Here is a 99517-nt window from a genome sequence, read left to right as displayed (position 1 = left end):
TCCCAACAAGCACCCACATCGCCCATACTGGCTCGGATACTATAGCTCGATAACAGCTTACGATATCGCTTGCTGGTATACTGTGAGCCACGATCACTGTGAAATACAAGGCCTTTAGGCGGTTGGCACAGGTTATAGGCTTTCATTAATGCTTTGCACACCAAATCGGTTGTCATCCGCTTATCGATATGCCAGCCAACAATTCGAAGAGAGTATAAATCCATCACCACGACCAAATACATCCAACCTTCACCTGTCTTTAAGTAAGTCACATCGCCAGCCCAAACCTGATTGGCTGCAGTGGGGTTAAAGTTCTGGTTTAACCAGTTATCGGCCACTGAATCAGCATGCTTACGCTTCGTTGTGACCCTGTAAGCCTGACGTTGTGTAACTTTTAGGTGTAACCGATGCATGATGTTGCGAACTTGGTAGCGCCCCATTTGATAGCCTTCTTTACGCAATTTCTTCACCATTTCACGATTCCCTAAACTGCCCCGGCTTTTTCTAAATAATTTTTGTTCTGGTCAATCTAAACCGACTACATTGATATGCTCATCCTTACCCAAGTAAGGAGCAATATCAGCCTATTCCAAAACCCCAGACCTATGAGGAATAGACAGGTGAACGAGAGGAAACCCTGGGCTATGAAGAGCATGTTTAACCACAAATTATCTGTATAATAGTACATTAAAATGGCTTTAGTGTTGTATATAACTGATGATTTTTCGAGCAATTCATGACACGCTCATTGCCAGGGTGATTTTCATCACAACCTTAAATACTTCAATTGATGTATATCTACTTGCAAATTCCTGTTAATTTATACCGATGAATACAACATTTATGGTAGATTACCATCCAGGGGTTATCAGCATAAAATGGTTTGTCATAGAAATATGATTGAGAAGAAGATAGTGACGATTTTCATGAAGTTCATGCCTAAACCGTAGAAGGTTGCTGGTCGCTGCTGCAATCATGGCTTCGGCCTCACTGTGGTATATCATAAGAAAAATCACCTTGTTATTTAGCATTGTTTAAGTTTATGTATAATTTAAAACATCGTGGTAAGGGATTCTTGGATGATTTAGTCGGGATTAATCCAGCCCCCGGAAATCCAGATTGAGCTTTTAATTTTATATAATAATTAGTTTCTGTTGAGCTGACTTGTTTTTGATTACTGGATACTAAGGAAAGTATTTTTAAGGAGAAAATTGATGCTGAAATTCCGTTTAAGGTTATTTGCAGCTGCGATCTTTATAAGCCTATTAGCTCCCACCATTCATGCCTTTTCAAAGGCCTGTGTATACCTGCAACCTGGTTCTGAGTATGCTGCCCGGATACAAGTTGTATCTGAACATTGGAGATCTAAATGGTCAAATCAATTTGCAATAGGCCAATCTCAGTGTATTTCATTGGAAGCATTAAAGCCCGGTTCTCGTTTTACAATGCAAATAAGTACGGCACCTAATCAAAGCAAAGTACTCTGTACTCCACACCGAATCGAAAATGTCGATACACCTGTTTCGGCGATGTTTTTGGTGAGCGGGACGGTACAGGATATAAAATGTTCAAATCCTCACGGCTTGCTTGAGCGCACGCCCCAACAATCTCTTTCTTTATCTAATTCTACTTTAACTTCAGAAGAGATTGATCAATTCAACCAACTGATTGATGCACCAGAAACTAATAGTGAGCTATCGTCCGTCGAGAAAGAAATGCTGGGTACTGCAAAAAAATATTTGGCTGGAGAACTTTCAAAAAAGAAAGCCCTAGAGAACTTAATATCCAAAGAGAATCAAACATTAAAGTTCGCTTTGGACGCAGACCAGGTACAAATTTTACGTGAAACGGATGATGATTATGTTCGTTTTGGATTCCTAAGAAAATTCGATTCTTTAGAATTGATGGGGCAGCCTTCTGCCTTTGTTGAGCTTAATCATAAGAAAGCTGCCCCCAATTCAAGTGCTTTGGCAGATTCACTCCATGCAGAAGGAATTCCTGTAGTGGCAATATTAGGCAAAGCGCGTATTGGCAGCCCGAAAGATGTGCGCGACGCGATTAAAACAGCGTCGATGGCAATGGATACAGTGTACCTTAGTCGGGAAGTGGCATTTATCACAGGAGGTTATAAAGGTGCCCTTGATGATGTCTATGGTTATACACGTATTGGATATGAACGGGCGAAGGATTTAGAAACTTATACCTTAGTCGTGTTACCAGAAGCAGGCGCTAAAGATAGCCATAATTTTGTAGATGCGAAAGATATTTTTGGCAAGATGTGGGGTGACGATACGCCTGCGTTGGTAGGTGTTGCTGATGCAGCAATGGTGTTTGCATGGTATGGCTCATGGACCAAAATTGAGATTGATACTTTGCTTCATCAAAAAAAGAAGGTAGTAATAGTGAATCCTTTTCAGAAAGAAGGAGATGAAGTTGTTGAAGTCAAGATGAAGAAGGGGATAGTAAAAAGTTATCGTGATCCAGAAGTCGCGGCAAAAGCATTACTCACAATGTTACCAACAGAGAATGATCTGAAAACATCAGCACCAAAAGATGTTGAGAAACTGCCATACCGTGAAAATGCACTTAGCGAAATAGAGTACTACCCCTTTCCTCGATGGTCAGAAGAGTCTGGAAAACGAACAGCGACCAGTATGATCTGCCAAAAAGTTCCTTGTGAGCCACTTTCACCCAGTTTTTAATTAACGTATTAAATAACAAAATACCGGCACCTTTGGGTGCCATTTCAATCGTTGCAATGCAGTATCGTTGTTTTGTCTTGATGTTCAAAACTCCGGTTTATTTATGCTGTCCATAGTTATCCCCATTTAGGAAGACACGAAATATGGGGATGAGTTTACGATCATTTCACCCGAAACCAGCGAACAGTATCACATAAACAATGTTGAATATACTACCGTTCTTATGTGATCTATATCTGCGCTAATAAACATGTCATCAACACATAGATTACCTGCAACCCACTCCCAAAGTGAAACATACTACCTACGTAATAGTATTATTAAAGCCATCAGTAAATAATGTCTTGAAATCTTTAAAATTTAATGGAAGATGTAAGTTATTTAACTCAGTGTTAATTTAAAAACATATGAAAGAAGTTATAACGTTTTATAGTGTAAATGACGAATATGGTGAATTTTCAAACTTTGCCGCTTACCCAATAAAGATAAAAGGTAAAATATGGTCAACATCTGAACACTATTTCCAAGCGATGAAGTTTGACTCCGAGAAAGATCAAAAGGACATCAGACTTGCAAAAACACCAATGGAAGCAGCTCGAAAAGGTCGAGACAGAAAACGAAAACTTAAAAAGAACTGGGAGTCCATCAAAGATAACGTGATGAGGGAAGCCGTTTTTCAAAAGTTCTCACAGCATAATCAGCTTAAGGCTCTACTTATCAACACAGGATCAGCTATGCTGGTTGAACATACTGGAAATGATGCATACTGGGGAGATGGTGGTGATGGTAGCGGAAAAAATAAGCTAGGACTCATATTGATGGAAGTAAGAGAGAAGTTGAATAGTACATGAGAGTTAAAATCGTACGTATTTATGATAAATCCTATGCAACAGTTAAAGCATGGGCTGAACCATTCAAAGATGAAGCACCCGCTATCCCCGAAGCCGTTCTTGTAAAATTTATAGAGCGGCTATCAATGTATAAATATGAGCTAATAAAAAACAACAACTCACTTTGTGAATATCTATACTCGAACTCAAAGTATTGGAGCCTAAAAGTTCAGATTAGCAAAAACGAAATAGCTTTTACTGCACCGCGTACGAAAAGCTTTAACTCAAGCTTAGTTTTTGAGTGCCTGCAAACTGCTTCTGAACTTTGTGATACACATAATCTGGCTATATATTTTAGCAAAGACAGAGACTGGATAAATTAATTTCCAATATCAAAAGTTTATTTTCCCATCTTCTGAAACACCTATGACTGAGGGCTCTTCCAATAGAGCCCTTAATCAAATCAACTAATAAGCACCCACCAGCTAAAATTCATATTACATTTAAAAACTGTTTATTTACATTTATCATTAGTTGATAGGGTATCTATTATTATAGTAACTAACCATCAAGCTGTAAGCAGTTATCATGATAAACAAACGATCAATTATTATTTCCTTGCTCTTTATTAGCCTTCGTGTATTTGCCATCCCTCCTGAACTAAAAGACGTGGTTGAAGAGGTTAAAGAAGCATTATTAAATAATAACACCCTGATTGAACATAAATTTGGGTATTCAATAAAAGCCCCTGGCCCAAATTGGAAGTGGTACAAACTCAAAGTATCTAGCTCTGAACAAGACTACCTTTTAATTGAAGAGGAGTCAAACAAAGTATATTTGTTAAATTTTATTAGCCGAATGAGAGATTTAAATGAAAAAAGAGTTAAAAATTTTATTGAGGGAGCAAAAGAAGGTGCTATTAAAACTAATACAAAACTTGATAACATAAGTTATAAACCGACAGATAATATACATAAATCGAGTTTTCTCTTAACTTACGATTACCTTACTCATGATGGAGAGCTAATCTATCGATTAAATACCTTTTTGATTACGGTAGAAGGCATTATGCTATCAATAAGTCAGTATGAAGATGAGGGTTTTAATAAAACAGAGTTACTCCAACTAGCTTCTAACGTCAAAATAATCCAATCGTCAAGTCAAGTTCAAGAGGGAAAAAGCTCTTATTACTTTCAAATGGGACAGCATATTGGTCAATTTATAATTTTATTAGCGGTAATTGCTGGAATCATTTTTTTAATAAAAGCAGTTATAAATAGTCGCAAATAGATTAACAATTTTCTCCCACCTAATTGTACTCATTACAGTTTACCTCTTTCTTAAAATCTTGAAGCAAATATAGTACTTCAATTTATAGTATGGTAACTTAAAGCTACAATACGACACTATCAGTTAAATAACTGCTATAATCATAAATTTAAAATGAAGACTTGAATTTAAACATAGGTAGATTCTACGTACCTTCAATATTGCCAGCAACTAATTTAATAAAACAACCAGTAAGACAATCTATGATTACACCAATAATAACTATTTTACTATTATGCAGCCCATTAGGATTAGCAGCAATTATCTCAAAGCTACGTAATAAACCTCTGGATATTAAGAAATATGCATTCTGGGGGCTAAGCATCGCATTTCTTTTCTTCAGTTTAGGTCATTTTGCCAAAACACAAGGCATGGTTGAAATGTTACCTACATGGGTTCCATTTCGTCTAAATATCATTTACTTGACAGGCATAATGGAAATACTCATTGCTATAACTCTTTTCATTCCCAAGTACCAGAGTGTTGCAGCAAAAGCAGCGTTGATTGTTTTTATTTTGTTTTTCCCAGCGAACATATACTCTGCCTTAAATAGTATTGGACTCGGCGGTCATCAATGGGGGCCAATTTACTTATTAATTCGTGGGCCTTTACAGCTTCTTTTAATCGGTTGGACTTACTTTCTCTGTATCAGGGGAAATAACCAAGTGAACTTTGCAGTCTAACCTTTTTTACCTTATTGAGGGACAATATGAGTCCCTCCTCTACCGTATAAATAATACTCCCTGAATCTATAAGACTGAACTCAGCATTTCTCAATACTACAATTCTTAACTTTTTTTTCTTAACAAATCATGTAAGTCTATAAAGCATCAGAGATGCTACAAGCAGTACTCTTTACAAACCCATAGAGCAATAGGTTGTAGACATGAATAGAACGCTATTGATTACCGCCATTCTTGCAGCTTTTACTGCTGCCGTACATATTTTTGTAGGTACACCTGAAATTCAGGAACCATTGTTACAGTCCAACTTACCAAAAAACATTAGCTTATTGCTTTACTCCTGCTGGCACCTCGTATCTATCACTTTAGTAGTATCAGCAGCAGCATTCTATATCTCAGCCCGTGGTAAGCTCACAGGCTCATCACTCCCAATGGTAAAACTGACCTCCTGTATGTGGTTGTGCTTTGGTTTGGTCTTTATCGTTGTTGCATTGCTGTTCTCTGGCCCTTCAATGCTGATAACTTTACCTCAGTGGACTTTAGTTATACCCGTTGGTCTTCTTGGCCTATGGGGTTGCTCTAAACAATAATTATACGACACTCGCAATCAAGCCAATTTCAGGAGCGTTGAAGGTGAATAACAAAGGCGTTTGGGCTTTAGTCATAGCCGCCATTATCACAATCAGTACTGCAGTAGCTCATATGTCATGCATTTTCCTTGGACCATCTTGCTATTCAGCACAAATGGCACCACAAGTGGTAATACAATCAGCAATTGATGGCACATTAATAGCACCTATCACGACAGTCTTTATTTCTATTTTATTTATTACATGTGGAGTATTTGCTTTATCGGGGGCAGGTATTTTGAAAAAATTACCACTACTCAAACTAGCTTTAGCCTCCATTGCAACTTTATGCCTATTACGAGGTATTAGCACCCTCCCCTTATCACTACTTTATCCAGATAAGGTTAGCATGTTTAGTATTTCAGCGGGTATCGTTTGGTTTATCACGGGTGGGTTATTTATGTATGGCTGGATTTGTACACATCATGTACGCACTAATCATTGAGATTTAAACAGTAATTGATTTAGACAAAATCAAATTTACTTGCTCACTCGTGCCTCCTACAATTTATTTTTAATTACTTTGGTTAACTACCAAAACCAGTTTATACTTTTAAAGATGATACATTTTCAACCGCACTTTATAAATCAGCCACTTTTACGTCTTAAAAAATTCACTTTGATAAAACCTAGTTGTTAGCCCTTTTAGTTAAAGCACTTAGCAAATACTTCCCTTTATTAGAGATAACATTTTTAGCATAAATAAGGATAGCCTTTTACAGCAAAAGGAGATGAGTAATGGACCTCCCTGTCACCTACGAGTTTAAAGAAAAGCATTCGGGTATAGTCGTGTAACTGTTCACGTAGAGATTGCTGGTCCAGGCAGCTGGACAACAACTCTAGATTTTGACGATATTCTTGATGGAGGCCTTGCGGGCGGATTCATATTCGCCTTCCCCTGCCAGGAGGCCAAGCAAATGTCGCATGGACACGGAATGCTGCCTCCTTTAAAAGACCAAAATACAGGTAAAGTCATTCCTTATGGTTCAACTACTGGTAAATACATTGATGTCGGCTGTGTGATTGGCAATGTTTCAGGTTTTTTAAATGATAATAAAGTCATGACACTTACTTTCGACTCTAACGGGGTTGGCGGTCAAAGTCATGGCAGTAGTGTTACAACCATGCTTAATAATGCAGAAGTTGATTGCATTGGCTTTTCCCAGGAAGGTCAAGGTGATGAGCATGGTGATAAATACATTTACAATGGTTATTGGGTTAAAAAAGAAAATCAGTTTTAACAACATTAATTAATCCTCAAAATCAACTTAGCTACTCGAAGTCACGAATTATTAGATAGCAAAAAACACACATAACCATTCAAGCCCAGCGATCCCTTTTTAATTATTTTTCACCTAAGATAATTAACACCACTCTAAATAATCAACAAAAATAACTTTCTTTAAAATAGAGAATAATCATGAAAAATAAAGTTCATCCGTTTCATAAAATATTCGAAAATGAAGTTATTCCTGAGCATATATTAAAGAAAAAAGGCAATGAAACACCAATAGTGCCTGAACAAACTAGAGTCAGAGCAGATGCAGTTTTAAACCACTTACTATTAGCCATTGACCATGGACATTATTACGGTTGTGCCGCACTTATGGCTATGAAAGAGTGAAATTCAGAAACTTATGGTTTAGTTTTACCAGGAAATATTTTCTTATTTTCAGGAACTAAGATTGAGTACACTCATAATTTCTATGGCTATTCAACGTTTAATGGTAAAATCCACCCTCCCGTAATTTTATCTCCTGAAACATCAATGCTTCATTCCCAAATGTGTGAAATCCTAGACATGGAATCAACAAATTATTAGCTCATAATCTAGCCACTCCAAACCGTGAATACTGTCGCATTTCTTTCAATAAAACCCAGTAAGTTTCATTTATCTTATTAATTTTATTAGTCAATAATTGAATCAAATTCCAAAATTCATATCTACAACTTATGGAATATTAAAAATCAAACATTATCTGTCATCGTCTTTGGTAGAACCCATTTTACTTAAGTAATAATTAACACTATGTAGCATGAAACCAAGCAAAGGTGAATAAATGAGTATTAGAGATAAGCTAAGCCCAATTTCAGTTAACCACCCCGATGCAGCTACTCTAACCCAGTTTAGCAGTTTGGTTGAAGGCCTTTGGATGTATAGCGAAGACAAACAGCCTTACGATGTTTTTATCTGGGATGTTGCAACACATGGAGAACTTTTAGTAGATCCCCCATACAGTTTTAGCTATAGAAAAATTGTAGAAAAAATTTATGGAAAAATGACTCCCATAGGAAAAACCAATTTACTACAGGAAAAACACCGCTCATTTTTTGAGTTTGATGGTGAAAAACTAGCTAACAAGAAACCTTTAAAATTCTATCGAGACCAGTACCGAGTCTGGAACCAATTTGTAGGTCGTATCTACACAGACAATGGGGCTCTAAATCAAGATGAAATAACCAAAATGCGAGCTTTAGCTAAACAGCTATGGATGCTCGAATCAAACACGGTGCGGATATTTGAGTTTGGTCTCCCTATCATTCAACAGTATCTATTCGGCAGAACCGAAAATGGTAATTGGTTAGGTATCCATACCGTTTCTGTGGAAACATAAAGCTCACACTTTGCTTATCAGGTGCTGTTTTTTTTATAGCTTGCAGGGAAAAGCAGGCTACTGCTTGAAATAGACAATCTAAAAAATAAAGCCATATCCTATGCTGTAATCAGGTTATTAATAACTACACATTTTGATAAAATGTAACTGGGAGATATTTATAAACTTCTTTTATCCATTATTAATTTAGTGCTGGTTTACCTTAAACGATTAGTAGTTAATCAGCTGATTCGTCATCAGCATCAATATAGGCATCACTGGTAATTACCAGGTTACGACCTGCTTCTTTTGCACGATAAAGCAACCGATCAGCTTCTGTCATCATGTCCAATAATGTTGGCTTAAGTTTTTCTGTAACCCCTATACTTATAGTGAAACTCAGTGTTTCATCTTCAATTTCTATGGATTGCTCACTAATATAGTTTTTAAACCCAGATAGTAACTGTGCGCTATGTTCAATGTCCAGGCCAGGCATTAAAATACAAAATTCTTCTCCTCCTAACCGGGCAACAAGAAAACGTCTAAATTTTTCAGCTAACATCGTTCCCATTTTTTTTAAAACCTGGTCACCAACATCATGTCCATAACGATCATTAATTCCTTTAAAAAAATCAATATCCAGCAATGCAAATGATAAATGCCGATTCTCTTGTAAAGCTGTCTGTAAATATTCCTCAGCTTTAGCAACAAAGTATCGGCGGTTAAATAAACCTGTTAAGTAATCACGATTCGCTGTATCCTGAATTTTTGCAATCAACTCCATTTCTTCAATATTATGCATCACTCGACAATGTAGCTCTTCTTGATAAAAAGGCTTCTTTAAAAAGTCGTTTGCTCCCATCTTAATAAAACGGGCAGATAAGGAGCCACTCTCCATACCTGATACCCCAATAATACAAAGTGATTTGTTATTATCTTTATGTCGAATGGTTTTGACCAATTCATAACCATCCATTTCTGGCATATTATAATCAACAATAAGCATTTTTATATCGGGCTGTTCATGTAACATATTTAAAGCTTGTAAACCTGTCTCAGCCTCCAACACTTGATAGAGATGCAAATGCAATGTTTTTTTACAAAATGATCGCGAAGACTTTGAGTCATCCGCGACTAAAATCTTTACATGTTGATTTTTAACTAATCGCTCAAGAAGTTTAATAACAAACTCATAAGAAACCCGACTTTCTTTGACTATATAATCAACAATACCTTTTTCTTGTAATTGAATACGACGCTGATCATCATAAGAACCGGATAAAACAATACAAGGAATTTGATAAGACAAAACTAAGTCGACTATTTCTCCATGAGGAGCATCAGGTAAGTTTAAATCAACCACAGCAGCAAAAAATGGATGCTCCTGGCTTTCTAAAAAAATCTCAGCTTCACCATATGTTGCGACAAATACTGGAGAAAAAATCTGATGTTTTTCCAATAAGTGCCGCATAATTTTTAAAACAATAGGACTATCTTCAACAATTAAAATTGACTCTGCCATTGGGTTGCTCAATAACTACTCATTATTGATGTTGGTATCAACATCAATACGACTGTTTTCATAATAAAAACTATATAAGCAATAATAGCAGGCTACTTGCTAGTCTTAGCAATATTTACACTTTCCTACCCAAACGCATCCAGGCTTTAGTGAATAAGTGCTTCATTAATAACAAAGGCGGCATCCGGAGCCAATGTGATCTAATATACAGTCCCCAAATAGCCAATAGACGGTTCATCCTATGTAATCTTGGACCACTATCAACAGGTAAAAGCGCTAAAGGCAGCCACTTACTCATTAAACAGTTTACGAGTAAATTAGGTTTAAATTGTTGAACAGACTGTAATAAATCATCAGGAATAGGCGTTTTTAAAATAGATCGTGTATAAATAAGACTGTAGTAAAATGGTCTCTGTACCCCAATTTCATTGGCTCTGGTTAATAGCTTTTGGTCAAAACCAGCATATTTATTCGTAAAGTACCGATACAAAACATCCAAATCAACTAAGTCACGTAATCTATTTTTTAGCTCAGAGTCATAAAACAGATGAACACAGCTATGTAAAAACTGGTCTTCAGCAGACAATACTTTTATTCCAGGTATATTGCTGGGTTGGGCTGCAGACAATAATAAGTCAGGATCAGGGTTTAGTCTGCTGGTACGAGGTAAAATTCGGTGGTGTAAATCAACATCCACACTACGAAAACGGTGCCTCAGTGGTGGAATTTCATGCATCCATTGACGATAGTAATAATCGTCATAGCCAGAGGGTGGTTTGTGACTTTCCCAGCCTGCTTGTAATAGACATTGCTCCACATAATTTAATTGTTCTTCAGGTACTAAAATATCAACATCCGATAGATATCGTCCTCTTAAGCCAGGGATTTCCTGAGCAATATATGCAGCACCTTTAAGCAACACAAAGTCATTGACGTTTTTAAGTGTACGTTGAAGCCGGTTTACTTCCCACTGTGCCATTTGGCTCAAATAGCCTGAAAAATGCATGACTCCAAGAATAGTTCTCCTTGCCTTTTCAGGTAAAGTAGATAGCAACCCCGCATCTTGCAAGCGATAGCCAAGTGTGGCCAATAATCCAGACTGTTTTGCCAATTGTAGCCAGCCATCTAACTCAACACTTTTTAAGCTCACTACATAATGAATATCATTCAATGAGCGAATCAAATTTGAAAGTGTCGCTGATTGACATGAGTACATAACATTTACTCTTCAGGCGGGAGTGATTTAATGAGCTGTTGAAGTTTTTCAATCACCGTATCCAAGTCATTAAAATACAGCTCATAACATTTAGACTGATCAATTAATGATTTAACCGCATGAAAGCCTTTCTTACCCACAATTTGATAATTGAATGCATTATTAGCTAAACGTAACAGAGCCTGGGCTTTAGTCACCTCTGTTAGTTTAAATCGTGTTTCAGGCTGGTATTGAGGAAAAATAACAAGCCTAGGTTTTGCTTGTCTTTCACTTTGAGCAATACTCGTTAGCGGCGGGCGAAAGTGAGCAACATCTCCTTTACGCGTTTTGGTAAATAGTGGACCAACCACAGCATCAGGAGCAAAGCTCCGTATGACATCAATAGATTGATTTTTTAGAGGGATAAGCTTAGGAAATGGCTGAATTAAACCTGTTTCCAAGTCAATTAAGCCAAACTCATCCGATAACATTCGCCACCCCCGCATAGCAAAAGCAGCACAAAGAGTACTTTTTCCTGAACCAGGCCAGGCTGGCAACAGCACACCTTTACCCTGATACTCAACAACTGCAGAATGCAGCATCAAGTAGTAGTGACTTTGTGAAGCCACACACCAATTTGTCCCCCATTCCAACATTGGTAATGCATGATCCAGAGGAAAAGGAGCCATCCCAGGATCTCCATCTGCGGTCTTAAATAGCACCTGTGGCCTCCACCAATAACGATGAGAGTTAGGCCGTGCCAGTTCTACTCGAAAATCTATTAATACGTCGCGATTAACAAATGAGTAATGTGCGAATAAAACATGTAGTTGTTCAGCCAAAAAGGGAATATTCGCTTTTAATTGAATATTGAATGGTCCACATTGATAAACAACACCTTGAGTTTTCAGGTAATGGTGAATGGTAGGTGGGGATAAGTCAGAAAATCTCATACGCAGACAGACTCTATGAGACCAAGCTCATCAAGTTCGTTTAATAGATGTGAAAGCTGCACATTGCTCAAAGTATCTGAATCAAGCTGATACTCTGAATACAACTGTGATAAAAGCATTGAGCAACTAAGAGGAGATTCAGAGAGGATTAATAATATTGCCAAGGTTAAATCATTAAGTAGATGGGTTTCAGCTGTAAGCTCGTTGAAAACAACGGTTTCTGATTCCCATCTTGCCCAATGAAGATACTCAGAAGAGATTGTTTGCCAGCATCCCTGGCTAGCACTAGAACGCTTCACACACAAGCCAGTACGTTACACTCACAATGGATTAGCCAATATTTTCAACTGGATTATTGTACAAAGAAACCCAACAAGACTCTGTCACAGGTGAAGCCCCCGCAGTACGTTCAACCATCAGCTCTTTTGACTGATCATCATAAAATACTAAGACTCTAACATTTTCACGTAATATGGTGACATTGCCTTTCGCCGCTTTTTCTTCCCACTTATCAAGCTGCTTTTGTACCTTTAACTGATCAGATACTTTTATCAAACCACCAGCCTGTTCTTGGTAATACTCGCTTTTCACCACATAGTAAACTTGCTGACCAGAGTCAGCTGATTGATCTGACTTACCAGGATTGTGTATAACGGTTATTTTAACCGCCTCAGCACGAAGCCACTTAACGTCTTCAATGTCATACCCAGGTCGTACAATAGTTTCAGCCTGGCTTGCAGTGTTGGCCAATTTAGCCTGACATGTTGCACTACTGGCAGCCAAAGCAGCCCCACTTCGTAAAGTAAGTAGTAACGGTGCTGCAGCCGCTGAAGCTTTTAATAATCGACGACGACTAGCAAGCTGTTGCCAATCGCCACTAGAAGCCTGTGGGCTATGATCTTGAGAGTCTTTACTGTTGTGTGTTTTCATAATCCGTTTCTTGTTAAGTGTCCGTTAGTTACCTGAAACTCATTCTACTACTTTAATTTAGGCAAGTATCAGACCAAAACCCCGAAAACCTTTAATTAACAGTAGCTTAAGCTAAAAGTAGAACTATTTACTTGAGTACTACTAACAACAACTAATCAATGTGTAAAAGATAGTAACATATTGCCACGGCTATGTTTTCCAAACCACTACCCAATTTTAATCAGAAATCATTGCATCCAGTTTACTAACAGGACGCTGAGGACTCGTTATCCACTCACTCCAGGATCCCACATAAAGTTTTGGCATTGGCAAGCCGGCAAGCTGCATAGAAAAAATATTATGGCATGCAGTGACGCCAGAGCCACAATAACAAATACAATTTGTGACCTCATTCACTCCTAAATGCCGAAAGCGCTCCAGAAGCTCACTAGGAAACTTAAACTTTGTATTCTGATCAAGATTTTCAGTATATGGACAACAAACAGCTCCAGGAATATGGCCTGCCACTGAATCAATGGGTTCTTCTTCTCCAGCAAAGCGGCTATAAGCCCTTGCATCAAGTACTATCACCTGTTCAGCAGACAGACTACTAAGAACCTCATTGGCTTCAACCTTTAACGAATCGTTACACACAAAATCAAAGTGAGTTAAAGGATTCTCTGGTAACACTGATGTACATGGTAAACCATCATTAACCCAAGCCTGGTACCCCCCATCTAAAAGATACACACCTTCAGATTTACCTAACCAAAGTAACATCCACCACAGCCTTGCGGCTTTAGCCCCATCTGCATCATCATAAATAACAATAGTATGCTGATCACTAATACCCAACTTTCCAAGTTTTTCTGCAAATTCTTGTGGATGAGGTAAAGGATGACGGCCAGTTAAACCTGGAACCACTTTTGCGGACAAGTCCTTATCCAAATCAAGATAAACAGCCCCAGGAATATGGCTCTTTTGATAAGCATTTAACCCATAGTCAGGATCAGCCAAGGAAAAGCGACAGTCTATTACTCGGGTATTTGTATCTTTTAAGCAAGCATTCAGTTCAAATGTGTTTAATAAACGTGACATGGAAATCCCTAACGCTAAGGCTTCATTTGAATAACTTCATCATCTTTTATCATTTTATTATGTAATTCTGCTTTCACGTCAAGCCCTTCCAACTCTACGCCATCCTCAACAATAATTCGTGTTGAGTCATCACTGTAGCTAATTGAGCTGTTTGACGCTGTATCCTCACCAGGTACAACAGGTATAGCATCCGCTTTTTCATGTTTATAACTCGTTCTTAGTCCCTGTTTATGTTCAGCTCTTGTGTCAACGGGAGTGACACTATCTACACCTTTACTATCTCCTTCAACAACAGCAGATACTTCTGTATCGCTCTCATCTGCGTCGATCACTTTCACGTTCTCATTTTCTGCCTCAATCACTGTATCTGCCGAAGATTCAACAGGTTTTGCTTGCTCAAGCCAATAATGATAAAACCCTATACCAGCTCCTCCCATTATGCTTATGGCCAATAACACAAAAAGCGTCATTCTTGCGGTATAACTCATAACCCCTCCTAGCCTATTCTCATGTAGCCCCTAGAAATCGTCTAGACTTGATACTTAAATCCACTAAATGTGCACATAAGATATATGCAATCCGTATGCAAGGTATTTATAGGGCTATGGTATGCTTTGAGCCTTTCCCTGTCATTGAATACCCATGGAAAAGATCGAATTGTACTCACTTCACTTAACTGGGAACCCTACATAGGTCGATCTTTACCTAACAGCGGTTACAGCTACGAGCTTATTAGTGAGGCTCTAAAGATCAGTGGTTACTCACTGGAAGTTATATTTTTAACCTGGGATAGGGCTATGGAGCTTGCCAAAAAGGGTCATACTGATGGCGTATTCCCCGCCTATTACTCTAAAAAGCGTGAAAAATACTTCATTTTTTCTAAACCAATCCCAGGAGGTCCTGTAGGATTCTATAGTCGTACAGAGAACAATTATACCTTTGCAAGTGATCCCAGAGAAAATTTTGCTAAAGCGATTGAACCGTTAAAAAACCTAACATTTGGTGTCGTTGAAGGATACGTCAACTACGCACCTTTTGATGAAGCTACTTACCTAAAAAAACAATACACTATTAGTGATGACCTAAATATTAAGCGCTTATTCAAAAAGCAAGTGGACATTATTTTTATCGACAAATATGTAGCTCAATATATTATTGCTAAAAAATACCCATGGTATTCATTAGAACTTGAATTTATAAAGCCCGCACTTGAGATCAAAAATCTACACATTGCTTTTTCTAAAAAAGCCAAACACCATGAAGCGTTCGTTGAGGCTTTCAATAAGGGACTTGAACACATGACGCGAAATGGAATGGTTGCAGAAATCTTGCTAAAACATGGATTTTAACCCATACATTATACTCAGGTTTCAACGAATAGCGTCTATTCTGTTTAGTTAACCTGATAGCCAGCCAAAGCATTATGATAAAACCGTTACTATTAATTACTCTTTTTTTGTGGATAAGCTTTTCTCATGCCAGTGATCGCCCGACGATTGTTTTATCTTCTTTAAACTGGGCTCCCTACATTGGACAGGATATGCCAGAGAAAGGCTATGTTTATGAGATCGTAAAAGAAGCCTTTGCCCGCTCAGGCGCCAATGTGGATGTACTATTTTTTCCTTGGGCCAGGGCTTTACACGTTGCCCGACATGGACATGTTGATGGACTATTTCCTGAATATTATGACAAGGCACGAGAAACAGAGTTTGTCTTTTCTGATCCTTTCCCTGGGGGGCCTGTAGGTTTTTATAAACGCCGTGATCGAGACATAAAATTTTCCATTGATCCGCGCACCAACCTCACCAAAGCATTGAGAGATCTTAAAGAATATAGATTTGGGGTAGTACGAGGCTACATTAATACTAAAGAATTCGATGATGCTGACTACCTAAAAAAAGAAGAATCCATTAGTGACAATGTTAATCTCAAACGTCTATATAAAGATCGTGTACAACTTATATTTATTGATAAGTATGTTGCTCAATATATTATTGCTACGCGCTACCCTTGGTATTCACTTGAACTGGAATTTATGAGTCCTGCACTTGAGGTGAAAGAACTCTATATTGTTTTTTCAAAAAAAGCTGAGGACTATCAAAAAAAGCTAGCCCTGTTTAACGAAGGTCTTAAAATAATTAAAGACGATGGCACAATGGAAGAACTCATGTCAAAACATGGTTTTTAGGCAAATTTCCTCCGCTCAAACTATACAGAACCCCCATGTCATTTAAGTTTAAACAATCGTTTAATAAAAAAACCTTGCTTTCAGCTATAAACCTGCCCTATTTTTGACACTACACATAAACTCCAACCCTTAACTCTACATATAAATTTAATTCTCACTAATAAGTGACGTATTCAGGTAGAGCTTGGGTTCCAGATTATAAGGTGTCAATTCAATGACCAAACCCGGCCAATTTGCCAGTGATAACTATTCTGGTATATGCCCGGAAGCCCTAGAGTATATGCTTTTGGCGAATGAAGGGGATGCTGAAGCTTATGGCGAAGATGAATGGACGCGTAAGGCTTGTGATGAATTTCGCATATTATTTGAAACAGATTGCGATGTATTCTTTGCATTCAATGGTACTGCAGCGAATTCTTTAGCACTTGCCTCTCTCTGTCAGTCATACCATAGCGTCATTGCACACCACACTTCACACGTTGAAACAGATGAGTGTGGTGCACCTGAGTTCTTTTCTAACGGCTCCAAACTACTTTTAGGGGATGGTGCAGAGGGCAAGCTTAGTCCAGAGTCAATTGCAGAGCTTGCCAGTAAACGTACAGATATACACTACCCCAAACCTAAAGTTATAAGCATTACCCAAGCCACAGAGCAAGGTACGGTGTATACCATCGATGAATTACAAGCGATTAAAGATGCCGCTGATCATTATCGACTTAAGATTCATATGGATGGTGCTCGCTTTGCCAATGCCTGCATTTCTCTTGGCAAATCACCCGCCGAAATAAGCTGGAAACAAGGTGTTGATGTTTTATGCTTCTCAGGCACGAAAAATGGCATGGCAATTGGTGAAGCCATCATATTTTTTGACAAACAGCTGGCAGAAGATTTTTCTTACCGTATTAAACAAGCTGGGCAACTCGCTTCAAAGATGCGTTTTCTCTCAGCCCCCTGGCTTGGAATGCTCAAAACGGGCGCTTGGGAAAAAAATGCTCGACATGCCAATCTATGTGCCGCCTATCTTGCCGAGCAGTTATGTGAAATACCAGGGGTAAACCTACTACGTCCCTGTGAAGCAAATGCGGTTTTTGTGGCACTACCAGAGCAGGTTATCGTTAAATTACGTCAACAAGGATGGCGAATTTACACCTTCATTGGTGCAGGTGGTGCTCGCTTTGTATGTTCATGGAACAGCGACAAGACACGAATTGATCAATTGGTCAGCGATATAAAACAATTAATGGCCAAATAAATCATTAAAAAGAACCGCTGTAATTACTGAATCATAGCGGTTCTTTTAGCGTGCGAGAGACTTTTAATGGAAAAGGTAAACAGAATAAATTACTGTTTTTTAGCGCGAAAAAAACGATTTAAATCAATTGAATATGTTGTATAGTTTAGCTGACTTTTTATTTTATTATAAATATCATAGTACTCATGGCCCGTTAAATAGGCCTTATTCCAACCAGAGATGGTTAATCCCTCACCAAACAGCCCGTGACGACGAAGAATACTTTTAACCCTTTGCGCAAAATTATAAAATTCATCCCGTCTAAGCACTGCAGTCTCTTTCACAGTTCCCTCTTTTGAGTTGATGCTGACGTTAACAACCACAGCCTTATCAGGTTCTTCTGGATAGACTTCATAGTTAATGTCAACTTCTGCGGCTTGAGCCTGCTGCGAAGTGTTATAAACAAACTTTTTCTGGGTTAAACCATTCATAACTCTCTGCCAATATGAAAACAATTAACAACGTATTAAAGTAGTAATATAACTACAACACAGCATTATTTTTTTAATCCGTGTCAACACTCTTGTTAACATTTACAAAGCTATCGAGTTATCTCATATAGATTCTCAGGGAATGCTTCTAGTGCACAGCCAGTACAACTTAGCAATGAGACCCCACGCTTACTTTTGCATTAATTTCTCTTACTGCAGATCACCACAACGATAGTAGAGCCTTTAGGTTTAGTAACAACCTATTGATTTATCTTACGAATCACATCCGTTACCAACGTATGCAGAAAATTAATATCCTTTTGAGAGCAAACAGGTAATCGTTCGCGAACCCACTGATACTCTTTTGCTGAGCTGGGTATATTCAGTTGTTCAAGCAAGCATGTAACTTTTGCTTGTAGTGCTCGCCATTGGCCCTCAGCAACCACAGTAGAAATGACCTCTGACTGAAGCCATTGAGTCAATGGGCTAAGTTCATAAGCATACAGCATGACGGCTTGCCCCAAATTTAAAGAAGGATAACTTACAGCCAGTGGAATGGTGGATAATATATCACACAAGTTAAGCATCTCATTGGCTAGTCCATGGTCTTCACGGCCAAAGACAATGGCTACCCGCGCTAGTAGTTGACGCTTTTCAGACAACGACTCATATAATGCCTTAGGGGAATAGGCAAACCGTTTACCTGCTCTTTGTTTCGTTGAGGTACCAATCACCAGGTCAATATCATTGAGGGCATCTTCAAGAGATGAAAATGTCTGGACACTCTCTAAGATATCTGTTGCTCCATGTGCTACCCACTGTGCTTCCTCAGCGAGATGCTGTTGACTATTCACAATTCGTAACGTAGAAAACCCCATGGTTTTTAACGCGCGAGCACATGCGCCCACATTCGCGGCCCGCTGAGGCTCAACCAAAATGAAACAAATTTGCATGAAAGTCCTGTTAATTCTCTGACCCAATCGCTACCGCCATTCACTTACATTACTTTGGCACTCACTATCAATTTAATTCAATGTAGTGCACAAAAATAATATCGAAGGCGTCTACAAAATATTACAAGACGATTGCCGAATGAAGATAGGTTAAGGCATTATACTATTTTTTCCAGTGCTTTACGCTATGCCTTATTCATTTTACGTAATATGTATGCGTTAAGTGGTTTAGGGAAGGCTTTTGTTTTATCTGTCTGTATAGACAGCAATGAACGTATAACACAATTTAAAGCTTACTTTGAAAGACAAGTAAAACAGTTGCGTTATGAAACTCGTGGGGCAGTACCACTGTAACCTGAAGTCAAACAAGGCAACGCTTCATCCCTTACTGCCTTTCTTCAAGTAAGCCATATTATAGATTTAGTTTTACCTCATCAGTAGTAACAAGGAGCTCAGTATGAAATATTTAGTTGCAGCAGTAAGTATGCTTATGCTCGTTGCCTGTAATAGCAATCAGTCAACAACAGCAGGACAAACAGAAGAATTACCACCCCCTACAACGCAAGTAGATACCACGCCTGTAGCTACTGAAACCGTTGAGCCAGCACAAGATCCAATGCGTGAATTGTGGGAACGCTACTGTAATCATGAAGCATTAACTGTAGAAGAGCGCCAAATGATTGCTGAGTCTACAATGCCTGTTGATTTACAAGCTACCTGTATCCAAAAATAGTTGTCCACTGCCGTTCCAACTAGCTTTCATCATATGCTATGAGGAACGGCAGATTATAATAAACGCTGAGAGTAGTTCGTGCGTAGCTTATTTCATCAGATCAAGGATGCTTAACTAACGCTTTTACACGTACCTGCTCATTTGTAGAAAAGGATTGTTTCAAAAGTAATTCAATTGATTGCGTTTTATCTTCTACCGCCATTGTACTTTCAACTATATGGTGTAATGACTGCTTATAATTAGCTAAACGTTGTTGCCACTGGTTTCTCATTTGCTCCAACTGAGTCAGTCGTTCAACGGCTGCACTGCCAAATTCAGTTATTAGTGCTTGCTTTGCGCTATCATCTGACCCTGCCAACACATTAATTGCTTTCTTTTGAGATACGGGATCAGCTATCAGAAATAATTTTTTATCGTTATCGCTAAGACTGGCATTCAAGGCACTTATCGCCGCCATTTGTTGTTCTGCTGAAAACATCTCGTTTTGTAATATCGTGATTCTCTCTAGCATATACTGGTCATAACGATTATCCCTGCCAAAAAAAGCTTCTGCGGTACTCGCTGAAAAGTACTGCTGACGTAGCTGATTTAAAACCATTAAACGATTATTTAATACCGAAATATCATACGTCGACTGTGCTTTAATACCAAGATAGTCACCACTATCTATCACTGTATTTTCAAGGGTTACTAATGCTTTCTTGTATGCTAAATATCGCTCAAGAAGCGCTAATGCTTGTCCTTCAGCAGGAGGGCGTAAGTGTAAGCGAATATACTGCTGCAACCGATTGACACTCTGTTCTAACGATTCAAGCCCTTGAACTGAAAGAAAATAGTCAAATAAATCACGTAGTTCACGATGAATAACTAGCTGTCCCAAGCTATCAACAGTCAAGCTTCCATCAACCAAGGTATCTTGCAAATATTCGGGTAAATTAATTTTTGCCTGCTGTGTTGTATAAGCCTGTTGATCAAGCTCAAAGCGATCATTGAGAACCAACGACTTTGCTTGATGACTGTCTTCTTTTATTACATCAAGTGGTTGATTACGAATTTCTGCAGTCACTGGAAAATACATCACAACCACATAGGCAATGATGACAATGGTAAGTGATACCAGAGCACTCAATAAAAAGCTTCGTTGTCGGTTGACAGCCATTGACTTATCCCCATGTACGTATTTTTTAAGCACACCGCTTACAGAATGCAAAACACGTGCACACAACAAGCACGAAAGTTCAAGCTAGCAAAGGGGTAAGGAAGTCACAATGTATTTCTGTGACTATGCAAGACAGTCTAACAATGACTATAAAGCTATTGCTTGTCTAACGATCAGAAAAGCCGACAAGTGTCGGCCTAAACAGCATCGGGTTGGGACTCAGGAGAAGCTTGTTTAAATGCAGGAAGCTGAATGCAATCGTCGTAAATTTTGGTAATATTTGGAAACGCTTTAAGATCTACTTGAAACCGCTTTGCGTTGTAAACTTGTGGGATTAACGTTACATCCGCAAAGGTCAACTGATCTTGCCAGCAGTATTGTCCAGCATGTTGCTTTAACAACGTCTCTAGCGCAGTAAACCCATCAACAATCCAATGTTGATACCACGCTCGCTTGGCCTCCTCTTCAACATGAAGATTTTTACTTAAGTACTGCAGTACCCGTATATTATTCAGTGGATGGATCTCACAACCTATTAACTGCATCATTGCTCTAACCTGTGCCCGAGCCACAGGGTCAGAAGGAAGTAATGATGGCACTGAATGTGTTTCCTCAAGCCACTCCAAAATCGCCATAGATTGTATTAAGCTATTTTCCCCTGTATCTAGCACAGGCACACGTTGCTGAGGATTTAACTCAGTAAACCAAGGGGAAAACTGCTCTCCCCCCTCTTTTACCAGATGGACAGGAATAATGTCATAAGTGACTTGTTTAAGGTTGAGAGCAATTCTAAGCCGATAGGCAGTAGAAGAACGCCAATAACTGTATAGTTTCATGCTTTCTCCTACCTGTTTAATTCACATTATATTGAACAACCTGTTGGTCAATCGCACCAAAAATTGATTGGCCGTCATCTAAAAACATTTCAATTCGAACACGATCGCCAAACTTCATAAACGACGTTTTAGCAGTGTCTTGCTGAATTATTTCCAACATACGTTGTTCAGCAATACAGCTTGATCCAGCAGAACGATCATAGTTAGATACCGTACCTGAACCTATAATCGAACCTGCCGTTAGTGGTCTCGTTTTTGCGGCATGAGCGACCAGCGTAGGAAAATCAAATGTCATATCCTCACCCGCATTAGGCTGGCCAAATAAACTGTCATTTAAATAGGTATGCAATTTAAGGTGTATTTTTTGGCCATCCCAAGCATCACCAAGCTCATCAGGTGTCACGGCTACAGGGGAAAAGCTGCTTGAAGGTTTACTTTGAAAAAAACCAAAGCCTTTCGCTAACTCACCAGGAATTAAATTTCGCAGTGAGACATCATTGACTAACATGAGCAATTTAATATGCTGCTGAGCTTCTTCTGGCTTCACCCTCATTGCAACATCATCCGTTATAACCGCAATCTCTGCTTCAAAGTCAATGCCATATGCTTCATCTGCAATAGGAATATCAGCGGTTGGTGGTAAAAATGCATCAGATCCCCCCTGATACATCAAAGGATCATGCCAAAAACTTTCGGGCATTTCTGCGCCTCGAGCCTTTCTCACCAGTTCTACATGATTTACATAAGCACTACCGTCAGCCCATTGGTAAGCACGTGGTAACGGAGAAAGCACCTCCTTACTGTTAAAGCGTTGTTCATTATGCAGCTGGTGTGCATTCAACGATTGATAAACTTCAGCCAAAGCAGGAGCAACCTCTGCCCAATTATCTAAAGCAGCTTGTAAGGTTGGAGCTATTTCAGGCACCGCCACACAGTGCTGTAAATCACGACTAACGACAATAAGTTGGCCATCTCGCAGGCCATTATTGAGAGAAGCTAATTTCATATAATCCAACATCCTTTTTTATTTTTTAGGTAGCCAGCTATTCACATACCCTGAATTTTCAATATCCGACACAATTGAGCCAATATCTAATGCATCCCGAGTATCCAGCATCACCGCAACCTCATTGGTAAATTTTTTACTGTATTCTCGGCCTGCTTGATAAGCTTTCGGATGTGGGCCATGTGTGAACCCCGCAGGATGGAAAGTGACCATACCACTATCTATGTTATCGCGACTAAAAAATTCCCCAGCGTGGTAAAACAGCACCTCATCATAATCATCATTATTATGATAAAAAGGCACTTTTAACGCGCCTGGATCACTTTCAATAGGCCGAGGTACAAAGGTGCAAATTACAAATCGCTGTGCCACAAATGTTGTATGTGCTGAAGGCGGAAGATGATAACGATGGCTCATTAACGGACGTATATCACGCCAATTTAACTTCACAACAGATAAGTCTCCATGCCAACCCAAAGCATCCAGTGGGTTATAAGGGAAGCTCACTATCGAAACCTGATTATGGCGCTTGATATGGACCTGCCAAGGATCCTCTGTTTGTTGCTGTATAAAAACATCATCAATAACAGGTGTTTCTAGTACTGCAGGATCAAAGATAGCATGATTACCCAATAGCCCTTTTTCAGGAAGTGCATAAGCGTCATTAGTCGCTTCAATCATAAGTAAAAATAATGATTCTATAGGCTCTAAGCGCCACATTGTCCCCCTTGGGATTACGACATAATCCCCTTCTTGTACTTCAAGCCGTCCATAATCACAAAAGAGCTGTCCTTTACCTTCGTGTACAAATAATAATTCATCACCATCAGCGTTACGCACCAAATGCTCCATTAGGCGCTCACACTTCCAAATACGGTATTGGCAATGGGCATTATGCAACAAGACAGGTGTTTCCCACGGTGACACAGGTAACTGATCCAGTTTATTACAATCAAAGGCTCGTGGGCGTAACGGCCCCTCCCAATGACTCCAGCCAGTAGGAGCATGACGATGATGCATGTGAGACGCAGGCCCAAAAAAACCACTACGCCCCAACTCTCGCTCATAAATACCTTCATCAGGGAAATCAGCATGAGCCTGGCGAGAAACCAGGCCTTGCTGACGAGGGTAGCTAATCCATTTACGCATCAGCCAGTACTCCTCTACGAATTTGGTCTTCTTCTATAGACTCAAATAACGCTTTAAAATTACCTTCACCAAATCCTTCATTACCTTTACGCTGAATAATTTCAAAAAAAACAGGACCAATAACGGTGTTAGTAAATATTTGTAATAAAATACCATCTTTTTCAGGAGCACCATCAATTAAAATTCGAAGATCTCGTAAATCATCAATATTCTCTTCATGCCCTTTAATTCGATCATTTACTTTTTCATAATACGTATCAGGTGTAAACATAAATTCAACACTACGTTCACGTAGTTTTTTAACTGTCTTATAAATATCATGCGTATAAAGTGCGATATGTTGAATCCCTTCACCTTTATACTCACGGATAAACTCCTCAATTTGGGACTTTTCATCAGAAGACTCATTAATAGGAATTCTAATTTTTCCACAAGGCGCTGTCATCGCTTTACTAACCAGCCCTGTTAGTTTCCCTTCAATGTCAAAATAGCGAATTTCTTTAAAGTTCCCAATTCTTGCATAAAAGTCGGCCCATACTTTCATATTTCCGCGCTTAACGTTATGCGTCAAATGATCAATGTCTGTCAATCCCATATCACATTCTTTCAATTTATTTTTCCAATTATCGTAAAAAACAAAATCAATATCATAAATTGACTGATCACCATAACGATCAACAAAATAAAGTGTACTTTCACCAATGCCATAAATTGCCGGAATATTAAGTTCCATTGGCCCTACTCGACCAGCAAAAAGTTTAGCGCCATTGGCAATCGCATGTTTTATCGCATGAGCCGCATCTTTAACTCGAAATGCCATGCCACAAACACTAGGGCCATGACAATGACTAAACTGCTCTGCCTGAGAATTAGGCTCAGCATTAACAATAAAATTAATATCACCTTGACGATATAACCAAACCTGCTTGGATCTATGCTTAGCGATTTCAACAAAACCAAGTTGAATAAATAATTTTTTTAAGGCATTAATACCTACCAAGTCTGGTGCTGTATACTCAACAAACTCAAAGCCATCCGTACCCAGTGGATTCATCACTTTATCAGCTTCAGGCATATTCATTGCCCCCTCCTTAGTCACTTTCATTACTATTATTAATTTTACGTATTTAAAACACGTATTAACTTTTTTCTTTTTACCTCAAAAGAGGTATTTTCTGATGGTTACATTTTTTATTTATACTCTGCTATCTTCACCTTTAACCGCTACCCCCTTCGTTTGGGTATATATAACGCTATATCACTAAACCTATCCTTACTTATTACCAAATACTAGCTACACCAATGAAGGGCTTTCTCACTAAGATAAGAATTTTTTTCTGGAAGTTGCACCACTAGGAGGGAATTAACCACATAAGCTTTGTCTAACAAAGCTGTAAACATATTGATACAAGTCAATTTATTTAAGTTAAAGTAGAAAAGCTGCCTATTCTACTGGAAACTTATTACTACAAAACTGGAACAACTACGCTACACCTAATTATATGACTATATATTCACGGCCATTTTCAATACAGTGAGTGTAATTGACGTTATTGAATGTTTATAAATACAGTCCATGCTGGGGGGACCAGCACTAACTGTATTTAAAATAAAGCGCCTAGCATTCACAAAAAATATCTGACAATGCATCACCTAACACGACATCATATAGCTGTCGTCATAGACTTTATCATTATTCAAATATTTCTAAGCCTGCTGCATCACGTTTTTCTGACTGGTCAAGTGACTTTAACTCAGTAGCAAAACCATTGGAGGTTTTAACCAGATAATAACAACCACTGAGATTACTTGTCGTACCAGATACACCAACAATCACATTACCTGAATGATATCCGGTATATAAAACACCATTCTGATATCCGTGAATGACAATCTGATTCCTTTCTGACCAATTACCACTATTACTTTGGCCATCTGTGAAAGTGCCATTCGAATTATAGGTAATAGTTGTTTGAGCATAACTACCATCGCAACCCCAGTCATAAAAATACTGATACGTTCCGGGTGTTGCACCGTATGTACTCGTTACAGAAAAAACACTAACGAATACTGATATTTTCACAAGGTTCTTAATCATGACCAAGCCTCCTTGCAAAAAACTTTTTCCCCGAACAAATTTCTTTGCTCTCACCTTCAGAATAGTTTTTCTCTCACATAAAATATAGATTATTTTATACTTTATTTATCGTATATAGTTACGTACACCAAACAACTATCCCCTCTAGCTAACCCGTACTTTCTTTACTAACCACCGCCACTGATATCATTTAAAATCATATAAAAAAGCCCAAACTACTTAAATCAATAAGCAATTTGGGCTTATAAAGCTTACAACAGTTCAAATAAACCAAGCTGATTTATTTTTTTGTTACCCTTCCCCCTACCAAAAGCCAACAATCGTACATATTATGCTATGCGTTAGTCTCAGAATATAGCGCTATCTTTTTTCAAATACCCTTATATTACTAAACGTACTTTTACCTGTTGGATTACTCGTATCATTATCTCTTAACAAGGTTAAGTATTTATAGTTGCCTGACAAATAAAGCCCAATTGGTATTTCAAAGTGCTGTGTACCCGTTCCGTTATACTGGTCATAATCAGCGATTCCCCACCCCGCCTGAGTACCAAAAATCTTAAATGTTTTATCAGCACTCATGCGGTTATCATTTTCCAACCCAATAGCTTCTATTTCAGCCTCTTTGTCACTACTAAAATCAAATGCCAATACTGTATTAGGTGTGACGTTATATGAAAAATTAATTTTTTTCCAGCCATTACCACTTAACACAAGTGTCTTACCTTTATCCTGTATCTCAGCAACGCCACTCTTATCCTGAGCTTGATCATAACTTGTGATCGGCTTATTGTGAAAATTTACGAGGGTAACCTGATCACTGTCTGAGTCGGTAGAGTTAAGGTCATTTAACGTTATTTTAAAGTTATCCAAATAAAACACTGTTTCTTCAGAAAAACCACTATTTGCCCAACCCAATAAGTACCCATGATCAAGATAGTTTCCAGTAGGTGAATAGTTCGCTAACTGATCAATATTAAAAAGTACATTTCCATTTTTCCAGACCATAATCTGACCATTGGTCTTATTTTTGTCCGCAAGTTTAATATGAAACTTATAATTAACCCATTGCCCCCTATCCTCCAAACGAATAATACTTTCTGTTGAAGGAATCTTATGCCCCCAATCAGACAGTCCTGGTCCTAAATGGTGAGATAAAAGAGAAGCACCATCAATACCACCTTTTAAACCAGCAGGCCAATACTCAAAGGCAACTGAATTAAATGAATCATAAGTTCCATAAGGACCTGACCAAAAAACTAAAAATTTGTTATTCTCTGATGTCTTTTGCAATCTATGGTAAAAATTAATGGGTATAAATAAGTCATATTGCACCGTTAGGTCACTGGTTCCAACTGGAATTTTAAAGCGCTGCTCAGCCCAAGCATCTTTTCCATCGGGTGTTCCTTTAAAGACAAACTTAAAACTATAATTTCCATTTTTGGGGTTCTCATTGCTCACAGAAGGATTAGCGGGTGCACCAGACCACTTAAATATCTCTTTCCCTTGAACGACAACAGGAGCAGATGATCGACTTCCAGATTCGAACGTTTCTTCATACATAAAAGGTGACAGTTGCGTTAAAGATCCAGCATTTACTACATTGAAACAGCTATAAACGACCATTACAGGAAACCCACCCATAAATGACAGATATACCCTTCTAGCAAACTTCATGTTTAATACTCTTGTAAAGCCACATTAAGAGAACCAACGTCTTTTCGACTTTCATGGACAATTCAGTGCAACACAGTTTTCTTTGATCTAGATAATTTTAACCAAAGCTTAGGCGTCGACTATGACGGCTTTTACTGTTTCAGTCTATGATATGAATCGCTGCTTCACTATTTGTAACAGGCTGTTTTAAACATACAGCTATCAAAGTCAAGTGACATAAAAAAATACTTGTTACAAAATAGTGCTTCAACGCAATCTACAGCATCAAGGTAATACATCATGCGTAAAACGGTTTTCTTTCTTCCGGGTACCATGTGTGATCAACGGCTATGGTCAAAGGTCTGGCCTCTCCTTAAAGCCAATTACGAACCGATGCATATCCCTCTTCCTGATGCTCAGAATATTAATAGCATGTTAAAAACAATCATTGAAAAGCTCCCCCCTGAAAACATAAATCTTGTTGGATTCTCGTTAGGGGGCTACATCGCATCCGCTTTAGCCGTTAACTACCCCGAACGAATGAGACGACTCATGATCATAGCCAATTCACCTGGCGCTCTGCCAAAAAGTGAAATAGAAGTCAGAGAAAAAAGTCTTAACTGGTTAAAAGAGCACGATTATCAAGGAATTCCACACTCAAAAATAAAAGCATACTTACACACAGAAAACCAAGACAAGCAAAATATCATTAAAATAATAACAGCAATGGACTTAACGCTTGGTAAAAAAGTACTTATCAACCAACTTAGCAATACAACAATACGCGATGATTTGTCAAAACAACTAAGTTCGATTGATTTACCTATCCTGTTTTGCACTGGTGAACAAGATAGTCTGGTAAACCGCACGACATTAGAAACACTGACGTCTAACAACAAGAATCTTCAGTTTCAGGAAGTCGAAAAAGCAGGTCACATGCTCCCTCTTGAGCAACCAGAGAGATTAGCTGCACTCATTCATCATTGGATATAATATTTTCTAAACAATTATTCGATATACCCACTATTATAAATACCTGTTTCATAGTACTAAGTGCGTAAGGAGAAAGTGATGTCAACAACCGTGAGTTGTGATGGAAAGTGTTTATGTGGTGCTGTAAAAGTTCACGCCCAAAAAGTAAAACCTCATGTAGGTGCTTGTCATTGCGGCATGTGTAGAAAATGGTCTGGAGGCCCTCTATTAGCCGTAGAGTGTGGTTCACAACTCACTATAGAGGGAAAAGAGAATATTACAGCATTTAGTTCATCGGATTGGGCGGAAAGAGGGTTTTGTAAACATTGTGGAACTCACATTTTCTACCACTTAAAAGACACTGAAGACTATATTATTCCTGCTGGTTTTTTTGATCATCCCACCCATTTCAAACTCAACCACCAGATATTCATCGATAAAAAACCTGAATATTACTCATTTGCTAATGAAACAGAAAATATGACTGAAGCTGAAGTATACGCGAAATACATGCCTGCAGAATAACTTACCCTCGGTATTATCATCAGACAGGTATGTTCTACTGAGCTCGTCTTTTGTTTCCTTTGAACTATGTATATAAAATATGCCCTTTGTTAAGGGTATATTGTATAGAATTTAAAACGTATGATTAGCCAGTATTCGCAACTATGGAACAAAAGACGATAACACAACATACCGCTCTTGAATATAAAAGGCGTGTATGTCTTGCCATGAACTATATCAGCCAGAACTTGGACAGAGAACTTCCCTTAGAGGAAATTGCTCAACAGGCTTCTTTTTCGATGTTCCACTTTCACCGAATATTTAAAGCGGTTGTTGGTGAAACAATAGCTGAATTTACGCGCCGAATCAGACTGGAAGTAGCCGCCAACCATCTATTATCCAAACCCAATGACAGTATCACAACCATTGCATTACACTACGCCTTCTCCAGTTCACAAAATTTTTCAAAGGCGTTTCGTCAACACTTTAAGATGACACCTTCTGACTATCGCAAACAAAAACGCAAGTTTGGAAACACCCCTAGCAACCTGGAAAACGCCCTATCATTAAAAGCAACGTATGCTATGACACCTTCACTGAGTGATTTACCCAAAACAAATAGGAGCATCAAAGTGAAAGCGGAAATCAAGACGCTACCTGAATACCATGTTGCTTATATTAGAAAAATTGGACCTTATGGTCCTGACACTTGTGAAAAGGCCTTTAACGAATTATGTCAATGGGCTGGTCCCAAGGGGCTTCTTAATACAGGCATCGTTTTAGGTGTATACTGGGATAACCCTGAGGTCACTCCTCCAGAAAAGTGTCGTGTGGATGCATGTATAAGCCTTCCGTCTGAAGCTAAACTTGAAGACCCCATTGCCACTCAGACACTTCAGGGAGGACCATTTGCCGTTTGCCATTTTGAAGTAAAACCAGACCAGTTCCAACAAGCCTGGGACAACGCCTTCGCCTGGTTCGTTGACAACGGTTATGAATGTGGCGACCACCCCTGTTATGAAATCTATTATAACAATGCCTCAGAACACCCAGAAGGGAAATGGATAATTGATATATGCATTCCTTTACTCGTAAAACCTTAAAAATTTAACACAAAATTAATCACTCTTAATAATTCAGTCAGTTACAGCCAAGGAGGGTAGTAACTACTGATGAATAGCAAACAGTTCATTATCTACTTCCTTAAAAACGTTCAAGTTCTGTATAAACGCTTCACTTCAAGACATCTCAATAATCCTTCGCCAGTATTTGCATATTCATTTAGCCGCAACAAATGTTTATCAATAGCATGATGAACCACTGCTCTGGATTAGCATAAACTTAAGGGTACCTCTAAAAATGATTGGCGAAGGGCAAAATACCGTATTTATGAAGGGCTGCGCTAAAAAAATAAATAATAGGAAGTTGAGTCAAGCCCCCAACTAACATACGGTTTAAATAAGGAACAGATTTATGCAGATGTCCACTACCCGGTTATCTGCCTTAGTCCGCTGTACCTGTGCAGCACTCAATGCCCAATTCACTGACTTTCGACTGGGAGAAATGTTCAGCCATTTCCCACAGTATTTTGGTGCTTTTTTTAGCTGTGATTAAACTTCCCACGATACGTAAATATATGATAGAGCTGGCGACATGTTACTTACTGTAACTGGCGGAAAATCAACCGCTAAATACACTAAACCCCATCAATTAATAACTATACTTAACGAGATAAACCCTTTGTCTAAGAGAACAATGAGAGGCTCATATGGATATAGCGCAAATGACATTAATAACAAGCTTCTTTGGTTGGTGCTCCATTATTAATATCAGTATATTACTACTATCTACTATTTCAATTATTCTAATGAAAGAGCACATTACGACACTTCATAATAAGCTTTTTGGTGTAAAACAAACAAACCTACTCTCAACCTATTTTCAGTACTTAGCTTGTTATAAATTAGCCACTATTATCCTAAATATTGTTCCTTATATTGCTTTAAAAATAATCGTTTAAATACCCTTATACTGGAGGTAAATGACACGATATTAAAGAAAGCTGGGTTAATAGTCTATAAAAACGCAGTTAAATCAACCATTTTTACTACGTCCATATGTTAGGGGTGTTTATTTAATACACCTCATCCATCACCTTATGTCGTTCTGTATGATACCCTTCTTCATCATAGCCATAACGCCAATAAGGTACCGCATAAAGACTTTTTTTATTTAACCCATATTTTTCTTTTAAATAGTTACGAATAGCAATGACAGCGGCATTTTCACCTGCCACCCAAGCAGACAACGAGGAGACATGAACTGGTTTTTCGACCTGTTGAATGGCCTCTAACTGAAGTGAAGTAGTTCCTGCAGGCTGACTCTCACTGTACAGCCACTGAACCTTAACACCTTTGGCTTTGGTCATTAAGGTTTGTTTTTCTGCTTGATTTTTAACCTCAATAAAAACATATCCTTGAGCATGTACGGGGAGCACTTCAAGTATCGCTGAAATAGCAGGTAATGCAGTCATATCACCACTAATAATGTGCCAATCTGCAGGAGCTAATAAAGGGTCTGGCCCACCAGGACCTGCAATACCAATTTTATCTCCCTCTCTTGCATTTAATGCCCAGCCTGATGCGGGACTATTTTCACCATGCAGAACAAAGTCAATGGTTAGCTGATGCAGCTGAGGATCATAGTGTCGAACACTATAGGTTCGGGTAATGGGTTTTTCCTCTTTTGGAGGCCAAATCACCCCTGAAGGACCTAACGTGGGTAATACGGGTTGTTGCTGGTGGGGTAGAGGAAAAAACACTTTAATATGTGCTCCACCTCGCCCTTCGGGGAAGCCTTTTAGCAAATCCCCTGTGAACGTAATACGCTGCATATACGGCGATAGGCGTGTCGTCTTAATAACAGATAATAGCTGTGGCGAATTACGCTTTTTTTTCGCAGGCGCAACCTTTTCTACCGTTTTTTCACGAGGATTTAAACTTCCCAATGCAGACAACCTCATTCATGATGGTTTACACAAGTTTCTCTCTAGCTGACTATCAAAAGTGGCATAATCTACTTATTTTGTAGCATAAGTAGTGAGATAGATGTTGATATGACCATACTAAAACAAATGAGAATTATTCGCAACTAAGATGTTGTCGTCCACTTTGTATCAGCAAGCTTAAACCTACCCTCCAAAGCCGCTAATCAGCTTGCTGACAAGAGAACTGCTACTTAAACTGTTTACACTTTGCGTCTGGCATCGATGTGACGACTGATGTGAAATGATATACGTAATCATCACCGACGGCTTGTGTACCCTCACTGCCAGCATTCTCTCCCAAAATATACGTTTCTGCTTTTGGAATACCGGCTTCTTCATAAGCATCAATATCTGATTGTGCATTACCATAAGCACGCACAACTTTTATATTTCTCTCTTTTTGTAATTGTTTTAAATAATCGGCTTTAAACGCCTTATGCCCCTGCCCCGCTTCAATCAGTTCACCATTTTCATTGGTGTGTAAATGCCAGTCTGGTTGCTGCATGGTATTCTGTAACCAATCTCGGCTGTCTTTTGCTAACCAGTAAGGACGAGCGGATAAGAAAATAAGTTGATAGCCTTTTTCTCGGTAGGCTTGCAAGGTTTCTTTTGCATAATAAAACGGTGTAGCCGTTTTAATACCTATATAGTCTCCCACCTGCTCAGCATCTGAAATAGTGAGCGTACCATCCAGATCAAATACAATGGCTTCATGTTCAGGTTGACGAACACTGAGAAAGCCATCGACTGCCGTACCATCACCTTCCACAACCATCCGTACGACATAATCCCCTGCTTTTTGACCCGGAATCTTAACATTAATTGTGCCATCACTATTTGTTGTATACCGGCCTAAATACATCCATTGTTGCATGCCTGTACCAAATAGATAAGCATGGATATCCTCATCTTCCAGATCTTTATGCCATACCCGATCATAATCAAACTTAGCTGTCATGGTTGTGGATTTACCAGGATTTGCAACTCCATCATGAACCATATGAAAGGGTTTAAACCAGTGAGTTAAAATTTGGCTGTAGTGGTGGCGAAATGATTTTACGGGTGGATTTTTTAGTTTAGGTGCTAACGACGCGATATCATACGCTGAACAACCATCATAAATCACTGGAGGCACTTGATCACTTTGTTGGCTGGCCATTACATGGGTAGCATGTACCATCGAAATGCATATCGCTAACTTCACTGTAAATTTCATGGCATTTTTATCTCAGACAGCTTGACAGAGAAAACGCTAAAAGCCTTCACCCCAATCCCACTACTCAAATAAGATCAGGATGAAGTAAACAATTAATCGATGACAATAATACCGTCATTATTGTCGGGTGTATGTCGACTAATCGTTATACGCTGCCATGGTGTGTCCTTTGCTGCAGGATTTGCGATAGTAAAAAAATAGCGAACCACATCATTAGGTTTTAAATTATTAATGCGCAAAATCCATTGTCCCTGTTGATTTTTCTGCATACGCACATTTTGTTGTGGCTGCTGATTTATTTGATAATGGACATCCACCCATTTGGCTTTTTTGACAAAAAACTGTGCAACAGACTGACTAACCAACTGAATACCATAGGGTATATTGTTAGGCGGAATGGACGGATCATCGGGTGTATCACCACCAGGACCACATAACCCCATCATTGTTTGTTGCTGTATTTCACTATTTTGAAATACTGCCATATGCTGAGGTTTTACAGAAAATGTTATTCCATCATTAAAAGCAACCTGCTTTTCTTTACACGTCGAGTTATAAGCCACATAACTTCGATTACCTGCACGTTGAAACACAGCAGTTGCAGGCCAATTACCTATAACGTTTGTATCAACCTGTCCTAAGTCGTTCAACGCTGCCAGCCAATGATAGGTATGCGCTTTGGTTTCACCACTTTCCACTCGATACTGATCAGCTTTCGCATTAAATTTTGCTAAAAATGTGTTGGCATCACGGAAAGCCTGTGCCATCCAGATAATATCCTCCCAATCATCAGCACTACCACCATTACCTTCTTCTCCACCATTAAAGGTTAATAACGTTTGGTAATTTCGTGCCAATGCCTCAGGGTAATGCCCTAAATAAAGCGACCCACCATGAAATGGTAAAAAGTTTATTCCATGGATAGATTCTGGCTCTGCGGTCCACCACGTTGCATAAACACTGCCTGCCCCCCAAACAATAGCCGCAATATCAGGTTCATATTTACTGGGAAAATTTTCTTGGTCAACATCAAACCAATATTGATGAATCGCTTCTTGTTCTGTCGTATAAATATAAATACCTAAATCACGAATGGTTTTATTTTGAGTTGCTTCTCCCCATAATATAAGCCCTGTTGCAAAGTTCATATCTTCAGATGAAGACTCTTGGTTATTTCCATGCGCAAAATTACCATGGCCTGATGCCCAGCTATGCCCTGCATAAGGATCAAAATTACGCATAAAGGGAAAGTCAGGATCTTTTCTATCTGGGTTAGCCGCATCACGAATCAGCATTTTTATTAAACCACCCCATGCTTGATCTTTTGCCCAGTCCTGATCATAGCGCGCAATCGCAGCCGCAACTTGAATAAAATAGCCCCAGTGAAAATGGTGGTCATTCAGCTCTTTGTCTGAACCAAAACTGGCTGGATACCCTACCAGGGTGTGCCAGTCCTGATGGTAGTGGAATAATGGTGTTTTGTTATCATGCCCATCAAACCATTGTTCTAACTGTGCTTTAAGCATTGTGATCATTTCATTGCGTAAAGCTGTATTATTTAACTGCTCAGTAATAGGTAATAAATGGGCAAGCTTACCCATATCCTTACCGCCAAAATATGTATCTGGGCGAAAACCTGACTGTTTTATTTTAGTCACAGCCGTCTGCAAATAACCCGACAATCGTTGTTTATCAATATTTTTGGCTAACGGTAAACCAGGCAATACCCCATGAAAGGATGACGTTGTCGTAAATTCATTTCCTGTTAAGGTTTTCATGATTCCACGTGGAGATGTATAGGTACCTGATAAGAAATCATTTTCACTGAGCTTCCACTGATGAGGATATAACGCCATAATCGTGTGTTCATCTGCTCCACGATTTTCTATAGCTTCAGTTATAAAACGATAGGTCGCCTTTAGCTTTCCTTCTTGTTCATCATACTTCCAGCTAACTTGAGTATCTTTCACGACATTAAAAGCATAATGCGCATACTGATTCAGTGTACTCTCATCCGCTTTAGGCAAGACCGCAACAGAAAAATACCCATGAGTACCTGCCAGAGATACTATGGCTTCTTTACCTTGTAGCTGCCACTGACTATCTCCTGGTGCAAATAGCCCATAATGGTGACCATTAATGGTTAAACCAATTTTATCGCCTTGCTGATACCAAACGTTTAAATTGTTTTCATAATCATTCAACACAATACGTGCATCCCCTCCTTTTGCCTGTGCAAATATATAAGGGATACCATGTCCTGTTGTTGTTATGAGTTGCTTATTTCCTTGTTGCCATAATGCTGAGACTGTCCAATCCGAAAAATCATTGATTTTTGTTTCTTGTGCCTGCAACCCATTCACACTAATCAATAAATCACGCTTATCCCAACCTTCGCCTTTATAATATAAGTACTCATAATGTTTACCTTTATTGGCAACCGTTGCTTGCGTTGGATAACTTACACCTAAACCATCAGCTTCTGCAGCGATGGCCAATGGATGTGGATACATACGCTCTGAAAAAGGCTGTTTACCTTGAAAATCCCACATCAAAGAAGACCACCACCGATTAGTCGGCACTGGACGTGTTAAAGTATCTGCAATATAGCGCTGTCCTTTAGGCTTTGTTGCCCCTGCATAAGTGTTGGAAATTTGCCACTTCCCTTCTTTAGGCTCCAATATTGGCTTGGCAGATAACGTACCAACAGCCCCCAAATAGCCTACGACTAAACCAGCACTTATCAGCAAGTTTCTATATAACATAGTACTTCACCTTCTTATTTAATTACCCTTAATATAGGTATTTACTGCCTAGAAGTATCCAAGCTATTTGCAGTTCGCTTTCTGTTGGTATACCCTCACATAGTCCACATCCATGGTCACAGGCTGGCTAAAAATACTATCATCAATACCATTGGCGCCCCCCCAATTACCACCAAACGCAATATTTAAAATCAAATGAAAACGCTCATCGAAAGGCCAGTATCCAACGCCTTTACCATTATTTTCATAGGTACCGTATTTTTTATCATTAATAAAAAAATCAATTTTTTGTTGTGACCATTCAATTGCATAAATTTGTTCTTTTTCTTCAACCTGATCATGATGCGCATCAACAGTAAAATTATTTCCGCGCATATGATTTCTTAACTCAGTATGCACTGCTCCATGTACCACATTAGGTTGGTAACCTACATATTCCATAATATCTATCTCGCCACTATTCGGCCAACCACCATTTTTCCAGTCCGTAGGTAACATCCAAATGGCAGGCCAAGTACCACGACCAGCTGGTAGTTTAGCTTTTACTTCAACACGTCCATAGGTCCAATCACCTTTTCCTCGTGTCACTAATCGGGCGGATGTATAGTTATTACCTTGGTAGGGTTCTTTTTGTAATTGAATAACAAGGTGACTGCCATTGACATAGGCATTTTCTTTACGAGGAGTATAATGTTGTAATTCATTATTTCCCCAGCCACTACCTCCTGTATCATATCCCCATTTATTCACATCAGGCTTACCCTGATAATTAAACTCATCCTGCCAAACCAACTGACGACAATTATTAGGCGGGGTAGGCTGATCCCCATTATTAACTTTCTCGAATTTCCATAATTGATTGGCATGAGACGATGCAGTCCATTGTTGTATATTTGCGCCATTATGCATCCCCCAGTCGGTAACATCTAACACCTTACCGCTGGCTTTATTACGAATCAAAACGTTATCCGCGCCACCCTGTTGAATAAGAGAAAAAAGCTGTGCTGCATTTCCATTTTCATGCCACTGCTGGATATTCACCCCATCACCTTTCTCAGCATTGGCTACATCAAGCATTAAACCACTGTGTACAGATTTTATTTTATAATAACCACTACCTTGATGGAGAAATTGCCACTGCTGATTTTTACCTCCACCATATGTCCACTGCTGGATATTGGCAGCACCTTTTATTGACTGTTCTGCTACATCCAATACTTTACCACTATGCTTCGAAGTTATTTTATATACACCTTCCATTGGCACATTCACAGCACCTTTTGGAATGATTTCCCAGCGTTGATTATTTCCCCCATGCCAATCCCACTGAATCACATTTCCTCCATCACTGCGACTCCATTGGTCTACATCTATCACTTTCCCTGTTAATTTATTCTCAATTTTATATGTACCATCATCAAGTTCTTTTAAAATAAAATTTTGTGCGGGTGTATTATTATCCGTCCACTGCTGTACATTATTTCCATTGTCAGCCCCGGCATTAGTAATATCCAATACTTGTCGAGTCAAAGCATTGACCAATTTATATTGTTGCTCACCTACTGGTAGAATTTTCCAATATTGATTCATACCAGACGTAAATTTCCCCTGGCATACATTGGCACCTTGAAACTCACCATTATCAGCTACTTCAAGTACTTTACCTGAATGCTTATTGATAATTTGGTACAGTCCGTCAAAATGTGTTGTAGAAAAGCTCATCCCTGGAAAAAAACAAATCCCACTGAGTAAAATCGAGTAGTTAATTAATTTCATAGCAATATAGCTCAGAATTTGGGTTTAATATTCAATTCCTTGTGAACAGCGTCTTACAATAAAACCTATTCACAACATATTTAGCTCAATCCATTCAGCTTAATAAAGTTTCGAAAAAATTACTTATAAACACATAACAATGTGTCATCAAATGGGTATATTTATAACAAACTGTGAACCATACATATTCAGGGCAAATGTATACGAAATATTTTGAGCTGAATGTAGATTGTACCCATACTGTGTATGAGTTAATTTGCTCCTTTCTCCGTATAAGACTAGCCCTGGACTCTACTGCACGCCGTCCCCCCAGCATCTATTTCACAAAAAAAATTCAAATGCGACAAGCATTAGATATGACTGTCCTACCTTTCAGTGAAGGGTATATTTCGTGAAAAATAACTACACGACAGTTAAGATTACAGTGTATTAGGAAGACATGACGGTTATCTCTGCAACAGTATACTTAGCGGTTATGAACGAACCACCCAAAAAACCCCAACCAATATAAATGGTACAGCAATTAAGTGAATATAAGTTAACCCTTTACCTAATAATGCAAATGATAATAGTGCCGCCAATAATGGTGTACTTAAACGTACAACAGCTGCTGTAGATGGTCCCGCAAGCTGACATGCATATTTATAAGCCATGCCAGCAGAGATGGTTGAAAATAAGACTAAAGCAAATAACAAACCTGCTTGCTGAGGATTGGGTGCTTGCAGTACAGGAAAAGGCAAACTCAAAGTAAATAACAAACTAAAACCCAGTAAATAGGCCCAAAAGTTAACACTTGACGCATCAACCATTTTTGATGCACTCATTAATGAAAAAAAAGCCATTGTAATGGCTGCTCCTAGTGCACATAACAAACCCACCATTACATGACTATTGCCACTAAAAACCGACTGCTCTGTCGCGGCAGAACCAACAATCACCAACGTTGAGCCTATAAATGCGGCTATGGCTCCCAATAATTTCTTAAGTGAAGGCTTAATCCCCTTAAAACGTTCGAATCCCATTATAAAGACAGGAGTAGTACTTACAATCAATGCGACATCAACCATATCGGCTAACAAAAAGGCAGTCGTCGCCAAAGTATAATAACAACAAAGTGCAGCACCACATCCAATGGTTCGTTTTGTTAAGGTCAGTGTATGTGATGTTAAAAATAAAATAATGCCCGTAACAAGCAACGACAGTAGGAAGCGATAAAACAGGATAATGTCCAAAGTCAAGTTATTAAGGTAGTTAATCCATATACCTGTTGCTCCCCACATCAGACTTGAAAACAGGGAAAAAATAGCGCCTAGCGTTATTTCATTACGCATTAACTTGCCATTTTTTGTTGATGTCGATTATTAAGATTAATTATTTGAGATTCTTTATATAACTCGTCCCAATATTGAACATGCGCATCAATTTCATTCGTCATAAAACGCATAAGTGTCACATAACGCTTTTTACCTTCAAGTTCTTGCTCCAGTGGGGTAAACGTATCGTGGAAATGTTCCAACTCAAGGTGCTCATGAATATCCCACCATGGCGATTTTTCAATACCATAAAACGTCTTTAGTGCTTTCTTAACATAAGTATTTCTAATTGATGCAAATAATTCTCTGGCGGATAAAGCTGCCACCGATTCAACAAAATTAGTATCACTCGTACCAAAAATATTTAAGAAATGTGATTTATATTTTCGTGTGGCATGGCTTTCAGGGTCACGAGGATGGGTTGAATCACCTAATTGTTCAATAAACCGTTGATACATCAATGTATGGTTTTCTTTCATTTCAACCAATACATGATGGGCCAGCGCTTGAACAGTATGACAGACATAAGGGTGTGAAGCATCACCACTCTTAAGAATACATAAACCAAACCACTCATGAAATATATTACGCCAGTATTCATACTGCATAAAAATATAACGTAAATCAGCAATGGCTATCACTCCATCGGCTAAGTCTCTAAAAAATTGACTATCAGCTAAAGCCTTCTTAGAGTATGTAACAATTGCATCAGCCATATCATCTACTGTACATGTATTTTTCATAACTATCCCTGTTATTTGTATTAAATACTCTTTGCTATAGGTATAACCACAACTCTAAACAATAAGTCAGCAAGACCTATTGTTTAGTGAAAAGTAAAATGCCTGTCTATAGTGCACTCTACTTTTGCAGAAAATATTAGCATGAACCTAATCAAGGATATATGATACTTTAGTATATATATTTCGCGAATTACTTTAATCGTTGCTTACCATTGTCATTATTTTATCAATTAAAACAATATTATCTTCATCGCTATTCATGATTAACGATTACCGACTATGTTTTGTAATTCCATAGTCACGTAATTTTCTGGCAATAGCCGTGTGTGATACACCTAGCTTTTTTGCCAGCTGACGTGAGCTTGGGTATGCAGGATACAAATGCGTTAGTAATTGCTTTTCAAATTTTTTAACAGACTCTTCCAGTGTTCCTTCAAATGAAGTACTTAAGTAACCAACTCGGTCAGCATACGAAGGGAGTTGCATATGCTCTGGGCGAATTTCACCTTTTTCCAAAACGGTAATGGCACGTAAAATAGCATGTTCTAGCTGTCTTATATTACCTGGCCAAGGGTATTGTTGCATTAAATTAACAGATGCCTTTGAAAGTTTAGGTGGAACTTTACTTTGCTGACTGGCATAACGCCGGATAAACATCTCGGCAAGAGGAATAATATCTTTTTTTCGTTCTCTTAATGGTGGTAAATGCAGAATGAGTACATTTAACCGATAAAATAGATCTTCTCTAAATTTACCTTCCTGACACAATAAAGGTAGATTTTTTTGTGTACTACAAATGACCCGCACATTAACTTTAACTTCTTTATCATCCCCTACACGTCTAAATGTTCCATCCTGTAGAAATCGTAAAAACTTTACCTGCAAATGAGAAGACATTTCACCTATTTCATCAAGAAAAATAGTTCCGCCATCAGCTTGCTCCAAAATTCCATGTTTAATAATAGGTTGTTCTTGACTTACAATTCGCTCTCCGTAACCAAATAGTTCAGTTTCAGCCACATTATCGGGTAATGATGCACAGTTTAATACTAAAAAGGGTTTTTCAGCTCTCACACTAAAACTATGACATGCACGTGCAAGCAACTCCTTACCAGTGCCCGTTTCACCCAAAATCTGCAGTGGGGCATCCATTCCTGCAAATTTCTTAGCTTGTTTTATAACACGCTTCGTTTCTGTATCAACGGCTAATATCTCAGAAAACAGTGAGGACTCAACCTGTTGCAAAGCATGAATTTGCTTACCTAAACGATCTGCTGACTTCAAACAGATAACAGCACCCACCAGGGTTTGATCTTGCTGTTGATTAGGTACATGTACAGGCAAAATATCTGCTAAATACGCCTCTCCCTGCACTTTAACGGGAATACTCATCGGCCAGTGTTCAGCTTGTTGAACCCATCGATTTAAATTAAACCCTTGTAACCATTGATTGATTGGTATTTGACGAACGTCCTCTAAAGTACCTCCTAATACCCGTAATCCCGATTCATTAACAATAATAACCCCTCCTTTGGTATCAACAGAAAAGACCGGGTCAGGTAACGTTTGTAGCAATGTTGATAGTTCGTAATGTTCCCGTTCACTTGGCATAAATGATATAGTCCGCACATCTGTTACACCCTTAATATGCCGTATTTCAGGTAATAATTGTTGCAACTCAGCAAACGCCAGATCAGGCAGGTTTAAATAGATAATACCTACTAAATCAACTTCAATGCCACGTAAACTTATTTGATGTAGCGCCAAAATATTTAACACTTCTTGCGCAATACCCAAACGATCTTGGCACAATATTTCCAGACGCATTTCCCTTACCACTTTTATGTTATTATTGATTTTGTATTGTCAGTGCAATCATATTACACGCGCTCTGCAAAGACCATTTATAAAGCTGAGGACAAAGAAATGGTTAACGGTTATATAAGTAAAATACTATACACGTAGCATAAAGCGTGAGAGGGATCGAAAAATAGACAAGCAGAGAAGAAACGAGAGCCTTATGAAGGGAAGGATTTCAGCTGTGAATAATCCACCAACGTGGGCTATTCACAGAAAAAGCTTAAACGTTTAATAGAAGCAACACATTGAAGGTATTACATACTAAGACAGTATCTCATCTGTCTTTGCAGCCATAATAAAATCATTTTTATGTAAACCTTTAATCTTATGAGTCCACCAGGTAACGGTTACTTGCCCCCACTCCGTCAATATACTTGGATGATGGAATACCTCTTCAGCAATCTCACCTACACGGTTAGTAAATGCTAACGCTGCTTTGAAGTTTTTAAATGTGAAAACTCGCTCTAACTGCATAATGCCATCACGTACTTCTATATTCCAATCTGGAATTTCAGCTAACAACTTTGGTAACTCTTCCTCTGTTACCTTTGGCGCCCCTACTTGGCAAGCTTCACACTTTAAAGATGACAAATCACTCATAAAGTAATTATCCTTGTTATTTGATTAATACTTGATCACTAATAATTATGCGTCTTGGCGGTATCCCTTACGCCTACCACAAGTTATGTACAATTAATGACTTCTTGTGTTTATATCTACAATTCCACTACCCTGCGATCTAGCAAAGCCTTAACAGGCTTGCTGAGGAACTTTTGGCGGATACTTAGCAGGCAGCAGTCCCATAGATTTTGCTTTAGTAACATAAGACATGATATCTAAATGACAAATATCGTAAAGCTGTTCTACACATTCTAAATAAAAGTAAATTGGCTGCATAATATCAATGCGGTAAGGTGTTCTTAGCACTTCTAAGATATCAAATGGCTTACGTTCTGGTGCCTCATTATCTATAGCATACTGTGTTTCTCCTGGAGACGATAAGATCCCTCCACCATAAATACGCCACTCATTTTGCAAGTGTAATAAACCAAATTCAACCGTAAACCAATATAAGCGCGCTAGATAAACCCTATCTTGCTTACTGGCTTTATATCCTAGTTGACCGTAAATATGAGTAAATTGTGCAAAAGCCGGGTTTGTTAACAAAGGACAGTGCCCAAAAATTTCATGAAATATATCAGGTTCTTGTAAGTAATCTAACTCATCCCACGTCCTAATAAAGGTTGCTACCGGAAACTGCTTATTTGCAAGTAACTTAAAAAACCTATCGAATGAAATCAATGCTGGGACACGGGCAACACGCCATCCCGTTTCCTGTACTAACACATCATTAATTTCTGCTAATTGAGGAATACGATCCGTTGGCAGTTGCAACTTCATCAAGCCCGCTAAATATTCATCACAGGCTTTTCCTTGAATGCAACTCAACTGGCGGTTAATTAACTGAGACCAAATTGCATTTTCATCATCACTATAAACAATAAAACCATCTGGTCCTGGCGATTTTGCTATATAGTTGCTCGTTTTTGTCATTATAATGCCTCATCGATCTGGCTATACTGGCGCGTTAAAAAGCAATGCTATTGATTAACTTATACACAACCACGAGCATAGGTGAAATTAGTTGATCTGTTTCCTCCCTAAAGTTGATCGTAAACTATACGTTACAAACTTAGATTAATATGCTGTTTTTAAAGCCTTTTTAAATTAACCATACATTTCTTACCACTTTTATATATAAAAGCACCCATGCCTTTTACCCGCTGGCAGTTTGAAAACCTGACTCGATATGCTTTAGACTGCACTCCACCGTAAGGTATTAGACAATAGTGGTATGAAAAGGGTATTTTTCCTACTAAAATCTTATAACCTCAAAAATATTGAGCTTTAATTAGGTCATAAAGGTTCCGTGATGGAAAGTAAAAAAAGATCATAAAATAATACACTTACACGCAACAAGAGTGACATGCTTTTGAAATAATAAAATAAGGGTATACCCTATAAATAACGAAACTTAGTTGACTCAATAAAAACACTGAAATAAACCTATTTAGTAGGGCCTGTTAACAAAGTAAAACAACTTACAATAACAAAACCAATGAAAACCAGGGAACAATAATGATATACACGCCTCCAGGCCAAGATGGCGCCAAACTTTTTTTTAAATCTCGATATGCTAATTTCATTAATGGTGAGTGGGTAGCCCCCAAGAAAGGCAATTTTTTTGAAAATAAGACACCTGTAACAGGTGAAACCTATTGTGAAATCCCCCGTTCAACCAAACACGATATCGATGCTGCACTTGATGCCGCTCATCAAGCAGCACCTGAATGGGGTTCAAAACCTGTTGCCTTTCGTGCACAAATTTTACTACAAATTGCGGATCGCATAGAACAGTTTGCTGAAAAACTGGCTATTGCTGAAACCTGGGACAATGGCAAACCTATTCGCGAAACAATTAATGCAGATATACCACTCGTGATTGATCATTTTCGCTATTTTGCAGGCTGTATTCGTGCCGAAGATAGTTCATTAGCTGAAATAGATGCAACGACAACATCTTATCACTTTCACGAGCCATTAGGGGTGGTTGGACAAATTATTCCTTGGAATTTTCCATTATTAATGGCAGCGTGGAAACTAGCACCTGCATTAGCGGCAGGCAACTGTGTAGTCCTTAAACCAGCCGAACAAACCCCTGTTTCAATTTTACTCTTAATGGAAATCCTGGAAGATATTATTCCCCCCGGTGTTGTCAATGTCGTTAATGGTTTTGGTCACGAAGCCGGTAAAGCCCTTGCATCCAGCCCCCGTATTGCAAAATTGGCCTTTACGGGTTCAACGGAAGTGGGATGCGAAGTATATCAGTCTGCGGCTAAGAATATTATTCCGTGCACTGTTGAGTTAGGTGGTAAATCTCCCAATATTTATTTTCCTGATATTATGCAACAAGAGTCTTCCTATTTGGATAAATGCGTTGAAGGACTTTTATTGGCATTTTTTAATCAAGGCGAAGTCTGTACTTGCCCTTCTCGCGCTTTAGTCCATGAATCTATTTACGACTCATTTATGGAACATGTACTAAACCGTGCAAAAACCATAAAACAAGGCAATCCCTTGGATACTGAAACCATGGTTGGTGCTCAAGTATCATTAGATCAATTTAATAAAATTATGGGTTATCTTGAAATAGGTCGTAAAGAAGGTGCTCATATTCTATTTGGTGGCCAACGTGCACAAGTACCTGACACTTTGAAAACAGGCTACTATGTTCAGCCAACTATCTTTCAGGGCGAAAATTCAATGCGCGTTTTTCAAGAAGAAATTTTTGGCCCTACCATTGGTGTCACTACATTTAAAACAGAAGAAGAAGCCACGCGTATTGCCAATGATGTCCCCTATGGTTTAGGCGCTGGTGTTTGGACACGTGATATTAATCGAGCACAACAAATGGCTCGAAAAATACAAGCTGGAAGAGTCTGGGTAAACTGCTATCACATGTACCCTGCACATGCCGCTTTTGGTGGTTATAAAAAATCAGGGGTTGGCAGGGAAACCCATAAAATGACACTGAAGAGTTACCAACAAGTAAAAAATATTTTAGTAAGTTACAGCACAGATCCGCTTCACCTTTTTTAATTCCATAAATTGATCAATAGTATATCGTATACAAAAAAAGGGCACGGTTGAACGTGCCCTTTTTATGTCTGAGTTAATGCAAAGTATTTTTACTGGATAGAGAAAAATACAGCAGAAACAGGTCCCCATCGTCCATCACTGTCCATTGCCCGGACAAAAGCAATATGTTTACCTGATGACAGGTCGCGGGTATCGATAATGCCTTTGATGGCTTGCTGCTCCAAATCAAAGTCACCAGAAACCGACTGCATAGGCTGCCGCTCTGCCCCTTCCTGCCACGGTGGTACATCAAGATAGTATTCTGCTGCAGTAACCGTCTGTACAGCTTCAACACCATTGCGATGACTAAAACGACTATCGTCAGCAATAGCAGATAATGTCAACCATGTACCAGCAGGCACGGGGTGTTCAGATGCCTGGTTGTTAATGCTTACGCTATACACTTCTGGACCTGCAGGCAGTTGATAAGGTGCACGTACAACTTTTGCTGCATAACGCAGTGCTTGCAAATTATCGGGTAAGATTTTTTGTTCAAAGTAATGGCATGACTCAAAAAATTCAGTACCTAACTCAAAGGTAAACGCCGCAACCCCAAGTTCACCATAACTGATACCGTCACTGGTACCATCCGTTTCATAAAGCCCTAACGACCTTTCTGGAGAATAACCATTAAAATAGGCAAACTTACGCCCTAGCGTTTGCAGTTGGGTATGATTAGGCGCAGGATCACCATTTGTTCCCCAAGGCCAAAGCACCAGACGTCCATGGCTATGAATATCAAGATGTATCCCACTTGTATCTAATGGGGCTGGATCATTACGCTCTGGTCCTCGACGATCAGGGTACAAGCTCCGTACATAATTTTGCAGTGCTTGAATCTCTGGCTCTGAACCCGGTGCTGAACCCCGGTACACTTGTGAGCACACATCACCACTGGAACCATCTGTTGTAGATCCCCAACCAAAGGTAAAGTTACGGTTTAAATCAATACCTTGTTTAAGCGGGTTATAACAACTATTAAAATCATTCACATTTTTACGCCATAAGACGCCTTTTTCAGCTTGTTTTCGTCCATCTGGATTGGTTTGAAGTAATAAATGCACTTCATGATGATCGAGTATCCAGGTAGCATCCGCATCATTGCCATAGCCTGTTAGTAAGTTTTTGGCAAACGTCAGTGCCAAAGGTGCTGTAGCATATTCCCGTGCGTGAATTGCACTATTAATAAATAATTTAGGCTTATCTTCTATATCATTATTACGAGTCAGCTTTAACACCATTAAGTCATAGCCACCCCGCTGCTGCGTTTTACGCCAGGAATCACCGATATCAATCCACTCAGCCAATCGTGGATATTCCTCTGCAAGGGCTTTTGCTTCTTTAAATGTTGCTTCTACTGTCGGGTAGCAGCTGTAACCCGGAATGTGATCAGAATTATCACGGCTCAATGTTGTTGGTGCTAGATTTAAACCACTGTTTTGCACCGATACTGCTTCCAACTTAAATCCTAAGCTAATTAACTGATTTAGCTGCTGGCTATCACCAGGCACTACTAAGTAACCTTCTTCATAATGAGAAGACAGTGTGTCCATGCTTTTGACAACTTGCCGCGCAACCTGCTCAGAAGGAAAGAATGCCTTATAAACTTGTGTTTTTTGTTTAAGAGGAGCTAAGGGATAGTGAGGAGAACTTGTATGAGCAAAGGCTTCTCCACCAGCCCAGACTGCTGTCGCAGATAACACCACAATAGCTACAGAATTTCTTAACGAAAAATGCGAAAGAAAGGAATGTCCTTTAACCATTTCCTTGTTACTCATCTTCACTCCATAAATTTTATTTACCTCAATAACAAAAGACTTATCCTTCGTTTTGGGTATTGTTTTATTTTATTTAACATCAAACAACATCCATAACCAAGTGCTTGTGTAAACTGAAAAACACAAGTCACTTGATCGTGAATTTATGGTAACAGGCTAACAATTACTCACCCGCATGCCACCAATCCAGGCATAAAACATTTAAGCCATCAGAACCAAAAAACAAAAAGTCAGTCTGACCTCGCCAAAAAAATACATCATACACAGTTACTTGATCATCCTGACAGTGGTTATTTAGCTCACTAAAAAACAAATGGCCTTTGGTCACTTCCCAGTTTGGCTCACCCAACAACTTTCTTATTTCAGGCACCGTCGAGTATTTCTGCTTCAACTTATAATGTAGCGCCAGCATAACTCGATGTTTTTCCCCCATCCACTCGTCCACCAGAGGATCCCACTCCCCCCCTTGAAAGTGCCCTGGAATCTGCTGTAACTCTCTATATCTTTTACCCAGTGAGTCTAAAGAACGTTGATTATACGTCTCTTGTATCTGTGCAAAGTCTTGTTTTTTGTTGGTGGGTTGCTGAGCACATCCGCTTGTTATCATGAAAGAAACCAGCAGTAGTACTGTAAGCACCACTTGTTGTCTAATAGTCTTTAATTGGCTCATCATCAATTATTCATCACCTATTCATATAATCGATGTAGATGTCATTGTTAGCATAACCAGTTAAATCAAAAAATTCATCAGCAATACTATTTTTTTTCAGCGAAAGTCCATTTCCCAATACTCCAACATACTTTAACAAAGGAGCCCAGGTAAATATTGCTTGGCAGCATCGATTACCGCCTTAACCCGATGAATTTTATCTGCTCCAAATCGATACACTACAAAAACACGCGTTATGTTACTTTGCCATTGAGGTAATATATGCCTCAATTGTCTTTTACTTATGTAATCTTTCACTAAAAAATCAGGAACATAGGCCACCCCTTGATTCGCTAAACATAAATCCACCAAGGTATTAAAGCTCTGTACAGCAATATCACCACTAACGTCTAATGAAACTTCAATTCCTTCATCATCGCAAGAAAGCAGTGACCATATGCGGTTATTATTATTACTTGAAAAAATCAAGCAATTTACTGTCTTCAAATCTTCAACATCATTAATAGGGTATTGTTGAACGTATTGTTCACTCGCAACCAGTATTCGTCTAAACTCGCCCAAATTCTGAGCTACCAAGTTTTCGTCATTAACTGTGCCAATTCTCACCCCTAAATCAAAGGTCGTATCCTGCATGTCTTCAAACTGATAATTGAATTTACAGCCCAGGCTGATTTTTGGATATTTCTGGGTAACATAAGGAAAAAATTTAGCGACCACAAGCTGCCCAAAATCAGGTGTAAGCGCCACCCTCACCTGCCCGCTGGGTTCACTGCTTTGTAATTCAGCTTGATGAAATAACAGCTCACCCTCAGCAATCAATGATTGAACTCTTGGTAAAAGTTGCTTACCTTCAATAGTCATCGCTATTCTGCGTGAACTCCTTTCTAAAAGCTTTACCCCAAGCCTGTCTTCCAACCGACTTAACTGACTACTCACTGCAGACTTAGCAATTCCCAATTTATGACTTGCAGCGGTAATACCACCACACCGAACAACCTCAACAAAAATCATTAACTCCATAAAGCTCATTGTTCTCAATTTAAGAATCATAAGTTCAAACATCCTAGATTGTTCTAATATCTAACCATATTAAACTACTGAATATAAATTAAACAGCAGCAACAAGTAGGAGAGGTAACCATGAGCACAAAGCAAAATATCTTAATCACAGGCGCTAATAGTGGGTTTGGTTTGTTAACTACGAAGTTACTCTTACAACAAGGACATCATGTCGTTGCCTCTATGCGTGATCCTAACCACAGAAATGCACAAACGGCTAATGAGATCAAACAGTTAGGAGGAATGATTGTTGATATAGATGTCACTAATGAAGAAAGTGTCAGCACTGGAGTCTCTGCAGCTATTAAGCAAGCAGGTCATATTGATGTGCTGGTGAACAATGCAGGGGTTGGCGTTAACGGTGTGCAAGAAGCTTTCACAACGGATGACATTAAAGCCATCTTTGAGATCAATGTGTTTGGCTTAAATAGAATGATACGTGCTGTATTACCTCACTTTCACCAGCGCCACTCAGGTTTGATTCTAAATGTTTCAAGTATTTTAGGCCGCATGACCATACCATTTTATGGCCCATACAATGCGTCAAAATGGGCGGTTGAGGCGTTATCAGAAAATTACCGTACAGAGCTGTCCAACTTTGGTATTGATGTTGCCCTTGTTGAGCCTGGTGGTTTCCCAACAGACTTTATTGATCGATTAGTCAAACCTTCAGATACTACACGTCTAGACAATTATGGTGACATGGCAAATGCACCACAGGTCGCGCTTGAAGGCTTTGAACAAGCATTAGCAACGAATCCGGCTCAAAACCCGCAATTAGTTGCAGATGCGATAACAAATGTAATCGCAAAAACTCCAGGCTCACGTCCATTCCGCACAGTGGTGGACAAAATGGGAATGGGTGAACCCATTGAAGCCTATAATCAGCAGCTGGCTACTATCACTCAAAATATTTACCAAGCATTTGGTACCGCTGAAATGTTAAAACTAAACCATAAGTAAACGATATACGACGAGTTAAACTGATTTGTCATATTTCAACATAATAAAATACAAATATAAGTAATTGGAAATAAATTATACCAAGGATGGACTTTTTTTAGTCAGATAATATGTAGTCAAAAAAATATGGCAGTATTACCAACATCTGTTAAAGCTAGAGATACCCACAAATAAGTATCCGCCCTATTCTAAGTCAAAATAAAACCAGAGCATCTATCTTAACACTATTTACTAAAGTCAATGACCGAAACTTCAGCAAAAAAATCGAGCTAATTCTGGAATATTTTTTAGCTGTGATCTAAGGTTTCGATTGAAGTTGTCATTATAAAATAGGGTAACCAGAAACTTTCTACTGTTCACATTTTTTAAGGGAATAAAAATGGCTCAACATAAAATAACAAAACTTTACATAACAACTATCACCTCTACAGTGCAAGATGCACAATCAGGTGCAAGGCCAAATGTATATATTCAGTATGCAAACCAACCTGGTGTTGACCAAACGCCCGCTACCCACACTTTTACAAATGCAATTGGCCCCTTCACTAATGGAGGTATTCAATCTGTAGCCTTAGACTTAACAAGCCTTAAAGATGATGTTTACACTATCCAAGAAGTTGTTTTTACCACTGATAGTAATGACTGGTGGCTCGAAAAGTCAGTGTTTATACATGCTCTTTATGACAATGGCTATGTTGCTACTATCACAGACATTACTAACTGGCCCGGCTTAGGCTTAAGCAATCAGAATAGTGATGGTGGCGTTTATTCACAACCCGTTTTCCCCTATGCAGCCGGTGAAGTACCTCAAAATTAATCTTTAATACTGTTTAGCAGGGCTGAAAGCCTTGCTAAACAGGAGAGTACTTAGTGATAGCGCCCTATTTATAGTCCACATTACTTCTGTCCAAAAACCTCTTTTGCTACATTGATGCCATTAAGGGCAGCAGGAAAACCTGCATAAACACTCATTTGAATAATAATTTCTACAATTTCTTCTTTAGTTAAACCCACATTTAAACCCGCCTGAATATGAACCTTCAACTGAGGTTCAGCATTTCCCATGGCAGTTAATGCCGCAATTGTCGCAATTTCTCTTGATCGAAGATCAAGACCTGGGCGATTATAAATATCACCAAATGGATACTCTATCGTATAACGAGCCAAATCTGGAGCGATTTGTTTAAGTCCATTAATTACTTTTTCACCCGCCTCACCATCAATTTTCTTTAAGTTTTCAAGGCCTCGTTCAAAGCGGCTTTGGTTATCATCTATTGCTGATTTCATGCATTTCTCCAAATATTCATAATTAATAAAAAATCACTTATTACTATCAGCACTTCCCATTTCTTTATTAATAAGCATATAGTAACCAGGCAATATTCTTTTTAATGTTGAACGGCCTTTTTTAGTAATTGCGATTTTTTTTGCACGTCGATCATCGATACAATCTTTGACGTCGACCAGTCCCTCTTTCTCAAGTGATTTTAGCGTATTGGTAATAACAACCTTGGACACATCCAGGCGTGAGACAAGATCCTTCATTGAGAAATGACCCAAGCTGGGTTCACGATCAAGCACAATTAATATCAAAAATCGAGTTTGTGAAAGGCCTTGCTCCGCGAAATAAGCTTCCAGCTTCCTGATGAGTAAGCTAGCCTGACGTAACATATTTAGTGCTGCTTCAGTCCTCTCTACATCCATCTCCGGAAACTGTTGAGCATACTGTTTCAACATTTCTTGCGTAGGTAATTCTTTCAAAAAAAACATTTAATTAGACCTACCTTGACTCATTATTAGGTGTAAAGAAAACCCAAAATATCTAACGGGAAAGCTATATTACAATGTGTTTAATAATTCAGAGGTCGTACACCCTTCACCAAAATGATGAAGAATATGTTTTTCAAAGTAATCCGCTTGTACCTGCTCAAATGCACCACAGGCATCCGTCACAACGATGCAGTTGTAACCACTATCATGGGCACATCGTAAGAAGATCAATTTAGTTAACATGCTAACTAAATTAGTCTTCTTACGATGTACTGTCAAGTGTTCGATGATTATTACTGTGCTGTTATCCCTACTCTTGTTGTCAGAATGCTAAATATTAAAAACCTGGCTTCGCTAGCAAAAAACCACAAAACCAGGTTGCCTAAACATAGCATATGCCATATTATAATATGGCATATGCTATGTTTAGTTGCTTTCTGGAGAAACACGTGCCTCGATTCAAGATAAAACGTAAAGTGTGTGGACAGGCTGCACACAGCTGCTTTAAGCCAAACAAGGTACCAATGACACAACTCCAACAAGTTGTCTTATTAGCTGATGAATTTGAAGCGCTTAGGTTGGTAGATTTTGTTGGTATGCAGCAACAGGAAGCCGCTAATCAAATGGGTGTCTCTCGCCAGACATTGGCGAACATCGTCAAAACAGCACGATTTAAAGTCGTAGATTGTTTGACACATGGGAAGGCACTGATCATACAACCAATCAATCAGGATAATGACAATGATTGCAGTACCACTTAATAATCAAAAAAATATTTCAGGCCATTTTTCTAAAGCGCCACAGTTTTTAATTTATGATCCGACGACAAAAGCAATCCAATATTTGCTTAATCATTCAAGTCAGGCAAGCTGCCAAAACAAACACAATTTAATTAAACAACTCCAGACAACAGGTGTCACAACCATTTGCGTTCATAATATTGGACAACACATGTTGGATCGTCTATTAAAGAACGGATTTCTAATCCACCGTATGGGTAAAGCAACAAAAAAAATTCATGCGGTATTGACTGAGCTACATCACTCGCCATGCTTTCTGACATCAGCGCAGCAAGGAAAACCTTCTAAAAACCATGAATTAAAGCATACTGAAAGGCAATGTCATTGCCATCAAACGCGATTTTGTTGTGATAAAAAATGTCAGTAAATCAGTATTATCATGTAATGAAAACACCAAAAAATAACTTAAATCAATACAGCAACGGTAGATGAATTATTATCAGAATAATCTTACGAAACTGCTTCACTATAGCTAAACCAATGGCGTGTTCTGTTAGCAAATGCCACTAAAGAGAGCATAACAGGCACCTCAACTAAAACACCAACTACCGTTGCCAAAGCTGCACCTGACTGCAAACCAAATAGAGAAATCGCTACAGCGACCGCTAACTCAAAAAAATTAGAGGTACCGATCATACAGGCTGGTGCAGCAATATTATGAGGAAGCTTTATTAGTTTTGCGGCCCCATAAGCAATCGCAAAAATACCATAGGTTTGTAATAACAAGGGTATCGAAATTAACACAATGGCAAGAGGTTTAGCGGTGATAGTTTCAGCCTGAAAGCCAAAAAGTAAGACTACCGTTGCCAGGAGACCTGCAATTGATACCGGTTTAAGCCCATGAACAAATTGGTTCAAACGGTGATGATCTCCCTTTGCATCCAGTACTTTACGCGTCAGTATGCCAGCAATAAGCGGCAACACTACATAGAGAATCACAGACAAGAAGAGTGTCGCCCAGGGAACAGTCACATCACTCACCCCCAGTAAAAACGCCGCAATAGGGGCAAATGCAAAGATCATAATAAGATCATTAACGGATACCTGTACTAGCGTATAATTAGCATCACCTTTGGTAAGTTGACTCCAAACAAAAACCATTGCAGTACAAGGTGCCACGCCCAACAAAATCATACCTGCAATATATTCCGTTGCCGTTTCGGGACTCACCCAATTAACAAAGAGTAAACGGAAAAAAAGCCATCCTAATGCAGCCATTGTAAAGGGTTTGATGAGCCAATTAATCACTAACGTTAGCAATAATCCCTTTGGCTTTTTACCAATATATTTGATAGAAGAAAAATCCACCTGAATCATCATGGGATAAATCATTACCCAAATAAACACCGCGACAGGTATATTAACATGTGCCACTTCCAGTGCAGCAAACCATTGAAACACGCCTGGCACTAAATTACCTAATAACACGCCAGCCAAAATACAAAGTCCCACCCAAAGCGTGAGAAAACGCTCGAAAAAGCTCATCACTTAATCCTCTTCTGCTATAGTGTGTAATGCTTCTCGTAACGCTGACGGTGAAAGTGATTCCAAATCTAGTGCCAACATTTTCTGCACTCGCTGCTCAATGGTATCCATTACTGTAAAAAAAGCCTCTCTTTGGGCGTGCTCATCGCCTTTTAGCTTGGATGGATCAGGTAAGCCCCAATGAACTTTAACTGTTTTATCAAACCAGATTGGGCATACTTCATTAGCCGCACTATCACACACAGTAATCACTACCTCAGGCTTTTTCGCCTCATAGACTTCCCAGGATTGACTCTGAAGCCCTTCAGTACTGATACCCCGAGCCTGTAAATATTTGAGGGTTAATGGATGAACATGTCCAGTGGGTTGGCTACCCGCGCTATAAGCCAACACTTGGCCTTGGGCAAAGTGATTGGTAATCGCCTCACATAAAATACTGCGACAGCGATTATGTGTACAAATAAAGAGTAGTTGCATGCCCAAAAACCTTTAACAGTGCATAGCTCAACAAACAGGTCTATTTTTCATCGTCTTAAGTTGTTGCTGGTACTTACCTAAAACATCTATTTGTGCATCACAAGCCTGCTCAAGTATGGAAGTGACCCAATCAGGCAAAGCAGGATGCATAGAATAAAATACCCACTGTCCACGACGCTCATCGATTAATATGTTGCAATTGCGGAGTTGAGCCAAATGCCTTGAAATCTTAGGCTGACTTCCTCCCATTGCAGCCACTAACTCACAGACACAAAGCTCACGTTGTTGATGCACTAACAGCGTGATGTTCATTCGGGTTTCATCTGCAAGACACTTAAAAAATTGAACCAAGCTGATCAACGTTATTAAACCTCACCACCCACAACATAAATATATACGCATATCCATATATACAAAATCAAAAACGTACTGTCAATACACATAGAACCAAACCAGACAACATCTAAGTGAGATAACTCTGGCTAAGTACGCTGTAGAAACGGTGGATGATACTGATGAAGGGTAGAAAGTGAACTTTCGATAAAAGCTCGATGTTTAATTTTGCTGAATTTTGTCAACAACTCATCTGCCGCCATGGGTGGTGAAAATAAATAGCCTTGACAATAATCACAACCCAAGGATTTGAGAAAAGCCAGTGCACGTTCATTCTCCACCCCTTCAGCGATGACATTTAATCCCAGGCTATGCGCTAACCCAACAATCGCTCGCGCAATACTGGCTGCATCCACATCATTGGGTAAATCTTCAATAAAAGAGCGATCAATTTTAACAGTATCAATAGGCAGCTTTTTGAGGTAACTTAATGATGAATAACCTGTTCCAAAGTCATCCATGCTGATAGAAACACCCAATTGTTTTAAGTGCCCTAACTCTTTAATAGCAAATTTAATATCTCCCATTAACATACTTTCCGTTATTTCTAAATCAAGCAGCTGAGGTGCCAAGCCTGTTGCATTAAGTACTTTTTTTACAGTGTTTACAATATTACCACTCAGTAACTGCCGTACAGATAAGTTAACCGAAATACTGGTATAGGGGGGTAAACTCCGTTGTTGATACCACTGTTGACGTTGAGCACAGGCACTATAAAGGGCCCATTCACCCACAGGCAAAATAAGTCCCGTTTCCTCAAGTAAAGGGATAAAAGTATTAGGACCTATAATCCCTTCATGGGGATGCTGCCAACGAATTAATGCTTCTAACCCGATGATATCCCCTGTTTGTACATCAACTTGTGGTTGGTAATGTAGCAGTAACTGATGCTCGTGTAGGGCACGATATAAACTTGTTTCGAGATGAATGCGATACTCAGCTAATGCACTCATATTTGAGTCATAAAACTGATAGTGATTTTTACCTTGGTCTTTAACACGATACATAGCAATATCGGCTTGCTTTATCATGGTTTCTGTATCGGCATGTACACTGTCCATCACAGTAATACCAATACTGGCAGACACGAATAACTGTCGGCCTTGTAACTCAAATGGTTGAGCTAAGCCCGATATAATTTTGTCAGCAACAAGTGCAGCATCATTTTGGTCATAAATATTTTCTAATATAACTGCAAACTCATCGCCTCCTAACCGCGCTACAGTATCCCCTCGTCGCACACAATATTGCAGCCTAGTTGCAACCTGTTGTAATAACTCATCACCAATACTGTGCCCTAACGTATCATTAATATTTTTAAAACGGTCTAAATCGATCAATAACAATGCAAGCTTACGTTGCCAATGTTGACCACGAACCACTGCCTTATGTAAACATTCTTGGAATGAAGAACGGTTGGCAAGCCGAGTTAAACAGTCGTATTGAGAAAGATCATGGAGTAACTCCGCAGACTGCTTCTGTTCCGTTAAATCCTTTAATATGACCAAAAAAAACGTCTGTTGTTGGGCAAACTGCAGTGAGATAGTCCGTTTATTACCCACTTTATCATTTATTGTTAACTCAAATTGCGATGGGGATTGATGAGCGTGATGCAATACAAATGTAGAAAAAGCTTCCTCTGTCTGCGGTAGCTTCTGCCAGTACTGCTGTATTAATCGACAGTTTTCACGCCAGCCTAAGATCTTTTTTGCACGATGGTTTATAAATAAAATTTCACCTTTAATATCAATAACCAGAATACCCTCATCAGTGGCTGTCAATAAATAAGGTAAAAAAGGCTTCACATAATTTAAATCACAGGATTGAGCTAACGAGGTATAAGTAGTATCCGTTGTAGAATAAAGGGATTTAGTCATACAACTTCCTGTCGAGCAGAAGCGCTTATCTGAAAAAGCAGATTAACCTTCATTTCTCCAAAGGTTATCACTCTTACTGAAGTATAGTGAAAGACTTCAGTTTGTATAATTTTTCATCGAAGTGACTCACTTACCTATACTGTCATCGCACTATTTTTGCTAAATTATGTCCTCTTGATTCACCGGTAGGGGCAAGTTTCTAGTGCTTTATGTCAAGAATTTTTTGAAATATTTACTGAGACATATTGATTTGGTCATCGCTTTACATCAGCGCTTTGGTTCAATGAGTTTCAATACACACGAATTTATGGATGTAGCGCGAAGTGTTGCTACGGATGATTGGGAATACCATGACAACCTGCAACCCTTATTGACAGATCTATTACAACGCGAGGTCTTATTACCCGTTCCCAGAGCTGAGCATTTGCTTGATCTCAACCCGTATATACTGGACATGATCGAGTTGCTCACAGATCAGGAGCAACTCGCGTTAGCAGCAACACTAAAAGCTGAAATTCATGAACTAAGCCGGCTCACCCGTAACCTGGGTCAGAGCTTCACCTTTCAAGATAACCAGCTGGTACAACGTTATATCAGTCAGTTAGACCGTCGCTTTCGTGGTGTTCACCGACAGTTACAGCGTAATGAGCAAGCCATTATGCGCATTATTGAAACGACAAAGAATACTTCAACGGAAGGTCAATCACTTAAAGGCCGCTATGCTCAAGCGCTGGACGCTTGGGAACACTATATTCAACCCAGCACTGAAATGTTGGATACCCAGGGTGACTATGAACAGGCTTTAAAACAAACAGAAACACTACTGTTACAATACATGGACGATGTTCAGCTAAAGATGGGTTGTCAACATTTACGCCAGTTACAAAAATTACATTATCGCTTACTGGATCTTCGTTCAGGATTGCGGTTCAGCATTGCCCGCTGCCAACGTCTGCTAGAACCTATTTATCGTCGCCAACGCCGTAATTCAATATTAGCGCGTGGCGCTTCAATGGCCATTGCTGAAATACGCCAGCATAAGTTTAAATATGCCTCAACCCCTAATCAGGTCGCGCTTATTGGTCGTAATCGTCCCTCTATAATGGAAAGCGATCACAGTATTTTTGCTTATCTGTCACAGTTGACCACATTTGAAGTCCCTGCTGTTGATATACCCGAAATACCCCATGACAGCAGTCCAACCCAAATACCGATTACCTTTAAACAAATACAAGAAAAAGCCATTACCGATGCCCCTATCGATGACTGTATGACCTGGCTGATGAATCATTTTCCTGAGTTAGATACGCGACTGGCGCTAGAATACCTTATACGTCTAACCAATGAATCTGAACAATTCAGTATAAATCTTGGCCAACAAAACCAATACGAAACCAAAACTCACCATATTCTTATGCAATGCCGCAGTTTGGAACACAGTTCTCATGAATGACTTTACTCCAGCCCCACTTGTGATTGATGATCAGCTCTGTAAACAACTACCCAATGCTAAGTTGATCTACACAAAATTAAGAGAAGGTGTACACATAGCTGTCGATGCACTTGAACATTATGCGTTATATAAAGAGTTAGAAAAACACGCAGCAAGTTATGAAGTCTTATTTAATTTATTAGGTTATGAATTAGTGTATAACACAGAAGGCTTCTTTTATTTTCGTTATCCAGACAGTGTCACCTCTAATAGTTTGTCAACATCCAGAAAAATCGCCTTAATGATTTTTACACTGGTCGACTATTTACAAGATAATAACTTCGATCCTTCATCCATGATTCAAGAGCAACAAATTGAATTGAGTTTATTTGAAAAGACCCAAGAATGCTTTAAAGACCTATATACCCAAGCTGATATGGCTGCACCACAAGACCTCACCAGCTTACTGGAATGGATGAGTAAACGAGGATTTTGCCAAATTTTTAATGATACTCACGTTAAATTCTGCAAACCCATCGAGCGTTTTCTTGCTGCCACCGAGGCGATTGCCACCCAGAAAATGATAGACAAACAGCCCGAACCTACAGTGGAATCAGCTGAACAACACCCTGATAGCAAAATGACCGCGAGCGAAGAGGACTAAGTTAATATGCAGTACGGTATGCAAAAGCTGGTCATGATTAATTCTGGAACCTATGCTTTCGGTGAAATTCCTCTTTATGAGAGTGTTTCATTTTTTGGCTCAAATAACCGTGGTAAATCGACAGCAATTAATGCGCTGCAATTTTTCTTTCTGCCGTCTATGGTAGGAAGTCGCTTTGAAAAATACAGTAAAGAAGCAACCCGAAAATTTTATTTTCCTCATGAAGCCAGTTTTATTCTCAGTGAAATATCAACCCTTCATGGTAGTTATGTATTAGGTATTGCCGGCAAAGGTCCAGCCAGTGGCTATCGTTATCAACATTTTATTTATCCTGGCCAACTAGATACCAGTGTCTTTTTTTCCGAGCAACGAGCACTGACTTTTAGTGATGTCAAAAAATGTCTTGGCCAGTCGGGTTTAAAAGTCACAACGCTTGACCCCCAAGAGGTTGAAAGCTTAATTAGTGGTGGACAAAGTAAATGTGGTTTTTCATTAGACTTAGTCCCTGTTGGAGGAAGTCGCCGCTACCAAGTATTTAAAAGCCTCTTTGTCAGTTTGATAACACAGTCAGAAATTAATGCAGCCATGATTAAGCAATCCATTTTGGATGTGTTTTCTCATAAATTATCCTCCACGGATATGAACCATACCTCTCTTAATTTTCAGCAAAAAAAAGAAGAAGTATTTGCTGAATATTATCGACTGAAAAAAGAGTACGATGCATTAAAAGCTTCTTCAGAACAAATTGAAGCACTCAGCAGTAAATGCTATCAACGTGATAAAGCTACTGCTGTTGTATTTGGACTTGAAGGCGCTATCAATAGTGAATACACTCTCTGGAAATCCGCGGTTGACGAAGATATAAGTCGTCTTGAATTACAGCTTGCTGATGCCCAAAAACAGTCAAACCACTTTAAAACGCAAGAGGATCAAGCACGTAAAACGCATGATAATCTTTTACGTCAAGAAGCCATTTTAGAAGAAAATATTCGACGACATCAACGTGAAGCTGAACAGTTTAAGAACCTGGAACTCTACAATCCTGAACAGCTATCAGCAGAGATTGATACACTAAAAACACTTCAAATTAAGCTTAATAACCAACTTGGTGTTGCCTCTTTAGGAGGAACAGAAGCCAGTTTACGTCGACAGATGCAAACTCAGGAAAAAATGGTCCGCAAACTGGAACAAACACTTGCAGCCAATGAAACCTTTTATAATTATATAACGTCTATACTTCCCCCCGAAAAAGCGTTGCACCTTGTTAAACTTATTAGTGACGACCTGCTTCGACTACCAATTAATGACGAAGACTCAGCGATTAAAATTACTTCAGATGAAGCTGTTCAAGCGTTATTAACTGACATAATTAGCGATATTAACGAGAAGGGGATCTTCCAAGCTAATGGTATTGAGATAGACTTCAATCAGTTAACCGCCCCTCACCAGCAGTTAACCATTGATAAACAAGCGCTTGAAGCTGAGTTACAAGAAGAGCTGATAAAACTCGAAGAGCTCGACCAGCGTTTAAGTGCTTTACTTGATGAATCTGATATTCGCAGTGAATTAAAAGAAACTAATCGTCAAATACAACAAAAAGAACGCGAACTAGAGGCATTTAACCGTTATCAAGCCAGTTTACCAGAGTTTGACACCTGGCAATCCAGCCTTACTGAAATAAAAAGCGCCATAAAAAATACAGCAGAAGAAATCAATACATTTCGCTTGCAACAAGAAAACCTTGCCGCTAATCATCGCGAAACCATTGAAAGCTACAGCAAGTTACTTGCAGAGCGAAAACAAGTTGACGAATTATATGGGCAGTTACAACCCCCAGCTCTAGGTTGGCCAAATAATGGTCAAATTGATGTTGATTATTCATCAATGCCACTTCTGGATAAAATAAAAACATATCAACGTCACTGGCGCCAGACCCAAGAAACTACAACCCAAATGGAGCTGATCTATAGGGATATTCGTGATAAAGGCTATCGTGCAGCAGAGCAGTGCCCTGATTTAATGACATCCTGCCACTATATTTTAGAAGCTTGGGAAGCATTACCTGAAACAGAAACCATGTTAAGCCAGTACAAAAAAAGTGCTATTTTACAACTAAGTAGTGTGCTCAACGACTTTCTCAGTGACTATCTCCGTTTAGAGCGAGAAATTGCCCAGTTTAATAAATCAATTGCCCAGCGTACGGTATCCAATTTAAAGCAATTTAGGATTCTGCTTCAGCCTGTAGATGAAGTATTTAATGCAATTAAATATATTGTTGAAACGGGCCATCTAATTGAAGAAGGACAAAACCATCTACTTAATTTTGATCCCGTAGAAATTGATGAAGAACGAGCAATGAACTCAGCAGAAATCATTGCCACACGTATCCAAACCTCATTAAGTTTAGGTGATTTGTTTACAGTAGCGTTTGAAATAGAGGATCAACAAGGAGAGGTTAAACGCTATGACAAAATCGACGATGCAGGATCAACAGGGACGCGTAGTACTCTGAAGCTCTTAACATTGATGTACTTGATTCGCCACATGATGAGTGAAAGTCTCCAAGCCCAACAACAACGCTTATTATTTACCATTGATGAAATTGCAAGTGTTGATGCAGCCAATGCACGAGAGTTACTGGATAGCGCTCGCGCACTGGGATTTACCCCACTACTGACATCTGTCTATGTTGTTGATTTAGCCCACTTTGGTATTGATGTAGTAAAAGCGCACAGTGGTGTTAAACGCCAACAAGCATTAGTGGTTAGACCTGACAATTGGATTGAGTTAATACCAAAAAAACATGAAAATGATCTCATGCTCTCTTAAGTATGCTCTAAAAGAGCATACTTTAAGTTACTAGCCCCTGGTTTAATTACTTTCTCCTACCCTGGTTGCTGGCACGCTCAATCGTCGCTAGCAACATCCCTCAGCTTTTTATCAAATGAACCTATAAAACCAGCAAGTAATACCTGTATTCCCTAACATAAAACAAATGTTTGAATCAACTTTCTATTCACAGCTTGACAGAACGATATGAAGCCTGTGAATAAATCTGTTGAAAGTCATTATTTTTTGCGACAAAAAAATAATAAAGATTGACATTTTAAATAAATTTTTTTTAAAAGAAGCTGTTTAGGGAGCGCGTAAAATTTTTCTTCAATACACTATTTTTTAAGGCTTTTCCATGAAGTACTGAAGTTCGTAATCTGACAACCTTGATTGTTAAAATCACTGACAATTATTACTAACTGACCAACAGAAGGTTACCCACAAAAACTGTGGATAACTTTGTGAATAATACCTGATTAAACAGCTCGAATGCAGATAATTATAGCACCTACTACAAGTTGAGCATTTTTTAATCAAAATAATAATATGAACAACAAACCCTAACTAACTCAATAAGTTAGGACAACACTTGTAGTTTTTACACTTTAGAATAATTAATAAGAAGAACGGTGTAAGTAGTGTAGTTTTTAGAACCCACCACCGTCTTGAGAGAGGCTTTCTCACCCCCAAAAACAGGATTGTTAATGGGGACAAATGTCGTAAAAAAATACAACACATAAAAAAAGCCACCCAGTTTGGGTGGCTTTTTGATATGGCGCGTCCGGGAGGATTCGAACCTCCGACCGCCTGGTTCGTAGCCAGGTACTCTATCCAGCTGAGCTACGGACGCGTATTTGAGTGTTTAAACTATAATGATTTTAAACCTTTTAGTCAACTTAAAACTGTTTATTTTCAGTCAGTTAACTTACTTATTAACAGGTAACTAAAATAAGGCTCATAATCACTAAAAGCATTCATAAAAAAGCCTGCTCATCTTAGCAGGCTTTTTTAATATGGCGCGTCCGGGAGGATTCGAACCTCCGACCGCCTGGTTCGTAGCCAGGTACTCTATCCAGCTGAGCTACGGACGCCCGTCTGCTTTCGGGTTGCGTAATATAGTGATTTACATCGATTAGGTCAATCTATTTTTGCTTAAGCTTTAAAAGATAATGCTTAAACTACATTCACCTAATTGGCTGGTAATTAGCTGCCTTAATTTTTATTAAGCCAACTTCAAACACTATAATAATTACTTCAACCGAATCTGGCGGAGAGAGAGGGATTCGAACCCTCGATACGCGATTAACGTATACTCCCTTAGCAGGGGAGCGCCTTCAGCCACTCGGCCATCTCTCCGGAAGACGCGCGAAATAGTAACAGATCCGCGCGAAATTCCAAGTACTTTTTTAAAAAAAGTACTTAAGTATTTACGCTGTTTAATTTTTCTTCTTTTTCCTTTTGAATCCGTTGATAGATCTCTTCACGGTGAACCGCAACTTCTTTAGGTGCATTTACACCAATCCGCACCTGATTGCCTTTAACGCCCAGGACTGTCACTGTAACGTCATCACCAACCATTAAAGTTTCACCTACTCGGCGAGTTAAAATCAGCATTACTATCTCCTTAAATAGAGAGATCCAGCAACAAATCCATCAAGTCTAGATATGCTAAACGAGTATAAAACCAGCGCATATCTGATAGTGTTGTCCGTGATCCCTAAAAAACGCCTAACAACCCATTATCAAAAAGTTAAGCAAATTTGCAGTTAAACCGCTAACCACAACGCATAAAAAGCTTAAAAATAGTTACTTTTGATTATCGTAATAGTGTAACTACTGGGTAAGCTGATTCTATGCGTATTTTCACTAAACACTTACGGCCTTTATTCCTCATCACCAGGCACTTGATCCAGTTCAAAAGTTGAATGCAAAGCTCGTACCGCTAGCTCAAGGTACTTTTCAGCAATTACCACTGAGACCTTTATTTCAGAGGTTGAAATCACTTGAATATTAATGCCCTCTTTAGCCAAAGCTTCGAACATGGTGGAGGCAACCCCTGCATGAGAACGCATCCCAACGCCAACAATAGAAACTTTGGCAATTTTATTGTCACCTTCAACTTCTCGAGCATCTAACTCGGCAGCGGTTTTTTCCAAAATTTCCAATGCTTGTTGATAATCGTTGCGGTGAACAGTAAAGGTAAAATCTGTTGTCTTATCGTCAGAGACATTCTGAATAATCATATCTACTTCTATATTGGCAGCAGAAATAGGCCCCAGAATTTGATATGCAACACCTGGTGTATCAGAAACACCTTTTACTGTTAATTTCGCTTCATCTCGATTAAAAGCAATACCGGAAATTAATGGCTGCTCCATTGAGTCGTTTTCCTCGTAAGTGATTAGTGTGCCAGGACCTTCTTGAAAACTGTGTAGTACTCGGAGGGGAACATTATATTTCCCAGCAAACTCTACAGATCGAATCTGTAGCACCTTTGAGCCGAGGCTGGCCATTTCCAGCATTTCTTCAAAAGTGATTTTGGGGAGGCGCCGAGCATTATCCACAACACGGGGATCAGTAGTGTAAACACCATCAACATCAGTATAAATTTGACATTCATCCGCTTTCAGTGCTGCAGCCAAAGCAACGGCTGTTGTATCAGAACCACCTCGGCCTAGTGTGGTAATAGCCCCATGAGAATCAATACCCTGAAAACCTGCAACCACAACGACCCGTCCAGCATTCAGGTCTGTTTGAACTCTTTCAACATCAATATGTTCAATACGCGCTTTGTTATGGGCATTATCGGTCTTAATAGCCACTTGTCCACCCGTATAGGAACGTGCTGGACAACCTCGCTCATTTAGCGCCATGGCAAGTAAAGAGATGGTGACCATCTCCCCCGTAGAGAGCAATACATCCAGCTCCCTTGCGGTAGGTTTAACTTGCATTTGCTTGGCCATATCAATTAGCCGATTGGTTTCACCACTCATGGCTGAAACCACCACGACCACATCATCGCCCTTATCCCTGAACTTCTTTACTTTGTCAGCTACTGCTTGGATACGCTCCAAGGAGCCGACTGAAGTTCCACCAAACTTCTGTACTATTAGTGCCATATTCCACTTGCTGCCACTGATGCTATGATACAGCTACTCCACATTCACCATACGAATGATCCGTATGCAGTCGATATGTGATTCGTTAGATTCCAATATGAACTAACTAGGCTGCGTTACAAAAAAGAGCAATAATTAAACATTATTTGCTTGCGCTTGCAAACTGATGAGTCAGTATTTTTACTAACTCATCTAAGTAATCCCATAAAATGAAGGATTATGCGTTCTCTTCAAGCCAAGTTGCGACTGAAGCAACTGCAGAAGAAAGCTTTGCAGGTTCAGTTCCACCACCTTGTGCAAAGTCAGGTCGACCACCCGCTTTACCACCAACCAGGCCTGCTACGTAACGTAAAATATCACCCGCTTTTACTTGGCTGACAAGGTCCTTGGTCACACCTGCCGCTAAGGCCACTTTTTCATCATTGACCTTAGTGCCCAAGACCACAACGCCTGACCCCATTTTATTTTTCAACTGATCAATGGTGTCACGCATGGCTTTAGCATCAATTCCTGAGACTTCAGCAGCTAGTAATTTCAGCCCAGCCACTGTTTTGACCTGACTTAACAAATCACTGCCCGCGGCCGATGCCAATTTTTGTTGTAACTGTTCCACCTGTTTTTCCAGTGATCGGTTACGTTCTAACACTGAATGCAGCTTATCTAACAGTGTTTCACGAGAAGCTTTCAACAAGCCTGAGGCATGACCAATTATCTGTTCACTCTGTTCAATCCAATTAAGCGCCTGCAAACCAGTAATCGCTTCTATACGTCGAACACCAGCGGCAATACCTGTTTCTTGAACAATAATAAGCGCACCAATATCACCTGTTTGTTTTACGTGGGTACCACCACATAGTTCAACAGAAAACTGTGCTTGCCCCATTGATAACACACGAACCTGTTCGCCATATTTTTCACCAAACAACGCCATAGCACCCATTTGTTTGGCGCTATCGATATCAGTGACTGTGGTTTGAACTGGCGTGTTAACCCGAATCTGCTCATTAACCATACGCTGTATTTCGGCCAACTGCTCTACACTCACTGCTTCAGTATGAGCGAAGTCAAAACGTAAACGTTCATGATCCACCAAGGAGCCTTTTTGAGTGACATGTTCACCGAGTACTTTACGGAGTGCTGCATGTAATAAGTGAGTAGCAGAGTGATTTTGTGCTGTCGCAATGCGTTTATCTTGGTCGACCAAAGCATTTATTTTTTGGCCTACCGTAAATGAACCTTCCAAGACCTGACCTAAATGAATATGGTTTTCGCCTTGTTTTTTCGTGTCGTTAACCTGGAACTTGCCATTTTGCCACTGCAAAATCCCAGTATCTCCTACCTGACCACCAGACTCAGCATAGAACGGCGTTTCTTCCAACACAATAACGCCCTGCTCACCGATTTTTATTGCATCAACAGGTTCACCATTAACAAATAAACCCGTAATTTCAGCCTGATCAGTGATACGCTCATAGCCAGTAAATGCAGTAGCACCTTTAATATCCAGAACGTTATTATAGTCAACGGTAAACTTACCACTTTTCCTTGCTATTTCCCGTTGTTTTTCCATTTCCTGCTCGTAACCTGCAAGGTCCAATGTCAAATTCCGTTCACGGGCAATGTCATTGGTTAAGTCAACAGGGAAGCCGTAGGTATCGTAAAGGGTAAAAATTGTGTGGCCTGAAATTTCATTACCCGATAGATTAGCAATCGCTTCTTCTAGTACACGCATACCATTATCCAGTGTACGCGCGAACTGCTCTTCTTCTTTTAATAAAGTACGCTCAATCGCTGCTTGGCCTTTCACAAGTTCAGGGTAAGCTTCGCCCATCACTTCAGCGAGTGCAGCCACTAATTTATAAAAGAAAGGTTCTGTCGCCCCCAGTTTATTACCATGACGAATGGCGCGACGGATGATACGACGTAAGGTGTATCCACGCCCTTCTTTTGAAGGCGTAACACCATCTGCAATAATAAACGAACAAGATCGTATATGGTCAGCAATAACTCTTAGCGAGGTATTATTTAGTGCAACACCTCCTAAAATATCAGACGCCTTTTGCAGTATGTGCTGAAACAAATCAATATCATAATTATTGTGGACATTTTGTAAGACAGCAGCGATGCGCTCTAACCCCATCCCCGTATCCACAGAAGGTTTTGGCAGTGGTTCTAACTCACCATTGGCCTGGCGATTAAACTGCATGAATACCAGATTCCAAATTTCGATATAACGATCACCATCATCATTAGGTCCACCAGGAGGATCACCAGCAACCTCAGGTCCATGATCATAAAAAATCTCAGTACAAGGACCACAGGGACCTGTATCCCCCATTGACCAGAAATTATCTTTTTCTCCTAAGCGGGAAAAACGTGTCTGATCAATACCGACCTCATTAAACCAAATGTCTTCGGCTTCCTTATCATCCTTATAAACGGTTACCCACAATTTTTCTGCAGGGAGCTTAAGTTCTTCAGTAAGAAACGCCCAGGCAAATTTAATCGCATCTCGCTTAAAATAATCACCAAAACTAAAGTTGCCCAACATTTCAAAAAAAGTATGGTGGCGTGCGGTATAACCAACATTTTCCAGGTCATTGTGTTTACCTCCAGCACGCACACAACGCTGAGACGAGGTCGCTCGGGTATAGGTTCGTTTTTCTCTGCCCAGGAATACATCTTTAAACTGATTCATACCCGCATTAGTAAAAAGCAGTGTTGGATCATCTGCAGGTATTAATGAACTGCTAGGCACAATTTCATGGCCATGTCGTTGAAAGAAACTTAAAAAGGCGGTACGTATTTCTGAACTCTTCATAGATGCATTCCATCAGGGCTAATTTGCAACCTGTATTGGTCTTCTCGAGTCACTTCTTAGTTTAGTGACTTCGTTTAAGACAATGTGCTTTCTCTGTTAACAGCGCCGAAAGCCGTTCCGATCACCACGTCTTTAACTCGGCCTGCTAAACCTATGGTACAGAGCAACACAATTTGCGCACAAAAGCGCGAATTATATAACGATTCGGGCGAATGTTTCACCCAGGATTGCCGTTTAATTTTGTATTGATAAACATAATTAAACAATCGTTGTTAATCTTTCTTAACTGGGGATCTAGCTTCTAATAACGCCAGTAGACTTGACGTATCCCAACGATGTCCCCCTATTTGCTGAACAGCCGCATAAAATTGATCAACCAAGGCCGTAACAGGTAAATGTGCGCCATTTTTTCGAGCTTCATCAAGTACAATCGATAAATCCTTGCGCATCCAGTCAACCGCAAAACCATGATTATAGTCTCCTGCCAGCATGGTCTTATGTCGGTTATCCATTTGCCAAGACTGTGCAGCACCTTTACTAATCACATCAACGACAGCCTCAGGATCTAAGCCACTGGCTTTTGCAAAATGTAATCCTTCAGCCAAGCCTTGAACTAAACCTGCTATACAAATTTGATTAACCATTTTTGTTTTTTGGCCAGCGCCAACCGGCCCCATATAACGTACTGCTCGTGCATAACAACGGATAACCGATTCTATACGCGCAAAGACTGTTGCATCCCCTCCCACCATGACCGTCAATAAACCTTTTTCGGCACCTTGCTGACCTCCAGATACAGGTGCATCCATAAAACTAACATGTTGTTTAGCCGCTACTTCAGCAATTTCCTCAGACACTTGCGCGGAAACTGTTGTATGATCAACCAATACCGTATCTGATGACATTCCAGCTAAAACGCCTTCATGACCAAAAACCACACTTCGTAAATCATCATCATTGCCGACACACACAAACACCATTTCTGCATTACTGGCAGCCAGTTCAGGTGTATTTGCACGTTCCCCACCATATAATTCACACCATGATGCGGCTTTTTCTGGTGTCCTATTATAAACACATACTTGATGCCCTGCTTTTTGCAAATGACCAGCCATAGGGTATCCCATTACCCCCAGTCCAATAAAAGCAATACGCATAAATAATGCTCCCTATTTATTTTGTAATTCCAGTACGCTTCAATATGAATATTTAGGCATTCAACTGTATCGACTCAACCAGAATACGACAAGTGAAAGACAAAAGGCGTTGTATAATACTTCTACCTTGTTTCAAATTACTCCATCATTTGTGTATAAGGCATGTTTCAGCAAGTGCAAACGGCTTTCCAGAATAACCATTATATAAGTGAGCACCCTAACGCTATAAGCTAAAAAAAGTATGCTAAGGCTGCCCCTCTTTAATACCTAAAGCCCATTTTTCAACGATGATTTACTTAATAAGTAGCAGACAGGAAAATCACATTTCCTGGAAGGGAGAGGTTTCGATCATGGCTATAAAGTATTTAATAGAATGACCAAGGGTTAGGTAAGCTTATTACACTTAGTGCCCAAACAACGCTTTTCGCTTACGCTCCACACTATGCTTACCAGAATGGCTAATCCCCCGAAAAGCTCGCATCCACATCATTAGATCAGACTCTTCAGAAGGCAACAATCGAAATCCCGCTAGACAATATTCTGTATCTTCTTCATCAGGCTTAACCCACATAACTTGAGCCACTAACAAATACCGATGCATATGATCAACAACCGAAATGCACACATCAACAATTGCCCCCTCCTGAATTTGAGCAGGCAACAGTGCTTTAAAGCCTGTAACAGAAACATCTCTAATTTGAGCAGAGACCGTTACACCTGACTCCCCACGTCTTGTACAGCCAGAAGATAACTGAATCAGTGCTCGTTCAATACGCTCAACACGAGGGCTATGCCGCTTATTTTCACGCATATGACCAATCCATGACAGTTTGTCTACTCTAAGCATAGCCAATGTATTGACAGCTGCTAGGTAACCTGTCCGGATTGTCATCAAGCTGGTCAGTCAGTATAGGCCTGCCCATCAAAGGAAAGCAGGCCGCTATTAGGCTTATTTCATACTTAATGCTGTCGATTAGGACGACGTCTTAACCTCGACAAAAAAAGCAAAGCCAATGCAACCACAGAAAATGTTCCAGGCTCAGCCACTGGTGTAGGATCTGGCTCAGGGTCAGGCTCAGGAAAAACCTCATCAGCAGTACCTTCAACGCCTACAGTAAAACCATTCCAATACTCATTACTGAGGCTCCGCCAGCTTACTGTATCAAATGCCCCAGTGAATCTGATGGTGCCATGGGGTTCTCCAGTACCAAGCAGCTGATATTCAAAAACATCCCCACCTAAATCAACAATATTTTTATAGGAAGTACCACATCCCCAATACCCACACGCATTACCATCAGAAGCATTGCCAAAGCTTAAAATTTCAAAATCCTGATCAAACGCATAACCATTACCATTTAAACTGACATAAGAGAAAACAGGGTTAGCTATCGCTTCTGAAAAGGAAAGTGTCTGCATACCTGCATATCTTAGTGCAACAATATCAGTATCAGTGGGAATATTATCCACAATGTCACTGGTATAAGGTGAAACTGTAGGATCCCTTGGTGTCCAGTAATCTGGGCCACCGCTTGACTGAAAAAAAGCAATCCCTTGAGGATTCATATATGTTACATCAATAGTAGCGGTATCAGTCGTAATAACCCCCATCCCAATAAAGCCATCAACAGTGGTTTCTCCCGATGTCCAATCCGTCCACTGAATGGGGACCGCTAATGCCTGCCAACTCACTAAAGAAAATGATATACCTACCAATGCTTTTTTAATTTGGCTATTTGCCATTTTTACTCCCCTCATAGCTTGAATAAAATCAACGCTATAAAGGCAAAAAATATGCGCACTTATTTTATTGCTAATAATTCATATAGTTAGTTTTTTAATGAACACTTAATCTTTTTTCTTGTGTAATAAATGCTGACCCACTTTCTATTTAACAACCATTTAATTACCATACTCAATATGAAGGATTTTTAGCGGGAATAATCTGGCCTGTAATTACATCAACTAAGTGGTAGAGCTCAACAATATGTAGTAAAAACATATGAATATTCTTTAAATTAATACAGACTAATACTGTTGTATAACAGACATTATTGCTTGTTGCAGGCTTAATTTATCGTGATAATAAGGATGATTGGCATCACCTAGATGTGCAACGTGAAGTTTAGAATAAGAACGTGGTACGGGAACTCTCTCTGCAGGCCAGATCACTCTATCAACATAAATTCCTGTTAACTGAGTTAACCAATCTAATTGATCAGTTAAACTCAATTTTCCACAACTGCTTTTTTCAGGTTGCATATTAGCCACAAAAATAATGGGTACAGCTCTGTGCAAAATCGCATCAACAATATCAGAGATCAACAATGGCGGCAAAATACTGGTCATAAAACTGCCTGGCCCTAAAATAATATAATTAGCACTGTTAATCGCCAATACAGCTTCATGAGTTGCCTGAACCTTTGGCTCTAAACATAGTGATGATGGTCTTATTTCTGCCGCATCAATTTGCGTCTCCCCGCGAATAGCATATCCTTCAATTTCTGCCACAAGATGTGTTGACTGTTCAGACATCGGGACCAATTTCGCCTCTACATTTAAAAATGCTCTTATCAGATGCACCGCATCCATAGGACGTACGCTTAATTGATCTAATGCCAATAAAATAAGATTGCCAAGATTATGCCCCTGTAATGTGCCATCACATTCAAAACGATATTCAAAGAGTGATCGTGCTAAATTAGGTTGATCTGCAGCCAACTGATTAAGGCAATTACGTAAATCTCCCCAAGCTATACAACCACTTTCTTCCCGTAATCGTCCCGTCGATCCTCCATCATCTGTTGTAGTCACTATCCCCGTTAAGCTTGCACCTAAAAAGGCTAACGCAGACATTAATTTACCTAAGCCATGACCACCACCAATGGCCACTAATTTGACTTCGTTGGCTAAAAATCCCATAGGCATATCTTTATAAATAATCAGCAATGAAAAATTAACAGTGATGAAGTATCAGGTTGTTCTATGTTGATATAGATAAAAGGATGGTTCCTATTAGCTTTTAATGCTTGATTGAGGCAAGCTTATGTTTATTGAAGGCGATTACCCTTCTTCACTTTGTATTACATACAAGTTTAATGAGCAAGACGTGATTGCTTTCAAGTCTGATCTTGATATCAAGACAGTACAAGCCGTTCACCCAATAATTGAACGCATTATTGAGGTAGCCAACAGTAATGTGCTGGTTGATATGAGCGCAGTTAACTTTATAGACTCGTCTGGAATCACTGCACTCTTGTACTTATATAAAAGGCTATCAAAAGCGAATCGAACCCTGTCATTGATTGGTGTAAAAGAACAACCACTCCATCTCCTGCATCTTTTTGGTGTTAACCAGGTACTTACATTTTATGACTCCCTAGATACCTGCATGCAAGCACTATCAGCACGCCACAACCAAGTCTAACTTATTATAACTCTCTGAGATCAACATCAGGCCCAGCTATAACACTATAGTTAAATGCATAAGTTAAATGCATAAGTTATATGCATACACACTATGTCACTGACGACAAAGTACTCTATGTATAAACTAACGTTTAACCAAGCCAAGCAGAATCCGCCGGCTCGGCTTATACTAAATAAAGTACACTAGCTAATATTCAAAGGACTTTCTCTATGGTTAAGCAATGGAAAATGCTACCACCTGTAGTGAGAATAAATGACCTGACGGTTGAATTAATATACTTTTGCTATAAAAAAGTACAGCATTTAACTGCTTACCTTCCTTATACCCCTGTTAATACCTTGACTTCAGCAAAAGGTGTGCTATGAGTGTTTGTCTTTTAGAGGAAAGTGCAGAAGCTAATTTAGATAATATTCGAAAACTTCGGCATACACTCGCAAAAACTCTGCCATTAACCAAACTTCCAGCTGAAACACAAAATAATATCTTGCTGGTATGTAGCGAAATTAATACCAATATAGTCAAACATGCCGACCCACCAGCAACCACAATTAGCATTGAGTTACTTAAAACAGAAAACCATTGGTACTTTTCAGTTTATGACAACGGTGGTGTTTTTCTAGACTTTGCCACCATCATGTCAAATAAAAAAGACTCTATTTTTATTTCAAATGAAAGCAATCTAAATGAATCAGGTATGGGCCTTGCCCTTATTAGCAAACTATTTCCTGAACACCATTATGAATGCAGGGAACAACGAAAAGATAACCGCAATTGCTTTCAGATTCGTTGTGAGCTTGTTGAAGTTAACTTACCCAAAGTCGCAGCAATTGATGATGATCGAACTACGGTATCTATTTTACAGCGCTACTTGCAAGACGAGTTCCAGGTTCAAACCTATACTGACCCCATTGAAGCCGTTAAAGAAATTAGCCGACACCCTGTTGACGTCGTTATTTCTGACATGATGATGCCTGGTTTAAATGGACTTGAAGTGAGAAAGCGTTTTGCGGCTAACCCTAATACCAGCAATATGCCGTTTATTTTTTTAACCGGTAACGAACAAACAGAAGCCGATGCGGTCGACTTAGGCATTGATGACTTTCTTGTTAAACCCGTAAAAAAAGACAAAATCCTCGCCGTTATTCACCGTGTTTTAAATCGAGCCAAACAAATTCAATCAACCCTGGGTGACCGGTTAGACAATGCGATAACCAAAGCACTTCGTGTTCAACTTCCGAGTCAACTATGGCGTTTTAATACAGCCACCTACATTCAGTCAGCTTCTTCTGGCGGTGGTGACTTTATCTATAACAGCCCAGACAATAAGCTGCTGTTACTTGGCGATATTATGGGTCATGGAGAACAGGCCAAATTCTTTTCACATGCTTATGCTGGCTTTATTCATGGTTTTATCCATGCCACACATAATGTATCGCCCTCACCCGATGAGCTACTGAATGCAATATCAGAGGCAGCAGAAACAAACGATGTATTACAAACCACACTCGTAACCTGTATTTGCCTGGCATTTAATGAATATGAAGATACACTATTATGCGCCAGTGCAGCCCACCCTCCTCCTTTCGTTGTGAGTCAAGAAAGTGGTTGCAAGCCTATTAAAGTCGAAGGCCCCTTACCGGGTTTAATCCCTGGCCAACATTACGAACCAGTCAATATTCAGCTTTACCCTGGTGAACGACTAGTGATTTATACAGACGGCTTACTAGAATCAGCCAGCACCCCTCATGGTCGCAAACAACTGGAAAAACACGTTAAGAATGCGCTCAAGCATACTTTAGATTTACCCATTCAAAAGGCACTAGACAAAGTCATTGAAACCTTTTACTCCTATGCAGCATCCCCATTACCTGATGACGTAACTGTCATCATGCTGGAGCTGAACAAAAATAATAACCACCATGAGTAGTCCTTTTTAGTTGTTTCGTCATTACTTACTTAGCTAATTATACCTAATGGATTGTGCTCACCCATTTCACTCTCTAAGATATAGTGCAAATGACATTTTCATAAAGCCGTTTTAATCTCATATGTCGGAAATTACACAGCTCATCAAGTCTCTTAAACAACAGTTAAGAGCCCATGGCATCACTTATGCCCAGGTTGCAACACGATTAGATATTTCTGAGGCTTCTGTTAAACGATTGTTTGCCACTGAACAGTTTTCACTGCAACGATTACACACTATCTGCAGTATGATGAACATATCAATTGCCAAACTGGTACAACAGAGCCAACAAGAAAAATTTCCATCAGCTTTGACCATCCATCAAGAAAAAGCACTCATCGCTGATGATAAGTTACTTCTCATTGCTATTTTGGTGTTAAATCATTGGCAGTTCCCTGAAATTCTCGCTTATTACGAACTAGCAGAGACAGAACTCATTCAGTTGCTTGCCCAATTGGACCGCTTGAAAATCATTGATCTACTCCCCAATAACCGTATCAAACTACGTGTTGATAGTAATTTTCATTGGCTTGAAGATGGTCCTATTCAACAGTTTTTTCAGCAACATGTACCAAACTCGTTTTTTCGTAGTCGCTTTCGAGGCAAAGATGAGCTTTTACTCTGTGTAAATGGCATGCTCAGCTCTGAATCCATTGGTATACTCCAAAAGCAACTGAGAGAATTAGGGCGAAAATTCAATGAACTGCATTACGATGACACACGACTATCCTTAGAGGAAAGACATGGTACATGCATGGTATTAGCAATACGCCCCTGGTCACTACCCATGTTTGAGGCGTTAAAGCGAAATAATTCTTAAGATGACGTCTAACTTGAACACTCATAGTATGTGTACGCTAATAACGATATAGTGAGCACAACATCTGCGAGGGAACGCAAAATGATTATTGGAGTTTTCGGTTCGGCCGCAGGGGCTTCTCCAGGCCTAGAGCAACAAGCAATGCTTCTGGGTCAATTCATCGCTCAAGCAGGTGCAACGCTTATTACCGGCGCCTGCCAAGGACTACCTTATGCGGCAGTAAAAGGTGCAAAAAAACATCATGGTGACACCATTGGGTGTACTGCTGTTACCCATGAGCAACTTCACGAATCAATGATGGGTACTGCTGCAAATGACTTTGACCAGCTCATTTTTATTCCGAGTGATTTCCCCCATAAACAACTACACCAAGTTTGCTTAAAGTATCGCAATGTTGTTGCCGTAAGCCACTGTGATGCAGCGGTTTTCATTAGTGGCCGGTGGGGGTCTCTCAATGAATTTACCATTGCATATGATATCGGTAAACCGATTGGTGTACTCACAGGCAGTGGTGGTATGACTGAATTTTTACCGGATTTGCTTGAAGCCTTTCAAAAACCCAGTAAAAGCCGTCTATTTTTTAATGAACAACCCAACGTGCTTATTCAACAACTTATTGAAAACCATCAAACTAAGGAATAAGCACTAAAGCAACACCACTAAGTATATTGCCCTCCGTTCACGGGTAAAATAGCACCTGTCATGTAGTCAGGTGCTTCAAGTGCAGCATAACCCACTACTTTCGCTATTTCTTCAACCTGTCCTGCCCGCTTGATATGCGTAGACTGAATAGCATACTGCTGACGGTCTGTGGATACATTTCGAGCCATTAGTGAGTCAAAAATACCTGGGTTTACCCCTAATACCGTGATCCCTCTGGGAGCAAATGACTTTGACAAACTAATCACCAGGCCATTTAATCCTGATTTGGCAACGCCATAACCAATATCCCTGCTACCGACCCAGGAAGCAGAAGACCCAACAATCACAATACGACATTTACTGCCATAATACAGACATTGATTAATAAGTTCGCAGCAGAAGGATGTCACATACATTAAGTTAATATTAATTTGTGCCAACACGTCTTTTGTTGAAAGTGATGATTGACCCTGGAGTTGATTTCCCTGCTCACCAAACCTACCAATACAGCTGATAAAAATAACGTCATTAGCGAAATTCAGTGGCAGATCTTGCCAAATCTGCTGAATCGATGTACGTGAAAAGTCCAACTTCATATAATCTGATAACTGCGAATAACTTGCCTTATCCTGCCGATCAATACCAAATACATTAATAGAGTTAGCGTTTTCCTGTTGTTTTAAAAATGCACCCGCTAAAGTGCTATTCGCACCAAGTATCAACAATGTTTGATTTGTCATAACATGGTCTCTGCTAATTGTTCCCTGTACTCGGTTAAACGTTTTGAAATTACTTTATTAAATTCATTACGTGATATATCCCTATTCATTAACGTTATCGAACGAGACAAAGGAAAAAGTGTTCGAGAGGAAACTTTGCCGAAAAAAGCTTGCTTTATTTTACACTGCCCCCCTTGAGCGCCCATTCCTGGCACTAAAAAAACACTTTCTGGGAGAGAATGCCTTATTCTTTCAGACTCACTTGGTAACGTTGCACCTACTACGAAACCAATAATCTGACTTAATTTTGACTCACCAGCAAAAAATTCCAGTAAGTGATTAACAATATACTCACTGAGTTTTATGTTATTTCCCATAAAGTTTTGAACAGTATCACTACCTGGGTTTGATGACCTTAGCACTAAAAAAAGCCCCTTTCCATATTCCTCTGCGAGCGTGATAAAAGGTAGCAAAGCATCAATTCCCAACCAAGGCGAAACAGTGATTGCATCAACTAAAAAACTATCTGTTTTATTACTATTATCAAGATACGCTTTAGCATAACACTGATTTGTTTCAGCGATATCCCCCCTTTTAGCATCTAAAATAATTATGTAGTTCAATTGACGTGCATACGACAAGCTATTACTTAACGCCACCATTCCCAAAAGCCCATATTGTTCGAAGCATGCACTTTGAAACTTAACAGCTGCCACTTTTCCAACTGCAGCATCAAGTAACTCCCGACAATATACTTCCAGTGTCGCCTCAATTCGATGAGACTGATTAAAGCAACCAGGAATAGTATTTAAGCTAGGATCAATACCTAAAACAATATTGCCATTTTTATCAATGCTATCCACAATTTTTGTTAGGAATGATGGTGCTGCCTGTAGTGTAGGTGACCTTGGCGAATAACTTTGGACCAAAGACATGCTTGATGCTCCTTGCGTTGACTGACCATCGGTATAACCTCTATGACATCAATCCCATGAGCCTTTAAGTATGAACATTTTTGTGGGTTATTCGTAATAAGATTAACACGATGTATATTTAAGTCATGTAGGATTAACACAGCATAGTAAAAATTACGATCATCTTCAGGCAATCCCAGTAGTTCATGTGCATGAAAAGTATCGATATTTTTTTTCTTCATAAGTTTATACGCTTCTATTTTACTGACAAAACCGACCCCTCGTCCTTCATGGTTAAAATGATATGTCATAAGACCAGGCGTTTCTAAAAGTAAATCCATGGTTTGTTGCAACTGATAATTACAATCACAACGATTGTCTCCAAATATATCGGCACTAAAACAAGCTGAATTTATTCTAAAAAGTGGAATAGTGTTTGTCTCAAAGATGAGGGGATTATATACTACGGCATGAAACGTTAATTGACCATCCTGATTCGCGATATCATATCCACCAAGTGATAATCCTTGATAATTTCCAACAAGGTCTAACCCCAAGGCTCTACGTATTACTTTCATAAGGCCTCCTTGCTTAAGATTAGTAATACTCGAATAAAGTATAACCAGACACGTTCTTAAACACATATCAAAAACTTGGGATAATATGTGCCTTCAACTCAATACGACAACAAATTAACACAGCAAAAAACAATTAAAAAATGATTTATTTATTAACACAATTATTAAATACAAAACCATTTACAATTACAATTTAGCCAAACAAACCAGTCATTTATTCATACTCTATTGGTATGAATCACCTAAAATATAAGCAGCTATACCATTGCATAGCCGCCAGATAACTAGATGACTTCCTTCACAAATCAGTGTTATGCACACTATCCAAAGCACTTAACCTCACTGTTCAGCGAAACCACTCTCATTATTAAGTAAACAATCATTCATAAAAATGACCATTACAATTTTATTGATCCGCCCTACACTTATACCAAACTCACAAAATAAACCAAAAATTATTGTATGAGTAGTAGTACAAAGATATCAATATTAATCGCGGTAATAGTCATCATTTTTTGTGTAAAAGATATCCTATTTATGATGACAGAAAAAAACCGTTTTTTTGTTCAGCACATCAATGAAAACAAAGTCGTATTAGAAACGGCAGAAGGCATTCTTAACTACTATCACAGTCAACAAGACAACATGGGAATTGAAAAAGCGCAAGAATCCGCCCTAATAGTATTAAGGCAAATGCGCTATGAAGGTGGCAACTACATTTGGGTTAATACACTTGAGTATCGGTTTCTGTTGCACCCGCTACTAGAGACGGTAGAAGGTCAAGATATGTCGCAACTAACAGATCCTGACGGTATCAAGCCAATCATTGTGGCAACAAATACTGCATTGGCTGGTGGAGGGTCATTTAAATACTCTTGGCCAAAACCAGGCCATCCTGCTGATGAGTTTTTTCCTAAAATATCATACGTTTTTCTTTTTAAACCCTGGAAATGGGTCGTTGGTACAGGTTCCTATGTTGATCATATAGAATCATCCTTTATAAACTTCATTATTTATCGCATTTTTTTATCTTTAAGCTGCATTATTATCGTGATTTTGATAAGTATCCTCTCAATAAGAAAAATCACAATGAAATAGCCGTAAGAGTTTAGCTCAACACTAAGTATAATCTTCGCGCTCCCAACGATTTGTTCTATCCTTAGTTATAACCAAGTTTTATGCTTGCTCCACTTAAGGGCACCTCTAAACATAGTAATTTACAAACCTCCTCAGGTATTATTCAATAATGGTAGTTCGGTTTTGCTTCAAGTTACTTTTACTTTCTATAGCATATTATACCCATGCTGGTGAAAATGATATTGTTATTATCGAAAGTTACCACTCTACTTATCAGTGGAGCATTGCCTACCGCCAGGGTATTTTGAATGTTTTGCCTGAGTATAACTTTATTACTTTTCAAATGGACACTAAGCGTTTACCAGAAAAAAACTTTTCAAAACGGGCTCAGTTAGCATGGAATATCATACAAACCACTAACCCTAAACTTATTATTTTAGGTGATGATAACGCCTTAAAATATCTTGCGGGCTACATAGGCAAAAGTAAATTTAATGCTGTATACCTGGGTATTAATTCCAACCCGAGAAAAACAGGCATTTACACGTATAAAAATATAACCGGTGTACTAGAACGTCCCCTATACCGTCGGTCCATTGCTGAAATAAAAAAACTATTTCCCAATATGAAACGCGTACTTATCATGTTTGATGATAGTATCACTGCAGACTTTGCTATTGAAGGATTTTTCCAAAACCAAAAATCACTCACCATTGATGGAGTACACGTTCAACTATTTCAATCAAATATTTTAGAAGAATGGCAACAAACAGTGCTAGAAGCTAAAAGCATGAAGTACGACGCCCTATGGCTTGGTTTATATCACACTGTTTTTAACAACGAACAACATATTTCTGAAGCAAAAATACTTGAGTGGGTTTCCCAAAAAAGTAAAGTACCTGTCTTAGCATTTTGGGATTTTTCTATTGGTAAAGGTAAAGCCATTGGTGGTTTTGTCATGACAGGAGAATCTCAAGGGCAGGCTGCAGGCTATATTGCCAAACAGATACTCAGTGGTACTTCTCCCTCAGCAATACTACCTATGATTCCTAAACATGGAAAGCTTATATTTAGCCAAGCAGAACTTAAACGTTGGAATTTAAGTTTGCCTGCTGAAATGGGGTTTGATGCAACGCTTGTTAAATAATACTATCAGGAAATTTAAATGAAGGTCTTTCACTTTTTACTGGTCAGTTTATTCATTTCCTCAATCTCTCAACACGTATTCTGTGGGGACAACGATATTCTCATTATTGAAAGCTACCATAGTGAATATCCATGGGATAAAAGTTACATTAGCGGCATTCAAAGCATCATTAGCACAGAAGAATATACTTTTCACCGTTTTCAAATGGATACTAAGCGAGTACCTAAGACCGAGTTTAAACAAAAAGCTGATGAAGCCTGGGCTTACTATCAAAAAATTTCTCCCAGGCTGGTTTTTTTAGGCGATGATAATGCACTTATGCTACTTATTAATCGCTTAGGTAAAGAAAATACGCCTGTCGTTTATTTAGGTACCAACACCAATCCCAATGAAACCGGCATCAATAAATATGACAACATAACAGGCGTTCTCGAGCGCCCATTAATTAAAAAATCCATTGTTCAACTAAAAGAAGTCATTCCATCGATTAAAAAAACTCTAATCTTATTTGATGATGGAACAACATCAAGTGCAGCTATAAAGGAAGAATTTAAAGGTAAAACGACTACCACTTTAGGTGGGATAGCGGTATCCGTTCAACAAATTGGCGCGCTCAAAGAGTGGGAAAAAACAGTGCTCGAATCCAAAGAGCAAGGCTTCGACGCGATTATTATTGGACTTTATCATACATTAAAAAATGACAATAACAAAAGTGTGGATGCGGAACAGCTGTTACTATGGACATCTGGACACTCTCCAATTCCTCTGTTTGCATTTTGGGACTTTGCAGTAGGTGCTAATAAAACGATTGGGGGATTAGTGCTTTATGGCTACCCCCAAGGAGAAGTAGCCGCTAAGATGGCATTAAAAATATTAAAAGGTAAGTCTCCCAAAACAATAAGACCTAGAGTGGGTGAAAAAGGGCGTTATTTATATAGCAAGCAACAACTCAAAAAGTGGGACATTAATTTGCCAAGTAGTCTAAGCTCAAGAGCAGACTTTGTGGAATAACGTGATACACACGTTTACTCCCGAGTTAACTATACTGATGTTATACCTCATGCAAACGGTAAAATTAGTAACTAAGAGGTCATTCGATGACAACCCAGTTGCCATTGCCTGATGAAAAAAAAATAGTTATTTTAATTCGTGTTGAACCAGGCTGTTTAGGCCCTGAAGGGAAAAACCATGTTGAGCCTTTCTGTATTTATATGCAAAGACACGTAGCCTCAGTTCATAGTGATTTTGCTATATGGAAAATCAGGCCTCGACATGACAAGCAGCTCCCTGAACTTGAATACTTCCTTCTCAATAAGAAGTTAACAGCAGCACGCGTTGAAAAGTATCTTCATGTTTTTAATTTAGATCTGCCTCACTTTGAAGATGAAATACATGAATTGCTCGATCAACAAATCGAGCAATTCCATACATCTTCAACCAATATTTAACCTACTTTATCAAACGTACATGATGGATCCATAGACCTCCATCTTTCCTTGGTGCAACCCACATTTCATGGTTACCCGATTTATGTACTCTAAATCCCATAGGTGCTCGACTACCTATATTACCTTTATTACAGCCTTTGCCTGGAGGTGCGTTACAAACGCCACCATCAGTTAAATCATTATTGCTACCTAAATAACTATTATAGGTGTCTTGATGATTATATAGGTTGTGCAGCTCTTCATAGTCATGTGCATTTGGCCATTGACTCTCGAGGTCAGACGAGTAGTCCATACAGGTTTTTTGGCTGCTTCCATCTTCAGAGGTATGTCCTAAACCGAGCAAGTGACCTACCTCTTGACACATAACATGGTTCATTTCACCAGGAATAGTCCAGTAAGATGCATAGCTATCATTCATTTTTGCAGTGCCACGATCAATATGACCATTAGCATCTATTCCAATGGTTGCTAACCCTAACCAACCATTAAACCCGTAAGCAGCATTACAGACACGAACTTGCCCTGCTTCCATTTTACAACGTTTGCGAACACGATTACTGTCTTCTTTTTTTACAGAATTCAAGGGAATCGCTACTGACCATTCAGCCAATGTCTGATTGAATGAGCTGCCCCATTCAGTCGTCGTACTGTCAATAACCTGTAAATTAAATACAGCGTTATCTACTCTTGCCCAATGATAATTATTCCAATTATGCTCTGCCACTGCAATTGCGGGCAGAAAAGCACCCATTACAATATAATGGCAAATTTTTTTAAGTATATTCTGCTTGATAAAGATTTTCTTTAACACACGCTTTTCCTTTAAATAGTTACCCAATACCTAAGGAAAAGCTCTTCAAAATTTATGCCTTTACACTAATCATCAAAAATACAATTCTACTCACGTCTAAATCTGTAAAATATCGCTACAATCAAGCATCATAATAACAATTTTATCTCTATATCGAGATGCTGGATTTTGCAGTCAATAACCTCTCCATTTCAGGTATTTGATCCTTAGGTGCATGATTATTTCTTCCGGAAATATAACAATAATTAAACACCTGAAAATAATCAGCTAATAACTGTGCACTTTGAATTTCACCCATTGCGGCCAATAAATGAATAACCACCTCAGCGGTGGCTAAATTACCCTGGTTTTGTGATCGGCGAAGCTGATACCCAGATAATTGCTGAGAGTTAACACTGACAACAGGGAGTTGATGAAGATAGTCACTTTTACGATACATTTTTCTGGCTTGTTGCCATGTTCCATCCAGTAATACAAATGCAGGGTTAGTAATATCTGGTAACCTTGTCACAGGCATAACTGGATTACCCATCAGCATATCATCAGGAAAAACCAAAATCGGCGTATACAGCTTTGAATGTATTAAACCTAACAAGTCTTCATTTGGCGTAGTCCGATACCAGTCATACATAGCTACATCGGGCAAAGTATCAACCAGCAATTGTCCAGTATTGGTGGGTTTATGCCGCTCATAGGGATGCATCAACAACCAAAAAGCAGCTTTAGAGTCAATTGTTGGTGTAAAGGCACAAATGCAGGCTACGGTTGGTACCCGACACTGAGGACAACGTTGTATATAAGCGCCACGAGCACGAAAAGGACGAGAATGAATCGCTGAATTAGTCACACAATTTACTATCTTATTAACGATTTAAATGGTTTGTTTATTTGCCAGGTTGTACTCCCACTGTTGGCAGTATACCTGTATAGCCAGTCGTCACAACGAATAAGTCTACCATTTTAATTGATCCTGGCTAATTAGTCACCACACGATTGTCATGCTTATTAAGTATAAAGCCACTAGGTATATTGACTGAACGCAAACCTATGTAATGCTTAACTCATTCACCATTGAAGTTTTCTGCTTATCATCAAATAATGATTCATAATGTTGTTTAACACCACAATCAGTTTTAATGAAATAAGGATCGAGAATGGCAACAAAACATGTCAATGTCACCGCCACAATGGGTGAGTCATTTTTAATCAAGACAACAGTAGGTAAGCACGAACTCATTCTTGATCAACCTGAGCAAGCAGGTGGTACAGATCAAGGCCCTAATCCGCTTGAGTACTTTTTCGTTTCGCTGGCAGGCTGTGTTGCATCCATCGCCCGGATTAAAGCAAAGCAGGATAAAGTCAACCTCCGTAGTATGACAGTAAACGTCAGTGGTGACCTTAACCCAGCAGGTTTACTCGGCAAACCTACGGATGATCGCACAGGGTTTGATACAATTAACATTGCAGTCACAATGGATGCAGATTTATCTCAGGAAGAAAAACAACAGTTTATTGATGATGTATGCGAACGTTGTCCTGTTCATGAAAATATTAAACACCTAACAACTGTTTCTCATACAACTGAATAATCCAGCTTGTTGAGAGTAAGTAGTGTTACTTACTCTCTATTCATACAATAACCCTATTGACGCATACTCACGGCAACTCTATTAAAACCATTCATCAATGCAATCGCAAATGTTAAGTCAGATATTTCCTTATCTGAAAAGTGGTTTTTAAGCGGCAAATATACCTCATCTTCTGCATGGGAATTTGCAATATCTGTGACAGACTCTGCCCATGCCAACGCAGCCTTTTCCCGCTCGGAAAATAAGTGGCTTACTCGCCACCCCGCAAGCGCATCAATGCGTTCATTTTTTTCTCCTTGCTCACGCAATAGCTTCGCATGCATATTTAAGCAAAAAGAACATCCGTTTATTTGAGATATTCGTAAGTTGATAAGCTCAATCAGCGTGCATCCTAGAGAACTCTCTTCAAGATATTGCTTAACTTGCATAAACCCTTCTAGGGCCTGCCCAGAAAGCTCATAATAAGGTAATCGAGGTTTAGTCATAGATACAGACTCCTTTCACAATGAATACACAACATTAACTGTATAATTTTTAACTAACAATAAGGATAAAAGAAATATTTTTATCACATAATAATCACTATAGAGAAATACACTGCTTAATTCTACCCTTTACAGGAGTCTGTAATGCATCACTTACGTAAACAGCCTTTGTTGCTTATTAGTCTTCTTACCATATACCACTTATTATTTAATACTTTCTGTTATGCAACCACATCGCCACCCTATTCCACATTTATCGTTAATAATATAAATATTATCAATCCGGAAATAGGTATAGTTAACAAAAAACAATCTGTAATTATTCAAAATGGCATTATCAAGCGTATTACCAGTGTGAAAAATATTACAGATAGAAGTAGCAAAATAATTGATGGCTCAGGAAAATATCTAATTCCAGGGTTAATTGACAGTCATGTGCATATCAGTAGCACTGTTGGCATGCATCTAGGTCATGAAAAAAAACACCCGGAACTGGTTAAATTATTTAAAGCCCAATTACCTCACGCCTATCTTTACTATGGCTTTACTTCACTGGTTGATCTAGGCGCATACCCCGGTAGAATCGACGAATTTAAAGCACATCCCATTCGCCCCGAACTATACAGTTGCGGTAGTAGTTTAGTGTTAGAAAATGGCTATCCGGTATTATTCCAGCCAAAGGAAAGTCGTTTAGCTCTTTTCCCTAACCTTTTATTTAACCCTCAAAGTAAAACGCATTTACCTAGATTATCCGCTGAAAACAACAACGTACGTACAAGCATCCAACGCGTGATAAATGAAGGGGGAATTTGTGTTAAAAGCTACCATGAGGATGGTTTCGCAAAATCCATATGGCCAGTCCCATCTGTTGATTTTCAACGAACGATTAATCAGGAGGCCGCTAAGTATAATTTACCGTCCATTGTTCACGCCAACTCCATTAATGCTTATAAACTAATTGCCAACACAGGGGTTAATATCATTGCGCATGGAATGTGGAATTGGGATGAGTTTAAAGGCAAACCTAATGTTCCCCAAGAAATAAAAACTGTTTTGGACAAGATTATAAAAAACAATGTTGCCATCATGCCAACGTTTCGGGTCATCTCATCCAATATGGATTTATTTGACCCGTCTTTTCTAAATAGTTCAACACTGTTTAATGTCTTACCAAGCCAACACATTGCCTGGCTAAAAACGCCAGAAGCAAATTGGTTTAAAACTAAGCTGCTCACAAAAGTACCAAAAGAAACACCTATTCCTGAAGTATTAAATATTATGAGACGGATATATAGCGAAGGGGAACGTGCATTTCAATATTTTTACCAACACAAAGGCAAAATTTTATTTGGATCTGACACCCCCTCCTCACCAACCTATGGTAGCATTCCGGGTCTCAATGGATTTCTTGAACTGAGAGCCATGGCCATCGCAGGCATTACCCTCAAAGATATTTTGGCCGCAGCCACCATTAACAATGCTCGCGCCTTAGGCCTTGACCAAAGCATTGGTTCAATCTCTGAAGGTAAAACCGCTAATTTACTGATATTAGATAAAAATCCTCTTGAAACAATTAGTGCTTACAATGCTATTAATACCGTTATCATCTACGGACATCCTTACAAACGAAGCTTTTTTTCTGCGCAGTCAACACAATAAATAACGCTACAAAGGAATGATAATTATGCGTCTATTCATACTGATTTTATTTTCACTATTTTCTTTAACCTCACTCGCATCCTGTCCAGATTATCTAAACATAACACTACGGAAATTACATTCACAAGATAGCATCAACCTATGTAAAGTGACGGCAGGAAAACCTGTACTTATTGTTAATACCGCAAGTCATTGTGGCTTTACACCTCAATTTAAAGCGTTAGAAGCACTTCATAAGCAATATAAAGATAAAGGACTTGTCATATTGGGCTTCCCATCAAATGATTTCAACCAAGAAGCCAATGATGAAGCTAAAACCGCCAAAGTGTGTTACGTTAATTATGGTGTCACCTTCACAATGTTCTCACCAACCCCCGTCACAGGTAATCAAGCTAACACCGTATTTAAATATCTAGCGTCTAAATCTCAAGCACCCAAGTGGAATTTTTATAAATACCTGGTGAGTGCCGATGGTACTAAAGTAAAATCCTTTGCCAGCGCCATAGAACCTAATAGTGATACATTGCTGCAAGCCATAGATGAACTGCTATGAGTCATTTCAATAAACGTTGCGCGCCAGAAGGTTTCAAGTAGATTACTATTCGTTACAGTTGAACTTTTTGAAAAGCAAGGTATCCTAATCTAGGTCCACTAACGCATTATAATTTGTAATCAAGAATCTGACTTGGCATGAACTTCAACCTGTTTTCACTCATGATGCTTTTGCTACTGACATTCATAGGTCAGAGTAATGCATTTGCTGTGGAATCGAATACAACAACGTTCATGCCAATTAAAGTGACTTATCAAAGTAAGCACCATACTGATGCGGTCTCATCAGCTCATAAGAATGTAGCGTCTCACTCTTGCTGTAAAGCGTCTTCTTACTTTAAGCATCAGAGCAAATGCCAACAAAGTGGATCATGCTCCAGTGGTCACTGCTTATCATCTGTTGTCTTGCCAACGAGTACTTCTCCTACGCCTTTACCAATAAAAGCGTTAAATACGAGTCAATATATCGCCTTCATCCCCTCACATCCCTCAAGTACTCCCTACCGACCTCCCATTATTGTCTAACCTGTCAATGTATCAGTCGCTTATCCTAGCGGGTGTCTATTCTCACCACTTTGGACTTAGCGAATAAAACGACTTCAGGTTCACAGTATTTATTAGCTTATTAAGCTGGATGCGTTTTAAAGCAATTACAGTAAGTGTTAACGAATATCTGCTTTATAACGAGTAAATATGGGGATGGCAGTTTAATTCAATACTGCTACCTAGATACTGTGAACAATGGAAGAACAATTACAGTTATTTAACTGTTTATTACACAGGTTTGACCATTATGTTCGCCCTCAACTTAATGCGCTATTTTGCTTATTCTATATTTCTCTTTCCTTTTATTTCTGGTTTTGCCATTGCTGGGACTGAATCAACTCATCAACAAAACACCAGTGTAAAAGTAATTCAAAAGCAGACCTCAGACACCGAGCGCCTCCAACTCACTGTCTACAAAAATCCAAGTTGTGGTTGTTGTAAAAAGTGGATGAAACATCTGAATGAGCAAGGTATCAAGACACAAGCGGAACACCAGGATGATCTAACTGCAATCAAAGCTCAGTATCATATTCCTTCAACTCACCAATCCTGCCATACCGCCGTATTAACCTCACCTAAAAATAACAAAACCTATGCATTTGAGGGGCATATTCCCGCTAAATACATCAAACAGTTTTTGCAAAATCCACCCGCTCATGCCGTTGGCTTAACAGTCCCTGCCATGCCTGTCGGCAGTCCAGGCATGGAATATGGTAATGAGTTTATGTCTTATGAAATTTTCTTGATTAAGAACGATGGCTCAACTTCAACTTTTGCTCAGGTGAACGTGCTGGAGGATCAATATTAATGATCGCTCGAATTTCATTAACCATGACTGCTGGCATTATTGCCAGCCTGGTTACCAGTATTAGCTATGGGGCATCGCTTTCCCTGCAACAGGCCATTCACCAAGCACAACAGAACGACCCTTGGTTAACCAAAAGCCAACATATCCAAGCAGCCACTAATGCCAGACAAATTGCGGCTGGTACATTACCTGATCCCAAGATGTCAGTAGGTTTGGCCAATCTACCCACAGACACCTTTGATTTTGACCAGGAACCCATGACGCAATTCAAAGTGGGTGTTTCCCAGATGTTTCCACGTGGTGACAGCCTGGAACTCAAACAACAACAACTCAGGCAGCAAAGTCTGCAACATCCTTTCATGCGACAAGACCGTAAAGCCAAAGTAGCCGTTAATGTTAGTCAATTATGGCTAGATGCTTACCTGGCCCAGGAAAGTATTGCGCTGATTAATCGTAACCGCGGTTTATTTGAACAATTAGCAGGTGTGGCTCAGGCCAGTTATGCATCCGCTATGGGTAAATCTCGTCAGCAAGATATTATTCGCGCTCAGTTAGAGTTAACCCGGTTAGATGATCGCTTAACCAATCTAAAACAACAGCAAGAAATGCGGTTACAGGCATTATCCGAGTGGACAAGTAACGTATTTCTCAGAGAAGTAAAACCAAGCTCCCTAAAAGAAAACTCAGTGTTCCCCCAAAAGCTTTCACATTATTCAACGAATGAGCTAGCGCTCACACGAAAACTCCCCAATCTACATATCCTTAAACAGCAATTGGTTTATGCCAAAGTCACCACACCGCAAACCTTAGCAAAACACTTTATGCAACACCCTGCGGTTAAAGCACTTGAGCAACAAATACAAGCCAGTCAAACGGAAATAAAACTGGCTGAGCAAAAATACAAGCCGGAATGGGGTGTTAATGCCAGCTACAGTTATCGGGATGATGACCCTAACGGCAATGATCGTGCTGACTTTTTTTCAGTCGGAGTTACCTTTGACTTACCATTGTTTACTACAAACAGACAAGACAAAGAAGTACAAGCTGCAGCGTCTCAAGCAGAAGCCATAAAAACCGAAAAATGGTTACTGTTAAGAAATATGATGGCGCGATTTGAAACGGCAAAAGCACAACTAAAACGATTAGAGCAACGCCTGTCGTTATATCAGTCTCAACTTCTGCCTCAAATGCATCAACAAGCGGAAGCTGCGTTAACCGCTTACACCAATGATGAAGGTGACTTTGCGGAAGTCGTTCGCGCGCGAATTGCTGAGCTTAATGCTGAAATTGATGCTTTGGCTATTAATGTTGCAAAACAAAAAACCATTGCTCAGCTGAATTATTTTTTTACCACAAATTGAATTTTTAACGACTAACAAAAGCAGTACCAGCCAATACCGAATTTTGAGTAGGAGAAGCATCAATGACAACGTTTCTGCGTAGTAAAGGTGCGCTGATAACGGGAATTATTCTGGGTATATTACTCAGCCTGTCAGGTTATAAAATAATTGGGTTAAAAACTTCAGCATCAACAAAACAAGAAAAAAATGTTCAAAATGATGAAAAAAAACCACTCTACTGGGTTGCCCCTATGGACCCCAATTACCGCAGGGATAAACCGGGTAAATCGCCCATGGGCATGGATTTAATTCCCGTTTATGAAAAAGACAACTCAAATCAGGATGAAGGTCCAGGGACCATCAAAATCGCCCCCAATGTTGTCAATAATTTAGGTGTTAGAACCGCAAAAGTTACCAAACAGTCTTTAACAACAACCATCAATACGGTTGGTTATATTCAGTATGACCAAGACCGATTAATTCATATTCACCCACGCGTAGAAGGCTGGATAGAAACCCTTTATGTAAAAGCGCAAGGCAACACAGTACACAAAGGTGAGCCACTATATGCCATTTACTCCCCTGCGCTCGTTAATGCACAAGAAGAATTTTTATTAGCCCTGCAACGTAATAATCAACAACTGATTAATGCCGCGATTGATCGCCTTAAGGCACTGCAAATCCCAACACCCACCATTGAAACATTACGTAAAACCCGACAAGTGCAACAAACGGTCATATTTTTTGCCCCTCAAAGTGGTGTCGTGGATAACCTGAATATTCGCGAAGGTTTCTTTGTAAAACCCGGCATGACCTTGATGGCAATTGGCTCATTAGCAGAAGTCTGGGTGGAAGCAGAAGTGTTTGAGCGTCAAGCGGCATTGGTGAAACAAGGCATGCCTGTTTCGATGACCCTGGATTATCTGCCGGGTAAAACCTGGCAAGGTAAAGTGGATTATATCTACCCGACACTTGATACCAAAACCCGTACCGTTAAAGTACGCCTGCGTTTTGCTAACCCCAATAAAGCACTTAAACCTAATATGTTTGCCCAAGTAGTCATTGATGCTGACAGCGCAGCGCAACAACTGCTTGTCCCCCGTGAAGCGGTCATTCGTACTGGACGGCAAGACCGAATAGTGCTCGCGTTAGGTGATGGCCAATTTAAATCCATTGCAATCACTATGGGTAAAGTAAATGAGCACTATGCTGAGGTCATTAACGGCTTAACAGAAGGTGACACCATTGTCACATCCGCTCAGTTTTTACTTGATTCAGAATCCAGTAAAAACTCTGATTTTCAACGCATGACATCCCCCACTCAAGCGCAACAAAACACGGCTAAAAGTGATTCATCATCAACCCCTTCAGCACAAGCACATGACAGCCATGCTCAACATAACATGAATAAAAAAGTAGAAAAAAAACCATCCAGTGCCTGGGTTGAAGCAGAAGTGCACAAAATAATGCCTGACGACCGAAAAGTGAATGTCACCCACCAGGCTATTCCTGAGTGGCAATGGCCTGCCATGACAATGGATTTTATGCTGGCAGACAGCATTAATATTGCTCAACTATCGCCAGGTATGAAAGTGCATATCGAAGTGCAAAAAGCCGCTAATAACCGCTACCAAATCACTCAAGTGCATATCCCTGATAACTCAAAAAATATATCTGAAAAAAACAGTGAACATAAACCTAAGACACACAGTGAAACGCATAACCATGGACAGTCAGGAGAAACACCATGATAAATGCCATTATTCACTGGTCAGTCCATAATCGCTTTTTTGTCTTGCTGGCGACGTTTATTTTAATCGGTATTGGTTTTTACTCGCTCAAAAACACACCCGTTGATGCCATACCTGATTTGTCGGATGTACAGGTGATTATCAAAACCAATTACCCTGGACAAGCTCCCCAAGTGGTAGAAGATCAGGTCACCTATCCGCTCACTACAGCCATGTTATCTGTTCCTGGTGCAGTCACCGTACGTGGCTACTCTTTTTTTGGTGACTCCTATGTGTATGTCATTTTTGATGAAGATACTGACTTATACTGGGCCCGTAGCCGTGTTTTAGAGTACCTCAGTCAAGTGGCACCCTCATTGCCCGCAACGGCACGCCCCCAATTAGGACCCGATGCTACTGGGGTTGGCTGGGTTTATCTTTATGCCTTGGTCGATAAAACAGGCCAACATGATATTAGCCAATTACGCAGTATTCAGGATTGGTTTTTAAAATATGAATTACAAACTATCCCAGGCGTATCTGAAGTCTCCACCATTGGCGGCATGGTTAAGCAGTATCAGGTGAAAGTAAACCCTGACAAACTCCGTGCGTTTGGCATCCCCCTGGCGCATATTCAGCAAGCCATTAAACAAAGTAATCAGGAAGTCGGTGCTTCTGTGGTTGAAATGGCCGAAGCTGAATATATGGTTCGTGCCTCAGGTTATATTCAAAACCAACAAGATTTAAGCAATATTCCACTGGGTGTTAATCAAAATGGTATTCCCCTTCTACTAAAAGATGTTGCAGATATCACCTTAGGACCACAAATGCGTCGTGGAATTGCAGAGCTGGATGGTGAAGGTGAAACAGTAGGCGGTGTCGTTGTTATGCGCTTTGGCGAAAATGCACAACAAGTGATTGATGGCGTCAGAGCAAAATTACAACAACTCAAACAAGGATTACCAAAGGGCGTAGAATTAATAACCGTCTATGACCGCTCAGGGTTAATTGATCGTGCCGTGACCAATCTCTGGCATAAACTGTTGGAAGAGTTCATCGTGGTCGCCCTGGTGTGTATTGTCTTTTTATTTCATGTACGTTCCTCCTTAGTGGCTATTATCAGCTTACCCGTCGGTATTCTTACCGCATTTATTGTCATGAATGCCCAAGGTATTAATGCCAACATTATGTCGCTGGGTGGGATCGCCATCGCTATCGGTGCAATGATTGATGGTGCTATCGTCATGATTGAAAACATGCACAAGCACATGGAACGAACACCTCTCACCCATCAAAATCGCTGGCAAATTGTCGCTCAATCAGCCAGTGAAGTAGGACCAGCCCTCTTTTTTAGCTTATTAATTATTACTGTGAGTTTTGTGCCTGTCTTCACTTTGGAAGCACAGGAAGGTCGCATGTTCTCACCACTGGCATTTACCAAAACCTACGCGATGGCGGCAGCAGCAGCGTTGGCAATCACCTTAGTGCCAGTATTAATGGGTTATTTTATTCGAGGTAAAGTCATTGCTGAACATAAAAACCCTGTTAATCGTTTATTAACCGCACTGTATTTACCTTGTCTGAAAACAGTTTTACGTTTTCCAAAAATAACACTGTTATTCGCCTTAATAACATTAGGACTGGCTGTTTGGCCACTGGATAAAATTGGCAGTGAATTTATTCCACCGTTAGATGAAGGGGATTTAATGTATATGCCAACCACGTATCCGGGCATATCCATTGGTAAAGCACGCGAATTATTGCAGCAAACCGATAAATTAATTCGCACACTTCCCGAGGTTAAAACCGTATTTGGTAAAGTGGGACGCGCTGAAACCGCTACAGACCCCGCACCTTTGACCATGATTGAAACCTTTATCCAGCTAAAACCACAGGATCAATGGCGCCCAGGTATGACTACCGATAAGTTGAAAAAGGAGCTGGATAGCATTGTCAAACTACCTGGTGTTACTAATGCCTGGGTTATGCCAATCAAAACCCGTATTGATATGTTAGCAACGGGTATAAAAACGCCTGTCGGTATTAAAATTGCCGGTCCCGACCTGAAAAAAATTCAATCCATTGGCCAACAGTTAGAGTCTATTTTAAAGGATGTCCCTGGTACAGCCTCCGTTTACTCAGAGCGTGTCGCGGGTGGTCGCTATATTAAAGTCGATATTCAGCGGGAAAAAGCAGCGCGTTATGGATTAAATATTGCCGATGTACAACAAGTGATTGCGACAGCCATTGGTGGTATGAATGTCGCGCAAACGGTTGAGCGATTAGAACGTTATCCTATTAATATCCGTTATCCTCAGGATTATCGTAACTCACCAGAGCAACTTGCCTTATTACCCATAGTGACACCGATGGGACAACGTATTTCATTAGGCGATGTGGCAAACATCGCTATTGAAGACGGCCCTCCAGGCATTAAAAGTGAAAATGCACGATTAAACGGTTGGACATTTATTGATATCGATAATATGGATGTCGGTACCTATGTTCAACAAGCCCAACAAACCGTTAATGAAAAACTGACACTACCCACTGGCTATTCCATTACCTGGTCAGGCCAGTATGAATATATGCTGCGGGCAAAGGCTAAATTAATGTATGTAGTGCCCCTCACGCTTGCCATTATTGTTGTGTTGTTATTTATCAACTTTCGCAATTTGGCTGAAGTGTTAATTATTATGGGCACACTGCCTTTTGCCATGGTTGGCAGTATCTGGCTGATGTATTGGCAAGGCTATAACTTTTCTGTTGCGGTTGGGGTCGGTTTTATCGCATTAGCCGGCGTTGCGGTTGAAATTGGCGTCATTATGCTGGTCTACCTCAACCAAGCATTCAAGGCCGTACAAAAAGATTGTCTGCAGCAAGGCACTTCACCCTCAACGGAAGCGTTGAAAAACGCCATCATACAAGGAGCAGGCATGCGCGTGCGCCCAGTAATGATGACCGCAGCAGCAGTTATTGTTGGACTTATTCCTATTTTATTGGGTACTGGCACAGGTTCAGAAGTCATGAGTCGTATTGCAGCCCCCATGGTAGGAGGCATGTTAAGTGCTGTATTACTCACGCTACTTGTTTTACCTGTCGTCTATTTTTTATGGCAGCGTTACGTGTTGCACTTAGCAAGTCAGAAAAAGCATAGCAATACCTTTACTGAAAGCATTGGTAATCCCAAATCAATCACAACAACCTCCCCCAAAACGGAGTCATAATTATGGATAATGTACAAATCCCCAAAGCAGCTATTATATTATTCAGCATGACGCTTTTAACTTCACCACTGGCTTCAGCTAGTGGTACAGGGCATCATCATCACAAAGAAGAAACAACAAGTGCTGTAGGACAACCAGCAGAAAAGTCGCAAGCCACAAAAACCATTCATGTCGTCATGAACGATAAGATGCAGTTTTCTTTTCAGGAAAAGCCTAGTATAAAACCAGGTGAAACTGTTCTTTTTATTGTCAAAAACGACGGGAAAATCCCTCATGAATTCTCAATAGGCAATCAGCATGAACACAAAGAGCACCAAAAGATGATGCGCGAAATGCCCAATATGCGTCATGAAGATGGCAATACCATTACTGTTGACCCAGGAAAAACCAAAGAAATTGTTTGGCAATTTAGCGGTGAAAAAGAGGTGATTTTCGCTTGTAATATTCCAGGACATTATGAAGCAGGTATGCATCATGCACTACATTTACAGGGGAAATAAACAATATGTTCTCCAGTGTAACATAAATAGATTTCCACTGGGGTACTCATATATGACTCATTCTAAACGTACATCCTCAATATGGTTGTTTTATTCTTTATGTGGTGCCTTCTTTGGCACCTTTAATAGCTTAATTGTGCATGAACCATTGATTCATGGTCTAGCCAATGGTTTTCTGGTTGGGGTACTCATTGCTATTGTTGACACTTACCTACATAGCTATTTTCGGCAAAAAGCTGTCATCGTGCAAATACTGACGATGTCAATTATATGGTCTGTGCTCATTATGACCGCTCTAGTCATAAGCCATACATTTATCTGGAAAAAATTAAACATAAGCTGGCTACTGAGCAAAGCGGCCTTAACTCACTTTATGCTTTGTTTTATCATGGCCATGATCATGAGTATGTTAATTCGTATCAGTCAGTTTTTAGGCGCTACAACATTAAAAGCCCTAATATTGGGCCATTATATCACGCCTAAACATGAACAGCGTATATTCCTGTTTTTAGATATTGCAGATTCAACAGCAATTACCCAACGGATAGGCCCTATTAAAGCTCAGCAACTTATGGGTATGTTCCTTCATGATGTATCTCATCTTATTCGGCTTAATTCAGGAGAAGTTCAACGTTATGTGGGAGATAATATGATGGCAACATGGCCTTTAAGTAAAGGAGTATGCTCTGTTGCCTTTTTCCTGGAAGCTGTAGATAAATACTTAAAAACTCATACCGCTCAGTATTTACAGCAATTTGGTATAATCCCAAAGTATCGTATAGGGATTGATGCAGGCGAAGTTGTAGCAAAAGAGATCGGTGAACATAAACGATCTGTAGAGTTTTTTGGCAATGCCGTCAACATTGCCGCCCGCTTAGAGAAAATGGCAAAAAATTTAAATGTAACAAACCTGCTTACTCAAAAATTAGCAAAAAACCTTATATTACCAAACTCTTTGGCTATACTAGCCCAAGGAAAGCATGCCATCGCAGGCTTTGAAGAACCTCATGAATTAGTGTCATTAAGTCATAGAAATAATAATCTACAGGGATAAGTAAAAGCCTCCAATTAACCATAGGATAGTATATGCCTAAACATAATTATTCATTCTGGTTAACACCAAAAGGATTGGCTGCCATTAGCTTAACTGTGGCTGTAAGCTACTTCTTGCTCATCGAACATCGAGAACACTTATTCGCATTACTACCTTATTTAATCATATTGTCTTGTCCACTCATGCATCTTTTTATGCATAAAGGCCATTCTCATAATCACTCAAATACCCAAGCACCTTTTAAGAAAGATTCAAATGAAAATAGTGCCTATCAAAAAGGGTATAATGATGGATTAAAAGCAGGTAAAGGAACAGAAAACAATAAGGACGATAATGATGCAACATGATCAGGCTTATGGGCTGTGGGGTTTGGTCTTTTTAAACTCCTTTATTTTTATATTTTTTGCTTTTAGCTTTGTAAAACCTAAAACAAAGACTGACTGGCGGAGTTTAAGTGCCTTTTCTGCTTTTATTATTGCATTATTTACAGAAATGTATGGTTTCCCATTAACGATTTATTTTTTATCTGGTTGGCTAAGTAACAAATACCCCGATGTTGATTTTATGACACACGATAATGGCCACTTACTACATACCTTATTAGGATTCAAAGGTAATCCACATTGGGACTCATTACATATAACCAGTAATGTAGTCATTATTTTGGGAATTTTCCTACTTGCCTCAGCTTGGAAAGTATTACATAAAGCTCAGCAAAGCCAATCTCTAGCCACAACAGGCTGGTATAACCGTTGCCGGCACCCACAATATACTGCGTTCATTATAATCATGTTTGGTTTTCTCTTACAGTGGCCAACACTTCCAACGCTGATTATGTTCCCTATTCTAGTTGTCGTCTATGTTCGATTAGCAAAACGAGAAGAACAAATAGCACTGAGTGCGTTTGGCGATGCATATCGTCAGTATATGTCATCAACTCCAGCCTGGATACCCCATTTCAACGTATCGACTAAAGTAAGAAAACACTAAAAAACAATTCATAATAAATTCTCACATCAAAGCTCATACAATTATTTTTTTCTAGTTTTATCGTTTGTTTTACCTTGCCTCGGGTAATTTTCATCTTAACCTTCTAATTACTACCATAAAAATAACTCACAAAAACTATATGCGTTAACTTAACTGTCATTTGAATTGTGTATTTTACGGATAAAAAGTTAAATAATAAGCTAAAAACTCAAATCAACCTAAGGACAAAATAATGAAACTTCTTTTTCAAACAACTGTTATTTTAACCTTATTTTTATCCCCATTGCTTACAGCAGATGAACATAATAGCATGATGAAAGATAGTATGATGGGAATGATGTCTCATGAACATATGATGAAGATGCATCAGCATATGCAAAAAATGCAAACATTAATGGATGAAATAAAGCAAGAACAAGACCCCAAAAAACGTCAAAAATTAATGCAGCAACATATGCATAGTATGCAAGAAGGTATGCATATGATGAATCCCCCCAAAGATAAAATGATGAAAGAAAATCGAGATAAAAAACAACAGACCAAAAAAGAGCATATGGAGAAAAAAGAATACATGATGGAACAACGCATGGGTATGATGGAACAACGTATGGATATGATGCAAATGATGATGGAGCAAATGATGGAACATAATATGCAAGGAGAGCAAGAACATCATCCTTAGTAACAATATGTGATTTTACCATTGAGTATTATGCTATAGCTGACTTATTTCAATCATTTACAGTTTCAATAAATGGTTGAACTCAAATCCGTTAATTTAAAGCACATTAACGGATTTCAAAAATCAGGCGCTCAAGAAGAACAACAATAGTGTATATTAGGCACGATCCGACCTCCGACCTGACAGATACCTAAAATAATGGGTAGTGCCTAATCTGATATGAATGAGTACAAATAAATGCCTAGTAAAATGCCAGATTCACTACTCATAGCCTCTATTTCAAATAGAGAATATATAAGTCTCATTCACAAAGTATACCCCCCTATTCACGTTTTTTTAACGGCCAACTTTATCCGGTTTAAAATACCACCAGCACTACCACCGAATGTTTTTTTATTATTGTTATTTGTCAACGATGCGTCCATTACTGACTTAACTGGAAATGGATAGCGCGCTTTAATTTCTGCCACTTTATTTCGCCAAATTAATTCTTTTTCTTTGCCATTATCATATTGCCATTCTAGATATAAAGGGTCAGACTCTTTTTTATAGGCCTGACGCCTACCCTCAACAGCCTCTTCTACTGAATAAAACAATAAAATTTGATTGTCAGGTATATCTATACCGCATACTTTTAAATAATTCTGCACTTGATTAATATCGAGCACGCCTCCCAATACAGCAATAGTTTCACTACTATCTTTTTGTTTTACTTCCATATTTTTCCTTAAAAAATTTATAGATTAAACATGAGCAAACCCCGGAAACATTCCCCAAGCGAGATCTTCATAAGGGAAAAATCCGCTCACAGAACCAAATAGACATATTAACATTTCACCTGATTCTCCGACCCTGTTTGACAAGGCAAGTTTTGAATGCGCTGAGTGAAAAGCATGATAAACGCTATCAATACGTTGCCGCATGCCGTAGAATTTCCAACCATTGTCAAAGTTTATAATGGGCTTCATAACGCTTTGTGAATCAATATCACCACTGATTAATTTGATATAACACCCAGTCGTTATAGCTCCTTGCTGATATCCATTGGACCAATTATCATCAATTCGTGCTGGATGTTCGCCAGAAACTCGTGTCCACTTTAGTCGAATTATATTAAAACTAGCATTGATATAGGTATCGTAAACACTCTTTCTAAATTCTGTGGCTAAGCCGTTTCCCGTATGATCGATATCATCAGTTGAATAAGAATGTAATGTAACGCGATGCTCGACTTTTTATCCTATTAATTGAGCCAACTGAAGTGGAGCGTTGCCTTCGTTTCTATTGAGTAACACACATAAACTGTGTGATAACAATTTACGACTTATTCGATTCGTCAGACTCCATAAGGTCCTACCTTTTGTTCGTTGGATATTAAACCTTTTTACAAGCTGACCAATCGTTGTCTCAACCCGTCGTCGGACCCGGTTTAACTGTCCCCTCCATTTCTCTGGGAGTTGATCCACCATGTTTTCTCTGACCGGTGTTTCTAATTGTACTGCTTTTAGCTCAAGTAATTCAGCCTTAAAATCTGCACCTAATGCACCTAAATAACCTTTATCACCTAGCAAAATACCACTCTTCATCAATTTCGTTAACTCCCAGACGGCTTCTCGCTCACTGTCATTAGCGGGTGTTAACGTAAACCCTGCAATTGCACCATGAAAA

At 39.3% G+C, this 99517-nt stretch carries 99 protein-coding genes, 3 tRNA genes and 1 pseudogene; 49 read left to right on the top strand and 54 right to left on the bottom strand.

All coding sequences use genetic code 11. The features are described from left to right. Positions 1-518, bottom strand: a pseudogene (locus ACQ96U_RS22685) (IS3 family transposase); the annotation flags it as partial. Between the two features lie 696 nt (positions 519-1214). Between ACQ96U_RS22685 and ACQ96U_RS22680 the strand changes: the two are divergent. The 10 genes from ACQ96U_RS22680 to ACQ96U_RS22635 all read left to right on the top strand — a co-directional run bounded on the left by ACQ96U_RS22680 (position 1215) and on the right by ACQ96U_RS22635 (position 8788). Beyond that, entirely contained in the window at positions 1215-2702 is a 1488-nt protein-coding gene (locus tag ACQ96U_RS22680) for a hypothetical protein (protein ID WP_431723557.1), read from the top strand. A 407-nt stretch (positions 2703-3109) separates the two neighbouring features. Continuing rightward, positions 3110-3553: an NADAR family protein gene (locus tag ACQ96U_RS22675; protein ID WP_431723556.1), complete on the top strand. Its 444-nt coding sequence runs from the start codon at positions 3110-3112 to the stop codon at positions 3551-3553. Next, on the top strand, positions 3550-3915 hold the full coding sequence (locus ACQ96U_RS22670) for a hypothetical protein (protein ID WP_431723555.1): 366 nt from the start codon (positions 3550-3552) through the stop codon (positions 3913-3915). Before ACQ96U_RS22675 ends, ACQ96U_RS22670 begins: the two co-directional genes overlap by 4 nt. Positions 3916-4120: 205 nt before the next feature. After that, on the top strand, positions 4121-4822 hold the full coding sequence (locus tag ACQ96U_RS22665; RefSeq protein ID WP_431723554.1) for a hypothetical protein: 702 nt from the start codon (positions 4121-4123) through the stop codon (positions 4820-4822). A 242-nt stretch (positions 4823-5064) separates the two neighbouring features. Beyond that, positions 5065-5544, top strand: a complete 480-nt coding sequence (locus ACQ96U_RS22660) for a DoxX family protein (RefSeq protein ID WP_431723553.1) — start codon at positions 5065-5067, stop codon at positions 5542-5544. Positions 5545-5747: 203 nt separating this feature from the next. Then, on the top strand, positions 5748-6134 hold the full coding sequence (locus ACQ96U_RS22655; protein WP_431723552.1) for a hypothetical protein: 387 nt from the start codon (positions 5748-5750) through the stop codon (positions 6132-6134). Positions 6135-6177: 43 nt separating this feature from the next. Further along, entirely contained in the window at positions 6178-6618 is a 441-nt protein-coding gene (locus ACQ96U_RS22650; RefSeq protein WP_431723551.1) for a hypothetical protein, read from the top strand. A 472-nt stretch (positions 6619-7090) separates the two neighbouring features. Next, positions 7091-7414, top strand: a complete 324-nt coding sequence (locus ACQ96U_RS22645) for a hypothetical protein (RefSeq protein WP_431723550.1) — start codon at positions 7091-7093, stop codon at positions 7412-7414. 179 nt (positions 7415-7593) lie between these two features. Next, positions 7594-7797 (top strand): hypothetical protein, encoded by a 204-nt coding sequence (locus tag ACQ96U_RS22640; protein WP_431723549.1) that lies wholly within the window; start codon positions 7594-7596, stop codon positions 7795-7797. Positions 7798-8233: 436 nt separating this feature from the next. Further along, positions 8234-8788 carry a nuclease A inhibitor family protein gene (locus ACQ96U_RS22635; protein ID WP_431723548.1) on the top strand — a complete coding sequence of 185 codons (555 nt, stop codon included), beginning with the start codon at positions 8234-8236 and terminating at the stop codon, positions 8786-8788. A gap of 217 nt (positions 8789-9005) precedes the next feature. On the opposite strand, the gene ACQ96U_RS22630 is transcribed toward ACQ96U_RS22635, so the two are convergent. The 7 genes from ACQ96U_RS22630 to ACQ96U_RS22600 all read right to left on the bottom strand — a co-directional run bounded on the left by ACQ96U_RS22630 (position 9006) and on the right by ACQ96U_RS22600 (position 14932). Beyond that, a complete protein-coding gene (locus ACQ96U_RS22630) occupies positions 9006-10289 on the bottom strand; it encodes a GGDEF domain-containing response regulator (RefSeq protein ID WP_431723547.1) in 1284 nt (427 codons plus the stop codon). 115 nt (positions 10290-10404) lie between these two features. After that, entirely contained in the window at positions 10405-11505 is a 1101-nt protein-coding gene (locus ACQ96U_RS22625) for a nucleotidyltransferase domain-containing protein (protein WP_431723546.1), read from the bottom strand. Positions 11506-11510: 5 nt separating this feature from the next. Next, positions 11511-12437 (bottom strand): HprK-related kinase A, encoded by a 927-nt coding sequence (locus ACQ96U_RS22620; protein ID WP_431723545.1) that lies wholly within the window; start codon positions 12435-12437, stop codon positions 11511-11513. After that, the gene (locus ACQ96U_RS22615; RefSeq protein WP_431723544.1) at positions 12434-12736 is read right to left on the bottom strand and encodes an HPr-rel-A system PqqD family peptide chaperone; all 303 of its coding nucleotides are present in this window, start codon (positions 12734-12736) and stop codon (positions 12434-12436) included. The genes ACQ96U_RS22620 and ACQ96U_RS22615 overlap by 4 nt, the downstream gene beginning before the upstream one ends. 31 nt (positions 12737-12767) lie before the next feature. Next, the gene (locus tag ACQ96U_RS22610; protein WP_431723543.1) at positions 12768-13367 is read right to left on the bottom strand and encodes a hypothetical protein; all 600 of its coding nucleotides are present in this window, start codon (positions 13365-13367) and stop codon (positions 12768-12770) included. 216 nt (positions 13368-13583) lie between these two features. Next, on the bottom strand, positions 13584-14444 hold the full coding sequence (locus tag ACQ96U_RS22605; protein ID WP_431723542.1) for a sulfurtransferase: 861 nt from the start codon (positions 14442-14444) through the stop codon (positions 13584-13586). 14 nt (positions 14445-14458) lie between these two features. Continuing rightward, the gene (locus ACQ96U_RS22600) at positions 14459-14932 is read right to left on the bottom strand and encodes a hypothetical protein (protein ID WP_431723541.1); all 474 of its coding nucleotides are present in this window, start codon (positions 14930-14932) and stop codon (positions 14459-14461) included. An 84-nt stretch (positions 14933-15016) separates the two neighbouring features. On the opposite strand from ACQ96U_RS22600, the gene ACQ96U_RS22595 reads away from it, so the two are divergent. The 3 genes from ACQ96U_RS22595 to ACQ96U_RS22585 all read left to right on the top strand — a co-directional run bounded on the left by ACQ96U_RS22595 (position 15017) and on the right by ACQ96U_RS22585 (position 17884). Continuing rightward, positions 15017-15793: a substrate-binding periplasmic protein gene (locus ACQ96U_RS22595; RefSeq protein ID WP_431723540.1), complete on the top strand. Its 777-nt coding sequence runs from the start codon at positions 15017-15019 to the stop codon at positions 15791-15793. 74 nt (positions 15794-15867) lie between these two features. Continuing rightward, the gene (locus ACQ96U_RS22590) at positions 15868-16632 is read left to right on the top strand and encodes a substrate-binding periplasmic protein (protein ID WP_431723539.1); all 765 of its coding nucleotides are present in this window, start codon (positions 15868-15870) and stop codon (positions 16630-16632) included. A 214-nt stretch (positions 16633-16846) separates the two neighbouring features. Further along, entirely contained in the window at positions 16847-17884 is a 1038-nt protein-coding gene (locus tag ACQ96U_RS22585; RefSeq protein ID WP_431723538.1) for a threonine aldolase family protein, read from the top strand. Between the two features lie 89 nt (positions 17885-17973). On the opposite strand, the gene ACQ96U_RS22580 is transcribed toward ACQ96U_RS22585, so the two are convergent. Then, the gene (locus ACQ96U_RS22580; protein ID WP_431723537.1) at positions 17974-18354 is read right to left on the bottom strand and encodes a DUF5064 family protein; all 381 of its coding nucleotides are present in this window, start codon (positions 18352-18354) and stop codon (positions 17974-17976) included. Positions 18355-18614: 260 nt separating this feature from the next. Beyond that, a complete protein-coding gene (locus tag ACQ96U_RS22575) occupies positions 18615-19307 on the bottom strand; it encodes a tRNA/rRNA methyltransferase (protein ID WP_431723536.1) in 693 nt (230 codons plus the stop codon). A gap of 457 nt (positions 19308-19764) precedes the next feature. On the opposite strand from ACQ96U_RS22575, the gene ACQ96U_RS22570 reads away from it, so the two are divergent. Next, a complete protein-coding gene (locus tag ACQ96U_RS22570; protein WP_431723535.1) occupies positions 19765-20040 on the top strand; it encodes a hypothetical protein in 276 nt (91 codons plus the stop codon). Positions 20041-20140: 100 nt separating this feature from the next. On the opposite strand, the gene ACQ96U_RS22565 is transcribed toward ACQ96U_RS22570, so the two are convergent. The 7 genes from ACQ96U_RS22565 to ACQ96U_RS22535 form a co-directional block, all read right to left on the bottom strand. After that, positions 20141-21199 carry a lipase secretion chaperone gene (locus ACQ96U_RS22565; RefSeq protein WP_431723534.1) on the bottom strand — a complete coding sequence of 353 codons (1059 nt, stop codon included), beginning with the start codon at positions 21197-21199 and terminating at the stop codon, positions 20141-20143. A 197-nt stretch (positions 21200-21396) separates the two neighbouring features. Beyond that, entirely contained in the window at positions 21397-22035 is a 639-nt protein-coding gene (maiA, locus tag ACQ96U_RS22560; protein ID WP_431723533.1) for a maleylacetoacetate isomerase, read from the bottom strand. Between the two features lie 16 nt (positions 22036-22051). Continuing rightward, positions 22052-23041: a fumarylacetoacetate hydrolase family protein gene (locus tag ACQ96U_RS22555; RefSeq protein ID WP_431723532.1), complete on the bottom strand. Its 990-nt coding sequence runs from the start codon at positions 23039-23041 to the stop codon at positions 22052-22054. Positions 23042-23059: 18 nt separating this feature from the next. Further along, complete coding sequence (locus ACQ96U_RS22550) at positions 23060-24190, bottom strand: homogentisate 1,2-dioxygenase (protein WP_431723531.1); 1131 nt, start codon at positions 24188-24190, stop codon at positions 23060-23062. Continuing rightward, positions 24183-25271, bottom strand: coding sequence for a 4-hydroxyphenylpyruvate dioxygenase (gene hppD, locus ACQ96U_RS22545; protein WP_431723530.1), 1089 nt, complete (start codon positions 25269-25271; stop codon positions 24183-24185). The genes ACQ96U_RS22550 and hppD overlap by 8 nt, the downstream gene beginning before the upstream one ends. Positions 25272-25883: 612 nt before the next feature. After that, on the bottom strand, positions 25884-26288 hold the full coding sequence (locus ACQ96U_RS22540) for a hypothetical protein (RefSeq protein ID WP_431723529.1): 405 nt from the start codon (positions 26286-26288) through the stop codon (positions 25884-25886). A gap of 360 nt (positions 26289-26648) precedes the next feature. Further along, positions 26649-27965 carry a hypothetical protein gene (locus tag ACQ96U_RS22535; protein WP_431723528.1) on the bottom strand — a complete coding sequence of 439 codons (1317 nt, stop codon included), beginning with the start codon at positions 27963-27965 and terminating at the stop codon, positions 26649-26651. A gap of 279 nt (positions 27966-28244) precedes the next feature. Here ACQ96U_RS22535 and ACQ96U_RS22530 point away from each other — a divergent pair, with 279 nt between their 5' ends. The 5 genes from ACQ96U_RS22530 to ACQ96U_RS22510 all read left to right on the top strand — a co-directional run bounded on the left by ACQ96U_RS22530 (position 28245) and on the right by ACQ96U_RS22510 (position 31440). Further along, positions 28245-28937, top strand: coding sequence for an alpha/beta fold hydrolase (locus ACQ96U_RS22530; RefSeq protein WP_431723527.1), 693 nt, complete (start codon positions 28245-28247; stop codon positions 28935-28937). Positions 28938-29015: 78 nt separating this feature from the next. Next, the gene (locus ACQ96U_RS22525) at positions 29016-29441 is read left to right on the top strand and encodes a GFA family protein (RefSeq protein ID WP_431723526.1); all 426 of its coding nucleotides are present in this window, start codon (positions 29016-29018) and stop codon (positions 29439-29441) included. A gap of 143 nt (positions 29442-29584) precedes the next feature. Beyond that, positions 29585-30523 (top strand): AraC family transcriptional regulator, encoded by a 939-nt coding sequence (locus tag ACQ96U_RS22520; RefSeq protein WP_431723525.1) that lies wholly within the window; start codon positions 29585-29587, stop codon positions 30521-30523. Positions 30524-30893: 370 nt separating this feature from the next. Continuing rightward, entirely contained in the window at positions 30894-31034 is a 141-nt protein-coding gene (locus tag ACQ96U_RS22515) for a hypothetical protein (RefSeq protein WP_431723524.1), read from the top strand. Between the two features lie 154 nt (positions 31035-31188). Then, a complete protein-coding gene (locus ACQ96U_RS22510) occupies positions 31189-31440 on the top strand; it encodes a DUF6868 family protein (protein ID WP_431723523.1) in 252 nt (83 codons plus the stop codon). Between the two features lie 114 nt (positions 31441-31554). Here the strand turns inward: ACQ96U_RS22510 and ACQ96U_RS22505 are convergent, their stop codons facing one another. The 9 genes from ACQ96U_RS22505 to phhA form a co-directional block, all read right to left on the bottom strand. After that, positions 31555-32427 carry a siderophore-interacting protein gene (locus ACQ96U_RS22505; RefSeq protein WP_431723522.1) on the bottom strand — a complete coding sequence of 291 codons (873 nt, stop codon included), beginning with the start codon at positions 32425-32427 and terminating at the stop codon, positions 31555-31557. A gap of 226 nt (positions 32428-32653) precedes the next feature. Then, the gene (locus tag ACQ96U_RS22500; protein ID WP_431723521.1) at positions 32654-33682 is read right to left on the bottom strand and encodes a lipin/Ned1/Smp2 family protein; all 1029 of its coding nucleotides are present in this window, start codon (positions 33680-33682) and stop codon (positions 32654-32656) included. Between the two features lie 92 nt (positions 33683-33774). Continuing rightward, complete coding sequence (locus tag ACQ96U_RS22495; protein WP_431723520.1) at positions 33775-36447, bottom strand: glycosyl hydrolase; 2673 nt, start codon at positions 36445-36447, stop codon at positions 33775-33777. Between the two features lie 63 nt (positions 36448-36510). Continuing rightward, the gene (locus ACQ96U_RS22490; protein WP_431723519.1) at positions 36511-38223 is read right to left on the bottom strand and encodes an RICIN domain-containing protein; all 1713 of its coding nucleotides are present in this window, start codon (positions 38221-38223) and stop codon (positions 36511-36513) included. Positions 38224-38696: 473 nt separating this feature from the next. After that, a complete protein-coding gene (locus ACQ96U_RS22485; protein ID WP_431723518.1) occupies positions 38697-39554 on the bottom strand; it encodes a DMT family transporter in 858 nt (285 codons plus the stop codon). Beyond that, the gene (locus ACQ96U_RS22480; protein WP_431723517.1) at positions 39554-40279 is read right to left on the bottom strand and encodes a hypothetical protein; all 726 of its coding nucleotides are present in this window, start codon (positions 40277-40279) and stop codon (positions 39554-39556) included. The genes ACQ96U_RS22485 and ACQ96U_RS22480 overlap by 1 nt, the downstream gene beginning before the upstream one ends. Positions 40280-40549: 270 nt before the next feature. Then, on the bottom strand, positions 40550-42106 hold the full coding sequence (gene tyrR / locus ACQ96U_RS22475) for a transcriptional regulator TyrR (protein ID WP_431723516.1): 1557 nt from the start codon (positions 42104-42106) through the stop codon (positions 40550-40552). Positions 42107-42400: 294 nt separating this feature from the next. Then, a complete protein-coding gene (locus ACQ96U_RS22470; RefSeq protein ID WP_431723515.1) occupies positions 42401-42739 on the bottom strand; it encodes a 4a-hydroxytetrahydrobiopterin dehydratase in 339 nt (112 codons plus the stop codon). Positions 42740-42889: 150 nt separating this feature from the next. Further along, positions 42890-43693: a phenylalanine 4-monooxygenase gene (gene phhA / locus ACQ96U_RS22465; RefSeq protein WP_431723514.1), complete on the bottom strand. Its 804-nt coding sequence runs from the start codon at positions 43691-43693 to the stop codon at positions 42890-42892. A gap of 585 nt (positions 43694-44278) precedes the next feature. On the opposite strand from phhA, the gene ACQ96U_RS22460 reads away from it, so the two are divergent. Beyond that, positions 44279-45799, top strand: a complete 1521-nt coding sequence (locus ACQ96U_RS22460) for an aldehyde dehydrogenase family protein (RefSeq protein WP_431723513.1) — start codon at positions 44279-44281, stop codon at positions 45797-45799. 89 nt (positions 45800-45888) lie between these two features. Here the strand turns inward: ACQ96U_RS22460 and ACQ96U_RS22455 are convergent, their stop codons facing one another. The 3 genes from ACQ96U_RS22455 to ACQ96U_RS22445 all read right to left on the bottom strand — a co-directional run bounded on the left by ACQ96U_RS22455 (position 45889) and on the right by ACQ96U_RS22445 (position 49336). Continuing rightward, positions 45889-47616, bottom strand: a complete 1728-nt coding sequence (locus ACQ96U_RS22455; RefSeq protein ID WP_431723512.1) for a M14 family metallopeptidase — start codon at positions 47614-47616, stop codon at positions 45889-45891. A 163-nt stretch (positions 47617-47779) separates the two neighbouring features. After that, positions 47780-48289, bottom strand: coding sequence for a hypothetical protein (locus tag ACQ96U_RS22450; protein ID WP_431723511.1), 510 nt, complete (start codon positions 48287-48289; stop codon positions 47780-47782). Between the two features lie 129 nt (positions 48290-48418). Further along, positions 48419-49336, bottom strand: a complete 918-nt coding sequence (locus ACQ96U_RS22445; RefSeq protein ID WP_431723510.1) for a LysR family transcriptional regulator — start codon at positions 49334-49336, stop codon at positions 48419-48421. 90 nt (positions 49337-49426) lie between these two features. Between ACQ96U_RS22445 and ACQ96U_RS22440 the strand changes: the two genes are divergently transcribed. Together ACQ96U_RS22440 and ACQ96U_RS22435 are read left to right on the top strand one after the other, a co-directional pair. Further along, positions 49427-50308: an SDR family oxidoreductase gene (locus ACQ96U_RS22440; protein WP_431723509.1), complete on the top strand. Its 882-nt coding sequence runs from the start codon at positions 49427-49429 to the stop codon at positions 50306-50308. A 379-nt stretch (positions 50309-50687) separates the two neighbouring features. After that, a complete protein-coding gene (locus ACQ96U_RS22435; protein WP_431723508.1) occupies positions 50688-51125 on the top strand; it encodes a hypothetical protein in 438 nt (145 codons plus the stop codon). Between the two features lie 80 nt (positions 51126-51205). On the opposite strand, the gene ACQ96U_RS22430 is transcribed toward ACQ96U_RS22435, so the two are convergent. From ACQ96U_RS22430 to ACQ96U_RS22420, 3 genes are all read right to left on the bottom strand, one after another. After that, complete coding sequence (locus tag ACQ96U_RS22430; RefSeq protein WP_431723507.1) at positions 51206-51595, bottom strand: carboxymuconolactone decarboxylase family protein; 390 nt, start codon at positions 51593-51595, stop codon at positions 51206-51208. Positions 51596-51628: 33 nt separating this feature from the next. Continuing rightward, the gene (locus tag ACQ96U_RS22425) at positions 51629-52078 is read right to left on the bottom strand and encodes a MarR family winged helix-turn-helix transcriptional regulator (RefSeq protein WP_431723506.1); all 450 of its coding nucleotides are present in this window, start codon (positions 52076-52078) and stop codon (positions 51629-51631) included. A gap of 69 nt (positions 52079-52147) precedes the next feature. Then, a complete protein-coding gene (locus ACQ96U_RS22420) occupies positions 52148-52321 on the bottom strand; it encodes a hypothetical protein (protein WP_431723505.1) in 174 nt (57 codons plus the stop codon). A 206-nt stretch (positions 52322-52527) separates the two neighbouring features. On the opposite strand from ACQ96U_RS22420, the gene ACQ96U_RS22415 reads away from it, so the two are divergent. After that, on the top strand, positions 52528-52839 hold the full coding sequence (locus tag ACQ96U_RS22415) for a DUF134 domain-containing protein (protein ID WP_431723504.1): 312 nt from the start codon (positions 52528-52530) through the stop codon (positions 52837-52839). Beyond that, positions 52820-53245: a NifB/NifX family molybdenum-iron cluster-binding protein gene (locus tag ACQ96U_RS22410; protein WP_431723503.1), complete on the top strand. Its 426-nt coding sequence runs from the start codon at positions 52820-52822 to the stop codon at positions 53243-53245. Before ACQ96U_RS22415 ends, ACQ96U_RS22410 begins: the two co-directional genes overlap by 20 nt. Positions 53246-53328: 83 nt before the next feature. On the opposite strand, the gene arsB is transcribed toward ACQ96U_RS22410, so the two are convergent. From arsB to ACQ96U_RS22390, 4 genes are all read right to left on the bottom strand, one after another. After that, entirely contained in the window at positions 53329-54363 is a 1035-nt protein-coding gene (gene arsB, locus ACQ96U_RS22405; protein ID WP_431723502.1) for an ACR3 family arsenite efflux transporter, read from the bottom strand. A 3-nt stretch (positions 54364-54366) separates the two neighbouring features. Then, a complete protein-coding gene (locus ACQ96U_RS22400) occupies positions 54367-54840 on the bottom strand; it encodes an arsenate reductase ArsC (protein WP_431723501.1) in 474 nt (157 codons plus the stop codon). A 27-nt stretch (positions 54841-54867) separates the two neighbouring features. Further along, on the bottom strand, positions 54868-55191 hold the full coding sequence (locus ACQ96U_RS22395) for a metalloregulator ArsR/SmtB family transcription factor (protein WP_431723558.1): 324 nt from the start codon (positions 55189-55191) through the stop codon (positions 54868-54870). Between the two features lie 131 nt (positions 55192-55322). After that, positions 55323-57110: an EAL domain-containing protein gene (locus tag ACQ96U_RS22390; protein WP_431723500.1), complete on the bottom strand. Its 1788-nt coding sequence runs from the start codon at positions 57108-57110 to the stop codon at positions 55323-55325. Positions 57111-57333: 223 nt separating this feature from the next. Here ACQ96U_RS22390 and ACQ96U_RS22385 point away from each other — a divergent pair, with 223 nt between their 5' ends. The 3 genes from ACQ96U_RS22385 to ACQ96U_RS22375 are packed head-to-tail and all read left to right on the top strand — an operon-like array spanning position 57334 to position 62035. Next, entirely contained in the window at positions 57334-58563 is a 1230-nt protein-coding gene (locus ACQ96U_RS22385; RefSeq protein ID WP_431723499.1) for a hypothetical protein, read from the top strand. Continuing rightward, positions 58556-59206 carry a chromosome partition protein MukE gene (locus tag ACQ96U_RS22380; protein ID WP_431723498.1) on the top strand — a complete coding sequence of 217 codons (651 nt, stop codon included), beginning with the start codon at positions 58556-58558 and terminating at the stop codon, positions 59204-59206. The genes ACQ96U_RS22385 and ACQ96U_RS22380 overlap by 8 nt, the downstream gene beginning before the upstream one ends. 6 nt (positions 59207-59212) lie before the next feature. Further along, positions 59213-62035 carry a hypothetical protein gene (locus tag ACQ96U_RS22375; RefSeq protein WP_431723497.1) on the top strand — a complete coding sequence of 941 codons (2823 nt, stop codon included), beginning with the start codon at positions 59213-59215 and terminating at the stop codon, positions 62033-62035. A 776-nt stretch (positions 62036-62811) separates the two neighbouring features. Here ACQ96U_RS22375 and ACQ96U_RS22370 read toward each other — a convergent pair. The 10 genes from ACQ96U_RS22370 to ACQ96U_RS22325 form a co-directional block, all read right to left on the bottom strand. Next, a tRNA-Arg gene (locus ACQ96U_RS22370) sits at positions 62812-62888 on the bottom strand. Positions 62889-63052: 164 nt separating this feature from the next. Continuing rightward, positions 63053-63129, bottom strand: a tRNA-Arg gene (locus ACQ96U_RS22365). A 174-nt stretch (positions 63130-63303) separates the two neighbouring features. Beyond that, positions 63304-63394: transfer RNA gene (locus ACQ96U_RS22360), tRNA-Ser, on the bottom strand. A 63-nt stretch (positions 63395-63457) separates the two neighbouring features. Then, positions 63458-63652, bottom strand: a complete 195-nt coding sequence (csrA, locus tag ACQ96U_RS22355) for a carbon storage regulator CsrA (protein ID WP_027709340.1) — start codon at positions 63650-63652, stop codon at positions 63458-63460. Between the two features lie 269 nt (positions 63653-63921). Next, positions 63922-65157: an aspartate kinase gene (locus ACQ96U_RS22350; protein ID WP_431723496.1), complete on the bottom strand. Its 1236-nt coding sequence runs from the start codon at positions 65155-65157 to the stop codon at positions 63922-63924. Positions 65158-65374: 217 nt separating this feature from the next. Further along, positions 65375-67978 (bottom strand): alanine--tRNA ligase, encoded by a 2604-nt coding sequence (gene alaS, locus ACQ96U_RS22345; RefSeq protein WP_431723495.1) that lies wholly within the window; start codon positions 67976-67978, stop codon positions 65375-65377. Between the two features lie 272 nt (positions 67979-68250). Next, complete coding sequence (locus ACQ96U_RS22340) at positions 68251-69135, bottom strand: NAD(P)-dependent oxidoreductase (RefSeq protein WP_431723494.1); 885 nt, start codon at positions 69133-69135, stop codon at positions 68251-68253. A 403-nt stretch (positions 69136-69538) separates the two neighbouring features. Further along, positions 69539-69946 carry a PilZ domain-containing protein gene (locus ACQ96U_RS22335; RefSeq protein ID WP_431723493.1) on the bottom strand — a complete coding sequence of 136 codons (408 nt, stop codon included), beginning with the start codon at positions 69944-69946 and terminating at the stop codon, positions 69539-69541. 149 nt (positions 69947-70095) lie between these two features. Further along, positions 70096-70878, bottom strand: a complete 783-nt coding sequence (locus tag ACQ96U_RS22330; protein WP_431723492.1) for a hypothetical protein — start codon at positions 70876-70878, stop codon at positions 70096-70098. Between the two features lie 285 nt (positions 70879-71163). Further along, complete coding sequence (locus ACQ96U_RS22325; protein WP_431723491.1) at positions 71164-72057, bottom strand: gluconeogenesis factor YvcK family protein; 894 nt, start codon at positions 72055-72057, stop codon at positions 71164-71166. Positions 72058-72181: 124 nt separating this feature from the next. Between ACQ96U_RS22325 and ACQ96U_RS22320 the strand changes: the two genes are divergently transcribed. From ACQ96U_RS22320 to ACQ96U_RS22300, 5 genes are all read left to right on the top strand, one after another. Then, the gene (locus tag ACQ96U_RS22320; protein ID WP_431723490.1) at positions 72182-72562 is read left to right on the top strand and encodes an STAS domain-containing protein; all 381 of its coding nucleotides are present in this window, start codon (positions 72182-72184) and stop codon (positions 72560-72562) included. Positions 72563-72774: 212 nt separating this feature from the next. Next, positions 72775-72930, top strand: coding sequence for a hypothetical protein (locus ACQ96U_RS22315; protein ID WP_431723489.1), 156 nt, complete (start codon positions 72775-72777; stop codon positions 72928-72930). Next, on the top strand, positions 72927-74492 hold the full coding sequence (locus tag ACQ96U_RS22310) for a SpoIIE family protein phosphatase (RefSeq protein ID WP_431723488.1): 1566 nt from the start codon (positions 72927-72929) through the stop codon (positions 74490-74492). The genes ACQ96U_RS22315 and ACQ96U_RS22310 overlap by 4 nt, the downstream gene beginning before the upstream one ends. A gap of 121 nt (positions 74493-74613) precedes the next feature. Next, positions 74614-75351 carry a helix-turn-helix domain-containing protein gene (locus ACQ96U_RS22305; RefSeq protein WP_431723487.1) on the top strand — a complete coding sequence of 246 codons (738 nt, stop codon included), beginning with the start codon at positions 74614-74616 and terminating at the stop codon, positions 75349-75351. 81 nt (positions 75352-75432) lie between these two features. After that, entirely contained in the window at positions 75433-75993 is a 561-nt protein-coding gene (locus ACQ96U_RS22300) for a hypothetical protein (RefSeq protein ID WP_431723486.1), read from the top strand. 17 nt (positions 75994-76010) lie between these two features. On the opposite strand, the gene ACQ96U_RS22295 is transcribed toward ACQ96U_RS22300, so the two are convergent. Genes ACQ96U_RS22295 through ACQ96U_RS22285 form a run of 3 tightly spaced genes read right to left on the bottom strand, consistent with a single transcriptional unit; the run spans position 76011 to position 78204 of the window. Further along, on the bottom strand, positions 76011-76733 hold the full coding sequence (locus tag ACQ96U_RS22295; RefSeq protein WP_431723485.1) for an SDR family NAD(P)-dependent oxidoreductase: 723 nt from the start codon (positions 76731-76733) through the stop codon (positions 76011-76013). Further along, positions 76730-77647, bottom strand: coding sequence for an orotidine-5'-phosphate decarboxylase (gene pyrF, locus ACQ96U_RS22290; RefSeq protein ID WP_431723484.1), 918 nt, complete (start codon positions 77645-77647; stop codon positions 76730-76732). The genes ACQ96U_RS22295 and pyrF overlap by 4 nt, the downstream gene beginning before the upstream one ends. Next, entirely contained in the window at positions 77584-78204 is a 621-nt protein-coding gene (locus ACQ96U_RS22285; protein WP_431723483.1) for a GTP cyclohydrolase, read from the bottom strand. The genes pyrF and ACQ96U_RS22285 overlap by 64 nt, the downstream gene beginning before the upstream one ends. A gap of 537 nt (positions 78205-78741) precedes the next feature. Here ACQ96U_RS22285 and ACQ96U_RS22280 point away from each other — a divergent pair. The 4 genes from ACQ96U_RS22280 to ACQ96U_RS22265 all read left to right on the top strand — a co-directional run bounded on the left by ACQ96U_RS22280 (position 78742) and on the right by ACQ96U_RS22265 (position 81876). Further along, positions 78742-79302, top strand: a complete 561-nt coding sequence (locus tag ACQ96U_RS22280; protein WP_431723482.1) for a cache domain-containing protein — start codon at positions 78742-78744, stop codon at positions 79300-79302. 148 nt (positions 79303-79450) lie between these two features. Next, positions 79451-80428, top strand: coding sequence for an ABC transporter substrate-binding protein (locus ACQ96U_RS22275; protein WP_431723481.1), 978 nt, complete (start codon positions 79451-79453; stop codon positions 80426-80428). A gap of 18 nt (positions 80429-80446) precedes the next feature. Next, positions 80447-81439, top strand: a complete 993-nt coding sequence (locus tag ACQ96U_RS22270) for an ABC transporter substrate-binding protein (protein WP_431723480.1) — start codon at positions 80447-80449, stop codon at positions 81437-81439. 86 nt (positions 81440-81525) lie between these two features. Next, the gene (locus tag ACQ96U_RS22265; protein WP_431723479.1) at positions 81526-81876 is read left to right on the top strand and encodes a hypothetical protein; all 351 of its coding nucleotides are present in this window, start codon (positions 81526-81528) and stop codon (positions 81874-81876) included. A 1-nt stretch (position 81877) separates the two neighbouring features. Here the strand turns inward: ACQ96U_RS22265 and ACQ96U_RS22260 are convergent, their stop codons facing one another. Together ACQ96U_RS22260 and ACQ96U_RS22255 are read right to left on the bottom strand one after the other, a co-directional pair. Beyond that, a complete protein-coding gene (locus ACQ96U_RS22260) occupies positions 81878-82687 on the bottom strand; it encodes a hypothetical protein (RefSeq protein ID WP_431723478.1) in 810 nt (269 codons plus the stop codon). Between the two features lie 148 nt (positions 82688-82835). Beyond that, on the bottom strand, positions 82836-83534 hold the full coding sequence (locus ACQ96U_RS22255) for a tRNA-uridine aminocarboxypropyltransferase (protein ID WP_431723477.1): 699 nt from the start codon (positions 83532-83534) through the stop codon (positions 82836-82838). Between the two features lie 307 nt (positions 83535-83841). On the opposite strand from ACQ96U_RS22255, the gene ACQ96U_RS22250 reads away from it, so the two are divergent. Beyond that, a complete protein-coding gene (locus ACQ96U_RS22250; protein ID WP_431723476.1) occupies positions 83842-84276 on the top strand; it encodes an OsmC family protein in 435 nt (144 codons plus the stop codon). A 53-nt stretch (positions 84277-84329) separates the two neighbouring features. Here the strand turns inward: ACQ96U_RS22250 and ACQ96U_RS22245 are convergent, their stop codons facing one another. Continuing rightward, a complete protein-coding gene (locus ACQ96U_RS22245) occupies positions 84330-84761 on the bottom strand; it encodes a carboxymuconolactone decarboxylase family protein (protein WP_431723475.1) in 432 nt (143 codons plus the stop codon). A gap of 144 nt (positions 84762-84905) precedes the next feature. Between ACQ96U_RS22245 and ACQ96U_RS22240 the strand changes: the two genes are divergently transcribed. From ACQ96U_RS22240 to ACQ96U_RS22185, 12 genes are all read left to right on the top strand, one after another. Further along, positions 84906-86420, top strand: a complete 1515-nt coding sequence (locus ACQ96U_RS22240; protein ID WP_431723474.1) for an amidohydrolase family protein — start codon at positions 84906-84908, stop codon at positions 86418-86420. Between the two features lie 25 nt (positions 86421-86445). Next, on the top strand, positions 86446-86973 hold the full coding sequence (locus ACQ96U_RS22235) for a glutathione peroxidase (protein WP_431723473.1): 528 nt from the start codon (positions 86446-86448) through the stop codon (positions 86971-86973). A gap of 137 nt (positions 86974-87110) precedes the next feature. Further along, positions 87111-87497 (top strand): hypothetical protein, encoded by a 387-nt coding sequence (locus ACQ96U_RS22230; protein ID WP_431723472.1) that lies wholly within the window; start codon positions 87111-87113, stop codon positions 87495-87497. A gap of 268 nt (positions 87498-87765) precedes the next feature. After that, positions 87766-88326, top strand: coding sequence for a DUF411 domain-containing protein (locus tag ACQ96U_RS22225; RefSeq protein ID WP_431723471.1), 561 nt, complete (start codon positions 87766-87768; stop codon positions 88324-88326). Continuing rightward, on the top strand, positions 88326-89687 hold the full coding sequence (locus ACQ96U_RS22220) for a TolC family protein (RefSeq protein ID WP_431723470.1): 1362 nt from the start codon (positions 88326-88328) through the stop codon (positions 89685-89687). Before ACQ96U_RS22225 ends, ACQ96U_RS22220 begins: the two co-directional genes overlap by 1 nt. Positions 89688-89749: 62 nt before the next feature. Next, positions 89750-91417 (top strand): efflux RND transporter periplasmic adaptor subunit, encoded by a 1668-nt coding sequence (locus tag ACQ96U_RS22215; RefSeq protein WP_431723469.1) that lies wholly within the window; start codon positions 89750-89752, stop codon positions 91415-91417. Continuing rightward, complete coding sequence (locus tag ACQ96U_RS22210; protein ID WP_431723468.1) at positions 91414-94623, top strand: efflux RND transporter permease subunit; 3210 nt, start codon at positions 91414-91416, stop codon at positions 94621-94623. The genes ACQ96U_RS22215 and ACQ96U_RS22210 overlap by 4 nt, the downstream gene beginning before the upstream one ends. A gap of 2 nt (positions 94624-94625) precedes the next feature. Continuing rightward, on the top strand, positions 94626-95123 hold the full coding sequence (locus tag ACQ96U_RS22205; protein WP_431723467.1) for a cupredoxin domain-containing protein: 498 nt from the start codon (positions 94626-94628) through the stop codon (positions 95121-95123). 52 nt (positions 95124-95175) lie between these two features. Next, entirely contained in the window at positions 95176-96177 is a 1002-nt protein-coding gene (locus tag ACQ96U_RS22200; RefSeq protein WP_431723466.1) for an adenylate/guanylate cyclase domain-containing protein, read from the top strand. 32 nt (positions 96178-96209) lie between these two features. Beyond that, positions 96210-96524: a DUF2933 domain-containing protein gene (locus ACQ96U_RS22195; RefSeq protein WP_431723465.1), complete on the top strand. Its 315-nt coding sequence runs from the start codon at positions 96210-96212 to the stop codon at positions 96522-96524. Continuing rightward, complete coding sequence (locus tag ACQ96U_RS22190; protein ID WP_431723464.1) at positions 96511-97167, top strand: methyltransferase family protein; 657 nt, start codon at positions 96511-96513, stop codon at positions 97165-97167. Before ACQ96U_RS22195 ends, ACQ96U_RS22190 begins: the two co-directional genes overlap by 14 nt. A 232-nt stretch (positions 97168-97399) precedes the next feature. Next, on the top strand, positions 97400-97849 hold the full coding sequence (locus ACQ96U_RS22185) for a hypothetical protein (protein WP_431723463.1): 450 nt from the start codon (positions 97400-97402) through the stop codon (positions 97847-97849). Positions 97850-98175: 326 nt separating this feature from the next. Here ACQ96U_RS22185 and ACQ96U_RS22180 read toward each other — a convergent pair whose 3' ends face one another. Further along, entirely contained in the window at positions 98176-98568 is a 393-nt protein-coding gene (locus ACQ96U_RS22180; protein ID WP_431723462.1) for a hypothetical protein, read from the bottom strand. 516 nt (positions 98569-99084) lie between these two features. Further along, positions 99085-99517, bottom strand: a 433-nt coding sequence (locus tag ACQ96U_RS22175; protein WP_431723461.1) for a transposase, incomplete at its 5' end; no start/stop codon positions are given.

This window comes from Zooshikella sp. RANM57 (assembly GCF_050749885.1).
GTDB lineage: Bacteria > Pseudomonadota > Gammaproteobacteria > Pseudomonadales > Zooshikellaceae > Zooshikella.
The sequence above is the reverse complement of the archived record's forward strand: the minus strand, read 5'-3'. Positions and strand labels throughout refer to the sequence as shown.

Bases quoted from the DNA above. Each gene is read 5' to 3' on its own strand.
- ACQ96U_RS22680 (WP_431723557.1), top strand. From the start codon at position 1,215: ATGCTGAAATTCCGTTTAAGGTTATTTGCAGCTGCGATCTTTATAAGC.
- ACQ96U_RS22675 (WP_431723556.1), top strand. From the start codon at position 3,110: ATGAAAGAAGTTATAACGTTTTATAGTGTAAATGACGAATATGGTGAA.
- ACQ96U_RS22670 (WP_431723555.1), top strand. From the start codon at position 3,550: ATGAGAGTTAAAATCGTACGTATTTATGATAAATCCTATGCAACAGTT.
- ACQ96U_RS22665 (WP_431723554.1), top strand. From the start codon at position 4,121: ATGATAAACAAACGATCAATTATTATTTCCTTGCTCTTTATTAGCCTT.
- ACQ96U_RS22660 (WP_431723553.1), top strand. From the start codon at position 5,065: ATGATTACACCAATAATAACTATTTTACTATTATGCAGCCCATTAGGA.
- ACQ96U_RS22655 (WP_431723552.1), top strand. From the start codon at position 5,748: ATGAATAGAACGCTATTGATTACCGCCATTCTTGCAGCTTTTACTGCT.
- ACQ96U_RS22645 (WP_431723550.1), top strand. From the start codon at position 7,091: ATGTCGCATGGACACGGAATGCTGCCTCCTTTAAAAGACCAAAATACA.
- ACQ96U_RS22640 (WP_431723549.1), top strand. From the start codon at position 7,594: ATGAAAAATAAAGTTCATCCGTTTCATAAAATATTCGAAAATGAAGTT.
- ACQ96U_RS22635 (WP_431723548.1), top strand. From the start codon at position 8,234: ATGAGTATTAGAGATAAGCTAAGCCCAATTTCAGTTAACCACCCCGAT.
- ACQ96U_RS22630 (WP_431723547.1), bottom strand. From the start codon at position 10,289: ATGGCAGAGTCAATTTTAATTGTTGAAGATAGTCCTATTGTTTTAAAA.
- ACQ96U_RS22625 (WP_431723546.1), bottom strand. From the start codon at position 11,505: ATGTACTCATGTCAATCAGCGACACTTTCAAATTTGATTCGCTCATTG.
- ACQ96U_RS22620 (WP_431723545.1), bottom strand. From the start codon at position 12,437: ATGAGATTTTCTGACTTATCCCCACCTACCATTCACCATTACCTGAAA.
- ACQ96U_RS22610 (WP_431723543.1), bottom strand. From the start codon at position 13,367: ATGAAAACACACAACAGTAAAGACTCTCAAGATCATAGCCCACAGGCT.
- ACQ96U_RS22605 (WP_431723542.1), bottom strand. From the start codon at position 14,444: ATGTCACGTTTATTAAACACATTTGAACTGAATGCTTGCTTAAAAGAT.
- ACQ96U_RS22600 (WP_431723541.1), bottom strand. From the start codon at position 14,932: ATGAGTTATACCGCAAGAATGACGCTTTTTGTGTTATTGGCCATAAGC.
- ACQ96U_RS22595 (WP_431723540.1), top strand. From the start codon at position 15,017: ATGCAATCCGTATGCAAGGTATTTATAGGGCTATGGTATGCTTTGAGC.
- ACQ96U_RS22590 (WP_431723539.1), top strand. From the start codon at position 15,868: ATGATAAAACCGTTACTATTAATTACTCTTTTTTTGTGGATAAGCTTT.
- ACQ96U_RS22585 (WP_431723538.1), top strand. From the start codon at position 16,847: ATGACCAAACCCGGCCAATTTGCCAGTGATAACTATTCTGGTATATGC.
- ACQ96U_RS22580 (WP_431723537.1), bottom strand. From the start codon at position 18,354: ATGAATGGTTTAACCCAGAAAAAGTTTGTTTATAACACTTCGCAGCAG.
- ACQ96U_RS22575 (WP_431723536.1), bottom strand. From the start codon at position 19,307: ATGCAAATTTGTTTCATTTTGGTTGAGCCTCAGCGGGCCGCGAATGTG.
- ACQ96U_RS22570 (WP_431723535.1), top strand. From the start codon at position 19,765: ATGAAATATTTAGTTGCAGCAGTAAGTATGCTTATGCTCGTTGCCTGT.
- ACQ96U_RS22565 (WP_431723534.1), bottom strand. From the start codon at position 21,199: ATGGCTGTCAACCGACAACGAAGCTTTTTATTGAGTGCTCTGGTATCA.
- maiA (WP_431723533.1), bottom strand. From the start codon at position 22,035: ATGAAACTATACAGTTATTGGCGTTCTTCTACTGCCTATCGGCTTAGA.
- ACQ96U_RS22555 (WP_431723532.1), bottom strand. From the start codon at position 23,041: ATGAAATTAGCTTCTCTCAATAATGGCCTGCGAGATGGCCAACTTATT.
- ACQ96U_RS22550 (WP_431723531.1), bottom strand. From the start codon at position 24,190: ATGCGTAAATGGATTAGCTACCCTCGTCAGCAAGGCCTGGTTTCTCGC.
- hppD (WP_431723530.1), bottom strand. From the start codon at position 25,271: ATGAATATGCCTGAAGCTGATAAAGTGATGAATCCACTGGGTACGGAT.
- ACQ96U_RS22540 (WP_431723529.1), bottom strand. From the start codon at position 26,288: ATGATTAAGAACCTTGTGAAAATATCAGTATTCGTTAGTGTTTTTTCT.
- ACQ96U_RS22535 (WP_431723528.1), bottom strand. From the start codon at position 27,965: ATGAAGTTTGCTAGAAGGGTATATCTGTCATTTATGGGTGGGTTTCCT.
- ACQ96U_RS22530 (WP_431723527.1), top strand. From the start codon at position 28,245: ATGCGTAAAACGGTTTTCTTTCTTCCGGGTACCATGTGTGATCAACGG.
- ACQ96U_RS22525 (WP_431723526.1), top strand. From the start codon at position 29,016: ATGTCAACAACCGTGAGTTGTGATGGAAAGTGTTTATGTGGTGCTGTA.
- ACQ96U_RS22520 (WP_431723525.1), top strand. From the start codon at position 29,585: ATGGAACAAAAGACGATAACACAACATACCGCTCTTGAATATAAAAGG.
- ACQ96U_RS22515 (WP_431723524.1), top strand. From the start codon at position 30,894: ATGCAGATGTCCACTACCCGGTTATCTGCCTTAGTCCGCTGTACCTGT.
- ACQ96U_RS22510 (WP_431723523.1), top strand. From the start codon at position 31,189: ATGGATATAGCGCAAATGACATTAATAACAAGCTTCTTTGGTTGGTGC.
- ACQ96U_RS22500 (WP_431723521.1), bottom strand. From the start codon at position 33,682: ATGAAATTTACAGTGAAGTTAGCGATATGCATTTCGATGGTACATGCT.
- ACQ96U_RS22495 (WP_431723520.1), bottom strand. From the start codon at position 36,447: ATGTTATATAGAAACTTGCTGATAAGTGCTGGTTTAGTCGTAGGCTAT.
- ACQ96U_RS22490 (WP_431723519.1), bottom strand. From the start codon at position 38,223: ATGAAATTAATTAACTACTCGATTTTACTCAGTGGGATTTGTTTTTTT.
- ACQ96U_RS22485 (WP_431723518.1), bottom strand. From the start codon at position 39,554: ATGCGTAATGAAATAACGCTAGGCGCTATTTTTTCCCTGTTTTCAAGT.
- ACQ96U_RS22480 (WP_431723517.1), bottom strand. From the start codon at position 40,279: ATGAAAAATACATGTACAGTAGATGATATGGCTGATGCAATTGTTACA.
- tyrR (WP_431723516.1), bottom strand. From the start codon at position 42,106: ATGCGTCTGGAAATATTGTGCCAAGATCGTTTGGGTATTGCGCAAGAA.
- ACQ96U_RS22470 (WP_431723515.1), bottom strand. From the start codon at position 42,739: ATGAGTGATTTGTCATCTTTAAAGTGTGAAGCTTGCCAAGTAGGGGCG.
- phhA (WP_431723514.1), bottom strand. From the start codon at position 43,693: ATGACAAAAACGAGCAACTATATAGCAAAATCGCCAGGACCAGATGGT.
- ACQ96U_RS22460 (WP_431723513.1), top strand. From the start codon at position 44,279: ATGATATACACGCCTCCAGGCCAAGATGGCGCCAAACTTTTTTTTAAA.
- ACQ96U_RS22455 (WP_431723512.1), bottom strand. From the start codon at position 47,616: ATGAGTAACAAGGAAATGGTTAAAGGACATTCCTTTCTTTCGCATTTT.
- ACQ96U_RS22450 (WP_431723511.1), bottom strand. From the start codon at position 48,289: ATGATGAGCCAATTAAAGACTATTAGACAACAAGTGGTGCTTACAGTA.
- ACQ96U_RS22445 (WP_431723510.1), bottom strand. From the start codon at position 49,336: ATGATTCTTAAATTGAGAACAATGAGCTTTATGGAGTTAATGATTTTT.
- ACQ96U_RS22440 (WP_431723509.1), top strand. From the start codon at position 49,427: ATGAGCACAAAGCAAAATATCTTAATCACAGGCGCTAATAGTGGGTTT.
- ACQ96U_RS22435 (WP_431723508.1), top strand. From the start codon at position 50,688: ATGGCTCAACATAAAATAACAAAACTTTACATAACAACTATCACCTCT.
- ACQ96U_RS22430 (WP_431723507.1), bottom strand. From the start codon at position 51,595: ATGAAATCAGCAATAGATGATAACCAAAGCCGCTTTGAACGAGGCCTT.
- ACQ96U_RS22425 (WP_431723506.1), bottom strand. From the start codon at position 52,078: ATGTTTTTTTTGAAAGAATTACCTACGCAAGAAATGTTGAAACAGTAT.
- ACQ96U_RS22420 (WP_431723505.1), bottom strand. From the start codon at position 52,321: ATGTTAACTAAATTGATCTTCTTACGATGTGCCCATGATAGTGGTTAC.
- ACQ96U_RS22410 (WP_431723503.1), top strand. From the start codon at position 52,820: ATGATTGCAGTACCACTTAATAATCAAAAAAATATTTCAGGCCATTTT.
- arsB (WP_431723502.1), bottom strand. From the start codon at position 54,363: ATGAGCTTTTTCGAGCGTTTTCTCACGCTTTGGGTGGGACTTTGTATT.
- ACQ96U_RS22400 (WP_431723501.1), bottom strand. From the start codon at position 54,840: ATGCAACTACTCTTTATTTGTACACATAATCGCTGTCGCAGTATTTTA.
- ACQ96U_RS22390 (WP_431723500.1), bottom strand. From the start codon at position 57,110: ATGACTAAATCCCTTTATTCTACAACGGATACTACTTATACCTCGTTA.
- ACQ96U_RS22380 (WP_431723498.1), top strand. From the start codon at position 58,556: ATGAATGACTTTACTCCAGCCCCACTTGTGATTGATGATCAGCTCTGT.
- ACQ96U_RS22375 (WP_431723497.1), top strand. From the start codon at position 59,213: ATGCAGTACGGTATGCAAAAGCTGGTCATGATTAATTCTGGAACCTAT.
- csrA (WP_027709340.1), bottom strand. From the start codon at position 63,652: ATGCTGATTTTAACTCGCCGAGTAGGTGAAACTTTAATGGTTGGTGAT.
- ACQ96U_RS22350 (WP_431723496.1), bottom strand. From the start codon at position 65,157: ATGGCACTAATAGTACAGAAGTTTGGTGGAACTTCAGTCGGCTCCTTG.
- alaS (WP_431723495.1), bottom strand. From the start codon at position 67,978: ATGAAGAGTTCAGAAATACGTACCGCCTTTTTAAGTTTCTTTCAACGA.
- ACQ96U_RS22340 (WP_431723494.1), bottom strand. From the start codon at position 69,135: ATGCGTATTGCTTTTATTGGACTGGGGGTAATGGGATACCCTATGGCT.
- ACQ96U_RS22335 (WP_431723493.1), bottom strand. From the start codon at position 69,946: ATGCGTGAAAATAAGCGGCATAGCCCTCGTGTTGAGCGTATTGAACGA.
- ACQ96U_RS22330 (WP_431723492.1), bottom strand. From the start codon at position 70,878: ATGGCAAATAGCCAAATTAAAAAAGCATTGGTAGGTATATCATTTTCT.
- ACQ96U_RS22325 (WP_431723491.1), bottom strand. From the start codon at position 72,057: ATGGGATTTTTAGCCAACGAAGTCAAATTAGTGGCCATTGGTGGTGGT.
- ACQ96U_RS22320 (WP_431723490.1), top strand. From the start codon at position 72,182: ATGTTTATTGAAGGCGATTACCCTTCTTCACTTTGTATTACATACAAG.
- ACQ96U_RS22315 (WP_431723489.1), top strand. From the start codon at position 72,775: ATGGTTAAGCAATGGAAAATGCTACCACCTGTAGTGAGAATAAATGAC.
- ACQ96U_RS22310 (WP_431723488.1), top strand. From the start codon at position 72,927: ATGAGTGTTTGTCTTTTAGAGGAAAGTGCAGAAGCTAATTTAGATAAT.
- ACQ96U_RS22305 (WP_431723487.1), top strand. From the start codon at position 74,614: ATGTCGGAAATTACACAGCTCATCAAGTCTCTTAAACAACAGTTAAGA.
- ACQ96U_RS22300 (WP_431723486.1), top strand. From the start codon at position 75,433: ATGATTATTGGAGTTTTCGGTTCGGCCGCAGGGGCTTCTCCAGGCCTA.
- ACQ96U_RS22295 (WP_431723485.1), bottom strand. From the start codon at position 76,733: ATGACAAATCAAACATTGTTGATACTTGGTGCGAATAGCACTTTAGCG.
- pyrF (WP_431723484.1), bottom strand. From the start codon at position 77,647: ATGTCTTTGGTCCAAAGTTATTCGCCAAGGTCACCTACACTACAGGCA.
- ACQ96U_RS22285 (WP_431723483.1), bottom strand. From the start codon at position 78,204: ATGAAAGTAATACGTAGAGCCTTGGGGTTAGACCTTGTTGGAAATTAT.
- ACQ96U_RS22280 (WP_431723482.1), top strand. From the start codon at position 78,742: ATGATGACAGAAAAAAACCGTTTTTTTGTTCAGCACATCAATGAAAAC.
- ACQ96U_RS22275 (WP_431723481.1), top strand. From the start codon at position 79,451: ATGGTAGTTCGGTTTTGCTTCAAGTTACTTTTACTTTCTATAGCATAT.
- ACQ96U_RS22270 (WP_431723480.1), top strand. From the start codon at position 80,447: ATGAAGGTCTTTCACTTTTTACTGGTCAGTTTATTCATTTCCTCAATC.
- ACQ96U_RS22265 (WP_431723479.1), top strand. From the start codon at position 81,526: ATGACAACCCAGTTGCCATTGCCTGATGAAAAAAAAATAGTTATTTTA.
- ACQ96U_RS22250 (WP_431723476.1), top strand. From the start codon at position 83,842: ATGGCAACAAAACATGTCAATGTCACCGCCACAATGGGTGAGTCATTT.
- ACQ96U_RS22245 (WP_431723475.1), bottom strand. From the start codon at position 84,761: ATGACTAAACCTCGATTACCTTATTATGAGCTTTCTGGGCAGGCCCTA.
- ACQ96U_RS22240 (WP_431723474.1), top strand. From the start codon at position 84,906: ATGCATCACTTACGTAAACAGCCTTTGTTGCTTATTAGTCTTCTTACC.
- ACQ96U_RS22235 (WP_431723473.1), top strand. From the start codon at position 86,446: ATGCGTCTATTCATACTGATTTTATTTTCACTATTTTCTTTAACCTCA.
- ACQ96U_RS22230 (WP_431723472.1), top strand. From the start codon at position 87,111: ATGAACTTCAACCTGTTTTCACTCATGATGCTTTTGCTACTGACATTC.
- ACQ96U_RS22225 (WP_431723471.1), top strand. From the start codon at position 87,766: ATGTTCGCCCTCAACTTAATGCGCTATTTTGCTTATTCTATATTTCTC.
- ACQ96U_RS22220 (WP_431723470.1), top strand. From the start codon at position 88,326: ATGATCGCTCGAATTTCATTAACCATGACTGCTGGCATTATTGCCAGC.
- ACQ96U_RS22215 (WP_431723469.1), top strand. From the start codon at position 89,750: ATGACAACGTTTCTGCGTAGTAAAGGTGCGCTGATAACGGGAATTATT.
- ACQ96U_RS22210 (WP_431723468.1), top strand. From the start codon at position 91,414: ATGATAAATGCCATTATTCACTGGTCAGTCCATAATCGCTTTTTTGTC.
- ACQ96U_RS22205 (WP_431723467.1), top strand. From the start codon at position 94,626: ATGGATAATGTACAAATCCCCAAAGCAGCTATTATATTATTCAGCATG.
- ACQ96U_RS22200 (WP_431723466.1), top strand. From the start codon at position 95,176: ATGACTCATTCTAAACGTACATCCTCAATATGGTTGTTTTATTCTTTA.
- ACQ96U_RS22195 (WP_431723465.1), top strand. From the start codon at position 96,210: ATGCCTAAACATAATTATTCATTCTGGTTAACACCAAAAGGATTGGCT.
- ACQ96U_RS22190 (WP_431723464.1), top strand. From the start codon at position 96,511: ATGATGCAACATGATCAGGCTTATGGGCTGTGGGGTTTGGTCTTTTTA.
- ACQ96U_RS22185 (WP_431723463.1), top strand. From the start codon at position 97,400: ATGAAACTTCTTTTTCAAACAACTGTTATTTTAACCTTATTTTTATCC.
- ACQ96U_RS22180 (WP_431723462.1), bottom strand. From the start codon at position 98,568: ATGGAAGTAAAACAAAAAGATAGTAGTGAAACTATTGCTGTATTGGGA.